Annotated in this window: 103 protein-coding genes, 2 tRNA genes and 2 pseudogenes (2 of these 107 running past the window's edge); 58 read left to right on the top strand and 49 right to left on the bottom strand. The window is 68.4% G+C overall.

What is annotated here, in order from left to right; genetic code table 11:
• Positions 1–585: the final stretch of a replicative DNA helicase gene (gene dnaB / locus ACLJO0_RS01635; protein ID WP_125791544.1), read on the top strand. Its footprint begins 825 nt before the window's first position; 585 of the gene's 1,410 nt are visible here — the last part of the coding sequence; its start codon lies beyond the left edge, outside the window; it ends in the stop codon at positions 583–585.
• Positions 586–595: 10 nt separating this feature from the next.
• Here the strand turns inward: dnaB and ACLJO0_RS01630 are convergent, their stop codons facing one another.
• The gene (locus ACLJO0_RS01630; RefSeq protein WP_410576262.1) at positions 596–1,483 is read right to left on the bottom strand and encodes a LysR family transcriptional regulator; all 888 of its coding nucleotides are present in this window, start codon (positions 1,481–1,483) and stop codon (positions 596–598) included.
• 71 nt (positions 1,484–1,554) lie between these two features.
• On the opposite strand from ACLJO0_RS01630, the gene ACLJO0_RS01625 reads away from it, so the two are divergent.
• Positions 1,555–1,944 (top strand): RidA family protein, encoded by a 390-nt coding sequence (locus tag ACLJO0_RS01625; RefSeq protein ID WP_125790743.1) that lies wholly within the window; start codon positions 1,555–1,557, stop codon positions 1,942–1,944.
• Positions 1,945–1,947: 3 nt separating this feature from the next.
• Here the strand turns inward: ACLJO0_RS01625 and ACLJO0_RS01620 are convergent, their stop codons facing one another.
• Positions 1,948–3,063 carry an FAD-dependent oxidoreductase gene (locus ACLJO0_RS01620; protein WP_410576261.1) on the bottom strand — a complete coding sequence of 372 codons (1,116 nt, stop codon included), beginning with the start codon at positions 3,061–3,063 and terminating at the stop codon, positions 1,948–1,950.
• Between the two features lie 70 nt (positions 3,064–3,133).
• Here ACLJO0_RS01620 and ACLJO0_RS01615 point away from each other — a divergent pair, with 70 nt between their 5' ends.
• Positions 3,134–3,814, top strand: a complete 681-nt coding sequence (locus ACLJO0_RS01615; RefSeq protein ID WP_410576260.1) for a TetR/AcrR family transcriptional regulator — start codon at positions 3,134–3,136, stop codon at positions 3,812–3,814.
• Here ACLJO0_RS01615 and ACLJO0_RS01610 read toward each other — a convergent pair.
• Positions 3,806–4,711: an aminoglycoside phosphotransferase family protein gene (locus ACLJO0_RS01610; RefSeq protein WP_410576259.1), complete on the bottom strand. Its 906-nt coding sequence runs from the start codon at positions 4,709–4,711 to the stop codon at positions 3,806–3,808. The genes ACLJO0_RS01615 and ACLJO0_RS01610 overlap by 9 nt on opposite strands.
• A gap of 65 nt (positions 4,712–4,776) precedes the next feature.
• Between ACLJO0_RS01610 and ACLJO0_RS01605 the strand changes: the two genes are divergently transcribed.
• Entirely contained in the window at positions 4,777–5,955 is a 1,179-nt protein-coding gene (locus ACLJO0_RS01605) for a serine hydrolase domain-containing protein (RefSeq protein ID WP_410576258.1), read from the top strand.
• A gap of 10 nt (positions 5,956–5,965) precedes the next feature.
• Here the strand turns inward: ACLJO0_RS01605 and ACLJO0_RS01600 are convergent, their stop codons facing one another.
• Positions 5,966–6,919, bottom strand: a complete 954-nt coding sequence (locus ACLJO0_RS01600) for a helix-turn-helix transcriptional regulator (protein WP_410576257.1) — start codon at positions 6,917–6,919, stop codon at positions 5,966–5,968.
• A gap of 86 nt (positions 6,920–7,005) precedes the next feature.
• Between ACLJO0_RS01600 and ACLJO0_RS01595 the strand changes: the two genes are divergently transcribed.
• Positions 7,006–7,377 (top strand): VOC family protein, encoded by a 372-nt coding sequence (locus ACLJO0_RS01595; RefSeq protein ID WP_410576256.1) that lies wholly within the window; start codon positions 7,006–7,008, stop codon positions 7,375–7,377.
• Here the strand turns inward: ACLJO0_RS01595 and ACLJO0_RS01590 are convergent.
• Entirely contained in the window at positions 7,353–7,814 is a 462-nt protein-coding gene (locus tag ACLJO0_RS01590) for a MarR family winged helix-turn-helix transcriptional regulator (protein WP_410576255.1), read from the bottom strand. The two genes, ACLJO0_RS01595 and ACLJO0_RS01590, sit on opposite strands and share 25 nt — an antisense overlap.
• A 62-nt stretch (positions 7,815–7,876) precedes the next feature.
• On the opposite strand from ACLJO0_RS01590, the gene ACLJO0_RS01585 reads away from it, so the two are divergent.
• On the top strand, positions 7,877–8,245 hold the full coding sequence (locus ACLJO0_RS01585) for a MarR family transcriptional regulator (RefSeq protein WP_410576254.1): 369 nt from the start codon (positions 7,877–7,879) through the stop codon (positions 8,243–8,245).
• 60 nt (positions 8,246–8,305) lie between these two features.
• Positions 8,306–9,076, top strand: coding sequence for a dioxygenase (locus tag ACLJO0_RS01580; protein WP_410576253.1), 771 nt, complete (start codon positions 8,306–8,308; stop codon positions 9,074–9,076).
• On the opposite strand, the gene ACLJO0_RS01575 is transcribed toward ACLJO0_RS01580, so the two are convergent.
• Positions 9,073–10,239 (bottom strand): MFS transporter, encoded by a 1,167-nt coding sequence (locus ACLJO0_RS01575; protein ID WP_410576252.1) that lies wholly within the window; start codon positions 10,237–10,239, stop codon positions 9,073–9,075. The two genes, ACLJO0_RS01580 and ACLJO0_RS01575, sit on opposite strands and share 4 nt — an antisense overlap.
• Before the next feature lie 91 nt (positions 10,240–10,330).
• On the opposite strand from ACLJO0_RS01575, the gene ACLJO0_RS01570 reads away from it, so the two are divergent.
• Complete coding sequence (locus tag ACLJO0_RS01570) at positions 10,331–11,524, top strand: ROK family transcriptional regulator (RefSeq protein WP_410576251.1); 1,194 nt, start codon at positions 10,331–10,333, stop codon at positions 11,522–11,524.
• Between the two features lie 92 nt (positions 11,525–11,616).
• On the opposite strand, the gene ACLJO0_RS01565 is transcribed toward ACLJO0_RS01570, so the two are convergent.
• Together ACLJO0_RS01565 and ACLJO0_RS01560 are read right to left on the bottom strand one after the other, a co-directional pair.
• Positions 11,617–14,871, bottom strand: a complete 3,255-nt coding sequence (locus ACLJO0_RS01565; protein ID WP_410576250.1) for a PE-PGRS family protein — start codon at positions 14,869–14,871, stop codon at positions 11,617–11,619.
• A gap of 211 nt (positions 14,872–15,082) precedes the next feature.
• Positions 15,083–16,090 carry a hypothetical protein gene (locus tag ACLJO0_RS01560; RefSeq protein ID WP_410576249.1) on the bottom strand — a complete coding sequence of 336 codons (1,008 nt, stop codon included), beginning with the start codon at positions 16,088–16,090 and terminating at the stop codon, positions 15,083–15,085.
• A 272-nt stretch (positions 16,091–16,362) separates the two neighbouring features.
• Between ACLJO0_RS01560 and ACLJO0_RS01555 the strand changes: the two genes are divergently transcribed.
• From ACLJO0_RS01555 to ACLJO0_RS01545, 3 genes are read left to right on the top strand one after another with little or no spacing between them, the layout of a single operon-like run.
• Positions 16,363–17,559 (top strand): AI-2E family transporter, encoded by a 1,197-nt coding sequence (locus ACLJO0_RS01555; RefSeq protein WP_410576248.1) that lies wholly within the window; start codon positions 16,363–16,365, stop codon positions 17,557–17,559.
• On the top strand, positions 17,556–18,722 hold the full coding sequence (gene macS / locus ACLJO0_RS01550; RefSeq protein ID WP_410576247.1) for a MacS family sensor histidine kinase: 1,167 nt from the start codon (positions 17,556–17,558) through the stop codon (positions 18,720–18,722). Before ACLJO0_RS01555 ends, macS begins: the two co-directional genes overlap by 4 nt.
• Entirely contained in the window at positions 18,719–19,378 is a 660-nt protein-coding gene (locus ACLJO0_RS01545; protein WP_410576246.1) for a response regulator, read from the top strand. The genes macS and ACLJO0_RS01545 overlap by 4 nt, the downstream gene beginning before the upstream one ends.
• A 1-nt stretch (position 19,379) precedes the next feature.
• On the opposite strand, the gene ACLJO0_RS01540 is transcribed toward ACLJO0_RS01545, so the two are convergent.
• Entirely contained in the window at positions 19,380–20,378 is a 999-nt protein-coding gene (locus ACLJO0_RS01540; protein WP_410576245.1) for a hypothetical protein, read from the bottom strand.
• A gap of 117 nt (positions 20,379–20,495) precedes the next feature.
• On the opposite strand from ACLJO0_RS01540, the gene ACLJO0_RS01535 reads away from it, so the two are divergent.
• On the top strand, positions 20,496–21,158 hold the full coding sequence (locus ACLJO0_RS01535) for a DUF1707 domain-containing protein (protein ID WP_410576244.1): 663 nt from the start codon (positions 20,496–20,498) through the stop codon (positions 21,156–21,158).
• Here the strand turns inward: ACLJO0_RS01535 and ACLJO0_RS01530 are convergent.
• The 10 genes from ACLJO0_RS01530 to ACLJO0_RS01485 all read right to left on the bottom strand — a co-directional run bounded on the left by ACLJO0_RS01530 (position 21,155) and on the right by ACLJO0_RS01485 (position 31,848).
• Entirely contained in the window at positions 21,155–22,573 is a 1,419-nt protein-coding gene (locus ACLJO0_RS01530; RefSeq protein WP_410576243.1) for an MFS transporter, read from the bottom strand. The genes ACLJO0_RS01535 and ACLJO0_RS01530 overlap by 4 nt on opposite strands.
• A 103-nt stretch (positions 22,574–22,676) precedes the next feature.
• Positions 22,677–24,311, bottom strand: coding sequence for a phosphoenolpyruvate--protein phosphotransferase (ptsP, locus tag ACLJO0_RS01525; protein WP_410576242.1), 1,635 nt, complete (start codon positions 24,309–24,311; stop codon positions 22,677–22,679).
• Between the two features lie 68 nt (positions 24,312–24,379).
• Entirely contained in the window at positions 24,380–25,240 is an 861-nt protein-coding gene (locus ACLJO0_RS01520) for a ribokinase (RefSeq protein WP_410576241.1), read from the bottom strand.
• Between the two features lie 383 nt (positions 25,241–25,623).
• Positions 25,624–26,796 (bottom strand): DUF6346 domain-containing protein, encoded by a 1,173-nt coding sequence (locus ACLJO0_RS01515; protein ID WP_410576240.1) that lies wholly within the window; start codon positions 26,794–26,796, stop codon positions 25,624–25,626.
• Complete coding sequence (locus ACLJO0_RS01510; RefSeq protein ID WP_410576239.1) at positions 26,793–27,806, bottom strand: hypothetical protein; 1,014 nt, start codon at positions 27,804–27,806, stop codon at positions 26,793–26,795. The genes ACLJO0_RS01515 and ACLJO0_RS01510 overlap by 4 nt, the downstream gene beginning before the upstream one ends.
• A complete protein-coding gene (locus ACLJO0_RS01505; protein WP_410576238.1) occupies positions 27,799–28,137 on the bottom strand; it encodes a hypothetical protein in 339 nt (112 codons plus the stop codon). The genes ACLJO0_RS01510 and ACLJO0_RS01505 overlap by 8 nt, the downstream gene beginning before the upstream one ends.
• A 59-nt stretch (positions 28,138–28,196) precedes the next feature.
• Positions 28,197–29,795: a DUF6346 domain-containing protein gene (locus ACLJO0_RS01500; protein WP_410576237.1), complete on the bottom strand. Its 1,599-nt coding sequence runs from the start codon at positions 29,793–29,795 to the stop codon at positions 28,197–28,199.
• Positions 29,796–29,824: 29 nt separating this feature from the next.
• Entirely contained in the window at positions 29,825–30,955 is a 1,131-nt protein-coding gene (locus ACLJO0_RS01495) for a WXG100 family type VII secretion target (protein WP_410576236.1), read from the bottom strand.
• Between the two features lie 8 nt (positions 30,956–30,963).
• Positions 30,964–31,272, bottom strand: a complete 309-nt coding sequence (locus ACLJO0_RS01490; protein WP_410576235.1) for a type VII secretion target — start codon at positions 31,270–31,272, stop codon at positions 30,964–30,966.
• 27 nt (positions 31,273–31,299) lie between these two features.
• Positions 31,300–31,848, bottom strand: coding sequence for a YbaB/EbfC family nucleoid-associated protein (locus ACLJO0_RS01485; RefSeq protein ID WP_410576234.1), 549 nt, complete (start codon positions 31,846–31,848; stop codon positions 31,300–31,302).
• A gap of 191 nt (positions 31,849–32,039) precedes the next feature.
• Between ACLJO0_RS01485 and ACLJO0_RS01480 the strand changes: the two genes are divergently transcribed.
• The 5 genes from ACLJO0_RS01480 to ACLJO0_RS01460 all read left to right on the top strand — a co-directional run bounded on the left by ACLJO0_RS01480 (position 32,040) and on the right by ACLJO0_RS01460 (position 35,666).
• Entirely contained in the window at positions 32,040–32,411 is a 372-nt protein-coding gene (locus ACLJO0_RS01480; protein ID WP_410576233.1) for a hypothetical protein, read from the top strand.
• Positions 32,412–32,489: 78 nt separating this feature from the next.
• Positions 32,490–33,869, top strand: coding sequence for a hypothetical protein (locus ACLJO0_RS01475; RefSeq protein WP_410576232.1), 1,380 nt, complete (start codon positions 32,490–32,492; stop codon positions 33,867–33,869).
• Between the two features lie 2 nt (positions 33,870–33,871).
• Positions 33,872–34,627, top strand: a complete 756-nt coding sequence (locus ACLJO0_RS01470; protein ID WP_410576231.1) for an ESX secretion-associated protein EspG — start codon at positions 33,872–33,874, stop codon at positions 34,625–34,627.
• Between the two features lie 14 nt (positions 34,628–34,641).
• Positions 34,642–35,040 (top strand): hypothetical protein, encoded by a 399-nt coding sequence (locus tag ACLJO0_RS01465; RefSeq protein ID WP_410576230.1) that lies wholly within the window; start codon positions 34,642–34,644, stop codon positions 35,038–35,040.
• A 32-nt stretch (positions 35,041–35,072) separates the two neighbouring features.
• The gene (locus tag ACLJO0_RS01460; protein WP_410576229.1) at positions 35,073–35,666 is read left to right on the top strand and encodes a DUF3558 domain-containing protein; all 594 of its coding nucleotides are present in this window, start codon (positions 35,073–35,075) and stop codon (positions 35,664–35,666) included.
• On the opposite strand, the gene ACLJO0_RS01455 is transcribed toward ACLJO0_RS01460, so the two are convergent.
• Positions 35,650–36,750, bottom strand: coding sequence for a hypothetical protein (locus ACLJO0_RS01455; protein WP_410576228.1), 1,101 nt, complete (start codon positions 36,748–36,750; stop codon positions 35,650–35,652). The genes ACLJO0_RS01460 and ACLJO0_RS01455 overlap by 17 nt on opposite strands.
• Positions 36,751–36,847: 97 nt before the next feature.
• Here ACLJO0_RS01455 and ACLJO0_RS01450 point away from each other — a divergent pair, with 97 nt between their 5' ends.
• Entirely contained in the window at positions 36,848–37,567 is a 720-nt protein-coding gene (locus ACLJO0_RS01450; RefSeq protein WP_125790713.1) for a TetR/AcrR family transcriptional regulator, read from the top strand.
• 1 nt (position 37,568) lies between these two features.
• Here ACLJO0_RS01450 and ACLJO0_RS01445 read toward each other — a convergent pair whose 3' ends face one another.
• The 3 genes from ACLJO0_RS01445 to ACLJO0_RS01435 all read right to left on the bottom strand — a co-directional run bounded on the left by ACLJO0_RS01445 (position 37,569) and on the right by ACLJO0_RS01435 (position 42,564).
• Positions 37,569–38,306 (bottom strand): 3-oxoacyl-ACP reductase family protein, encoded by a 738-nt coding sequence (locus ACLJO0_RS01445; RefSeq protein ID WP_410576227.1) that lies wholly within the window; start codon positions 38,304–38,306, stop codon positions 37,569–37,571.
• An 89-nt stretch (positions 38,307–38,395) separates the two neighbouring features.
• Positions 38,396–41,242: a leucine--tRNA ligase gene (gene leuS / locus ACLJO0_RS01440; RefSeq protein WP_410576226.1), complete on the bottom strand. Its 2,847-nt coding sequence runs from the start codon at positions 41,240–41,242 to the stop codon at positions 38,396–38,398.
• A gap of 170 nt (positions 41,243–41,412) precedes the next feature.
• Positions 41,413–42,564, bottom strand: a complete 1,152-nt coding sequence (locus ACLJO0_RS01435; protein ID WP_410576225.1) for an esterase-like activity of phytase family protein — start codon at positions 42,562–42,564, stop codon at positions 41,413–41,415.
• Between the two features lie 65 nt (positions 42,565–42,629).
• Between ACLJO0_RS01435 and ACLJO0_RS01430 the strand changes: the two genes are divergently transcribed.
• Positions 42,630–43,052, top strand: a complete 423-nt coding sequence (locus ACLJO0_RS01430; RefSeq protein WP_125790709.1) for an SdpI family protein — start codon at positions 42,630–42,632, stop codon at positions 43,050–43,052.
• 136 nt (positions 43,053–43,188) lie between these two features.
• Positions 43,189–43,620, top strand: coding sequence for a DUF6892 domain-containing protein (locus tag ACLJO0_RS01425; RefSeq protein ID WP_410576224.1), 432 nt, complete (start codon positions 43,189–43,191; stop codon positions 43,618–43,620).
• A gap of 7 nt (positions 43,621–43,627) precedes the next feature.
• Here the strand turns inward: ACLJO0_RS01425 and ACLJO0_RS01420 are convergent.
• Both ACLJO0_RS01420 and ACLJO0_RS01415 read right to left on the bottom strand, forming a co-directional pair.
• Positions 43,628–43,732 (bottom strand): annotated as a pseudogene (locus ACLJO0_RS01420) (IS5/IS1182 family transposase); the annotation flags it as partial.
• An 18-nt stretch (positions 43,733–43,750) separates the two neighbouring features.
• On the bottom strand, positions 43,751–44,332 hold the full coding sequence (locus ACLJO0_RS01415; protein ID WP_396554331.1) for a YqgE/AlgH family protein: 582 nt from the start codon (positions 44,330–44,332) through the stop codon (positions 43,751–43,753).
• A 211-nt stretch (positions 44,333–44,543) separates the two neighbouring features.
• Here ACLJO0_RS01415 and ACLJO0_RS01410 point away from each other — a divergent pair, with 211 nt between their 5' ends.
• Genes ACLJO0_RS01410 through ACLJO0_RS01365 form a run of 10 tightly spaced genes read left to right on the top strand, consistent with a single transcriptional unit; the run spans position 44,544 to position 63,110 of the window.
• Positions 44,544–45,857 (top strand): MFS transporter, encoded by a 1,314-nt coding sequence (locus ACLJO0_RS01410; RefSeq protein ID WP_410576223.1) that lies wholly within the window; start codon positions 44,544–44,546, stop codon positions 45,855–45,857.
• A 55-nt stretch (positions 45,858–45,912) separates the two neighbouring features.
• Positions 45,913–46,524 (top strand): YbaB/EbfC family nucleoid-associated protein, encoded by a 612-nt coding sequence (locus ACLJO0_RS01405; protein WP_410576222.1) that lies wholly within the window; start codon positions 45,913–45,915, stop codon positions 46,522–46,524.
• Entirely contained in the window at positions 46,524–46,841 is a 318-nt protein-coding gene (locus tag ACLJO0_RS01400) for a WXG100 family type VII secretion target (RefSeq protein WP_410576221.1), read from the top strand. The genes ACLJO0_RS01405 and ACLJO0_RS01400 overlap by 1 nt, the downstream gene beginning before the upstream one ends.
• A 10-nt stretch (positions 46,842–46,851) precedes the next feature.
• Positions 46,852–53,820, top strand: a complete 6,969-nt coding sequence (locus ACLJO0_RS01395; protein WP_410576942.1) for a toxin glutamine deamidase domain-containing protein — start codon at positions 46,852–46,854, stop codon at positions 53,818–53,820.
• A complete protein-coding gene (locus ACLJO0_RS01390) occupies positions 53,817–54,263 on the top strand; it encodes a hypothetical protein (RefSeq protein WP_410576220.1) in 447 nt (148 codons plus the stop codon). Before ACLJO0_RS01395 ends, ACLJO0_RS01390 begins: the two co-directional genes overlap by 4 nt.
• A 5-nt stretch (positions 54,264–54,268) precedes the next feature.
• On the top strand, positions 54,269–55,738 hold the full coding sequence (locus tag ACLJO0_RS01385; protein WP_410576219.1) for a TNT domain-containing protein: 1,470 nt from the start codon (positions 54,269–54,271) through the stop codon (positions 55,736–55,738).
• Positions 55,739–57,985, top strand: a complete 2,247-nt coding sequence (locus ACLJO0_RS01380) for an ADP-ribosylglycohydrolase family protein (RefSeq protein WP_410576218.1) — start codon at positions 55,739–55,741, stop codon at positions 57,983–57,985. It begins immediately after the preceding gene.
• 17 nt (positions 57,986–58,002) lie between these two features.
• On the top strand, positions 58,003–60,021 hold the full coding sequence (locus ACLJO0_RS01375; protein ID WP_410576217.1) for a YrhB domain-containing protein: 2,019 nt from the start codon (positions 58,003–58,005) through the stop codon (positions 60,019–60,021).
• A 4-nt stretch (positions 60,022–60,025) separates the two neighbouring features.
• Complete coding sequence (locus tag ACLJO0_RS01370; protein ID WP_410576216.1) at positions 60,026–61,144, top strand: ADP-ribosylglycohydrolase family protein; 1,119 nt, start codon at positions 60,026–60,028, stop codon at positions 61,142–61,144.
• Between the two features lie 40 nt (positions 61,145–61,184).
• A complete protein-coding gene (locus tag ACLJO0_RS01365) occupies positions 61,185–63,110 on the top strand; it encodes a TNT domain-containing protein (RefSeq protein WP_410576215.1) in 1,926 nt (641 codons plus the stop codon).
• Positions 63,111–63,135: 25 nt separating this feature from the next.
• Here ACLJO0_RS01365 and ACLJO0_RS01360 read toward each other — a convergent pair whose 3' ends face one another.
• From ACLJO0_RS01360 to ACLJO0_RS01345, 4 genes are all read right to left on the bottom strand, one after another.
• Entirely contained in the window at positions 63,136–64,122 is a 987-nt protein-coding gene (locus ACLJO0_RS01360) for an LLM class flavin-dependent oxidoreductase (protein ID WP_410576214.1), read from the bottom strand.
• A 19-nt stretch (positions 64,123–64,141) separates the two neighbouring features.
• On the bottom strand, positions 64,142–64,993 hold the full coding sequence (locus ACLJO0_RS01355; protein WP_410576213.1) for a class I SAM-dependent methyltransferase: 852 nt from the start codon (positions 64,991–64,993) through the stop codon (positions 64,142–64,144).
• Positions 64,994–65,009: 16 nt separating this feature from the next.
• On the bottom strand, positions 65,010–66,317 hold the full coding sequence (locus ACLJO0_RS01350; protein WP_410576212.1) for a sensor histidine kinase: 1,308 nt from the start codon (positions 66,315–66,317) through the stop codon (positions 65,010–65,012).
• A 79-nt stretch (positions 66,318–66,396) separates the two neighbouring features.
• Positions 66,397–67,815, bottom strand: coding sequence for a CCA tRNA nucleotidyltransferase (locus ACLJO0_RS01345; protein WP_410576941.1), 1,419 nt, complete (start codon positions 67,813–67,815; stop codon positions 66,397–66,399).
• A 148-nt stretch (positions 67,816–67,963) separates the two neighbouring features.
• On the opposite strand from ACLJO0_RS01345, the gene ACLJO0_RS01340 reads away from it, so the two are divergent.
• From ACLJO0_RS01340 to ACLJO0_RS01295, 10 genes are all read left to right on the top strand, one after another.
• Complete coding sequence (locus ACLJO0_RS01340) at positions 67,964–68,488, top strand: NUDIX hydrolase (RefSeq protein ID WP_410576211.1); 525 nt, start codon at positions 67,964–67,966, stop codon at positions 68,486–68,488.
• Positions 68,485–70,632, top strand: a complete 2,148-nt coding sequence (locus ACLJO0_RS01335; RefSeq protein WP_410576210.1) for a DUF6049 family protein — start codon at positions 68,485–68,487, stop codon at positions 70,630–70,632. The genes ACLJO0_RS01340 and ACLJO0_RS01335 overlap by 4 nt, the downstream gene beginning before the upstream one ends.
• A gap of 99 nt (positions 70,633–70,731) precedes the next feature.
• Positions 70,732–70,986 carry a hypothetical protein gene (locus ACLJO0_RS01330; RefSeq protein WP_410576209.1) on the top strand — a complete coding sequence of 85 codons (255 nt, stop codon included), beginning with the start codon at positions 70,732–70,734 and terminating at the stop codon, positions 70,984–70,986.
• A gap of 308 nt (positions 70,987–71,294) precedes the next feature.
• Positions 71,295–73,031, top strand: a complete 1,737-nt coding sequence (gene murJ / locus ACLJO0_RS01325; RefSeq protein ID WP_410576940.1) for a murein biosynthesis integral membrane protein MurJ — start codon at positions 71,295–71,297, stop codon at positions 73,029–73,031.
• A 120-nt stretch (positions 73,032–73,151) separates the two neighbouring features.
• Positions 73,152–74,711 (top strand): protein kinase family protein, encoded by a 1,560-nt coding sequence (locus ACLJO0_RS01320; protein ID WP_410576939.1) that lies wholly within the window; start codon positions 73,152–73,154, stop codon positions 74,709–74,711.
• Positions 74,712–74,742: 31 nt separating this feature from the next.
• Positions 74,743–75,402, top strand: a complete 660-nt coding sequence (gene sigM / locus ACLJO0_RS01315; RefSeq protein WP_276365453.1) for an RNA polymerase sigma factor SigM — start codon at positions 74,743–74,745, stop codon at positions 75,400–75,402.
• Positions 75,399–76,187, top strand: a complete 789-nt coding sequence (locus tag ACLJO0_RS01310) for a hypothetical protein (RefSeq protein WP_410576208.1) — start codon at positions 75,399–75,401, stop codon at positions 76,185–76,187. Before sigM ends, ACLJO0_RS01310 begins: the two co-directional genes overlap by 4 nt.
• Positions 76,188–76,402: 215 nt before the next feature.
• Positions 76,403–77,398, top strand: coding sequence for a thioredoxin-disulfide reductase (gene trxB / locus ACLJO0_RS01305; RefSeq protein WP_410576207.1), 996 nt, complete (start codon positions 76,403–76,405; stop codon positions 77,396–77,398).
• A 41-nt stretch (positions 77,399–77,439) separates the two neighbouring features.
• Positions 77,440–77,763: a thioredoxin gene (gene trxA / locus ACLJO0_RS01300; RefSeq protein ID WP_410576206.1), complete on the top strand. Its 324-nt coding sequence runs from the start codon at positions 77,440–77,442 to the stop codon at positions 77,761–77,763.
• Positions 77,764–78,014: 251 nt separating this feature from the next.
• Positions 78,015–79,163, top strand: a complete 1,149-nt coding sequence (locus ACLJO0_RS01295) for an N-acetylmuramoyl-L-alanine amidase (RefSeq protein WP_410576205.1) — start codon at positions 78,015–78,017, stop codon at positions 79,161–79,163.
• A 372-nt stretch (positions 79,164–79,535) separates the two neighbouring features.
• Here the strand turns inward: ACLJO0_RS01295 and ACLJO0_RS01290 are convergent, their stop codons facing one another.
• On the bottom strand, positions 79,536–80,180 hold the full coding sequence (locus tag ACLJO0_RS01290; RefSeq protein ID WP_125781532.1) for a GNAT family N-acetyltransferase: 645 nt from the start codon (positions 80,178–80,180) through the stop codon (positions 79,536–79,538).
• A gap of 195 nt (positions 80,181–80,375) precedes the next feature.
• On the opposite strand from ACLJO0_RS01290, the gene ACLJO0_RS01285 reads away from it, so the two are divergent.
• Together ACLJO0_RS01285 and ACLJO0_RS01280 are read left to right on the top strand one after the other, a co-directional pair.
• A complete protein-coding gene (locus ACLJO0_RS01285) occupies positions 80,376–81,695 on the top strand; it encodes a PLP-dependent aminotransferase family protein (protein WP_125790686.1) in 1,320 nt (439 codons plus the stop codon).
• Between the two features lie 37 nt (positions 81,696–81,732).
• Positions 81,733–82,683 carry a D-alanine--D-alanine ligase gene (locus ACLJO0_RS01280; RefSeq protein ID WP_410576204.1) on the top strand — a complete coding sequence of 317 codons (951 nt, stop codon included), beginning with the start codon at positions 81,733–81,735 and terminating at the stop codon, positions 82,681–82,683.
• Between the two features lie 46 nt (positions 82,684–82,729).
• Here the strand turns inward: ACLJO0_RS01280 and ACLJO0_RS01275 are convergent, their stop codons facing one another.
• The 10 genes from ACLJO0_RS01275 to rpmH form a co-directional block, all read right to left on the bottom strand.
• On the bottom strand, positions 82,730–83,140 hold the full coding sequence (locus ACLJO0_RS01275) for a hypothetical protein (protein ID WP_410576203.1): 411 nt from the start codon (positions 83,138–83,140) through the stop codon (positions 82,730–82,732).
• Positions 83,113–83,748, bottom strand: coding sequence for an HAD family hydrolase (locus tag ACLJO0_RS01270; protein ID WP_410576938.1), 636 nt, complete (start codon positions 83,746–83,748; stop codon positions 83,113–83,115). Before ACLJO0_RS01270 ends, ACLJO0_RS01275 begins: the two co-directional genes overlap by 28 nt.
• A 121-nt stretch (positions 83,749–83,869) precedes the next feature.
• On the bottom strand, positions 83,870–84,886 hold the full coding sequence (locus ACLJO0_RS01265; RefSeq protein ID WP_410576202.1) for a ParB/RepB/Spo0J family partition protein: 1,017 nt from the start codon (positions 84,884–84,886) through the stop codon (positions 83,870–83,872).
• Positions 84,883–85,812 (bottom strand): ParA family protein, encoded by a 930-nt coding sequence (locus ACLJO0_RS01260; RefSeq protein WP_125781540.1) that lies wholly within the window; start codon positions 85,810–85,812, stop codon positions 84,883–84,885. Before ACLJO0_RS01260 ends, ACLJO0_RS01265 begins: the two co-directional genes overlap by 4 nt.
• A 64-nt stretch (positions 85,813–85,876) precedes the next feature.
• The gene (rsmG, locus tag ACLJO0_RS01255) at positions 85,877–86,557 is read right to left on the bottom strand and encodes a 16S rRNA (guanine(527)-N(7))-methyltransferase RsmG (protein WP_410576201.1); all 681 of its coding nucleotides are present in this window, start codon (positions 86,555–86,557) and stop codon (positions 85,877–85,879) included.
• A 211-nt stretch (positions 86,558–86,768) separates the two neighbouring features.
• Positions 86,769–87,326 carry a protein jag gene (locus ACLJO0_RS01250; protein WP_410576200.1) on the bottom strand — a complete coding sequence of 186 codons (558 nt, stop codon included), beginning with the start codon at positions 87,324–87,326 and terminating at the stop codon, positions 86,769–86,771.
• A gap of 30 nt (positions 87,327–87,356) precedes the next feature.
• A complete protein-coding gene (gene yidC, locus ACLJO0_RS01245; protein ID WP_410576199.1) occupies positions 87,357–88,460 on the bottom strand; it encodes a membrane protein insertase YidC in 1,104 nt (367 codons plus the stop codon).
• A gap of 4 nt (positions 88,461–88,464) precedes the next feature.
• Positions 88,465–88,770 (bottom strand): membrane protein insertion efficiency factor YidD, encoded by a 306-nt coding sequence (gene yidD, locus ACLJO0_RS01240; RefSeq protein WP_034321908.1) that lies wholly within the window; start codon positions 88,768–88,770, stop codon positions 88,465–88,467.
• Positions 88,771–88,774: 4 nt separating this feature from the next.
• Positions 88,775–89,185, bottom strand: a complete 411-nt coding sequence (gene rnpA, locus ACLJO0_RS01235) for a ribonuclease P protein component (RefSeq protein WP_125790679.1) — start codon at positions 89,183–89,185, stop codon at positions 88,775–88,777.
• 23 nt (positions 89,186–89,208) lie between these two features.
• Complete coding sequence (rpmH, locus tag ACLJO0_RS01230) at positions 89,209–89,352, bottom strand: 50S ribosomal protein L34 (protein WP_005154511.1); 144 nt, start codon at positions 89,350–89,352, stop codon at positions 89,209–89,211.
• Between the two features lie 602 nt (positions 89,353–89,954).
• Between rpmH and dnaA the strand changes: the two genes are divergently transcribed.
• The 9 genes from dnaA to ACLJO0_RS01185 all read left to right on the top strand — a co-directional run bounded on the left by dnaA (position 89,955) and on the right by ACLJO0_RS01185 (position 102,254).
• Entirely contained in the window at positions 89,955–91,589 is a 1,635-nt protein-coding gene (gene dnaA, locus ACLJO0_RS01225; protein WP_125781550.1) for a chromosomal replication initiator protein DnaA, read from the top strand.
• A 1,069-nt stretch (positions 91,590–92,658) separates the two neighbouring features.
• Entirely contained in the window at positions 92,659–93,792 is a 1,134-nt protein-coding gene (gene dnaN / locus ACLJO0_RS01220) for a DNA polymerase III subunit beta (protein WP_125781552.1), read from the top strand.
• A 37-nt stretch (positions 93,793–93,829) separates the two neighbouring features.
• Positions 93,830–94,720 carry a phosphogluconate dehydrogenase (NAD(+)-dependent, decarboxylating) gene (gnd, locus tag ACLJO0_RS01215; RefSeq protein WP_034321914.1) on the top strand — a complete coding sequence of 297 codons (891 nt, stop codon included), beginning with the start codon at positions 93,830–93,832 and terminating at the stop codon, positions 94,718–94,720.
• Between the two features lie 8 nt (positions 94,721–94,728).
• Complete coding sequence (gene recF, locus ACLJO0_RS01210) at positions 94,729–95,883, top strand: DNA replication/repair protein RecF (RefSeq protein ID WP_410576198.1); 1,155 nt, start codon at positions 94,729–94,731, stop codon at positions 95,881–95,883.
• 265 nt (positions 95,884–96,148) lie between these two features.
• On the top strand, positions 96,149–96,649 hold the full coding sequence (locus ACLJO0_RS01205) for a DciA family protein (protein WP_410576937.1): 501 nt from the start codon (positions 96,149–96,151) through the stop codon (positions 96,647–96,649).
• Between the two features lie 218 nt (positions 96,650–96,867).
• Entirely contained in the window at positions 96,868–98,835 is a 1,968-nt protein-coding gene (gene gyrB / locus ACLJO0_RS01200; RefSeq protein WP_410576197.1) for a DNA topoisomerase (ATP-hydrolyzing) subunit B, read from the top strand.
• A 49-nt stretch (positions 98,836–98,884) separates the two neighbouring features.
• On the top strand, positions 98,885–101,410 hold the full coding sequence (gene gyrA / locus ACLJO0_RS01195) for a DNA gyrase subunit A (RefSeq protein WP_125790675.1): 2,526 nt from the start codon (positions 98,885–98,887) through the stop codon (positions 101,408–101,410).
• A gap of 36 nt (positions 101,411–101,446) precedes the next feature.
• Entirely contained in the window at positions 101,447–102,133 is a 687-nt protein-coding gene (locus tag ACLJO0_RS01190) for a DUF3566 domain-containing protein (protein ID WP_125790674.1), read from the top strand.
• Between the two features lie 47 nt (positions 102,134–102,180).
• A tRNA-Ile gene (locus ACLJO0_RS01185) sits at positions 102,181–102,254 on the top strand.
• A 187-nt stretch (positions 102,255–102,441) separates the two neighbouring features.
• Here the strand turns inward: ACLJO0_RS01185 and xerC are convergent.
• Positions 102,442–103,011 (bottom strand): annotated as a pseudogene (xerC, locus tag ACLJO0_RS01180) (tyrosine recombinase XerC); the annotation flags it as partial.
• Positions 103,012–103,734: 723 nt separating this feature from the next.
• Positions 103,735–104,076, bottom strand: coding sequence for a hypothetical protein (locus ACLJO0_RS01175; protein ID WP_410576196.1), 342 nt, complete (start codon positions 104,074–104,076; stop codon positions 103,735–103,737).
• Between the two features lie 930 nt (positions 104,077–105,006).
• Between ACLJO0_RS01175 and ACLJO0_RS01170 the strand changes: the two genes are divergently transcribed.
• From ACLJO0_RS01170 to ACLJO0_RS01145, 6 genes are all read left to right on the top strand, one after another.
• Positions 105,007–105,195, top strand: a complete 189-nt coding sequence (locus ACLJO0_RS01170; protein ID WP_016330468.1) for a DLW-39 family protein — start codon at positions 105,007–105,009, stop codon at positions 105,193–105,195.
• Between the two features lie 37 nt (positions 105,196–105,232).
• A tRNA-Ala gene (locus ACLJO0_RS01165) sits at positions 105,233–105,305 on the top strand.
• A 75-nt stretch (positions 105,306–105,380) separates the two neighbouring features.
• Positions 105,381–105,821, top strand: a complete 441-nt coding sequence (locus ACLJO0_RS01160) for a hypothetical protein (protein ID WP_410576195.1) — start codon at positions 105,381–105,383, stop codon at positions 105,819–105,821.
• A 66-nt stretch (positions 105,822–105,887) separates the two neighbouring features.
• Positions 105,888–106,289, top strand: a complete 402-nt coding sequence (locus ACLJO0_RS01155) for a hypothetical protein (RefSeq protein WP_410576194.1) — start codon at positions 105,888–105,890, stop codon at positions 106,287–106,289.
• 4 nt (positions 106,290–106,293) lie between these two features.
• Positions 106,294–107,328: a hypothetical protein gene (locus ACLJO0_RS01150; protein ID WP_410576193.1), complete on the top strand. Its 1,035-nt coding sequence runs from the start codon at positions 106,294–106,296 to the stop codon at positions 107,326–107,328.
• A 51-nt stretch (positions 107,329–107,379) separates the two neighbouring features.
• Positions 107,380–107,883: a YbaB/EbfC family nucleoid-associated protein gene (locus ACLJO0_RS01145; RefSeq protein ID WP_410576192.1), complete on the top strand. Its 504-nt coding sequence runs from the start codon at positions 107,380–107,382 to the stop codon at positions 107,881–107,883.
• 9 nt (positions 107,884–107,892) lie between these two features.
• Here ACLJO0_RS01145 and ACLJO0_RS01140 read toward each other — a convergent pair whose 3' ends face one another.
• Genes ACLJO0_RS01140 through ACLJO0_RS01125 form a run of 4 tightly spaced genes read right to left on the bottom strand, consistent with a single transcriptional unit; the run spans position 107,893 to position 111,565 of the window.
• Entirely contained in the window at positions 107,893–108,867 is a 975-nt protein-coding gene (locus ACLJO0_RS01140) for an alpha/beta hydrolase (RefSeq protein ID WP_410576191.1), read from the bottom strand.
• A gap of 59 nt (positions 108,868–108,926) precedes the next feature.
• Positions 108,927–109,598 (bottom strand): response regulator, encoded by a 672-nt coding sequence (locus ACLJO0_RS01135; protein ID WP_410576190.1) that lies wholly within the window; start codon positions 109,596–109,598, stop codon positions 108,927–108,929.
• Positions 109,589–110,653 (bottom strand): sensor histidine kinase, encoded by a 1,065-nt coding sequence (locus tag ACLJO0_RS01130; protein ID WP_410576189.1) that lies wholly within the window; start codon positions 110,651–110,653, stop codon positions 109,589–109,591. Before ACLJO0_RS01130 ends, ACLJO0_RS01135 begins: the two co-directional genes overlap by 10 nt.
• A gap of 60 nt (positions 110,654–110,713) precedes the next feature.
• Positions 110,714–111,565, bottom strand: a complete 852-nt coding sequence (locus ACLJO0_RS01125; RefSeq protein WP_410576936.1) for an ADP-ribosylglycohydrolase family protein — start codon at positions 111,563–111,565, stop codon at positions 110,714–110,716.
• A gap of 53 nt (positions 111,566–111,618) precedes the next feature.
• On the opposite strand from ACLJO0_RS01125, the gene ACLJO0_RS01120 reads away from it, so the two are divergent.
• Positions 111,619–112,803 carry a DNA glycosylase AlkZ-like family protein gene (locus ACLJO0_RS01120; protein ID WP_410576188.1) on the top strand — a complete coding sequence of 395 codons (1,185 nt, stop codon included), beginning with the start codon at positions 111,619–111,621 and terminating at the stop codon, positions 112,801–112,803.
• Positions 112,804–112,809: 6 nt separating this feature from the next.
• Here ACLJO0_RS01120 and ACLJO0_RS01115 read toward each other — a convergent pair whose 3' ends face one another.
• From ACLJO0_RS01115 to ACLJO0_RS01105, 3 genes are all read right to left on the bottom strand, one after another.
• Positions 112,810–114,087 (bottom strand): M14 family metallopeptidase, encoded by a 1,278-nt coding sequence (locus ACLJO0_RS01115; RefSeq protein ID WP_410576187.1) that lies wholly within the window; start codon positions 114,085–114,087, stop codon positions 112,810–112,812.
• A 94-nt stretch (positions 114,088–114,181) separates the two neighbouring features.
• On the bottom strand, positions 114,182–114,823 hold the full coding sequence (locus ACLJO0_RS01110; protein ID WP_410576186.1) for a pyridoxal 5'-phosphate synthase: 642 nt from the start codon (positions 114,821–114,823) through the stop codon (positions 114,182–114,184).
• Positions 114,823–114,966: the 3' portion of a hypothetical protein gene (locus tag ACLJO0_RS01105; protein WP_125781814.1), read on the bottom strand. Its footprint extends 576 nt past the window's final position; 144 of the gene's 720 nt are visible here — the last part of the coding sequence; its start codon lies beyond the right edge, outside the window — the gene reads right to left on this strand; the stop codon is at positions 114,823–114,825. The genes ACLJO0_RS01110 and ACLJO0_RS01105 overlap by 1 nt, the downstream gene beginning before the upstream one ends.

Genomic DNA, 114,966 nt, shown 5'->3' with positions numbered 1-114,966 from the left:
CGCATGCTCTCGGCCGAGGCCCGGATCCGGCTGGCGGATATGCGCGGTGGCAAGATGTCCGACGACGACTGGACGCGCCTCGCGCGCCGGATGAGCGAGGTCTCCGAGGCGCCGCTGTTCGTCGACGACTCGCCGAACATGACGATGATGGAGATCCGCGCGAAGGCCCGGCGGCTCAAGCAGCGCAACGATCTCAAACTCGTCGTCCTCGACTACCTCCAGCTGATGACCTCGGGTAAACGCGTCGAGTCGCGGCAGCAGGAAGTCTCGGAGTTCTCGCGGCAGATGAAGCTGCTGGCCAAGGAGATCGAGGTCCCGGTGATCGCGATCAGCCAGCTGAACCGTGGTCCCGAGCAGCGGACCGACAAACGCCCGATGCTGTCCGACCTCCGTGAGTCCGGCTCACTGGAGCAGGACGCCGACCTCGTCATCCTGGTGAACCGCCCCGACGCCTGGGAGCGGGACGACCCTCGTGCCGGCGAGGCGGACCTGATCATCGCGAAGCACCGTGCCGGGCCGACGGCGACGATCACCGTCGCGCACCAGCTGCACTACAGCCGCTTCGTGGACCTTTCGCACGACTAGCGAACGGCTGCTACGCGAGCGTCGCGAGGAAGCGGGCGACCAGGGGGTTCTGGTCGTCGACCCGCCAGGCGACGGCGACTCGCGTGCGCGCGGTGGCGGGCGTGATCGTGCGGAAGGCGACCTCTTCGAGGCGGATGCGCCGGATGCTCTCCGGGGCCAGTGAAACGCCGAGGCCGGCGCCGACCAGTGCGCAGACGGTCTGCCATTCCACCGCTCGTTGAGCCACCTGGGGCGTGAAGCCCGCCTCGGCGCACAGGTCGATGATCCGGTCGTGCAGCCGCGGACCGACAGCGCGGGGCAGGAGCACGAAGGGCGAGCCCGCCAGCTGCTCGACCCGGATCGTCCGATGTGCCGCGAGCGGATGGGCCGACGGCAGAACCGCCACGAAGGGCTCGGTCAACACGGTCTTGAACCCGAGCTCCGGCTCGTCGGCGGGCGGTTCGCGCAGCAGGCCGATGTCGATACTCCGCTCGTGCAGGGCGGCGATCTGCGGTGCCGTGGTCATCTCGTGGATGTCCAGGTGCACGTCGGAAAACCGGTCCCGGTAAGTCCTCAGCAGACCAGGAAGGACGGTCAGGGCGAGGGAGGCCGCGAAGCCGATCCGCAGGCTGCCGGCGAGGCCACTGCCCACCGCCCGTGCCGCGGCCAGGCCGTCCGCGAGGCCGGCGAGGACATTTCGAGCAGCGGGCAGCAGTTCCCGACCGGCCGGAGTGAGGGCGACGCGTCCGGGGGCGCGGTCGAAGAGCGCGTGGCCGACCTTCTCCTCCAGACGGCGGATCTGCTGGCTCAGCGGCGGTTGCGCGATGCCGAGGCGCGTGGCCGCGTGGCCGAAGTGGAGCTCCTCGGCCAGCACGACGAAGGCGTGCAACTGGGCGAGTGGAAGCTCGGGGCGATCCATATTCCCAGAGATATCAGATGATGCTGAAAGCTGTATTAGACGTATCGCTGTCGGCCGCTTAGGTTCGGCGCATGACAGCAAGACGCGCGATCCTCAGCGGCTCGACGTTCGAGGAACAGATCGGGTACGCGCGGGCCGTGGTCGACGGCGACTGGGTGCACGTGTCCGGGACGACGGGGTTCGACTACCGCACCATGACGATCTCCGACGACGTCGTGGCGCAGGCCGAGCAATGCCTGCGCAACATCGAGGCCGCGTTGGACGAGGCGGAATGCACCTTCGCCGATGTGGTGCGAGTGCGCTACCTCCTGCCGGACCGGGAGGATTTCGAGCCATGCTGGCCGGTTCTGCGCCGGGCGTTCGGTGAGGTCCGGCCCGCCGCCACGATGCTCATGTGCGGCCTCGCCGACCCTCGGATGAAGATCGAGATCGAGGTGTACGCGCGGCGGGCCACCGGGTGAGCTTCAGTCCGGCTGGAAGAACGCGAGCATCTTCCGCGCGGCGTCCGGCGCCGTCAGGAGTTCGTGGACCCGTGCGGACATCCGGGCGGCGGCGCTCGTGCGCTCGAACATCTCGCGTTCGTATTCCTTGACGGCGGTCGGGAAGTCGCCGGGGTGCGCGGCCAGCGCGAGGCCGAGCAGGGCGCCGTCCAGCAGGGCCATGTTGGCGCCTTCCCCCACCGCGGGCATCAGGTGCGCGGCATCGCCCAGCAGCGTGACACCGGGATTCGCCTGCCAGGTCAGGCCCACCGGGAGAGCGGCGATGGGCCGGGGCACGACCGTGTCGTCGCAGGCCGCGATGAGCGCGGTGAAGCGGGCGTCCCAGCCGTCCAGTTCCTCGATCAGCCGCGTCCGGGCGGCGGCCGGGTCGTCGAACGGGATCCCGCTCGTGGCGAGCCAGTCCTCGGCGGTGTTGTAGAAGCTCAGGCCGACGCGGACGCGGCCGTCGCCGTTGCGCTGCGCGGCCAGGGATTTCCCGTCGCCGAGCGCCCAGTAGGTGCCGCGTCCGACCATCTCCGCGAGATCGGGATGGGTGCGATCGATATCGGAGATGCAGAGCTCGACGAGGTTGTGGCCGAGATGCACCGGGCGGGCGTCGGTGAGCAGCGCGCGGACCCGGGAGTTCGCGCCGTCGGCGCCGACCAGCAGGTCGTACGCCGCACTGGTCCTATCAACAAAGCTCAGCACGCCGTCTGCGGCGGAAGCGAACGCGTGCCCCCAGCGCACGGTGTCTTCGGGAAGGGAGTCCAGCAGCAGGTCGCGCAGATCGGCTCGGTCGACCTCGGGCCGCGCGAACGGCGCGTCGTCGGGCGTGTCCTCCTGCAACAGCAAGGTGCCGTCGGGCTCCAGAAGCTTCATGTCCTGGCCATCGCCGCGGGCGATCGCGTGGAACCCGTCGATCAGCCCGGCTTCGCGCAGCGCCCGCTGACCGGTGTCGGCGTGGATGTCGAGCATGCCGCCCTGGCCGCGGGCGTCGCGCGACGGTTCGCGTTCGTAGACGACGGCCTCGATGCCGTTGACGTGCAGAACGCGAGCGAGCGCCAGGCCGCCGAGGCCTGCTCCGACGATGGCGATGGTCATGGTCGTCCTCCTTCGATACAGTGTATTGCTCAATACACTGTATCGAACGATGCGTTGTATTGTCAGCGGCATGGTGGTGTGGGAGCGGCCGGAGCCGCCGGATCGGCCCGCCCTGGCCCCGCTGAGCCGCGAGCGGATCGTGCGGGCGGCGATCGAACTCGCCGACGCGGACGGCCTGGACGCGGTGTCGCTGCGCAAGATCGCCACCGCGCTCGACGTCGGCCCGATGCGGCTCTACGGCTACATCGCGAGCAAGGAGGAGCTGCTCGACCTGATGGTCGACGCCGCCCACGCCGGGATCCGGCCCACCGGAACCGGCTGGCGGGAAGCGCTGCGGTCGTTCGCCGAAGCCATGCGGCACACCGTTCACGAGCACGAATGGCTCGCCGACCTCCTGGGGGGCCGCCCCCAGCTCGGGCCGAACGCGCTGGCAGGCGGGGAGGCCGTGATGGCCGAGCTCGGCGAGCTCGATGTGGACGCCGTCATGCCGGTGGTCTCCGCGGTCAACGCGTACACGATCGGCGCGGTGCGCCGGGAGATCGCCGAGTGGCGCGCGAAACGCGCCACCGGGATGGACGAGAAGCGCTGGCAGGCCGAGCTCGGGCCCTACCTGCGGCGGACGCTCGCGACCGGCGAGCTCCCCGCGCTGGCCACGGTGGTGCGCGACGCCGTCCACCTGGACGCCGACGAGACCTTTCGGATCGGCCTCGATTTCCTGCTGGACGGCATCGAAGCCCGACTCTCAAGCTGAAGCACGTTCGAGCGCCGCCCGCCCCGCCGGCTCCCAAGCCGGTTTGCCGCCGGGGAGACCGAGCCTGCCGTTGCGTCCGATGCCGATCAGGTGCAGTGCGCGCAGGACCGCCCAGCCGCGAGCCCGTGCGACGGTGGCCTCGTCCGCGACCTCGCAGGCGTCGAAGAACCGGCTCGCCGCGCCCGGGGGAAGCAGGATCCAGGCCGCCGACAGGTCCGTCGCGGGATCACCCGCGCACAGCTCACCGAAGTCGATCACCCCGGAGAGCGTCCCCTCCCGCACGATCACGTTCGCGGGATGGAGATCGCCGTGCAGCCAGACCGGTGCCCCGTGCCAACCGGGTGCCGCGACGGCCTTCTCCCAGATTTCCCGGGCGGCCTCGACGTCCGCGTCGCCGTCGATGAACTCCAGTCCCTGGTCGAAACCGTCGCGCATCGCGGCGAGAGGGATGCCGCGAGCAGGGTTGACCGGGGCTTCCGCCGGGGCTTCCGCCGGGGCTTCCGCCGGCGCGTCCCGATGCAGCGCCTTGAGGAAACCCGCGAGGACCTCGGCCGCGTCGTGGTGGCTGATCGGCGCGTGATCCGCGGGCTCACCCTCGACCCAGCGCGTGATCGTCCAGGTGTGCTCGAACAGGTCCGAAGGTTCGCCGACGCGCACCGGGACGGGGATCGGCAGCGGCAGGCGATCGGCCAGCACGGGCAGCCACTTCTGTTCGAGGCGCAGGAGGCCGGGAGCACGCTCGGTGCGCGGCAGCCGGACCCCCAGGTCCGGACCGAGGCGCCACTGCTGGTTGTCCCAGCCGCCGTCGACGTCGCGGAGTTCGAGCTCCGCGAGATCCGGATGCTGTTGCCGCAGCAAGGCCCGCACCAGCTCCTGTTCGAACCTGAATTCGTCCATGATCGAGACTCCCATGTCAGCGCCGTGACCGTCCCGTGTCAGCGCCGCCCGCCAACGTGGTCACCATGAACAAGACATCGAGGACCTTCCGCCGCATCGGCCTCACCGCGCTGGCGGCCGCACTGCTGACCGGCGTGACCGTGCCGACGGCTTCCGCCGGGCAGGACCGGCCGGAGCTGCGGCAAGCCGTCCAGGAGTTCGTCGACGCCGGGTTCGGCGGGATGCAGCTGCGCGTCCGCGACGAGCGGGGCGAATGGACCGGCAGCGCCGGGGTGCGCGAACTGGGCGGAACCGCGAAACCGCCGACCAACGGTCACTTCCGCGTCGGCAGCACGTCGAAGAACTTCACCGCGACTTTGGTGCTGCAGCTGGTGGCCGACGGCAGGATCGGGCTCGACACCCCGGTCGCCGGTTTCCTTCCGCAGTTCGGGCTGGACTCGCGGATCACCGTGCGGATGCTGTTGCAGCACACCAGCGGGCTGTTCAACCACACCGGCCAGGTCAACCCGGACGGAACCGTCACGCCGGGAATCCCGTGGGCGGGCCAGGAGTGGGTGGACAAGCGGTTCCACACCTACCAGCCGGAGGAACTGGTCCGGCTGGCGGTGGCCAAGTCCCCGATCTTCGAGCCGGGCGCGCGCTGGAGCTACTCCAACACCAACTACGTGGTGGCCAGGCTGCTGGTCGAGAAGCTCACCGGCCGCCCCTTCGCCGAAGAGCTGGACCGGCGGATCCTGCGGCCGCTCAAGCTGCGCGACACCTTGTCGCCGGGAGCGTGGGCCGGGATGCCCAAGCCGTACGCCCACGCCTACTACCGCTACGAAGACGCGGGCCAGTGGAAGACGATCGACATCACGCACCAGAACCCGTCCTGGATTTCCAGCGCCGGCGACATGATCTCGACGACCAAGGATCTCCAGACGTACTTTTCCGCGCTGCAGAGCGGAAAGCTCCTCCCGGCCTCGCTGATGGCCGAGATGCGCAAGACGCACCCCGGCAGCGAAAGCCTCTACGGCTTCTACGGTCTCGGACAGTTCACGCAGGACTTGGGACCGGGCTGCGCCGGACCCATCCTGAACCACAACGGCGGCCTCAACGGCTACGCGGCCTTGATGTACAGCACGCCCGACGGCAGCAAGACGCTGACCGCGTCGATCACCGCGGGCGATTCCGAGAAGGACCCGCTGCCGTCGTTCCCGGCGGCGCTGAACAAGCTCGTCCGGACGGTGTTCTGCGGCAAGTGAGCACGGCCGGTCAGCGCGCCCGGTCGGCCAGCCGGCAGGCCAGCGCGCTGACCAGGTCTCGGAGCTCGACCGGGCGTTCGATGACGAACGGCCGGTCGAGCGCGGCGAGCAGCGGCGGGATCCAGTCGAGCCGCTGTGCCCGGATCCGGGCGCGCACCCAGTCGCCGTCGGACTCCAGGGTGGCCACGGACGGCGGGAAGACGGCGCGGATCTGGTCGGGTGTCGCCTGGATCCGCACGGAAACGTCGTGCCGGTGCGGTGTCTCGGCCAGCGCGGTCAGCACTCGCTCGGCCGGGTCGAAGCCGTCGGGCGCCTCGAACGTCCCGGCCCGTGCCTCGGCCGACTTGATCCGGTCGACGCGGAAGGTGCGCACCTCGCCGCTCGCCGAGTCGAAACCGGTCAGATACCACCGGCCGGAGTGCGCCACCACGCCGTACGGATGGACGACGCGTTCGCTGGCTCCGCCGTGCCCGGCGAGGTACGCGAGCCCGACCGGGTGCCGATCCCGTGCCGCCTCCGCGACGGTGAGCAGCACTTCGGCCTCGGCCGAGAGGGCTTTCCGGGCGGGTGAGGTGAAGTCGGCGGTCTCCAGCAGCGCGTCCAGCCGCCGGCCCAGTGCTTCGGGAAGGACACGGCGGACCTTCGCGGCCGCGCTCTCGACGGCCGCGACCGAAGTGGTGATCAACCCGGCTCGCCGTCCCGCGACCAGGCCGAGCAGGACCGCCAGCGCCTCTTCGTCGGTCAGCATCAGCGGCGGCATCCGGTAGCCGGGGGCCAGGCGGTAGCCGCCGTAGCGTCCGCGCACCGAGCGGACCGGGATGTCCAGGTCGAGGAGGTGCTCGGCGTAGCGGCGGACGGTGCGTTCGTCCACGTCGAGCCGTCCGGCGAGCTCGGCGACCGTATGCGTCCCGCCGCTCTGGAGGATCTCGAGCAGCGCGAGCACGCGGGCGATGGGCCTGGTCACAGCCCGGAGGATACCGGGCGGATCCTGCCCGGTATTGCTCCTAGCGTGGCCGGTGTTCCGCTTTCCGGCACTCGAAAGGACCCATCGTGCAGTTCGTATCCGTCCGCGTGATCACCCACGACGTCGCCCGCCTCGCCGGGTTCTACGAGAAGGCGACCGGCCTGGAAGCGCGGTGGCGCTCCGAGCAGTTCGCCGAGCTCGTCGGCCCGTCGTGCACCTTGGCGATCGGCAGTGCCGAGACGATGACCCTGTTCGGCGCGGACGCCGCGGTGCCGGAATCGAACCGGACCGCGATCCTCGAGTTCCGGGTCGAGGACGTCGACCGGGAGTACGACCGGCTGGCGGACCTGGCCGAGATCGTGCAGAAGCCGACCACGATGCCGTGGGGGAACCGGTCGCTGCTGTTCCGCGACCCCGACGGCAACCTGGTCAACTACTTCGCGCCGAGCGCGCCGTAGTTCCGGACGAACGCGGTCAGCAGCCGGGCGAACTCGTGGCGGTCTTCGTCCGGCCAGTCCGCCATCGCCTCGGCGAACACCGAACGGCGGAATTCGTGCATGCGCGTCACTTCGGCGCGGCCCGCCTCGGTGAGCACGAGGACGGCACGGCGGCCGTCGCGCTGATCGGCTTCACGCCGGAGAAAACCGTCCTCGACCGCACGAGCGACCAGACGGCTCGCGCGCGGCTGGTCGATGGTCAACGCCGCGGCGAGGCTGGTGACGGTGCCGGGTTCGCCGCTCTCCTCCGCCGCCTCGACGGCGTCGAGGAGTCCTTGTATCGCCTGGTCCGGCATCGTTTCGGCGCGGTCGCGCGCGAGTTTCGACAGCGATCGCCTCGCCTGGCTCCGCCGGATGGCGATCATCGCGCGTTCCACGTCGGCCACGGCGTCCGTCATTACCCGTCCTCACCAAATGCATGTACTTTTACATGTAGTTGCCGTCTACATGAGGAGTATCCATGAAGCCCGTCGGATTCTGGTTCGCCCACCTTCACCGGGCACTCGAATCTTCCCTGGAGCAGGCCCTCGCCGCCGAAGCGCTGACCCGTCGCCACTGGCAGGTCCTGAACACGATCGACAGCGGAGCCTCCGTCGACGAGGCGCTGTCGCCGTTCGGAGACCTGCGGGAAACCGTCGCCGACCTGCACGCTCGCGGCTGGGTCGACACCGAAGGCGCCTTGACCGAAGTCGGCAGGGAGGCACATCAGCGGCTGAAGGCCAAGGTCGGCGAGTTCCGCTCACGCGCGACCGAAGGCATCGGCGACGACGACTACCGGACGACGGTCGGCGTGCTCGAACGCATGGCGGCGAACCTCGCGCGGGAATAAGGCGGAACCCAGCGGCGTCGTCTATCCTGGTAGTTGAAAGTTCAAACACCTGGAGCTGACATGACGCCGGTGCTCTACCTCAGCCACGGCGCGCCGCCGCTCGCCGACGACGCCACCTGGACAAGCCAGCTCGCCGGCTGGTCCGCGAACCTCGAAAAGCCGAAGGCGATCCTCGTCGTCTCCGCGCACTGGGAAGAGGCACCGCTGACCCTCGGCGCCACCACCACGGTGCCGCTGGTCTACGACTTCTGGGGCTTCCCGGATCGCTACTACCAGGTGAAATACGCCGCGCCCGGGGCTCCCGAGCTGGCGGACAAGGTGCGCAACCTCCTGCGCTCGTCCCAGACCCCGGTCCACGACGCGCCCGACCGCGGCCTCGACCACGGCGCGTACGTCCCGCTCGTGGAGATGTATCCGGACGCCGACATCCCCGTACTCCAGGTGTCCATGCCGTCGCTGGACCCGCGCGAGCTGTTCGACCTCGGCCGGAAGCTCGCGCCGCTGCGCGACGAGGGCGTGCTGATCATCGGCAGCGGCTTCTTCACCCACAACCTGAGCGCGATGAGCCAGACCGACGGCACCGACGGGGCGCCGCCGTCGTGGTCGAGCGAATTCGACCACTGGGGTGCGGAAACGCTGCGCGAGGGCGACCTCGACGCGTTGCTGGACTTCCAGCACAAGGCCCCCGCCGCGGCCATCGCGCACCCCAGGATCGAACACTTCGCGCCCCTGTTCGTCTCACTCGGCGCGAGCTCTTCGGAAGGGAAGGGCGAAACCGTCATCGACGGCTACTGGCACGGCCTCGCCAAGCGTTCCCTCCAGTTCGGCTAACGGGACCGGAGCACTCCGGCGCCCGCCACCAGGCCGAGCGCCAGCAGCGTCACCACTCCGAACGACACGGTCAGCGAGGTCAGGTCGGCGATCCCGCCGATCAGCGACGGCGCGACGAGACCCGACGAGTAGGTGATGGTCGCGACGCCCGCGATCGACTGGCTCGGCGTCGGCCCGCTGCGTCCGGCCGCCGCGAAGGCGAGCGGCACGACGACGGAGACGCCGAGCCCGATCAACGCGAAGCCGCCCATCGCCATCACCGGATGGGCGGCGAAGACGACCAGCAGCCCGCCCGCCGTCGCGAAGACACCGCCCGCGCGGACGGTTCTGACCGAGCCGAAGCGCCGCACCAGCGCGTCGCCAGAGAGACGGGCCACCGCCATCGTGCAGGTGAACGCGGTGGTCGACGCGGCAGCGATCCCCGGCGAGGTGCCGAGAACGTCACGCAGGTAGACGGCGGACCAGTCGAGGCTCGCGCCCTCGGCGAAAACGGCGCAGAACGCGACGGCACCGATGATCACGGCCGACTTCGGCGGCAGCGCGAACCTAGGCGGCGGATGCTCGTCGGGTGCGCTGCGGACGTCGAACACACCCTGGCAGATCAGCGCGCCGGCGACGGTGAGCACGGCGGACACGATCACGAAGTGGATCCGCGCGTCCAGCGCCGTGTGTGCGGCGAGCGTGCCCGCGGCGGAACCGACGAGCGCGCCCGTGGTCCACATGCCATGCAGTCCCGACATGACCGACTTGCCCATCTTCTCCTCGACGTCGACGCCGAGGGCGTTCATCAGCACGTCCGAGGTGCCCGCCGCGGTGCCCATGACGAACAGCGCGAGGCACAGGGTGAAGAGGTTTCCCGCCAGGGACGGCAGGATCAGCGCCAGCGTCCAGTAGGCGAGCAGCAACCGGAGCCCCAGCCTGCCGCCGAGCCGATGCCCGATCCGCGCGGCGAGCGGCATGGTGAGCGAGGCACCGATGGCGGGGAAGGCGAGCGCGAGCCCGAGCTGGCCCGCGCTGATCCCCGCGTGTTCCTGGATCCACGGGATCCGGGTGGCGAAACTGCCGGTCACCGCGCCGTGCACGGCGAAGACGGCGGCGATGGCGATCCGCGCCTGCCGCACCCGCCGCGTCGGCCCGCCGACGGTTTCCACTGTGTTGGTCACTGAGCCCCCAAGGTCCATGAAACGACTCGACGGGCGTCAGCGTAAACTATCAGGAAGGGAACCTGATAATTAATTCTGGGAGGATCTGCCGGTGAGTGTCATCCGGATGCCGTCCGCCTCCCCGAGCACCGCGCGTGCCATCAACGACCGCCTCGCGCTCGACCTGCTCCAACGCGAGGGCTCGCTGACGGCCGCCCAGCTCAAGACGTTGACCGGGCTTTCCCGGCCGACGGTGGCCGACCTCGTCGAACGCCTGCGGGACGCGGGGCTGATCGAGATCGTCGGCGAGGCGGGCGCGGAACGCCGCGGCCCGAACGCGAAGCTGTACGGCATCGTCGCCGGACGCGCGTACCTCGCCGGACTCGACGTCCGCACGCACGGCATGGCCGTTTCGGTCGCGGACCTCCTTGGCCGGACCCGCGCGGAAGCCTCGCTGCCGTTCGAGCTGGACATCGACACCGACGTGGCCGTCGAGCGGGCGATCGCCCTGCTCGCGGCCACCACCGCCGAAGCGGGTGCGACAGCGCTGCACACGATCGCCGTCGGCGCCCCCGGTCTGGTCGACCCGGCGACCGGCGGTCTGCGGCACGCCGGGGGATTGCCCGCGTGGCACGGGAAACTCGTCGACGAACTCCGGCGACGGCTAGGTGTCCCGGTGCTGCTGGAGAACGAGGTCAACCTCGCGGCCGCCGCCGAGCAACGACTCGGCGCCGCCCGCGATCGGGACACGTTCGTCCTGCTGTGGCTGGGTTTCGGCGTCGGCGCGGCCGTCGTCCTCGATGGTTCGCTGCGGCGGGGAGCGTCGGGCGGCGCGGGGGAGATCGGGTTCCTGCCGATGCTGGGCCCGGGAAGGCTCCCGACGGCGACCGACTGCGACGGCGGCTTTCACACCCTCGCGGGCAGCGCCGCGATCTGCGAACTCGCCCGCGAACACGGCATCCCGGCTTCGTCGGCCGACAACGCCGAAGCGGCCGCAGCGGCTGTCGGATACGCGATCGACGCCGAGTCCGAGGAGTTTCTGGGGATCGTCGCGGAGCGGATCGCGATCGGCGCCGCCGCGGTCACCGCGGTACTGGACCCGGGTTGTCTCGTGCTGGGCGGGGAGATCGGCCGCGCCGGCGGCGAAGCGTTCGCCGCCAGGGTGAGCCGTCGGCTCGCGGAGATCTCGCCGCTGCGGACCGAGGTGCGGGCGGGGACCGTCGGCGGGAGCGGAGTGCTGGAAGGCGCGGTGCTCACCGCGATGGGCGCCGCACAGGACGCGCTGTTCACCCCGGGATCCGACTAGCGCGGCGGGGCGGAACACAAAAAGGAAGCGGGCCCGGGAGTGTCTCCCGGGCCCGCTTCGGTTCATTCAGTGGCGCTAGCCGACTGGCAGGTTCACATGGTGTGGAACTTCTTGCCGGTCAGGGTGCCGATGAAACGCTGGAACATGCTCAGCGGCGACGAGTCGACGCCCGCCAGAGCCGGGACCTGCGCGGTCGGCATCGCCGGGGTGCTGTTCACCGCGGGCAGGGTGCCCGTGGTGGGCAGCTGCACCGGCAGCGCACCGGCGGTGGGCAGCGCACCCGCGGTCGGCAGGGCGCCGGCCGTGGGGAGCTGCACCGGCAGGTTGCCGGCGGTCGGCAGGCCACCCGCGGTGGGCAGCCCGTTCAGCGCCGGGAGGGCCGGCAGCTGGGCGACCTTGGGGGCGTCCGCACGAGCGGCGCCACCGGGCAGACCCGGGGCCTTCGGCAGGGCCGGGACACCGTTCAGCGACGGGGTTCCGGGCAGCGCCGGGGTGCCGGGCAGCTCGGGCAGTTCCGACTTCGGCAGCGCCGTCGGGACGGCGGTCAGCTGCTTCAGCGCGGTCAGACCGGCCACCTGCACGGGCAGGGTGGCCACCTGGGGACCGTCGGCGCGGGCGCCACCGATCGCCGGGGTGGTCGGCAGGGCGCCGGCACCGCTCATCGACGGCAGGGCGGGGGCACCGAAGGGCAGCGCGGGCAGCGCGTCGATCGGCATCTCCGAACCGACCGAGTCGGTGAAGGCGCGGGTGAACTCCTCACCGTTGATCTCGGTGAAGTCCTCCGAGTTCTCGTCCGCGATCGCGAGGATCGGGATCTCGAACTCGTTCAGCGGCACCACGAAGACGAACGGGTGGTGGAAGTTGAAGCCCGAGAGGGCCTCTCCGCTGCCGTCGGTGATGCTGTCGCCACCGGCCTGGCCGGTGATCATGCTGGTCGCTTCGGTCTCGGACACGCCGCCCACCGCCGCGATGGCGTTGCCGAACACCTCGGGGTCGACCGCGGCCGGGATGTCGAGGATGTTGCCCGAGAGCGATCCGTCGAGACCCGAGGTCTCCACGTCGCCGCCCGAAAGCGCGTCGACGGTGTTGGAGCCTTCGGCGTCGGCGAGACCGGCCACCGCGACCGCGTCGTGCGTGACGGGCACGATCGGCAGCACCTGCGCGCCGATGATGTTGCCCGAGACAGCGCCCTCGTCACCGGTGGTGGTGGCGTCGCCGCCGGCCTCCGAAAGGACGTCGCTGACGCTGTCGCCCTCGGCGATGCCCGCACCGGCGATGCCGTGCCCGGTCACCGGGACCGCGCCACCGATCGGCGACTGGACGATGTTGCCCGCCAGGGCGCCTTCTTCACCGTTGGCGGTGGCGTCGCCGCCCGCGTTCGAGTCGGTGAGGTTCGTGCCCTCGCCCGACGCGATTCCGCCGAGCACAGCGGCGAAGTTGTGCGCCTGGACCGGCAGGGAGACCGGGCCGTAGACCAGGTTGCCCGAGCCCGCGCCACCGTCACCGGTCGCGTGGACGTCGCCACCCGCGTTGGACGTGGTGTCGCCATCGGCGGCACCGTGGCCCTGGCCGATGAACGCGCCACCGATCCCGAACGCCTGCACCGGCAGCGAAACCGGCGTGGTCGCCAGGTTGGAGCTGAGGAAGCCGTTGTCGTCGGCGGTGTTCCCGCCGCCGCCACCGGAGACGACCTTGGTCTCCTCGGCCGAGGCGGTGCTCTGACCGATGAACGAGCCACCGACGCCGAAGATCTCGGCCGGGACGGCGGCCGGGACCTGGACGATGTTGCCCGAGCCGGACGAGTCGTTGCCCGTGGTGCCGTCGTACGCACCGGCGGTCACGGTCTTCGTCTCGGACGCCTCGGCGGTCGCCTGTCCGATGTGCGAGCCGGCGACGCCGAACACCTCGGGGGCCAGCGCGGCCTGGGTGTTGACGATGTTGCCCGCGAGGGTGGAGTCGTCACCCGTGGTGTGGCTGCCGTTGCCGGCGTTCGCGTCGACGGTGTTCTCGCACGAGGCGACGTTGGCGCTGCCGATGTAGGTGCCCGCGATGCAGGTCACCTCGACGGGAGCGGCCACGGCCGGGTCGACGATGTTGCCGCCACCGGCGGAACCTTCACCCTCGGAGCTGACGAAGCCACCGGCGTCGACGGTGCTGGACTGGCTGGTCCCGCCCTCGGTGCCGGTGTTCGCGAGCCCGATCCAGCTGGCGGCCACGCCGCCGACGTTCGCGACGTCCGCGGTCTGCGGCACGATCGCGTTACCCGCGACGGCCGAGTCCTCGCCGGAGGTCTGCACGTAGCTGGGGACGTTGCTCCAGCCCGGGGTGGTGTCACCGGCGGTGGCGTCCGCGGACGAGCTGCTGTTGGAGTTCGCGAGCGAACCCCACGCGGCGGCCGCGTTGTCGTTGACCTTCACCGGGAGGGCGATCGGCACCGCGCCGACGTTGCCGCCGAGGGCGGAGTCGTCACCGTCGGTCTCGACCCAGCCGCCGGAGGTGGCCTCGGTCTCGGCCTCGTAGCCGGAGCTGTTGGCGTTGCCGATGATCCAGGACGCGGCGTTGCCGGTGACCTGGACCGGGGTGGCGAACTGACCGGCCAGCACGTTGCCGGACAGGGCGGAGCCCTCGCCGTCGGTGGTGATGTTGCCGGTCTCGGTGGTGCTCTGGCTGGCGGAACCGCCGACCACGCGGCCGGTGCCGCCGGCGAGCCCGCCGCCGTTGCCGGCGATCTGCACGGGCAGCGCCCAGTCGAGGGACACGACGTTCCCGGCGAGGCTGGAGTCCTCACCGGTGGTCTCGATGTCCTGGTTGTGCGACCAGGTCTGGTCGTGGGTGCCACCCTCGACCTCGGCGTCCCCGATCACGCCGATGGCGTTGTCGACGATCTGGATCGGGACGACGACGTCACCGACGACCTTGTTGCCCTTGAGGATGTCGTCCGTGGTGGTGAAGCCACCCTCGGTCACCCCGCCGCTGACCTGGCGGGCCGAGTCCTTGGCGGCCAGCGGCGCGGGGACGGCGCCGGTGGTCGGGAGGGACGGAAGCCCGCCGCCGACGCCATCGGTGCTGCTGCCCGGCGAGGAAGCCGAGTCCAGCGCGTCCGAGACGGGCTTGGTGACGGCCTTGGTGCTGATCTCGCCCTTGTAGCCGGGGAGGTCGGCCTGGCCGAGGGGCGTGCCAACGGCGTTGTTGTCGATCTCGACCGGAACGGTGACGTTCGCGTCGAGCGGGGAGGCCGGGGTGTCGGGGTTGACGTGTTCGTCAGCCGAGGCGATGCCGGTGCCCAGCATCAACAACCCACCCGTGACCAACGCGGTCTGGAGTCCGCGCTTTGCCCAGGATTGCATGGGGTTTTTCTCCTTCATTTCGGGTTCCCTTTCGGGTTCAGAGAGGTGCCTTTTGCAACGCGGCACCAGAGGGGTTAAGCGATTGCGGGCGCGGCTGTGATTTCTCAAAGCGGAGCGCACCGCCGTTTCGCGGGGGATCAGGAGCGGACGCGAAGCCAAGCCCGGAATCGGGAGGCGTGAGGCGCGTCGGCTACCCCGCGGAGGGAGGTGTTCAGTCGGGAGTGACGCCGGGCTGCGAGCCCGGGGTGAGCGGCATGTACCGCGTGCCTGCCAGCGAGTAGCCGGTCAGGGAACGCTCGACGGCGGCGGCGACCCAGGCGGGAACGCCGTGGGTCAGGCCGTCGAGGTGACCACCGGGGGCGGAGCCGCCGGGGACAGTCGGGAAGGACGGCGCGGAAGGAAGCGGCGCCGGGGTGAACGGACGCGGGAAGTCGCCGCGGTGACCGTCACGGGAAGGAACGTCCTCGACCTGATCGAAGGCACCGTGCTGCTGCACGAAGGCCGGCATCGGGAGGACGGTCTCGGAGGAAGCGGGGAACTGCGTCGTCGCCAGCTGCGCAAAGTCGGTGACCTGGTCACCGGCGCCGATGGTGTCCAGCGGCGAGTACGGGTCGACCGGACCGCCACTGACCGGGAGCTCCGGAACGCCGTGTCCGTTCGGGTCGAGGAGGTCCCAGACCTTGCGGCCGAAGTCGGGCGACGGGGCGAACGTCTCGTCCAGCACCTGGCGGGTGTCCTGCGGCTTGCGCACGATGTGCTCGACGGCGCCGAGGGTGCGCTTGACCGGGGTGACGACCGAGTTGTCCGCGAAGTCGGTGACCGCGTCGCTGACGCGGGTGGAGACCTCGTGCTCGTCGGCGCGGATGTCGCCGCAGTGGTGCTTCGCGGGGGCGGCGGTCTCGTCCGGCATCGACCACGTGGTGGCTTCCTGGTGCCGGTCACCGCACATCGCACCGGCGACGTCGCCCGCGAACTTCGAGGTACCGCGGGAGACGTCGGTCAAACCCGCCGCGGTGGCGTCGGTGACCGGCGTGACGCTCGTTTCGGGAGTGGAGATCACCGGAGCGGACGGGACGACGTCGGCCGAAGCGGAGGCGCCGGAAACAGCCCACGCGGCGGCCGAACCGGCGACGGCGCCGCCGATGACGAACAGCGCACGCGAAGCGAGACGGCCGAAGCGCGCCGCGCCCCGCCCCTCGTTCTTCGCCGCGTTCGTCACTCGGTCTCCTTCTCGCCTCGGTCGGTCGTTGCGGGACCGACATAAGCAAAGTGCGGAAGCCCGGCGCGACTTTGAACCACCTTGATGGCACGATCGTGTGAAGAACACAGGGTGTAGCCCGAAATCACGATGCGTGATCGGCGCTGGCGGCACCGGGTTACTCCCGAGTTGATCCCCTGGCGGTGTGTCAAGCGTCGCATCGGGCGAATTCGCCCCCCGCGCGTTGCCTGGAATGTTCAGGAAACGTCGCCTCGGACCGATACGGTGTGCCCGTGAGCGAGCCCCAGCGCAAACAGCCGGAATTCGACCCGGCGAACCCGTTCCTCTCCGAGTCCACCGAAGACGTCACCAATCTCGTGCCCCGCGGCCTGCGGATCGGCGCGGCGTTGTCATGGCGCTTCATCGTGGTGATCGCCGCGCTCTACGTCATCGTGTTCCTGATCGGCTATCTGTCGGTCGTCGTGATCCCGCTGTCGATCGCGTTGCTGCTCGCGGCGCTGCTCGCGCCGGCGGTCTCCAAGCTGATGACGCTGAAGTTCCCTCGCGGGCTCGCGGCCGGGATAGTGCTGATCGCCGGGCTCGCGGTACTCGGCGGGCTGCTGACGTTCGTCGTCGCGCAGTTCTCCTCCGGCCTGCCGGAACTGCAGAAGCAGCTGACGGAGAGCCTCAACCAGATCAAGGTCTGGCTCATCGACGGGCCGCTGCACCTGCGACAGGAGCAGATCCAGGAGTTCATCAACCAGGCGATCAGCTTCCTGCAGAACAACCAGGCGTCGATCACCACGACCGCGCTCACCACCGCGGGCACGGTCGGCGAGATCGTCACCGGGTTCATCCTGACGCTGTTCATCCTCATCTTCTTCCTCTCCGGCGGCGACCAGATCTGGAAGTTCCTCGTGCGTGGCGTGCCGGGGCGCGTGCGCAACCGGGTCGACGTCGCCGGGCGCCGCGGGTTCGCGTCGCTGGTCAGCTACGTACGCGCGACGGCGGCCGTGGCCGTGGTCGACGCGGTCGGCATCGGTATCGGGCTGGCGATCGTCGGCGTGCCGCTGGTGATCCCGCTGGCGACGCTGGTGTTCCTCGGCGCCTTCATCCCGATCATCGGCGCGGTGATAGCCGGCGCGGTCGCGGTGCTGATCGCGCTGGTGACGAAGGGCATCGTCGGCGCGCTGATCGTGCTGGCCATCGTCATCGGCGTCATGCAGCTGGAAAGCCACGTGCTGCAGCCGATCCTGCTCGGCCGCGCGGTGAAGCTGCACCCGCTCGCCGTGGTGCTCGCGATCACCGCCGGTCTGGTCACCGCCGGGATCGCCGGAGCGCTGCTTTCGGTGCCGTTGCTCGCGGTGCTCAACGCGGGGATCCGGTCGCTGCTGCACGAACACGATCCCGATCCGGCCGAGATCGACGTCCTGCGGGATCAGGCGGCGCAGCCGAACGATTCCGGGGAAGAGTCCGAAGCCAAGTCATGACCGAGACCCCGCTCTGGCGCGCCGTCTCGGCGCTCGGCACGCGGGACCCGGTCACCCCGTTGTGGCGCGGGGTGATCGTGCTTCGGGTGACGACGCTGCTTTTCGCGCTGGGCTCGTTCATCGTCCACTACGACGGCTACGCGAATAAGTGGCTCGCGTGGACCGCGTTCGGCGCGATGACGGTGTGGACGGTGCTGAGCAGCGTGTTCTACGCGCGGCCGTCGAGCCGCTGGCCGTGGCTGGTCGGCGTCGACCTCGTGGTGACCGCCGTCCTCATGTTCACGTCGGCGTGGATCCTGACCACCGCGCAGTTCGACGCCAGCACCCCGCTCATCACGACGGTGTGGGCGGCCGTCCCGCCCGCAGCCGCCGGCACCCGGTTCGGCGCCGTCGGCGGCGTACTCGCCGGGCTGGTGGTCTCGGTGGTCACCGGGCTGGTGCGCTGGCGGTTCGACGTCGACGTCGCGCGGGACGGCTTCCTGCTGACCGCGAGCGGCTTCGTGATCGGTCTCGCCGCGACCATGGCCCGCCGGTCCGCCGACGCGCTGACCAGGGCGTTGCGCATGGAGGCCGCGACGGCCGAACGGGAGCGGCTCGCCCGCTCGATCCACGACAGCGTCCTGCAGGTGCTCGCGCGGGTGCGCAAACGCGGCGCGGAGTTCGGCGGGGAGGCCGCCGAACTGGCGAAACTGGCAGGCGAGCAGGAGATCGCGCTGCGGGCCTTGGTCACCACCGAACCGACGCGTTCGAGCGAGAACGGGACGACCGACCTCCGGGCGGCGCTGCAACTGCTCGCGACGCCGTCCGTGCAGGTGTCGACCCCCGCGGGCGAGGTCCAATTACCCGAGCACGTGACCGCGGAACTGGTGGCCGTGGCGCGCGAGGCGCTGTCGAATGTCGAGAAACACGCGGGCGAAGACGCGCACGCCTGGGTGCTGCTGGAGGACCTCGGCACCGAGGTCGTGGTCAGCGTCCGCGACGACGGCCCCGGAATCGCGCCCGGTGTTTTGGAACGAGCGGCGGCCGAGGGACATCTAGGTATCGCGGAGTCCATCAAGGGACGGGTGCGGGATCTGGGCGGAAGCGCCGCCCTCGACACCGCGCCCGGCCAGGGCACGGAATGGGAAGTCAAGGTTCCAGTCGCGGCGAGGGGAAAGCGATGACCGGTGAGGCTCAGGTCTCGGTGATGGTGGTCGACGATCATCCGATGTGGCGGGACGGGGTCGCGCGCGACCTGGCCGAACACGGTTTCGATGTGCGGGCCACCGCGCCGGACGCGCCGGCCGCGGTGCGGATCGCGCGGACGGTCCGGCCGGACGTCGTCCTGATGGACCTCAACCTCGGCGAGACGTCGGGGGTCGACGCCACCCGCGAGATCACCACGGAACTGCCGTCGACGAAGGTGCTGGTGCTGTCCGCGAGCGGCGAGCACAGCGACGTCCTCGAGGCGGTGAAGGCAGGCGCCTCCGGGTATCTGGTCAAATCGGCCTCGGCGACCGAGCTCGTGGACGCGGTCAAGCGGACCGCGGCGGGCGACCCGGTGTTCACCGCCGGACTCGCCGGTCTCGTCCTCGGCGAGTACCGCCGCATGGCCGACGCCCCGAACGACGGGCCGGCGCCGCCGCGGCTGACCGAACGCGAGACCGACGTCCTGCGCCTGGTCGCGAAGGGGATGACGGCGCGGCAGATCGCCGAGAAGCTCGTGCTGTCGCACCGGACGGTGGAGAACCACGTCCAGTCGACGCTGCGGAAACTCCAGCTGCACAACCGTGTCGAACTGGCTCGCTACGCCATCGAGCACGGGTTGGACGTGGAATAGCTCAGCCCTGCGCGATGGCCACCACCCGCTGGTTCCGCTCGGCGGGCAGGGGCGTCTTGACGACCGTCCACTGAGGCCGGTCGAGGCGCCAGTTCGCGACGACGTCGGTGGCGAGCACCAGGTCGTCGCTCTCGGTCCACTCGATCGCGGTCCGTTTGAGTACGGTCGCGATCGGCATCGCGGGCGCGTGCGTCCAGGTCAGCGTGTCGAGGGCGAGCACCCAGACGTCCGCGGTCTGCGTCGCGGTCCCGGCCCAGGCGGGGTCGCCGAACAGCACGGCCACCTGGTAGCCGTCGCGGCTCGGCACCGCCAGACCGGGGGCGCCGTTGGACACCGGCCGGTCGACCCGGGTGCGCAGGTTGGTCCGCAGGTCGAGCACGGAGAACTCGGTCAGCTCGGCGAGCAGCATCCGCTCCTTGGTGATCGCCAGGACCCGCGGGAACTGGTGCAGGGCGCGGCCGGTGGCGGGATCGATCAGCACGTCCTCGGCGCTCGCGGTACCGGCGTTCACCGTGATCAGCAGCCCCGGGGGCACTTCCTGGCGCACCGCCGTCGTGCAACTCGCCGGACGGCCGCGATCGCGCTCCACGCCGAGCAGGGACACGTACTGGAGGCGGCAGAGGTCGTTGCCGTCGTCTCGGATCAGCCAGACTCCGCTCTCGTCTGCGGCCGGGGCCACGCTGCGGGCCTTGCCCAGTTTCCACGGCTGGTTCCGGGGATCGCCGTAGATGAGGACCTCGGACGGCTCCAGGCAGGTCGGCCCGCACCGGGCGGCCGACAGCACGACCGGGAACTTGCCGGCCCGGAGGACGTCGTTGACCCGGTCACCGGCCGGCGCACCGGGAAGCGGCGTCAGGGCGCCGGTGGCGGGATCGAGCATCGAAGGCGGCGAAGTCGCCATGACCAGGCGGAAGCCGATGTAGTCCACCGGTACGCCTGCGAGTTTCGACGGTGGCGGGGTCGTCGGTGGTGTCGGGAAGGTCGGAGGTCTTTCCTCCACGGTGCATCCGGCCAGCAGGAGGAACGCCGCCAGCAGGGTGGCCCAGGGAAGAAATGCGGGTCTGTTCAGGGTATTTCCCCGATCTCGCGCGTGAGATCCGGTTCTACCATTCCAGGCATGGGCGAGGAAGAGCAGCCGACGACCGAAACCAAGCCGTTGACCGGGCGGGACATCCGGGTCTCCGACGCGGAACGCGAACACGTCATCGAAGTCCTGCAGAAGGCGATCGGCCTCGGGATGCTGAACCTCGACGAATTCACCGAACGGACCGACCGCGCCCTCGCCTCCAAGACCCGCGGTGAGCTGAACGCGGTGCTCACGGATCTGCCGGGGCTGGTGCATCCCGAAGCGGGAATGGTGCCGCGGCAGCAGCAGAACCCGTGGTCGCCGCCGAGGCAGCACGCTTACGCGCAGTCGTCCGGGCAGGTCATGGAGCTCAACGGCAAGTACTCGGCGTTGCAGCGCAACGGGAACTGGCTGGTCCCCGAGTCGATGGTGATCCGGAACAAGTACGGCGCCACGAAACTGGACTTCTCCCAGGCCGAGATCCGGCATCCGGTCGTGCATATCGAACTTCAGGCCAAATGGGGCCCGGTGGAGATCACCATCCCCGAGGACGGCGCCGTCGACACCAACTCGATCACCGACATCAAGTTCGGCAACCTCGACGACCGGACGCGTTCGAACGGCCGCCCCGGCACGCCCCGGTTCGTCATCACCGGGCGCGTGCACGGGGGGTCGCTGATCATCAAGTACCCGCGGCGGGGCTTCTTCGGCTAGGCCCCGACCGGTCGCACGTGGCGGAGGTGCCGCAGCACGAAGTACGCGACCGTGGCCAGCACCAGCGCGGCCAGCCCGGACACCGCGTGCATCCCGCTGGCGAACGCGTCGTGCGCGGGGACCGCGTCGGCGAGCCGGGACTGCGTGACGGCGTTGCCCAGCGTCCCGACGGTCGCGATGCCCAGCGCGTAGCCGAATTCGTTGCCGGTCTGCGAAAGCGAGGCCGCCGAACCGGCCTTCTCCGGCGGCACGGAGCCGACGACCAGATCCGTGCCGAGGGTGACCAGCGGGCCGCCGCACAGGCAGGTGATGGCGAAGGCGATCGACGGGATCACCGGACCCGCGCCCGCCTCGACCTGTGTCAGCAGCAGGAACCCGCCGACAGCGCCCGCCAGCCCCGTCGCGATCAGCGTGGCGGGACGGACTCGGCGGGCCAGGATCGGCGCGCCGAGGAAGCTGACGGTCGAGGCGAGCATGCCCGGCAGCAACGCCAGCGCGGCGCCGACCGGCGAAAGCTCCAGCACGATCTGGAAGAACTGCGCGACGAAGAGCATGGTCGTGCCACCCAGCATGGTGAACGCGCACATCCCGCCGATCGCCGTCGTGAACGCGCGGGCGCGGAACAACGTCAGGTCGATCAGCGGATCCTGGAGGATTCGCTGGCGGCGCACGAACACCACACCGAAGCCGAGACCGATCAGGAGCGAGGCCGCCGGAACCACGTGGACGCCGTCGCGGGCGAGTTCCTTGATGCCGTAGACCGCAGGCAGGATCGTGACCAGAGAGAGCACGACACTCGGCAGGTCGACGCGGCCGGCGTTCTCGTTGCGGTACTCGGGCAGCAGCTTCGGGCCGACCACGAGCAGCAGCACCATCGCCGGGACGCCGAGCAGGAACACCGAACCCCACCAGAAGTGCTCCAGCAGCACACCGCCGACCATCGGCCCGACGATCGCGCCGACGGTGAAGCAGCCTGCCCAGATGCCGATCGCGAGGGAACGCTGGCGGCTGTCGAGGAACAGGTTGCTGATCAGGGCGAGCGTCGACGGCGCCAGCGTCGCACCGGCGATACCGAGGAGCGCGCGGGCGACGATGAGCATCAGCGCGCTGGTCGAGAACGCCGCCAGCACGGAGGCCAGTCCGAAGGCCGTGGCGCCGATGAGCAGCAGCTTCCGGCGGCCGATGCGGTCGCCGAGGGTGCCCATCGTGACCATGAACCCGGCGATCATGAAGCCGTAGACGTCCATGATCCACAGCTGCTGGACGCTGTCGGCGCCGAGGCTCTGGCTGAGCTTCGGCAACGCGAGGATCAACACGAACACGTCTAGGGAGACCAGGAAGGTGGGCAGGGCCAGCACGGCCAGCCCGACCCATTCCCGGCGTCCCGCCCGCGTCGGGGTCATGGTGGTCGTCATCGTCGGCGTCCCTTCGTCGCTTCGGTGTCTTTCACCAAGGCGTCGAAGCGGTGGACCGGATTTCGACATGCCCCCCGATCTTTTCCGGATCAGGGGACCTTTGCTATCGCTTCGCGGCGGCCTGGCGTGCGGCGACCGGGTCCGGCGTGGCCAAGACCGCGTCGGCGAGTGACTCGCATTCGGCCAGCGTGGTCGCGGCGAGGCTCGCGCCGACCGCGCGCACGGCGGGCGCGTTCATCGAGAGGCTGGTCAGGCCGAGCCCGGCCAGTACCAGCGCGAGCCGCGGGTCGGCGGCGGCCTCACCGCAGACACCGGCGGGTTTGCCGGTGTCCTTCGCGGCCTGGCCGATGACCTTGAGCAGGCGCAGCAGTCCCGGCTGCCACGGGTCGTTGAGCTTGGCGACCGCGCCGAGCTGGCGATCCGCGGCGAAGGTGTACTGCGCGAGGTCGTTGGTGCCGACGGAGACGAAGTCGACCGCGTCGAGGATCTCGCGGGCGGTCAGCGCGGCGGCCGGGATCTCGATCATCACACCCGCGCGGGCGAGTCCGGCGGCGCGGGCGCGCTCGGCGAACCAGGCGGCCTCGGCGGCGGTGGCGACCATCGGGGCCATCACCGAAACCTCGGCGCCGGAGTCCTGCGCGGCACCGGCGATGGCCTCCAGCTGGCGGTCGAGGATCTCGGGCCGGTCGAAGGCGACCCGAAGGCCGCGTACGCCGAGCGCCGGGTTGGGCTCGATCTCGGGCTCCAGGAAGGCGAGGGGTTTGTCGGCGCCCGCGTCGAGGGTGCGGACGATGACCGGCTTGCCGCGGAACGGCGTGAGCACGGCGGTGTAGGCCTTGCGCTGCTCTTCGACACTCGGCTCGGAGGACGCGTCGAGGTAGCAGAACTCGGTGCGGAAGAGACCGACGCCCTCGGCACCCGCCTCGGCGGCGGCCTGGGCATCGGTGGCGGAACCGACGTTGCCGAGCACCTTCACGCGGTGACCGTCGGCGGTCGCGCCGGTGCCGTTCCACTCGATCGCGCCGGTCTTGGCGGCCGTGACGACATCGGCGTTCGGGTCCGCGACCTCGACGACCCCGCTGTCACCGTCCACCGCAAGCGCTTGCGCGTCGAGCGCGAGGACACCGCGGACCGCGACGACGGCGGGAATGCCGAGCGCGCGGGCGAGGATCGCGGTATGGCTGGTGGGGCCGCCCTCTTCGGTGACGAGCGCGAGCACCTTCTCCGGGTCGAGGCCCGCGGTGTCGGCGGGCGCGAGGTCGCGCGCGACGAGCACACTCGGCGACTCGAGGTCGGGAACGCCAGGAGGCGCGATTCCGAGCAGCTCGGCGACAAGCCTGTCGCGCACGTCGAGGACGTCGCGAGCGCGCTCGGCCATGTAGCCGCCGGCGGCCGCGAGCGCGTCGGCGAACTTGCCCGCCGCCTGGTGCACCGCACGCGGCGCGGGCAGCCCCTGGTCCTTGACCAGCTGCTCGGCCGACGAGACGAGCGCCGGGTCGGCCGCCATCGCCGCCGTGGTGATGAGAATCGTCGCGGCCTCACCGGTCGCGGTCTCGGCCAGCTTCTCGAGCCGTCCGGCCACGATCTGCGCGGCCGGGGCGATCCGGGCGGCCTCGGCGGCGGGATCGGCCGGTGCCGGCGTGCTCGCGGGTTCGCCGAGCGGTTCGGCGACCCGGACGACAGGACCGCTCGCGCGGCCGGGACTGACGGCGACCCCGGTCAAAGACTCAGACGGCATGGTCTAGACCATATCTCATAGGCGGCGTGACCTGACTCATAGCCGACAGCACAACACAGAAGTACACATCATTCCAGTTCGGACGCCGTCGGATACGACGGCTGCGCACCCTGGCGGGTCACGGTGATCGCCGCCACCTTCACCGCCCTGCGCGCCGCGTCGGCCAACCCTTCGCCCTTCGCGAGCGCCGTCGCGAGCGCGCCCGCGAAAGCGTCGCCGGCGCCCGTGGTGTCGACAGCCTCGACCTTCGGCGACGACACCTCCGTCACGCCGTCCGCGGTCACCACCGCCGCCCCCTTCGCGCCGAGCGTCACGACAGCGGCCTTCGGACCGAGATCGAGCAACTTGGGGAAGTCGGCCTCGCCACCGAGCAGGAAGGCAGCCTCGTGCTCGTTGACCAGCAGAACGTCGAGCCCCTGAAGCGTCTCCGCGGAAAGCTCGGCCGCCGGAGACAGGTTCAACAACGTCTTCACACCATTCTCGACGGCTTTCGCGACGGCGTGCTCGACGGTTTCGAGCGGGATCTCCAACGACAACACCACGATCTCGGCGCCGTCGAGATCGACGTCCTCGGGCCGCAGACTGGAATTGGCGCCGGGCGAGACGAGGATCGAGTTCTCACCGTCGGGCGTGACCGTGATGTACGCGATCCCCGTCGGACGCTCACTCGTGCGCAATGAACCCGTGTTCACCCCGGACTCGGCCAGCGACCGCTTGAGCAACTCGCCGTACGGATCGTCACCGACCGCCCCGAGCAGCGCGACGTCGGCGCCGAGCCTGGCCGCGGCGACCGCCGTGTTGGCGCCCTTGCCACCCGGCGACAAGACCGTGTCGCCACCGAGTACGGTTTCGCCACCCCCGGGTCGCCGGTCGACCGGGACGACGAGATCGGCATTGGCGGACCCGATGACCAGCACCTGAGAAGTCATGGAGGAAACGATGCCATGACCAGCAGTTGTCCGGTCATGACCCTTCTCCCGGCGAAGATGTGAAGAACTTTGTAACTTTCTCGGCGCGTAGTGCGACAATCAGGCGAGCAGCGGAACGCCGTCACTCTTTCGGGGGATAACCTTCCCCCGGACGTCACTTCGGCGATCACGCCCGCTCTTGAGATGCGTTGCCGCGTCCACGCGGTGACGTTGCCCCGATTCCGGCTTGCCGGAAGTGGGGCATCGGGTCGCCGGCGTCGATCACGTAGCCCCCCGAGTGATCGGCGCCGGCGGCGCCCCGGTTCGCGGGCGCCGCACCTGCGAACTTGTCCGCTCGATGATCTCTGCCCGTTCGGCCTCGGAGAAATCCAGCGTGCCGGAATTCAGGCAGTGCCCGTATTCTGCGGTGTACCTCGATACTCACTCAACCTGTCCGGCCGGATCGTCAGCATCGCGGCTCGAACCTCGGCGAACGCGGCATCACTGAACGCTTCAGGAACCCGGTAGCCGTTCACGGCGGGAGGAAGTGAACGACCATCGAGTGTCGCGCCTATCTCCCACAGCCCTTTCAACGCTCGATGACGCTTCGCGAACCCCTCATCAGCAGGAAAGAAGTCGATCATCCGCAAGGTGTGGTTGCCATCGGTGACAGTGGTCAGCCGAAGCTCACGGATGTCGCCCCAACTCACCTCGAAGGTCGCCTTGTGGCGACGGAACCAGCGAATACCCTCAGGCGATACGGTGAAAGTGGTGCGCCAAGTAGCCTTTCCCAGGCGGCCTGGAGTGCAGAACCAGAGCAATCCAGGTGCCAAGAGACCGATCGCCGCGATCGTCAAGGTCGCTTCGCGAAGCTCCGTCCCCCTGCTAGCGGTGAGTCCCACGACTCCGGCCACAACGGCCGCGGCGAGGAGTAGCCCGCAGATGCGCCAGAACTTGGCAGACGACCAGTCATTGGGCGTAACGGTTCTCGACGCTGTCGCCGGCAGGCCGACGGGAGCCGCCACACTGCCGAGCGGACGAACCGACGAGAGAGATAGCGGGGTCACCACACGTGGCTCGGCGACAGGTTTACGGAAACGTTTGGTTTGCCGTCGGTACGCTAGAAGCCCCAGCCCAACGAAACCACCGATGACAGGTGCGATACTCCACCATGGAACTTCGCTCTTGAAGTCCCGCGCGTAGTACCTGCCGAATTCCTTGACTCGGACAGGCTTGCCGATGTCGGCAGGAGTCAGCTCGTCCGGAAAAGAACGTGCCGTCAAGACTTTCTGTTCCGAGAAGGATGAGTAGGGGCGGACCTCGATGTCACAGATCCAGTAGTAGCCGAGCCCGGCGATGCTAAGGGGCCCTATCTCCTCGCAGGCCGTCGCCGTCGCCATGTCGACGAACTTGCTCGTCCCCTCCTCACCGTCCACGGCCATCCCACGACCGATCAAAGTCCAGCAGATCAGTACATAGAGGAACACGCCGATGGTGGCGCCCGCCGCCTTCCACGGAGACCTACGCGTGACTGTGGGAACGGCTTCGTACCCTGTCGACAAAAGAACGTCACTCACTGGATCGACCCGGATATCCGCTGCGTTCCGGGCTGCTCGAAGATCGGCTCTGGTTCTGCGCCCCGTCGGATGCCGACGGAACTTTCCGTCTTGACCGGCGGCTTTGCCACCCCGGGGGCATTGAGAGTCGTCTCTTGCCTATCGCGTTCCTTGTCTTCAGAAGCCCCCTTGACCACCTCGCGAACGGCTGTCTTTCCCGCTTCCTTTACCACCTCCCAGAATGCTCCCATTCCCGCACCCTGGAACACGTCGCCCTTCTTGATGAGGTCACCGACGTTCTTGTAGAAGTCCATCAACATGGACTTCGCGCGCAAGAGGACGCGCATCAGCTTCTCTGCCCACGTCATGGCCTCGGTGCTCTTCTGAATCGCGAAGGGGACCCCCTCGGCCGCCAAAGCGGCAGGGTAGGCGGGCGGCGGATACCTGGCGATGATCATGACGATCTTCGCCAGGGCGTCTGTTATTAGGTCCCGAATGATCGTCCGAACCACCGAGAGCACAGTCTTACAGATGTTGATGATGTTCCCAGCCTGCTCGGCAAGCCGCACTATTTCCCGGTACCCGTTGAGCTGCTTTTGCACGTAGGCGCGATATGCGTCAGCCCCGGCACCTGACCACTCCATGCAGTTCTTCTGGACCTCGTCGGTCAGGTCCTCGGCTGTCTTCTTGACGTACTCGCCTATCTTCAACCATTTCTGCACCTCGAGATCGAGCGCGTCTTGGTCACCGGAGACCCAGTCCAGCGGTTCCTTCAAGAAATCGACGTGTTCGATGATCCACCCGAAACCCCAGCTCATCAGGGTTTCCAAAGGGTTCTTAATGACCTCGATGATGTCCGGTACAGCTCCCGCGAGGCTGACGAGACCTTCTGTCCAGTCACCCTTCCAGAGCTTTTCGACGCCGCCCGCCACGTCCTGGATCGCGCCCGCGCCTTCCAGTGCGCTGTCCACCGCGTATTTCTCGGAGTCCGTCTCCTGCTTGGCCCCGGCGAGGACTTCGTTCTCAGCCACGTTCCACCTGCTCTGCCCGCTTCAGAAGGTCGATCGCATCCTGCTCGGTCACCCGGCGCACCTCGGCCCACTTCCGCACCGCGGCGACATGGTGCTCGCCCGCGGTGATCGCGGCTTGCAGGGCTTCTCGCACGTTCTCCGAAAGGTTGTTGCAGATCAACGGCATCCCGCACATATTGCCGATCAGCCCGAAGGCCAACATGTCCACACGATCGCTATCCGCGTCGAGGGCGACCCGCAAATGGTCGTGAGTCTGTTCTACCTGCTTGGCGTGTTCGTCGATCTGATCCGGGTTTACGTTGAAGCCCTGATCACCCTGTGGCTGTCCCATGATCCCCTCCCTCAAGAAGCCCGCTCAGCGTAGGAAGTCGCTCCGAACTCAAACCCGGGTCACGAATGGTTCTCCAGCGACGTTGCCGTCGCCGGTCGTGGCTGGACGAGAGCCACGAGGCGTTTCGCGGCGGCCGCACCCACTCGCTCCGCCAGCACGTACTCGTCACCCTCACTCGGCACGACATCAACGCTGTAGTACCACCGGCCGTTGCCTGACGGAGTCGGCTTCACCACGATGTTGTCGATGTCCGCGTAGAGAATCGTCACCTTCGGGCGGTCCCTTTCCTGCCAGATCAAGGAGTCTTTCCGCAGCACGAAACTCCCACGGTTTCCCCGGTAGAGGGAAGCAGCGAGATAGACGAGCACGACGGCGGTGACGATGAACAGATCCATCGCCACCGTGCCGGACGCGGCGACCACTACCGACCACGTCAGCAGAACCGCCGCCAACACCATCACCGTCATCCGGATCAGCGAAGGCCGGCTCGCCGAGATCCGCCTCTCCGTCGTGACCCCTGACGTGGCGTTCTTCAGCCTGACGACCGTGCTCTTGGTGGGCCTGATCAAGCCGAGCCCACCCCGGGCCACTTCTCTCGTGGGCCAACGCGTCAAACCGCGCTTGAAGTTTTCGACCACAGCTGACAGGTGCTCGGCTTCCCGAAGTGGCAGGAAAGGCGTGAGAAGGTAGCCGTGTTCGGACGGAGTACGGAAGGGTTTGGCCAGACCCTCGTCAGCTTTGTCGCCCATGATCGAGAGATGAACCTCGACCAGGTCGCCAGGCCGTTCCACGAAGACGAACCGCTTGATCTTCGACCAGTGGATTCGGAGCGGTGTGCCGTCACGCGCGGTTTGTTCGAATCCTCGCGGAGTCAACCGCGCCGGGATCAGCGATGCCCCTGACGTAACACGAAGCCGGCGTCGTGCCGAGGGGATCACGGCAAGCAAGCCGACGCCTGGTAGCACGAAAGGAAGAGCGATCAGGAAGGTCACGACGTCATCTGGCCGTAGGCGCATTGTCGCCATGACCATGGTTCCCGCCACCACCAGAAACCCGAGCCCTGTTGCCGTAAAGAAAACGAAGGCGGCAACTGCTCCGGTCCGATCTCCTCCGTCAGGTACAGGCAGCTTCAGATCGACTGGAAGGTCGAGCGAGGCCGGCTCGTCCGGACTTTGTGTCACCTTGTCGCGACGCCTCAACGACGGGATCAGCCATCGAAGGAAGATCCCCGGCCCTACGGCGTACCCGATGAAGCCCAGCCCACCTGCTGCGATCGGGCCTACCGCGGCAAGGAAGTTGTAGGGATGTGGCACGTTCCGTTGCCAGTCGTGGCTGGCGTAGTCGACGAACACCGACCGCCCCAGGTCGGCTGGTGTCAGCTCATCCGGACCGAATTCGACCCTCGACGTCGGCCTGTCCGGGCCCGTCCGCACGTCGGCGACGCATTTCCAGTAGTAGCCCGCTCCACGAACCGACAGTGGGCCGTGTTCGGCACAATCGACGACACTCGCGGTCCCATCGGCCCCTATGAGGTCGGAACCGGAAACGGTGGCCGGAATACCGGCGATCCGGAACAACGTCATCATGCCGATGACGAACAAGGCCAGCAGGGTCCACGCAGCGACGCTGGTGGCCGCTGCTTTCGCAACCGTCTTCATGACCTTCCTTCGGCGACAGAGCTCTGAGGTCAGCCTTCGAGCGAGCCCGAAATCCGTTGCCCTCCGGGTTGATCGAAAACCGGCTGCACCGTCGACTCGGCAGGCCGGGCGCCGACTACACCCTCCTTCTTGTCGTCGTCCCCCGAAACCAGTTTGTCGCCAAGCTCGCCGGCTTTCTTCCCCGCCTCTTTCGCCGCCTCCTTGGCGATGGCGCCGGGGACCTTGTTGACCTCTTCCTTCACCGCGTCGCCGACGTCCTTGGCAATGTCCTTGGCGCCGACCTTGCCGTATGCGGCGAGATTGGCGATGTCGTCACCCAAGGTCTTGGCCAGACCGGAGACATCGTTACCGAAATTCTTGGCGATGTCCTTGACGTTCACGCCCTGAAGAAGCCTCTTCGCCTCTCCGAACATCGCGCCGAGCTTCTTGACGAGCCCCGACGCGTTTCCGAAGGCCTTGGTCAATTGCTTGACCTTGTCCATGATCTTGGTCGCCCACCTGATCGCCATGGGAACGCCCTCGGCGGCCAGTCCGGCCGGCATCGCGGGCCCCGGGTAGCGACATACGATCCAAATGAGCTTCCAGACACATTCGGAAATCAGATCCCGGACGACACTGCGGACCACCGCGAGAATCGACTTGCACATCGCGATCATGACCGAGATGCCCTGCGCCCCGGTGGCGACCGACTCATAGAGATCCGCGCGGTCGTTCGCGAACGCCCGGTAGGCGTCAGCGGCGGTCCCGGTCCACGTGGCCGAGTCCCTGGCGACGTCTTGGCGTAGTTCATCAGCGACTTTCGACAGCTCGTCGCCGACATTTCCCCAGGTGCCACCCAGGTTCTCCAACGCGACCTGGTCGCCTGTCAGCCAGTCCAGCGGCTCCCGCAGAAAGCTGACGTGTTCGATCACCCACCCGATCCCCGCCTTGGCCAAGGCACCAAGTGGATCGGATATGTCGGACGCGAGGGAGAAGCCGCCGATCACCAGGTTGGCAAGTCCTTCGCCCCAGTCACCGGAAGAAGCCTTGAGCAGGGCGTCACCGAAGTCCTGGATCAAGCCCGCACCCTCGAGCGGGCTCTCCTTCGCCGCGCCGTCCGTGGCGACCAGTCGATTCGGCGCCTTCGGGGCCGGGTTTGCAGCAACAGGGTTCTCAGTCATGGCCGGCCCTATACCTTGAAGAGCTTCTTGTACTCGTCCTCGGTTATTTCCTTCCGCTGCTGCCACACCCTGACCCGATCGGCGTGATCATCAGCGCTCGTCGCAGCCGTTCTGACAGCGTCCTCCGCGACGGATTGCGCCATCGAAAACGAAAGGGCGAGCGACATACCGATGATCCCGAACGCCTCTGGGTGCATCGTCTGCTCGGCGGCATCCAAGGCCGTGTTGATCCGCCCTGTGAGGGCATCGAGCTTCCCCCGATGAGTTTCGAGCGCGGACGGATCAACGTCGAATCCTGGACCGTTTGAGCCGGTCATCGTGGTTTCCCTCCCTCAAGAACCCGCTCAGCGCAGGAAGTCGCCGCCGGTGAAGTAGTCGTCCTCGTGGTCCGTCTGCGGCCGGCGCGTGGCGCGCGGTGGCGCGGGGGTGGCCGGAGGGGCGGGCGGCTTCGGGGCCGGAGGGGGCGGAGGCGCGTCGAGTTCGTCTTCGGCGACGAAGCGGGCGTCCTCGTCTGCCGTTTGGTGACCGCCCTCGACGTAACCCGTCGGCTCGGGTTCCGGGTACTCGCTCTCCAGCTGGTTGACCAGCTCGTTCATCGTCTCGGTGCCCGCGATGGACGGAACGCCGGCCTGCATCGCGCTCGCGAGTTTGCTCTGGGCGCTCTGGACGACGCGGAGGATCTCCTGCGCGAGCGCCGGGTTGTCCCGCACGGACGGGCCGATCTCCAGGCCCACGAGGTTTCCCGCGTGGTTGACCTTGACCGAGATCTGGCCGTCCTTGCTGCGTTCGGACACCGAGACGCCTTCGATCTCGGTGCGCATCTGATTCGCCTTTCGCTGGGCGTCGGCCAGCTTGGCCTCGAAATCAGCGAAGAGCTGCTCAGGGTTCGACACGCGAACCTCCCCTGTTCACGTCGTAGCCATTCGGCGACCGAGTGTTGCATACCCGTCTGACGGCGGGGAACGTTTCGCGCGCATCCACGCCCCGGTCGTGTGGATCACCACAGCGATCCCCGGTTTTCCCTACCCGGGGTCGGCGGTCAGCACGGTGTCCGCGCAGGTCAGGAGCCCATAGCGTGCCGGGTATGACGATTTCGGACTGGAAACGCGCGGTCTACGCGCTTCTCGTTCTTCCGGGCTACCTCGGTGGCGCGAAGGTCCAGCGTGGACTCGCGCGGCGCTGGCTCGGGCAGGGAAGCGGGACACGGCCGCGATTCTTGGCGGCCTTCGGTCCGAGTGTGATCGCGTTCTTGCTCGCTTTGCTGCTCTTCTATCTTGTGGGGCGCATCGCGACCTACGGGCTCTTCTGGACCGGGAGCGACCCGGAGGGCACGTGGGGCGGGCCGACGCTGGCGGGGGCCTGGATCGTGCATTTCTTCGTCGCGCTCGGAATGGCCGTCCCGATCTTCCTGGCGCTCCGGCCGATCACCCGGCTGCAAGCTCGCCTTCTGGGTTGAATCCGCCCACCTGGTGTAATCGGCACGGTATTGTGCGTGAGCGCAATACATCGACCGATTGGGCCGGGGAGGGCTTCGATGGGTTTGTTCGGGGACGTATGGGAGGCGGCCGCGGGGCTGCTCGGCAAGACCGGCGCCGGTGCGGCGGCCGGTTTCGTCGTGGGCGGGCCGGTCGGCGCGATCGTCGGGGGAATCGTCGGGTCGAATGTGAGCGACGGCTCCGGAGCGGTCAATCAGGGCGGGATGACGCCCAAGCAGCTGCTCGAAGCCGTCCTGAACGGCCCTGGTACCGGCTCGCTGGAAGAGGCGCGCAGGGTCGGTGGTGAACAGGCGCGGAACCAGACCCAGATGCATGACGGCACCCGCGGCGTGATGACGGCATTGGAATCCGCCTGGACCGGCGGCGCGGCGGACGCGGCACGGGCGAAGCTTCAGCCGCTCGCCGACTCGTCCACGTCCGCCTCATCGAGCCTTGAGCGCAATTCGGGGTTGACGCAGACGCAACTCGACCAGTTCGTGTCGCTGAAGAACTCGCTGGACCGCGAAGTCGCCGCGGACCCGCCGACCACGGGCACCTACGACGACGCGACACCGTGGGACACCGACACAGAAGACAAGGTCAACCAGTACAACCAAAAGGCGCAAGCGAACCTCGACCGCTACAACGCCTATAACGACCAGTCGAGCTCGAACACCGCGGGCCGGACGATCGACTACGGGCAGCTCGGAGCGTTCGACGGCGGCGATTTCAAGATCGACGACAGCCGCCCCGGTCCCGGCCCTGGTGACGACGGCAAGGTGCGGGGATTCGACGGGCGCTCGGATCCCGGCGACGGCGGGTACCGGCCGCCTCCGGGCGGGGTGCAGCCGCCACTACCGACGGGACCGCCACCCGGCCACGAAACCCCGAGCCCGCGGCCGTATGAACCTCCCAGGCCTCACCAGCCTTCCGATCCGGGCTTCCGCCCTGGTCAGTACGACGACGGCACGCGGGCGGCGGGCTACACGCCTCCGCAGCCTTCGTCGTATCCGGGTTACCAGCCGCCGTCCTTCGGCCCCGGCACCGGTGGTGGCACCAACTTCGGCCCAGGTGGTGGCGGCGGAGTCGGTTTCGGACCGGGATTCGGTCCCGGCAGCGGCAGCGGCGGTTTCGGACCCGGCTCGGGTTCGTCCGGTGGGCCTGGCAGTGGCGCCACGCCCGGAGCGGGTCGCGGCAGTGGGGCGATGGCTCCCGGTCAGCCCGGCCAGGTGGCACGCCCCGGGATGCCCGGTGGTCCCGCCGGGGGCGCGGGCAGGCCCGGTGCACCAGGGATGGGTCCGATGGGCGCCGGTGCGGGCAAGGGCAAGGGCGGCGAGGACGAGGAGCACCAGCGTGCCTCGTACCTGCAGGAAGCCGACCCCGAGAGCGTCTTCGGCGGCACTGACACGAAGCCGGTCCCGCCGGTGATCGGGCTTTGACCGTGTTCGAAGCACCCCTGTACCTGCCGAAGACCGTCCTGCTCACCGCGTGGGAATGGGAGCGCCACGGCACTCCGCCCGCGGCGCTCGGCCCGGACCACCTGTGGCTCGCCGAAGACACCAAGAAGAAGCTCGACGACGCAGTGCTCGACACCCTCACCGAGCTGAAGCTGGCCTCCGGAGGCGCCCTGACCAGGGAGTTCCGCGACCTTCTCCGGGTGCTGGCCACCGGCCCGCTGCGGTTCACCGCCTGGCTCGGCGACATCGAGTCGGACGAGACCGGGAACATCCTCGTGTCGGCGTCCGGCCCGGACGCGGTCCGAGTGATCCGCCAGGACGAGAAGATCCGCATCGACGTCATCGACCCCGGCTACGGCGCCGAATCCCTGGTCGACATGTTGCCCCCGGTCGCACCGGCTCGGATCAACCCGGTCAAGATCCCGAAATCGCGCTTCTCCGGCCAGCCGGTCTACGAGGATTCCTACGACCTCGAGGACCCGACCGAGGAGCCCGCCTACGACCCGCTGCCCTCGGCGCGGGAACTGATGGCGGCGAAACGCACCGGGGTGCACCAGCTCTACGCGGCCAACAACGGCACCAGGAGCACTCCGCTCACCGTCGTCGACACCGCCCACGCCGGACGCGTCCTCACCTACGTGCTGCCGGGTGAGGACGGCGAACCGCTGGTCAGCTTCGAACCGGGGAGCAGGGACGTCCTGGTCGACGTCCTCTACGCGACCCTGCACGGACTGAAGTAAAGGGGGAGATCTCGATGACTTCGTTCTTCGGAGATGTCTGGTTCCAGAACAGTGACGACGTCGTGGGCGGTGGAGCGGCACCGGCGAGCGGCCAGGGCTTCACCATGAGCGGTGACGAGATGCGGGCCCTGCTCAAGAAGTGCCAAGACCAACGCGACTTCATAGGCAAGCAGTTCGATGCGGCAAGACGCTTGTCGCAGGTTGTGCCACCGGGCAACGAACCGGCAAGCACTCACGCGGTGAACGGCCCGAACGGCGTCAACGAAACAGGACGGTTCTATGAGGGACATCTGCGATTTCAGGAGAAGTACTTTACCGAGCTGATTCTCCGACTGGAGAAAGCACTGGGACTGACCGAGGAAACCGATCGGCAAGCTGCCGAAGCGACCAAGAAACGCGGGACACTCGAATGACTTCACGGCACCTGCTGGCCACACTCGCGCTCGTGGCCACCGGCACCCTGCTCATGACGGCCTGCGATGGCAATCGCAATCCCGGCACAGCGACTCCAGGCACAAGCGCACCTCCCGCGTCTTCAAGCGCGGCAGGCGTCCCGAACAGCGGGGCACCCGCCGTGCAGAATCCGTTACCGGCCAAGGTACTCGACGGAAGCCCCTGCGACAGCGCACTCACCACTCAGCAACTCGAAACCTTCCTCGGCGAACCGAAGCCCGGTGAACCCAGCACCGACGCCCTCGGCAACGCCTGCGACTGGCGTTCAGCATCAGGCAGCGGCGCAGGATTCTCGATCAGTTACCAAACAAAATCTGACCAAGGAATCAGCCTCCCCTACAAGAACGTCAAACCGAAAGCAGCTCGCTGGGTCGAACTCGACCCCATCGACGGCTATCCGGCGATCGGCTACACCAACATCCAGGATGACGACGGTTGCGCCGTCGTGGTCGGGATCTCCGATCAGCTCGCCTATTCGATTTCCCTATCCCTCGGAGACAAGGCCAGCCAGGCGGGTAAGGACGGCTGCATCCTCGGCCGTGACGTGGCGGCTGAAGTCCTGAAGAACCTCAAGGGGAGGGCGTAAGCCGGGCATAGACGGCCTCGGCGCCTTTGAGCAGATTTTCGCGAGTCGTCGCCGGATCGGTTTTGGCGGCGATGAGGCTGACCCGCACCTCCGAACGACCGCTGCGGAAGAGGACCTGGCCGCCGTCGGTGCCGGGAAGGGCGCAACTGGCCTCTCCGATCGGCCGAGACAGCGGCTCGCCCCGGCTGAAGTCGCACTGCTCGCGAACGGCGGCAACGGCGAGGTCCGGCACGGACAGCACGGTCTGGCTGACGGTGACGCTCGGGGCGATTCCCTCCGAAAGGGCGACCTGGCCGGCGCGATCGCAGCGCATCTGGACACTGTTGTGCTCCGCACCCGGGTTTTCGCTCAAGCTGAACAGATCCCGTTGCAGGCCATCGGTCGGCCGTGCGGTGATCGTGGTGAAGACCTCCGCCGGGAAGGCGGCGCAAGGGTCGGCGACGAGGTCGTAAGGCGCGGGGTAGCTGTGCACGGGCATGGACCGCGGCCCTTGGGCGACGTTCCGGCGGACGCCGTCGAGTAGCGAGTTCAAGGTGGCTTCGGGATCGGGGAGCTTGGTGAAGCCGTTGATGCCGAGCTCCAGGATGTTGTAGTCGGTCTGGATGCTCATACTGATGTCTTCTGGCGAGCTCTCGGACACTTGCCGGACGTCGACCTCCAGTACGGCGTCCCGCCAGTCCATTCGTTGCGAAAAGCGCGAGTGCAAGACGTGCAGGCTCACGCTGACATCGGTCAGGTTCGGCGCGCCGGACACGGTGACGCTGCCGCCGCAGGTACTCGCCCACAGGCCCTTTCCGGCGAGGTCCGGGCGGTCTCCGTCGGTGGTGCTCAGGCGTTCGCCGCCCTGGAGGAAGCCGTCCTTCAAGGCCAGCCCCGCGGCCGCCAGCACATCGGAAGTGAGGATCGCGCACGCGTTGTGCACCGGCGTCCCCTGGAAGGTGGCCGCCGGTTCGGTGCTGGGGGTCTCCTTCAGGATGAAGCGTTGTGGCGGCGGCGGCGGCGCGGCGGCGCCCGCGGGGCCGGGCTCGGGAACGCAGGCGGCGCAGAGCAAGGCGGGCACGATCAGCAGAAGTAGGCGTCTCATCGAGGTGGAACGCTACGAGTTGCGGAAGCGGAAGCCAGCCCGCGACAGCGTGAGGCCATGCGGCTCCATCCCCGCACTGACCACCTAGAATGCGCGAATGACCAACACCGGCCGCAGGGGTCGCGAGCGCGCCGCGACCGATCAGGACATCCGCCGGACGGCGCGGGCGCTCCTGGTCGAGCAGGGGCCGGAGGCCGTGACCCTGCGGGCGATCGCACGCGAGCTCGGCATCACGGCGCCGGCGTTGTACCGCTACTACGGCTCCCGGGACGATCTGGTCGAGCACCTGCGTGCGGACGTCGTCGCGGATCTCGCGGCCGGGCTCGCCGAGGACATCGCACAGCTGCCGGACGAGGGCGCGCTGCAACTTTTCGCCATCTGCAAGGGGTTCCGGCGCTGGGCGCTCGCGCACACCAAGGAGTTCACGCTGGTCTTCGCGTCGCCTTCTGGCGATGACACGTTGAGCAGGCTGGACGAGCCGTTCGGGCGGATCTTCCTCGCGGCGGCGGGCCGGGTGCTCGCGATGCACGACCTGGTGACGCCTTCGAACGACGTGGTGCCCGTCGAGCTGCGCGACGATCTCACGTCCTTCCAAGAGGAACTGCTCGCCGTGCTGAAGGAGTCCGGCGCGACGTTCCCGCTGGAGAAGCTCGACCTCGGCGTGACGTACCTGATGATCCAGTTCTGGGCCCGGCTCTACGGGCACGTCACGCTCGAGGTCTTCGGCAACTATCCGATCCCGTTCTCGAAACCGGACGTCCTCTTCGACGCGATGCTGGCCGATCTCGCGCGCGAGATCGGCCTCACCGCCGAGTGAGCTACGCCGCGTGCCCGCCGTCGACCGAGACGGTCGCCGCGGTCACGTACTTGCTTTCCGGCCGGGCCAGGAACGACACGGTGGCGGCGACCTCCGACGGCGAACCGTAGCGGTCGAACGCCGTCAGGCTCCGCTGGTCGGCGGCGTACGGGCCGTCGGCCGGGTTCATGTCGGTGTCGGTCGGGCCGGGGTGGACGATGTTCACGGTGATGCCGCGCGGCCCGAGTTCCCTGGCGAGACCCTTGGTCATGCCCAGCAGCGCGGTCTTGCTCACCGCGTACAGCGACATCCCGGGGCCGGGGACGCGGTCCGAGACGCAGCTGCCGATGGTGACGACACGCCCGCCGTCGCCGAGGTGCCGGGCCGCGGCCTGCGTGGCCACGTAGACACCGCGGACGTTGACCGCGAGCACGCGGTCGATGTCCTCCAGGCTCGTCTGGTCGAGCGGGCCGACGAAGCCGACGCCCGCGTTGTTGACCAGCACGTCGAGCCTGCCGAACTCGGCGACCGTCGTGTCGACCGCGGAAACCAGAGCCGCGGCGTCGGCGCTGTCGGCCTGGATCGCCAGCGCACGGCGGCCGAGTGCCTTGATCTCGTCCACGACACCGGCCGCGAGCGCGGCGTTGTGCTGATAGGTGAGTGCGACGTCGGCGCCGTCTTCGGCGAGCCGGATCGCCGTGGCGGCACCGATCCCGCGGCTGCCGCCGGTCACCAAAGCCACCTTGCCGTCGAGGGTCATGGGGTGTTCTCCGTTCGATTTCGTTGTCCTTGAACAACTCCATCGAATCGCCTCACGACCCTCGACGCTGGCGGCTATCGGCCACGGCGCTACAGGACGATGTTGACCAGCCGTCCCGGGACGACGATCACCTTGCGCGGCGTGCCGTCGCCGACCAGTGCGGCGACCTTCTCGTCGGCCAGCGCGGCCGCCTGCACGGCGTCCTTGCCCGCGTCGGCGGGCACGGTGACGCGCGAGCGCACCTTGCCGTTGACCTGGATCGGGTACTCCACGGTGTCCTCGACCAGGTACTTCTCGTCGACGACCGGGAACGGCCCGTGCACCAGCGAATCCGCGTGGCCCAGCCGCTTCCACAGCTCCTCGGCCAGATGCGGGGCCAGCGGCGCCAGCATCAGCACCAGCGGCTCCACCAGTTCCCGCGGCGTGGCCTCGGCCGAACCGTAGGTCTTGGTGACGTGGTTGTTCAGCTCGATCAGCTTCGCGCCGGCCGTGTTGAACCGCATCTCCGCGTAGTCCTCGCGGACCCCGGCGACCGTCTTGTGCAGCTGCTTGCGATCCTCGTCCGTAGCGTCCACATTGGACACCCGCAGTTCGCCGGTCTCCTCGTTGACGACCAGGCGCCACAGCCGCTGCAGGAACCGTTGCGCGCCAACGACATCCTTGGTCGCCCACGGCCGTGAGACGTCCAGCGGGCCCATCGACATCTCGTAGAAGCGGAAGGTGTCGGCGCCGTAGTCGCCTGCCATCTGGTCAGGCGTCACGACATTCTTCAGGCTCTTGCCCATCTTGCCGTATTCCTGCTTGACCTCTTCGTCGCCGAAGAAGAACTTGCCGTCCCGCTCCTCGACCTGGTCGGCCTGGACGTAGACGCCGCGTGCGTCCGTCCAGGCGTACGCCTGGACGTAGCCCTGGTTGAACAGCTTCCGGTACGGCTCCTCGGACGACACGTGGCCCAGGTCGAACAGCACCTTGTGCCAGAACCGCGAGTACAGCAGGTGCAGCACCGCGTGCTCGACACCGCCGACGTACAGGTCCGTGCCGCCGGGGTCGTCGACGCCGTGTTCGGCGGGACGCGGGCCGACCCAGTAGGACTCGTTCTCCGGCGCGACGAACACGTCCGGGTTGGTCGGGTCCAGGTACCGCAGCTGGTACCAGCAGGAGCCCGCCCAGTTCGGCATGGTGTTGATGTCGCGGCGGTAGGTCTTCTTGCCGTCGCCCAGGTCCAGCTCGACCTCGACCCATTCGGTGGCGCGCGCCAGCGGCGAGGACGGCGTGCTGTCCCTGTCCTCCGGGTCGAAGGTCACCGGCGAGTAGTCGGCGACCTCGGGCAGTTCGACCGGCAGCATGCTGTCCGGCAGCGGGTGGGCCTGGCCGTCCTCGTCGTAGACGACCGGGAACGGCTCGCCCCAGTAACGCTGGCGCGAGAACAGCCAATCGCGCAGCTTGTACTGGACGGTGCCGCGACCGTGCTCGTGCTCCTCCAGCCAGCCGATCATCGTCTTCTTGGCCTCGTCGACGCCCATGCCGTCCAGGAAGCCTGAGTTGATCGCCGGTCCGTCGCCGGTGAACGCCATGCCGTCGAAGCCGTCCGACGGCTGGACGGTGCGGATGATCTCCAGGCCGAACTTCTCGGCGAACTCCCAGTCGCGAGCGTCCTGGCCGGGGACCGCCATGATCGCGCCGGTGCCGTAACCCATCAGGACGTAGTCGGCGACGAAGACCGGGATCTCCTTGCCGTCGGCCGGGTTCACCGCGTAGGAGCCGGTGAAGACGCCGGTCTTCTCCTTGTTCTCCTGACGGTCCAATTCGGACTTCCGCGCCGCCGCCGCACGGTAGGCGGCGATCGCTTCGGCGGGCGTCGCCGCGTCACCGGTCCAGCGGGCGTCGACACCTTCCGGCCAGGTGGCGGCGGTCAGTTCGTCGACCAGCGGATGCTCGGGCGCGACCACCAGATACGTGGCGCCGAACAGGGTGTCGGGGCGGGTGGTGAAGACCTCGATCTTCTGCTCGCCCGCCTCGAACGACACGCGCGCACCGTGCGAGCGGCCGATCCAGTTGCGCTGCATGGACTTGACCTTCTCGGGCCAGTCCAGCAGGTCCAGGTCGTCGACCAGGCGGTCGGCGTAGGAGGTGATGCGCATCATCCACTGCCGCAGGTTGCGGCGGAACACCGGGAAGTTGCCGCGTTCGCTGCGGCCGTCGGAGGTGACCTCTTCGTTCGACAGCACCGTGCCCAGGCCGGGGCACCAGTTCACCGGCGCCTCGGACAGGTAGACCAGGCGATGCGAGTCGATGATCTTCAGCTGCTCGGCGCGGGTCAGCTCGCACCAGTTGCGGCCGTCGGGCGTACGACGTTTGTCCTGCGCGTACTCGGTCTCCAGGTCGACGATCGGCCGGGCCTTGCCCGCCTTCTCGTCGTACCAGGAGTTGTAGATCTGCAGGAAGATCCACTGGGTCCACTTGTAGTAGTCCGGATCGATCGTCGAGATCCGGCGACGCTCGTCGTGACCCAGGCCCAGGCGCCGGATCTGGCGCAGGTAGGTCTCCATGTTCTCTTCGGTCGTCTTGCGCGGGTGCTGCCCCGTCTGCACCGCGTACTGCTCGGCGGGCAGGCCGAAGGCGTCGAAGCCCATCGTGTGCAGCACGTTGCGGCCGATCATGCGGTGGTACCGCGCGAAGACGTCGGTCGCGATGAAGCCCAGCGGGTGCCCGACGTGCAGACCGGCGCCCGACGGGTACGGGAACATGTCCTGGACGAACAGCTTGTCCGACGGGACTTCTCCGCTCTCGTCCGCGAGCGGGCCGACCGGGTTCGGCGCGTGGTAGGTGCCGTGGTCGGACCAGTAGTCCTGCCAACGCTGCTCGATCTGGCCCGCCAGCTCCGCGGTGTAGCGGTGCTGAGGTGCCGCGTCGGCGCCTTCGCTCGCCTGGTTCATCGCCGAAATCCTCCGTGCTCATCCACGTCAAGCCACTCCAGAAACAACTCGACCCCTCAGCCCGGAGGGCATGAGGGGTCGCCGCGCTGGTCCCGGCCGATCGGCCGAGTTCAGCGCGGCAGGCTAAGGAGCAGCCGAGCCGTGTCCATATGGCCAGTTTAACGCGCTGGTCAAAGCCGTTCCGAGGGGACCGCCAGAGCGATGAACTGGGTCACTTGCGTCGGCGAGAAGTTGTTGTCGCTGACGAGCACCAGACTGCGCTCGCCGCCGCGCAGGCGCGGGCCCCAGGTCATCCCCTCGACGTTGTCCACACTGGACAACTTGAAGTCAGCGAGGTCCGCCAGCAGGCGCTTCTTGACCGGTTTGACGTTTTTCGCCTCACCGAGCGACGGGACCTTCGCGATGTTCGTGGCGCCCTTGGTGTCGATCTCGTAGATGCGGACCTTGTTGCCGACGCCGGTGACGAACGAACGCTCCATCACCAGGTAGCGCGTCGGATCGGCCTGGTCGACCGCCAGCAACGACGAGATGCCGGTGGTCGCGAAAGCGCCGGGCGGATTCGGCGCCGCGAAGACCTTCTCCTGCGGGTACGCGTACTGCGCCAGGATCGGCCCGGACCGCGACTGCACGGTGATCCGCGAAAGGGCGCCTGACGTGGTGTTCGCTTCCGGTCCGTCCTGCAGCAACGGACCCTCGACCGAGCTGGCGACGAGCGATCCGAAACCCGCGAACGTGAGGCCTTCGAGGGCGAGGTTCTGCCGCGGCCCCGCCGTCTCCGTCATCTTCTCGTTGGCGGGAATCGGCAGGTCACGGACGTAGGCGCCGTCGCGCTTCGCCTCGCGGATCGACGGATCGATCCGCGCCGCCGCCGACCGCTCGCCCTCCTGCGACCAGACGTACCGGCCGGTCCAGGGATCGACGCGCAGCTCTTCGGGATCGATGGTCCGCATGTTCGGCGGCTGCGCGGGGTCGTTCTTCGCGAGCGGCGGGTACGGCGTGCCGTCAGGACGCAGGAGCGGCTTGGTGCCGGTGAAGGTGACCGGGCCGAGTCCGTCGGCGTCCAGGGAGAACTTCGCCGTGTAGAACCGGGCCGGGTTGATCGCGGACCGGTCGTCGCAGATCAGCGCGTACTCGCCGGTGCGGGGGTCGAAGTCGATGCTGGACAGGCCGCCGACGACCGTGCCCTCGTAGGGCAGGGCGTTCGGGACGATCTGTTCCCCGATCAGGCGAAGCGGACGGTGACCCGCTTCGGCGGCTGGTGCCGCCATCAGGGTGAGGGGGACGGCCCCGATCAGGGCAATGGCGAGAGCTCGGCTTGACATGGCCTGTAGCACAGTCGATCAGGGTATCCGGCAGGTTGCCGGAACGTCACGCTTATCCTCGTGGAGTGTTCGTCATAGCGCTGGTCCCGATCGTGCTGGGTGTCCTCGTCGGCTGGGGTGGCTTCCTCGGCCTGCGCGAGAAGCTGCCGCGTGACCGCGGCGCCGGCGTGCGCACCGCCGCCACGATGCGCAGCGAAGAGGCCTTCCGCCTCGGCAACAAGGTCGCCGGGCTCCCGACGCTGGCCGGTGGCGTGATCGCCGTGCTCGCGGGGGCCGCCGGGCTGATCATGCCGACGACGTCCGGTCTCGTACTGGCCTCGGTCGTGGGCGTGATCGGGCTGATCGCGCTGATCGCGGCCGGGGGAGTGCTCGGCAACCGCGCCGCCGCGACGGTCCCCGAGCCCGAACCGGAGCGGCCAGCCGGGTGCAGTGGCTGCGCCTGCGGCACCTGCGGCGTCTTCAAGAAGGCCGACACCGCCACCGCCTAGGGCGTCGGAGGAATGATGCCCTTGCACGGCCCAGCGGCAGTGGGAGAATCCCGGGCCACGGCGCTGCGGGAGATCGTCGATGCCATGTGGACCTGAAAGGGCCCGGATTGTCGGAGCGGTCTGGTAGATCATGGGCATGTTCCGCGACTTCAACTTCAAGCTGCTGGTCATCGACAAGCTCATGTACCAGGACAAGCTCATCCAGCCCCGTTTTCAAATCGCCGACATTCTCCACGCCAAGGGCGCCACCGGCGATCTGTGGAAGTACCTGCGCGAACAGGACCTGCTGTACACCGTCCTCGAGGAAGCCCGCCAGTACTTCACCGATTTGGAGATCACTCCCGGCCAACTGGCCGCCGTGGACGAACTGACCACTGACGGCGGCTTGGAGATCTACCACCAGTGCTCGCCGTTCTGGGACGGCGAGGACGACCTCTTCGACGTCACCGCACTGGACGACCTCGCCCTGCTACCCAACCTCCGCGTGATCCACGACATCGCCGAGGCCATCATGGCCGTCCCCGGCGCCGAGGACACTCTCAAGGCCCGCGGAATCGCCGTGGAATGAGCCCTTTTCATCGTGGTCGACGGCGGATCTCGATGTGGTGCAGGACGAGGATGGCCGTGATGATCGCGGTGGCCCCGCGTGGGCGACAACGGAGTTCGGCCAGGACTCTCCAGCCCTGGTACCGGCCCGCCTAGTTGCGCTGGAGGTCTCCCGGGTGGGTGGCCAGCAGCGCCAGCGGGATGCCCTGACGCCGCAGCACCTGGCCCCAGAGGTCGTGGTTCGGCGAGGCGAGGACATCGCTGGGCAACGCCGGGACGATCACCCAGTCGTCGCGTTCGATCTCGTTCGCCAGCTGGCCGGAGTCCCAGCCCGCGTACCCGGCGAACACCCGCACGCCGCGGACCTTCGGGACCAGGATCTCGGGATCGGTGTCGAGATCGACCAGCGCGACCGGACCGCGGACGGCGATCACCCCCGGCACGCTGGACGCCGTCTCACCGGTCCGTAGCGCGGCCAGGCACAACGCCGTCTTCTTCTCCACCGGACCGCCGACGAACACCGACTGCGGTTCGGCGACGTGCCCGCCCCAGTTGGGGAGCACGTCGTACACCGGGACGTCACTCGGCCGGTTGAGCACGACCCCGAGCGTTCCCTCGTCCCGGTGATCGATGACGAACACGACGGTCCGCCGGAAATGGGGATCGAACATCGTGGGGGCGGCGACCAGGAGCGTTCCCGGTTCGACCTCGGCGTCCGCTGGCACGTCCGCCATGATCCCACTTCGAGTGAGGACAAATCGTCCGGCACTGGGAACAACAGCATCACGAGCACCGTTGGACACAACGGTCGGTGCGCTTTCCGTGTCCCCCGGGCTCACTGAAGAACCGCCTTTGTGGAATACCGTCCGGCTGGAGCCACACTGCGCATAGCCGCCGAGAGGCGACCTCAAAGCGCACCGGCCGCCTTCCCTAAGCTGCGAACTCGTGACGACCAGCGTGCCCGAGCGAGTCCGTTCGAGGGCGTTCGTTCGCGACCGTGACTTCCGCCGTCTGCTGTTCACGCGGTTCTCCGCGCACTGGGGCAACGGCCTGTACCAGGCCGGATTGGCCGGTGCCGTCCTCTTCAACCCCGAACGCGCCGCCGACGCGCTCGCCATGGCGGGCGGTTTCGCGGCGTTGCTGCTGCCCTATTCGCTCGTCGGGCCGTTCGCGGGCGCGCTGCTCGACCGCTGGGACCGCCGGAAGGTCCTGATCTTCGCGAGCCTCCTGCGGTCACTCACCATCCTCGCGACCGCCGTCGCGGTGGGCACGGGAGCGGCGGGGATCGGGCTGTTCTCCCTGGCGCTGGCGTCGGAGGGCATCTCCCGGTTCATCGGTTCGGGTCTGTCCGCGTCGCTTCCGCACGTCGTCGAAGAGAAATCCGTGGTCGCCGCGAACGCCTTCGCAGCGACATGGGGTTCCGTGCTCGCCGTCGTCGGTGGCGGCTGCGCGATCGGCCTCCGGGCGCTGACCGGCGCCGACGACGCCGGTTCCGCGTGGGTCACCGCCGTCGCCGCGCTGGGCGGGATCGGCGCCGCCGTCCTCGCTTCGGGGTTCACGCGCGGGCTGCTCGGGCCGTCGACGGTCGACGAGCCGTCGAATCCGGCCCTCGCCGTCGCCCGCGGTCTCGCCGACGGCGCGAAGGCGGCTTGGCGCACGCCCAGCGTCACGGCCGGTTTCGTCGCGCTGTTCGCCCATCGCGCCTCGTACGGGATCTCGCTGCTGGTGACCGTGCTGCTGATGCGCAACCACTTCACCGACGCCGGGATCTTCCGCGCCGGGATGGCGGGGCTGGGGCAGATGGCCGCGTTCGCCGGGGCGGGGATCCTGGTCGCCGGACTGCTGACCGCCCGGCTGATCCGGCTGCTGGGCAGGGTCCGCGTCGTGGTGGGCGCGCTGGTGCTGGCGGCGGTCGCGCAGTCCGCGCTCGGCCTGCCGATGGTGGTGCCCGCCGCGTTGGTCGCGGCGTTCCTGGTGACCGGGGCCGGGCAGGTGCTGAAACTCTGCGTCGATTCGTCGGTCCAGCTCGACGTCGCCGACGAGGCGCGAGGGCGGGTCTTCGCGCTCTACGACACGCTTTTCAACATCACCCAGGTCGCCGCCGTTTCCCTGGCCGCGACGGTGATCCCGGCCGACGGGCGCTCGCCGGGGCTGCTGATCGCGGCCACCGTCCTCTACCTGGCGGGCGCCGCCGCCTACCTGCTCGCGGTGCGAAAAAGGAGAACCACCGATACGGCTCCGCCCATGGCATTAGGGTGACGCTTACCGACACCGGGTGGCGTATGCCCGGGATCAAGTACTTGCGGGGGCTCAAGTGACGACGGCCGGCGACGACAGCGCACGCCTCGAAGCGCGCAATGCCGCCATGAAGGACCAGGTCGACACGCTGCTCGAGCAGTTCGAGCGCCAGACCGCCCAGCTCCGGGACGCGCAGGAAGCCGCTTCGCAGACGTCGGCGACGGTGGTCTCGCAGGACGGCCTCGTCCGCGCCACCATCGACGCGACCGGCACGCTCGCCAAACTGGAGATCCAGCCGAACGCCTTCGAGCGCACCACTCCCGCGCAGCTCGCCAACACCGTGCTGACCTTGGTGCGTCAGGGATCGCTGCAGGTCAAGCAGCAGGTCGCCGACCTCATGGCCCCGATCACCGAAGGGCTGCCGGACCTCTCGGACCTCATCGAAGGCGCGCCTTCGCTGCAAGGGCTGATGCCGTCGATCCCGGACTTCCTCGCGGAGGAAGAAGAGGCGCCGACGAAGTCCGACGAAGACTTCGACGCCCCGCTGATGATCAAGGACGACACACCGCCGCCTCCTCCTCCGGCCCCGCCCGCGCCGCCGGCACCGAAACCGGTTCCGAAACGGGTGCGCCAGCAGGACGACGATGAGGAAGAACCGCCTTCGAGCTGGTTGACCAGGGGAGTCTGATGCCGAACGGTGGGTTCACCGCGGATCCGGACGCGGTGAAGACGGCCGCGGCCAAGCTGGGGCTTGCCGCGGACCAGCTGGACGACGCGGGCAAGGAACTGATGGCCGCGATCAACTCGCTCGGCCAATGCTGGGGCAACGACGACGCCGGCAAGGAGTTCGCGAAGGACTACGAGCCGGGCGCGCAGGGCTCGTCCGAAGGGTTCGCGAACATCGTCGAGGCGCTGCGGGGCATGCAGCACAACGTCGAACGATCGATGACCGCGTTCACGAACGCCGAGGAAGAGATCAAGACGACGCTGGACAAGAAGGTCTAGCGCCGTGGGTATGGAGATGCCCGACGCGGTCAAATGGCTCCTGCCGATCGTCGTCGGGGAAAGCTGGCCCGAAGGCGACGAGGACAAACTCCGCGAACTGCGCGACGCCTGGCACAACGCCTCGAAGGCCGTCCAGCCGATCGCCGACACCGCGACCAAGGGCGCCACCGAGGTCCTCGGCGGCTGGACCGGTGAGGGCGCGGAGAAGTTCGCCGAGGCCTGGAAGAAGTTCGTCGAAGGCGACGAGGCGTACTTCAAATCACTCGCCGACTCTTCGAAAGCGCTCGGCGACTCGTGCAACGCGACCGCGCTGGACGTCGAGTACACGAAGTACATGATCATCATCTCGCTGGTGATCCTCGCCGCGCAGATCGTCGCGATGATCGCGGCCGCGGCGGTGACCTTCGGTGGTTCGACGGCCGGGATCGCGCCGGCGCAGATCGCCACCCGCATGACCGTCCAGATGATCTTCCGGCAGCTGATGCAGAAGCTCGCGCAGGAAGGCTTCAAGAAGGTCGCGAAGGAACTCCTGGAGAAACTCCTCAAGGAGGGCCTGAAGAAGATCGGCAAGGAGGTCCTGCAGAACACGGCGATGAACCTCGCCATGGACGCGGGTATCCAGGGCCTCCAGATGGCCAAGGGCGACCGCGACAGCTGGGACCTCAGCAAGACCAAGGATTCCGCGATCAGCGGTGCCGTCGACGGTGTGGTCGGCGCGGGCAGCAGCAGTATCGGCAAGGGCGCCACCAAGGGACTTTCCGACAGCGTGGGCGGCCAGATCGTCGACAGCGCGGCGCGCGGTGCCGTACGCGGCGCGGCCGAAGGCGTCGCCAGCACGGTCGGACAGGCCGCCGTCACCGGTGACCTGGACAAGCTTTCGGCCAAGGACGTCCTGATGGGCGCTTCCGGCGGAGCCGTGGGCGGCGGTGTCGACGGGGCGAAGAGCCAGATCGGCGACATCAAGGCCGCGAACACGCCCGGCGCCTCGGGAGACGGTCCTACGACGCCGGATGTGGATTCCGGGGATTCGGGGACGCCTTCGCGCACTCCGGGCTCGGCGGATTCGGGTTCTTCTTCGGATTCTGGTTCTTCTTCGCGGCCGGACTCGTCGCAACGGTCCACTTCGGACAGTGAGACGGCGTCGAGTCGCGGTTCGGACGGCGATTCTTCGCCGCGGAGTTCGTCCGCTGATCCGCAGCCGCGTTCCGAGAGCGGACCGCAGCGGACGGCGGACAGCGACCGGGTCAGCCAGTCGTCGACGCAGGCCCCGGAACGTACGGCGGACACCGGTGACGGTCATCGTGCGCCGCAGACCCACCAGAACGCCGCGGACAACGGTTCCGGTCAGCAACAGGCCGCGGCTGGTAATCAGCAGCAGGCGCCCGCCGCACAAACACAGGCACCCGCGGCTGGCGCTGCCCAGACACCCGCTGGAAGCCCGGCACCTGCACCGGCGTCGAGCCCCGCGTCCGGCCCGGCACAGGGACCGGCCTCCAATCCTGCTTCCGGACCGGCGTCCGGCCCGTCACAGGGACCGGCGCACAGCCCGTCACAGGGACCGGCGTCCAGCCCGGCACCGGGTCCGTCGCACAGCCCGTCGCCGAGTCCCTCGCAGTCCAGCGCGATGCCGCCCGCCGCTTCCTCTTCCACGGGTGCGCCGTCGAGTTCGGGCGGGTACGGCATGGCGTCGAACCCGGGTCCGAGCTCGCCCGCTCCGTCGGGCGGATACGGCATGGCGCCCGGCGGCAACCCGCCCGGCAACGGTCCGGCTCCCGGTGGTTTCCCGCCTCCCGGCCACGATCCGTCGCGGCCCATTCGGCCGAACGACGGCGTCCAGGCCGCGGGCTTCACCGGCAACGGCGGGCCGCAGCAGCCACGTTTCGACCAGCCGCCAGCCCCGATGCCCTTCCACGGCCAGCAGCCGATGCAGCCGCCGCCTCCGGGTGGTTTCGCACCTCCGCCGCCACCTCCTCCCGGTGCCATGCCGCCGCGCGGACCGCAGGGTCAGCCCGGTCCGATGGGCCCACGTCCGACTGGACCGCAGCCGCAGCAACATCCCGGTCAGGGTGGATATCAGCAACGTCCTCAGCAACCGCCGGGACCGCAGGGTCCGCCGCGCCCGCCCCAGGGGTATCAGGGCAGGCCGGGCCCCGGCCCGAACGGCGGGGTCCCGCCGCGCCCGCAGACGCCTCCGCCCGGCCCGCCGCCGGGCAACCGCGGTCCGGCCGGTCATCCGCCGCGGCCCCAGCATCCGGGCAACGGTCCGTTCCCCGGCAACCGCGGCCCCATGCCGCCGCCTCCGCCCGGCCATCACCCGGGCCACCACCCGGGTCAGCCCGGCCGTCCCGGACAACAGCCCGGCCGGCCGATGCCGCCCGGTGCCGAGCCGCCGCGCTTCGGCGGTCCGCAACGTCCGCCGCAGGTCCCGGCACCGCGCCCCGCCCACGACGGGAACGCGGGCCCCCAGGACCGCACCCAGCAGCCGCAGCGTCCCCCGCAGCAGCAGCCCCCGATGCGGCCGGTGGAGGAGGCCCCGCGGCAGGCACCTCAGGACACCGAGCTGCCCAAGGACGTCGACGCGCCCAAGGACACCGAGACGCCGAAGGACGTCGAGACTCCGAAGGACACCGAGGCACCGCAGGACGTCACGCCCGACGACAAGACCACCGTCGACGAGCCGTACCTGACGGATCCGGACTTCCACACGGACGACCCCGCCGCCTACCGCGCGCTCGCCGAGACGCAGATCGACAAGCGCGGTTTCGACACCGAGACCGGGGAAGCACGGAGCGAACAGGTCCGCCGTGAAGGTCTCGCCAAACGCGACACCCACGAAGATCCGCGCGTCAAGGCGATGTCGGATCAGGGCGCCTACGCGGTCCACAGCTACACGCGTACCGACATGGCCGAGCGGATCACGCACGCCCAGCGTCACGGCGGCGCGGAGCTGGACGCGCTCCGGCCGCATATCGAGGCGATCACCTCCGGCCTCAACGAGATGCCCGCCTACGAGGGCCTCGTCTCCCGGCGGGTGAACTTCAACGGCAACGAAAGCGCGATCCGGAGTTTCCTCGAAGCGCATGCCAGGGGTCAGGTCATCGTCGACCCGCAGATGCTGAGCACGTCGCGGGTCACCCCCGAGCATCCGCGAAGCAACTTCCCCGGCGAAGTCGAGATGCGCATCCAGTCGAAGACCGGACGCCACATCGAGGACCTCGCGTCCATAAAGGACGAACGCGAAGTGCTGATGAAGTCGGCGACGCAGCTGCGTGTCACCGACGTCAAGATGGGCCCGGGGCATCCCGATCACCCCGACTACAAGAAGCGGCTGGACGACGGCTCGCCCAACGACCTGCCGAAGTGGATCGTCGAATGCGAAGAGGTCGTCGCCGGTGAAGACGGCCACCTGAGCCCGGACGAAGTCCACCAGAAGGTCGCCGAGCGGCGCGAATACAACAACGCCGTGCAGGAGCGGCTGGCGCAGGAAGCGGCCGAGCAGGAAGCCCAGCTGCGCCGCGACCACCCGGAACTGTTCCAGGGCCAGGGCCTCGCGGGGCTCGAGACCAAGCTGGCCGACGGCAAGGGCGGCTGGGTCGACGCCACCGACGCCCCGGTCCACGACATCCCCAAGCCGAGGGAGCACGTTCCCGATGGCGGCTGGTCGGAGCTGGCGAAGCCGCTCGACGAGGGCGGGACGCCGGTCATCCACGCCGGTTCGGCCGAGACACCGCATCAGCAGGTGCGGCTGCTCATGGACGAGATCCCGGCGATCGGCGAGGCCAACACCCGCAACTACTACGCGCCCGAATCGTGGAAGGACGGCTACCAGACGAACTCTGCCGAGTCGCTGGTCGCGTTCGAGGACCGGATGAACGGTGGCGACTCGGTCGCCGGGCCGTCGACCGGTGGTTCGCCGTTGCAGCACGTCAGCGACCGGCTCGGCGGGCAGTGGTCGGATCGGAACGGTTTCGCCGACGTCGCCCGTGAGCTGGGCGAACGTCCGGTCGGCGCGCGGACCGCGGTGGCGTTCGAGCATCACGCCGCCGCCGAGCCGAACGCGCCGGAGGGTTCGCCGCGGTCCAAGGACCGGATCGAGACGCGGATCGTCGCCGCGGTGAACACGCCGCACGGCGTGGTCTTCGCCGACCCGATGACCGGACGGCTCGCGACGCTGCCCGACGATCCGACGTCGATCAAGGCGATGCCGATGGGCGGCGGCGATGCCCCGCACACGCCGGAAGCGCCGCATACCGACAAGTCCCCTGAGGCCGAAACGCCGGTTCAGGAACAGGCGCCGAAGACCGAGGTCGACATCGCCGACCGGCTCAAGGGCCCGGAAGAAGCACCCAAGCGAATCGACGAGAGTTACCTCGGCAACGAGAACTTCCGTGGCACGCCGGAGGATCACAAGAGCCTCCGTGACCGCTACGACAACGCCGACCACGCCGAGCAGGCCCGCGAAAAGGCGCTCAAGCGGCTCGAAGCCAGCCCGCTGAAGGACCGCGTCTCGCCCGAAGCGGCCGAAGCGATCTACTCGTACTCGCGCGAACACGCCTACGCGATCAACGACGCGAACCGCCGGGGTGAGTCGCACCCCGACTTCGAGAACGCCCAGCGCAGCACCCGGGCGATCGTCGGCGCGCTCAACGAGCTTCCGGACTTCCACGGCGAGGCCATCCGCGGCATCGACACCAAGGGCGACATGCAGGCCGCCGCGATCATGGCGGCGCACTACGAGCCAGGTCAGACCGTCCCCAAGCCGACGATGACCAGCTCCACCATCAAGACGTCGCCGGACACGAAGTCGAAGTTCGGCGAAGACGTCGAGATCCACATCGTCTCGAAGACGGGCAAGGACGTCTCGTCACTCGCCGAGAACCCGCGCGAGAACGAGGCCATCAACAAGCCTGCCACGCAGCTTTACGTGCACAGCAAGGAGTTCAAGACCCCGCCGCTGGTCGACCGGCCGAAGTGGGTCATCCACGCCGAAGAGGTCACTCCCGGCGACCCGCGCTACCTCGACCCCGAGACCGCCAAGCAGAAGATGGACGAGCGGCGGGCCCGGCACGCCGCGGAAGCGCCCGAACTCGCGCGTCTCGCGCAGGCACAGTCGATGGCGCGCCTCGGCGGCTTCGACGAGCCGCAGACCCCGCACCTCACCACGGAAAACCCGGCACAGCACGGGGTCGCGGACGCCGACAAGGGACCCGAGTACGGCGAGCAGCCCGTCACCGACGACACGATCGAGCTGCCCGCTCCCGAGCGGGACTACTCGTCGATGGCGGTCGCGACGAACCCGCCGAGCGAACCGGCGATCCACGCCGGCTCGGCGAGCCCGGCACAGCAGGCCGCGTACCTCGCCGACCGGCACCCGCGGCTCGGCGAAGTCAACCCGCACTTCAACGACCCCGACGCGCTGGCGAACGGCTACCGGTCCAACTGCACCCGTACGCCGGGCGCGTACATGGACCGGCTGAACGGCATCGATTCGACCGCCGATCCGCTGCTGGTGCACGAGATGGACAGCCGCGGCACGCTGGAACACGTCGAGGAGCGGTTCGGCGGGCAGTTCTCCGACCGCGCCGACTACGACACCGTCATCCGCGAGATGCGGGGGATGCCGACCGATCACCACGCGGTCGTCGCGGTGAAGTACCTCGACGAGAACGGCGTCGAGCGCGGGCACGTCGCCATGGTGGCCAACACCCGTGACGGCGTCGCGTTCATCGACCCGCAGTCCGGTGCGCTGATGAACCTGCCGCATCCGCCGCTGAGCATGAAGCTGATGCACGTCGGCGTCCCGGAAGGTCCGGCCGCGCAGCATGTCGACCCGCGGATCGCGTTCGCCAGGGAAGACACGCCCGACGTGCCGCCGTCGCGGATCGGGCCGGACGGCCGTCCCATCGTGACGCCGCCGCACGACGCGGGTTACGGCATGGCGCACGATCCCGAGGTCGCGGCCGCGGTGGACGGACTCGACCCGGACAAGAAGCGGGCCGTTCACGAGGACGAGAACGGGGTCAAGCACGACGTCGGGCCGATGCGGGACTTCATCCGCGAACATCTGCCCGCGCATCCGGAACTCGTCCGGCTGATGGAGCACCCGGACAACGCGTACCTGCGCGCTTCGCTGCTCAACAACCCGATGACCATCGGCAGCCTGCTGCTGCACCCGGAGGCCATCCCGATCCTCGAAGACGCCTTGCGTGACGTCGAGGAGCGCGGTTTCCCGATGATCGACGACGTCCGTCAGGACGGCCCCGGCGACACCCCGCTGACCCAGGATCAGCGGGAACTCGCGAACGCGGTGGCGGATATCGCCGCCGACGTGGAGCGCGGCGATCAGTACCACGCCGGCTTCGATCGTGCGGACAAGGGCGATTCCGCGAAGATCCAGGAGTTCCTGGACGCCGAGAGGGAGGCGTGGCCGCAGAACCAGGGCGACCTCAACCGGATCGCCGAACGGATCGCGGAGGAGAACAACGGCGACGCGTCGGGCAGGCCCGGTCCGAAGGACGACGACCGCGCGAAGGCGAAGATCGCGGGTTACGACGGTGACGCGTCGAAACTGACCGATCTGGTGGGCGTGAAGATCCAGTTCGACACACTGGCCGACGTCTACAACGCCCTGAACGCGGTGATGGACGATCCGGATCTCCGGATCGTCAGCTTCGACGACCGGTTCGCGAATCCGCAGGACAGCGGGTACCGCGATCTGCAGATGAACGTCCGGCTGCCGAACGGGCACGTCGCCGAACTGCGGCTGCACCTGAAGCACATCGACACCGTGTCGGCCTACGAGCACGCCTTGTACGAGGTCCGTCGTGACTTCCCGACGTACAACCGGACACTGGACGAGAACAACAAGAAGAGGTTGTCCCCGGAACAGGCCCTGCTGGAAGCGGCGCTGATGGACCGGGTCCGGGAGAAGTTCATGGCCGGTCTCCGCAAGGGCCTGCCTCCTGAGGAGAACACGTGATCCAGACGCCGTCCTTCTACACGTACTTCGGGAAGACCTACCGCGTCGAGTCGACCCCCGACGGAGGCCTGACCGGCTTTCTCCTCAACCTGAGCACCGGCGAGTTCGACGAAAAGCCGGAGCACGTGCGTGAGGTCATGTGGGCGATGGCGAGTTCGGACATCAGCAAGGTGTCCGAAGAGAAGTTCGTCCAGGAGACCGAGCGCGCCCGCGCCTACGAGCTCAAGGGCGGCGGACCGATCTTCGCTCTTTACGAGACCATCGACGGCCTGTACGCGCAGGCCAAGCGCGAAAACCGCCGCGTGGAACCACCGGAATCGGCCTTGATTCAGTCTCTGCGCAAGCGCACCTTCAAGATGTGGGAGGACGAGCTGGCCCGCCGAGCCGCCGGCGAGGCGCCGTCGTTCCGGGCGGAACCACGTTTCCCGAACCGGGCGCGATGATTCACGTGGAACAACTGACTTCCGAACAACAACGCGGGCTGCTGGTCGAGATCGGCAAGCTCATCCGGGCGGGTGTCGCCGACGCGGCGCGGCCGGCGGCCGCCGATTTCCGGCAGGCCGGGGAGCACACCGAACTCGAGGGCCACAACGTCGTACCCGCCCCCGAGCTGAACGAGCTCTTCGGCAGGCTTCGCACCGGCATGTACACCACCGGCCGCGGGACCTGGCTCCAGTCGCGGTTCACGCTCAACCCCGACGGCACCTTCGACTTCGACTTCACCCTCGACGACGAACCGGCGTGGACCAGGACTCCGCCCGCTTCGGCGTACCCGGACGAGCTGGCCGCGTTCCCGCGCGAGGACGAGCACGTCCCGGACTGGTGGCGGCTGCGCGCGCAGCTGCCGTTGCGTGTGGAGTTCCGGCACGCCCGGATCGTCGACGCGTACACCGAGGGCGAGCCACCGGTGGTGGACAGACCGGAGCTCGACGAATCCGAAGCGCCGCTGGTCGCGCAGTACCTCGAACGTGAACCGGCGATCCTCTCCGGCAGCGGTCTCGGCAAGGACATCTTCGATCCGGAAGCCGACGACGACGTCCCGGAGAGCTACCACACCGACGGCACCTGGATCTGGCACGCGTCCGTGCCGCATTACCTGCGGAAATACGGGATCCCCCCGGAGCCGGAGCTGGTCGGGCACATTCGCGGCCAGCGGTTCCAGCCGCCGTACGTCGAACACCTCGTGCGGCGGACCGCGGAAGCGGATCTGCTCGGCAAACCGAGGCCGAAACCGGGCCGCTCCGACGTCAAGAAGACCGAAGGCGACATCGCCGCGGAGCTGGAGACGGCGCCGAATCCGGCCCTGACCGACGAAGAGCTCCTGGTCGTGCTGGTCAGCAGGCTCGGCGAGCACGGCGTCTGGCCGGAGGCGTACCGCATCGGCGACCGCGCGGACGGCGCCTGGTGCCTCAACTTCACCGAGAAGGGCTGGGAGGTCGCGGCCTACTCGGGTGGCGACCCGGTGTCGCCGAAGTACTTCGACAAGCTCGACGACGCGGCACACCAGCTTCTCGGCGCTCTCCTGCTGCATCCGGCGAGGATGACCGCCGGGCACGAGACGCCGCTGGAGACGGCGAAGGAACTCGCCGATTGGCCGGTGCAGGCGGCGCCGGGTGAGCCTCCCCTCACCTTGCTCCGTAACAAGCGCGTCAGCCGGATGGTCGCCGGTACGGTCGTACTGCGGTTCGGCGAGGAAACCGGCAATCTGGTTCACCACGGAGGGGTACGGTTCGCCACGACGTCCCTGCCGCTGGAACGGGAGCGCGTCGGTGGGACCTACCGGCTGCGACGCCCGCTCCACGTGATCATCGGTGTCACCGTCCCTTGGGCGAACATGCCCGGCGGGGCGGTGGCCTACGTGCTCCCGAGGACCATCGCCGAGCACGTGTCCGACGGCAGCCTGGAGAGGATCGAGTAGGTGGAATCGGCGGAAGCGGTAGCCAAGGTCGAAGAGTGGCTGCGCGCGGTCCACGGTCCGGACGTGTCCGAACCGGGCGGCGCCGGCCTGCGCGTGAACCACGAGAAGGTCCTGCGCATCCCCGAGGGCTGGTCGGTCCCCTACAACACGATCGCCTTCCTCGACGAGGGTCACGCCGAGAAGGAGATCTTCCCGCCGCCGTCGGTGATCGTCCGCGAACCGGACGGCGAACTGCGCCAGGCGCATCCGCAGCCCGGCGGGCTCAGCGTCCCGGTCGCGTTCCCGGGCCAGGAGGCGTGGCGGGAGGTCGTCGACCCCGAGTACGCCAAGGCCGGACTCGGTGATCTCGGGGTTCCGCCCGCGGTCGTCGCGGGCTGGGTCCAGGTCAACGCGGACGGCGTCCAGACCGGGCAGGAGCGGGAGAATCCCGAGTACAAGGCCGGTCCGATCCGCCGCGGCTACCCGAAGCCGGAGAACCGGCTCGAAACGCTGCTGTCGTTCGCCAGCGTCGGCTGGCTGACCAGGGAACAGCTGCTCATCGGGCTGCTGCGCTGCGAGGTCTACGTCCCGGTGGACCTGGCGTCGGGCAAGACGGAGCGGTTCTACTTCAACGAGGAACGCGCCGAGCTGCGGGTGTTCAGCTCGACCAGGAACCTCCCGTCCCGTGAACACGGGTACTGGAAGGTCGACATCGCCACGCTCGCCGGGTACGAAAGCCCGCCGAACCTCGTGATCAACGGCGGCCCGGCGACCTTCGAGGACGTCAGCGGCGCCGAACTCGCCGAAACCGCCCAACGGTTCCCGCGCCGGGGCCCGGGCGTCGACGTCTACGAGCGCTGCCCGGAAGCGGATCCGGAACTGGAGACCTTCGCCGCCGAAACCGCCGCGAAGATGGGCCTGTCCGAACAGGTGAAGCCGCCGCTGGCCGCCGCCGAACGGGCGAGACGCCGCGGGTTCGAACTGAGCGCCGAGGAATGCCAGAAGACCGTCCTCGGCCAGTCATGGCTGGCGCGGCTCAAGCAGCCGGAACCGCCGCGCGCCCGTCCGAACGACCTGCGGGCGAACGGGCTGGCGCCGGGTTACGACAACGAGGGGCAGATCCAGCCGCGTCTGGACACCTTCGGGAAGTACTTCGACCGAGATCGCTCCAGCTCGCGCTATGGCTGGCAGCGCGTCACGGGCGCGTACGTGGGCTTCGCGCTCGGCGAGGCGCTCGGAGCGGCTGTCGACCGGATGCGGCTCGACGAGATCCACAACACCTACGGCCCGGACGGCGTCACCGATCTGCCGGTCGCGTTCGACCTGCCCGGCCGGATCGGGCCGCTCACCCAGCGGCTGCTGTTCTACACCGAGGCCGTCATCCGCAGCCCGCATCGCGAGCAGCCGGAGAACCGCTCCGCCGAACAGGCGCTCGGGACGGTCGCCCGCAATTCGCTGATGCGCTGGCTGCACACCCAGGGCGCGCCGCTGGAAAACGCCGACGGCTGGCTGGTGAAGGTGCCGGAACTGCGCGTCCGCCGCACCCCCGACGACGCCGAACTGAACGCCTACCACGCGCTGGCGACCATTTCCCCGACGGCGATGCCGATGAGCGGGCCGGACGCGCTGGTCGCGGCGCTGCCGGCGGCGATGACCGCGGCTGGACCGGGGACCGCCATGAGCGGCGGCGTCCGCCAGGCGGTGCGCGACCTCGTTTCGGTCACTCATCCGGGTGAGATCGACGTCGAAGCGGCGACCTACCTGACCTGGCTTTTCGAACCCGCCCTGACCTCGGAGGCGTTCAGCTACCCGGTCTGGAACATCTCCCGCGAGATCTTCAGCGACCAGAACCCGCACCAGCGGGGGCCGGTCTGGACGGATCTGAAGGCGATGGTCGCGGAATCGGTGCCGTTCTTCGGCAAGCACGGGTTGCCCGATCTGCGGATCCCGGAGCTGATCGGCGACGGCAAGGGCACGCTTTCGGTGCTGGGACGCGCGTTCGCGGCACTGTCCGGCTTCGAGAACTACCCGGAGCAGGCGCTGCTGCGGGCGGTCAACCACTCGGGCCGCAGCGCGATGACCGGCGCCATCGCCGGTGCGCTGCTCGGCGCCCGCACCGGCATCCCCGGTCTGCCGCAGAAGTGGGTCGATCAGCTTGAGCTGCGTTACCTGGTGGAGAACATCGCCACCGACGTGTTCTGGCATTTCGACCGCCATTCGGCGCTGAACGAGGTCGACGGCTGGGCCGAGCGGTATCCCCGCTGGTGAAATCTGGAATGGGGAAGATGAACGAAGAGGAAGCCGTCAGCCGGGTCGAGGAATGGCTGGCGGGCCGCAGCGGGGAGGGCACCGGCGCGTTGCGGGTGCGCCGCGACTACGTCGTGCGCGCGACCGACGGCTGGAACGTCACTTACAACACCGTCGGCTGGCTCGACGGGACCGATCCCGGCATGGGCCTCTTTCCCAGCCCGGTCGCGTTCGTGCCGGACGACGGCGGTGAGATCCGGCTCGACCTGGAGCTGATGGCGGTTTCGGCGGCGGGCGGCGACGACAGTGACGCCTTCACCCGGTGGACCGAGATCGCCGATCCCGAGTTCGACCCGGACGCGGTCCCCGGTCTGCCCGTCCCGAAGGCGGCGATCCTGCGCTGGGAACAGCACACGCTGTACGGCGAGCCGACCGGCGCGGTCCGCGCGAATCCGGATCACCGGCCGGGGCCGCGGTTCTCCGGCCGCCCGGCACCGGAAAGCCCCGTCGAGACGCTCCTCGGCTATCTGCGCGTCGAGTGGATCACGCCGGAGGAGTTCGTCCACTGGATGCTCGACCTCGACGTCCTGGCCCCGGCGAAGGACGGTCACCTGCAGGTCCGCGACTTCGGCGACGCCGGCGTGCGGTTCGTCGTCTACACCTCCGAGGCGCAGGTGCCGTCGGAGTACACGATGTGGCAGCGAGTCCAGCCCCGCGTGCTGCTGCGGCGGGCCAAGGACAACCCCGGCGTCGGGTTGCTGGTCAACCCGGGACGGCCGGAGACCTTCAACGTCTACCCGGAGACGCTGCGGCAGGTCGCCGACCTCGAACTCCCGGCGGGAACCGAGCGCCCCGAGTCCGTCGGGCGCCCCGCCTACTTCAGCGGGGAGTACGACGGCGCCGCCGTCGCGAACCTGCGGAGTCTCGTCGACCAGGCTCGCGACAACGGCTACACCTTGAGCAGCGAAGAGCTCACCCGCTACACGCTGGCCGCGACGCTGTCGTTCGAGCGCTCCCGGGCGAAGTACGACGCCCGTCCGCTGCCGGAGCTACCCGAAGACCTGTTCGCCAACGGCCTGGTGACGCACTTTTACGACAACGGCGAACCTCGCCCGGCCGCCTGGACGTTCGGGAAGTTCTACAACCCGACGCTTCCCGTGGGCAGCTTCGCGTACCCCCGGCTTCTCGGCGCGTACGTCGGCTTCGCACTCGGAGACGCGCTCGGCTCGGGCGCGGACCCCGCCGACGGCCTGCCACTCGGCGGGCTGACCCGGCAGCTGCTGTTCCACACCGAATCGGTGATCCGCGGCCTGGACCCGACTCCCGACAAACCCGAGATCCCGGCGTCACTGCCCGCGGGCGGACGGCCGGACGGCTGGGTCGCCAAAGCCACCGAGGGCGCGGGCCCGCCTCCCGCCGAGTTCTCGGCGATGCTGGCGACCGCGCTCGCCGCGACGGTGACCGGCGGCGTGCAGGGTCCCGCGGACAATGCGTTCTACGCGATGAAGGTGGTCCGTGAGCTGGTCGGTTCCGCGGCGGGCCACGAGGTCGTCCACGGTGCCGAACTGCTGGTCAACCTGTTCCGCGCCCAGCTCGCGGCCCGCGACGGCCGACCGGCGGTCGCGAACTTCCTCGAGGGCTTCGACGAGTACAGCGGCGAGGTCGGCGATCTGGTCAAGACCGTGCTCGACCTCAGGAACGACATCGACGGCGATGACGTCGAGCAGTTCGACAGCATCGGTGACGGCCGGACGCCGCTTTCGGTGCTCGGCAGGGCGTTGTTCGCCGCCGCCAAACGGGGCCACGACCCCGAGGCGGCGCTCGCGCTGGCCGCTCGCGGCGGCGCGGTGACCGGCGCGCTGACCGGGGCGATGGTGGGCGCCAGGCTCACCGTGCCCGGTCTGCCGGCGGCCTGGCTCGCGGCGTATCCCGGCCTCGGCGTCGTCGACGCCATGGCGGGCGACGCCTATTACTACTTCAACCGCTTCGGCCTGCCCCGCGAACCCGAAGAGCGGCGACGCTGGGACGCGAACCGGTACCCACGAGGAGATCAGTAGAGACATGCGCGAGTGGCTTCAAGATCCGGCGACCAGGTCGCGGCTGCGCGGCAGCCTGTACGCGGGGGCGCTCGGCGACGCGCTCGGCGCGAAGACCGAGTTCGACTCGATCGACCGTATCCGGGAGATCGCCGGACCGGCCGGGATCACCGGTCTCATCCCCGCGTACGGCGGCCTCGGCCGGATCACCGACGACACCCAGATGACGCTGTTCACCCTGGAAGGCCTGATCAGGGCCCATGCCGCCGCCCGCCGGGAGCAAGGGACCTTCGCTATCGCCGAGCCCGTCGAACAATCTCTCCAGCTGGCCTACCAGCGCTGGCTGCACACCCAGGGTGTCTCGTGGGAGCGGGCTCGCGGCCCGGAGAACACGAGCCCGGAACCGGACGGCTGGCTGATCACGAACCGCGAGCTGTTCAGCCGTCGCGCGCCCGGCCTCACCTGCTTCAGCGAGCTGGAGGCGTACGGGAAGACCGGAGTGCGCGCCGGTATGGCCAAGCCGGTGAACAACTCGAAGGGCTGCGGCGGCATCATGCGCGCGGCCCCGGTCGCGCTGTGGTCGGACGATCTCGCCGAGGTGTTCCGGCTCGGCGCCGAGAGCGCGGCACTGACGCACGGTCACCCGAGCGGGTATCTCTCGTCGGGTGCTTTCGCGGTGATCGTGCACGAACTGCTGCGCGGGAAACCGCTGCTCGACGCCCTCTCGACCGCCCGTGCCGAACTGGAGAAGTACCCGGGGCACGAGGAGCAGAGCGTCGCGCTGGATCAGGCTCTCGTCCTGTCCAAGGAAGGGGCCCCGACGCCGGAGAAGCTCGAGACGCTCGGGCAGGGGAACGTCGGCGAAACCGCGCTCTCCATGTCGGTCTACGTCGCGCTGGCCACCACGGACCCGAACGTCGCGCTGCTCGCGTCGGTGAACCACAGCGGTGACAGCGACTCGACGGGATCGGTCTGCGGGAACCTCGTCGGCGCGATGTACGGCGAGGAAGAGCTGGAGACGAGCTGGCTCGTGGAGCTGGAGCTGAGCGAAGTGATCGGACAGCTGGCGGACGACGCGCTCGCGGAGTTCGGCGGGAACGCGCCGGGTGACGACCGGTGGTACGCCCGCTATCCGGCCCACTAGATTTACCTCCGGTTTGGGGAACTTGGGGAGGGGACACATAGTGCGTTACCGGGTTCAAGCGGCGGAGCGGCCGGATGGCCTGTACGCCGTCTGGGGGGACACCGTCTTCGCGGCCCAGCGGTCGACCGAAGACGGCACGCTGCTGCTCATCGCGCCGCCGGGGGAAGCGGCGCCGGAGGGGTTCGATCGCGACTGGAACGGGCGGCCCGCCCGCGTGGTGCTGAACGGCGAGGCAGGCGCGACCTTCAGCCTCCAGTCGTATGGCCGGTTCGACGACGAGCACTTCCAGATCGCGCCGAACACCGGCGGCGGCGACCTGACCTTGCGCTGGGCGGGCGAGGACTCGGCCCGCGCGGCCGAACTGGGGCTGACGGACTTCTCGACCACGGCCGCGCCGTCGCGGCTGACGGCGTTGTGGCAGACCAGGCACGATTTCGTCGAGACGCCGGAGGCCCGGCCGGAGCCCGGAACGGGTGACCAGGCCGCACTGCTGCGCGCCATCGGCCGGACCCTGCTGCGGGTGCTGCCGCCGGGCTGGCAGCGGGTCGGCGCCCAGTTCCGGCAGGTCGGCGACTACTCCGAACTCGAGGTCCGCTCGGTCGGCGACGAGGGCAACGGCCCGGTGTCGGTGTCGATCGCGGCCCCGCCGGAGCTCGGTTCGCTGTTCGCGCGGTTGCGTGCGGCGATGAACCAGCCGGAGACCGGCACCTGGTTCCAGGGCACCTTCACGCTGGACTCGGAATCGCATTTCGACTTCGACTTCGACGCCGAGCAGGAACCCACGTGGCGGCTGGCGCCGAACGAGGGCGGGAAGCCGTCGCCGCGCGCGTACGCGACCGAACTCGCGATCTTCCCGCGCGACAAGAAGCACGTCCCGGCCTGGCTCTCGGCCAAGGCCGGCCTGCCGCTGGACGTGGTGTTCCGGCACGCGAAGGTCGTCGACGCGCACAACGAGGGCGAACGGCCGGTCGTCAACCGGTCGCCGGTGCCGCCGGAAATGATGCGCGGCGTTCTGGACTACCTCTTCCGCTCGCCGGTGGCGTTGACCCGGCCCGGTCCGCAGCCGGACATCTTCACCCCGAACGGCCCGCCGGACGTGCCGAACGCCTTCCACACCGACGGCGTCTGGATCTGGCCCGCGGCCGTGCCGCACTACCTGCGCAAGTACGGCGTGCCGCCCGAGCCGGAGCTGGTCGAGCACATCCGGGCCGCCGGCTTCCGGCCGCCGCTGGTCGGTGAGCTGGTGCGGGCGACCGCCGAGGCGGAGATCGTCGGCAAGCCGCGGCCGCCGCAGACCGCCGCGGATCTGCCGGACGAAAGCATCCGCACCCGCGTCGAACGCGACGGCGAACCCGCGCGCGACATCCGGGCCGTCGAGGTGCTGGACGTCCTGTACCAGCGCCTGGCCGAACACGGCGTCGCGCCGACGTCGTACCGGATCGGCGCGAACGCGGTCCCGGAACCGGGCCTGTGGACGTTGCGCCGTACCGAGAGCGGCTGGGAGGTCTCGCGTCCGCCGACGGACGAGCCGGTGGCGTTCGCCAAACTCGAAGAGGCGGCGCGGTTCTTCCTCGGCACCCTGCTGCTGTACCCGGCACGGGCAACGGTCGGCGCGAACGAGGAGGCCGACAACCCGGCCGACTGGCCGATCCTGCCGCTGCGCGGCGAACCGCCGCTGAACTTCTTCCGACGCAAGCGGATCGTCGTCCTCCCGGCGGGCACCACGGTGCAGCGGTTCGGGAACGAGACCGGCAACCTCGTGCACGCCGAAGCGGCGCGGTTCATCGAGACGTCGCTGGCCGCGGACCGCGAACGCGAACGCCGCCTGTACCGCGTCCTGCGGCCGCTGCGCGTGGTCACCGGCATCACCGCACCGTGGAACGGGACGCCGGGCGGAGCCGTGGCCTACGTTCTGCCGCGGCCGCTCGCCCAGCACCTCGAAACCGGTGCGCTCTCCCGCGTCTAGTCCGCTGAATGCGGGTTCTCGCGGGCTAAATCGACTTGGCGACCAGCTCGTAGGACCGGGCCCGCGCCGCCGAGTCGTACACCGGTGTCGTCAGCATCAGCTCGTCGGCACCGGTGGCCGCGGCGAGGTCCTTCAGCGACCGCACCACCTTTTCCGGTCCGCCGTGTGCCTGCACGGCGGTGAACTGTGCGACCAGCTCGGCCGATTCCGGCGCCATCTCGTGCGCGGCCGCCTGTTCCGGGGTCGGGAAGGCGAGATCACCGCCTTCGCCCTTGAGCAGGTACGACTTGATCACCGCGCACGGTCCGGCGAGCTGGGCCGCTTCCGCGTCGGTGTCCGCGCAGATCGTCTCGACGCAGAGGATCACGTACGGCTTTTCGCGCCACCGTGACGGCTTGAAGTTCGCGCGATAGGCCTGCAGCACCTCGGCCGTGTGCTGCGGGCGGATGTGGTGCGCGACCGCGATCGGCAAGCCGAGCTCGGCCGCGAGCGAGGCACCGGCCGCGCTGGAACACAGCAGCCACGGTTCCGGCGTCGGCACCTCGCCGGGCAGCACCCGGATACCGGTCTCCCCGGCCAGATGACCCAGCAACTCGGCGACGTCGGCGCGGTACTCGTCGTCCGTCGCCGGGTCCGCGCCCCGTCGCAGCGCGCGGATGATCTTCTCGTCGAACGTGCCGGGACCGCGCCCGACGCCGAGGTCGATCCGGCCGGGGTTCAACGCCGAAAGCGTCGCGAACTGCTCGGCGATCGCCAGCGGGGCGTGGTTCGGCGCCATCACCCCGCCGGAACCGACCCGGATCGACGACGTCACCGCGGCGAGATGCGCGGCCAGCACCGGCGGCGAGGACGTCGCGATGGCGGGCGAGCCGTGATGCTCCGCGATCCAGACGCGGTGATACCCCAGTTCCTCCAGTTTTCCGGTGACGGCGACTGTCGACGCGAGTACTTCGGTGGCCGCGCGGCCGTCCTCGACGATGGCGAGTTCGAGCGCGGAAAGCAGGATCCCCATGCCCCCAACGTAGCCAAACTCAGGACGCGGTGATGAGCACCGCGGGCGACCACCAGTAGTCCGCCAGCGGCTCGATCCGGATGCCGGCGAAGCCCGCTTCCTTCAGCTGCGAAGCCCAGTCGGTGGCGGGCTGTTCCCAGTTCGTGCGGTCCGCCCCCGGTTTGACCAGGCCGAGCAGGATCGGCAGCAGGAACCCCTGCGCCACCAGCGACGCGGCCTTGCCGTACTCCGAGATCCCGCGTTCGTAGCGGCTGACCAGGGAGAGCAGGTACTCGGCGGAGTCTTCGTCGTACTCGGGCACGTCGAATTCGGCGAGCACCAGGCAGGCGGTGCGCGGCCGGAGCGCACGGAGGACCTCGGTGCGCTCGGCGGTCGGGATCGACTGGAGTGCGAACGTCGACTGCGTCAGCTGCCAGTGCCTGTCGTCGTCGCGGGCGAGGAACTCCTGCGCGGTGACGCCCCAGGTGTGCAGGCCGTGGGTGCCGCCGAGGTGCTTGCGGGTTTCCGCGAGCAGCGCGCTCGACGGCTCGACCAGGTCGATGCGGCCCGGCTGCCGGTCCGCCTGTTCGAGCGCGGGGACGACGGCGAGCCCGTCGCCGCAGCCGAGGTCGAGCAGGGAGCCGACGCTGCCGTAGCGCCGCGCGAGCATGGCGCTGAGCACGCGGTAGAGCTTGACGTTCCCGCCGCCGCGGATGAACTCCGTGAACGCGGCGGGCTGGTCGTACACACCTCCGCCGCCGCCCTCGGTCAGGTACCGGTGCAGTTCGCGGCCGAGCGTGGATCCGGCGCGCTCGGCGAGGTCCGCGGCCTTGGCCTGGTCACCGTCGCGGTACGCGGTGAGCGCTTCGGCCAGGACGTCCGTTTTCTTCATGCTCTCCTGTTTACCGTCAGAACGGCACCCAAAGGGTGACTCTGGTGCCATTGCCCGGAGCCGACTCCACCCTCGCGGTTCCGCCGACCTCGTTCAGCCGGGCGGTGATGGACTCGCTGATCCCGAATCCGGCGGGCCGGGAGTCGATGCTGAACCCGGCACCGTGATCGCGGGTGATCACCGTGACGCCGCCTTCCCGCTCCTCGACGCGCACGACGACCTTGTCCGTCCCGGCGTGTTTGAGGGTGTTGCGCAGGGACTCGCGGACGGCGTCGCGGATGGCGATCTGCCGGACCTCCGAAAGCGTGTCGTCGTCGAGTTCGGCGATCACGAGCTGGGCGCGCAGGCCGTCGCGCGCCATCTCCGCCGCCAGCGACGCGAGCTTCTCGCCCAGCGGCCGCGACCCGGCCTCCGAACGTTGCGAAGCCTCGCTCTCGATCGTCCGCCGCAGTTCCATCGACTGCGCCCGCGCCAGCCGCTGCACCTCCGCGAGCCGCGCGGCCACGTCGCCCTTGTCGACCAGCGCGATCGCTTCGAGGGTCTGCAGCACCGAGTCGTGCAGCATCCGGTGCTGGCGGGCGCGTTCGGCGATCCGGCCGTTGCGGATGCCGTACGCGAGGGCGAGCCGGGTGCCGAGGCCGATCAGGACGAGGGCGCCGCTCGCGGTGAAGAGCACGCCGAGGATCGACGGGAAGGTGGCCATCGCGTCGCCGGGCGCGGCCTGGCCGGTGCCGAACAGGGACGCGAGCATCCGCACCGGGAAGCTGACGAGGGCGAGCGCCGCGGCGGCGGGCATGCCCAGCGCCAGCGCCAGCAACGCGACCTCGCCGAGCAGGTGTTTTCCGGGCACCGCCATCGCCTCGGTGAAGACCGAAGCCGGCACCAGTGCCCCCACCGCGAGCGGCGCGAGCAGCGTGAACACGAGGTCGAGCGCCAGCAGGCGGACGGCGTGCTGCGGGCGGAACGGCGCCGAGCGCAGCATCCACCGGATCCCGTACAGCGAGAGCGCGGCCGACCCGAGTGCCACCAGCCCGACCGGGCCGATCCCGATCATGCCGTGCGTGGAGACGTAGACGCCGAACGCGCCGGGCACCGCGAAGAGCCGGTAGACCAACGGGACGAGGGCGACATAACGGGCGGCTCTGAGCAGAAGATTGTCGCGATGGGCCGTGTCGATCGGACCGGACATCTGCTGGATCCGCCGGAGCGCGCGCATCGGTGTCGGGTCGCCGACCTCGTCGGACAGCTCGCTCGTCGCCGTGGCCAGCGCGGGCGCGCCGCGACGCAGCAACGTCACCAGAAAACTGGGCGGCCGCTTCGCCATGGATTTTCCCCCTGCCCGGAGCACCGGCAGGAGTATCTCGGTTTACGCCGGACGGATCCAGAGGCCAACGGGAGTCATCTCAGCCGATGCCGTTCTCGGCGGCCCATTTCTTCAACTCGGCCACCGCTTCGTCGTGCTCCAGCGGACCGCGGTCGAGCCGCAGTTCCTTCAGGTGCTTCCACGCCTTGCCGACGTCCGGCCCCGGCTTGAGCCCGAGGATCCGCATGATCTCCTCGCCGTTGAGGTCCGGCCGGACCCGGTCGAGGTCCTCCTGCGCCTGGATCGTTTCGATCCGCCGCTCGAGGTCGTCGTAGGTCGCCTGCAGCGCGGCCGCCTTCTTGCGGTTGCGTGTGGTGCAGTCGGCGCGCACCAACTTGTGCAGCCGGGGCAGCAGGTCACCGGCGTCGGTGACGTAGCGCCGCACCGCCGAATCGGTCCATTCGCCCTTGCCGTAGCCGTGGAACCGCAGGTGCAGAAACACGAGCTGGCTGACGTCCTGGACGATCTCCTTCGAGAACTTCAGGGCACGCAAACGTTTGCGGGCCATCTTCGCGCCGACGACCTCGTGATGGTGGAAGCTCACCCCGCCGCCGGGCTGGAACTCGCGCGTCGCGGGCTTGCCGACGTCGTGCAGGAGCGCCGCGAGCCGCAGGATCAGATCCGGCTCCGACGTCGGCTCGTGGGTCTTCTCCAGGTCGATCGCCTGCGCGAGCACGGTCAGCGAGTGCTGGTAGACGTCCTTGTGCTGGTGGTGCTCGTCGATCGCGAGCCGCATGCCGGGCACCTCGGGCAGCACCCGGTCGGCGAGGCGGGTGTCGACCAGCAGCTCGATTCCGGGCCGGGGGTCGTCCGCCAGCAGCAGCTTCGACAGCTCGGCCTGGACACGTTCGGCGGTGATCCGATCGATCTCCTCGGCCATCGACGTCATCGCGTCGATCACCCGCGGCGCCGCGGTGAACCCGAGCTGCGCGGCGAACCGCGCGGCCCGCAGCATGCGCAGCGGGTCGTCGGCGAAGGACTCCTGCGGGGTCGCCGGCGTGTCGAGCACCTGGTCCTGCAGCGCCTGGAGCCCGTCGTACGGGTCGACGAAGGTCTTGTTCGCCAGGTCGATCGCCATCGCGTTGACCGTGAAGTCGCGGCGAAGCAAATCTCCCTCGATGCTGTCGCCGAAGGTGACCTCGGGGTTGCGGCCGACGCGGTCGTAGCTGTCGGCGCGGAACGTGGTGATCTCCAGCGTCATGCCCTGTTTGGTCACGCCGACCGTGCCGAACGCGATACCGACATCCCAGACCGCGTCGCCCCAGGCGCTGACGATCTTGAGCACCTGGTCCGGCCGGGCGTCGGTGGTGAAGTCGAGGTCGTTCGACAGCCTGCGGAGCATCATGTCGCGGACGCTGCCGCCGACGAGGTACAGGCTGTACCCCGCCTTCGCGAAGAGCTTCGCGAGCTCGTCCGCCAACGGGGAGATGCGCATCAGCTCGGTCACGGCGTTCTGCATCGCAGTGCTCTTCCCCGCAATCGCCTGCCCGGCGACCACCTTGTTCACGACAATCCCACCACGATTTGGATGTACTTACTACGGCCGGGCCCAACACGGGCATGGTGAGCCAGCGTACCCGTACCGCCGTTTGCTCTAGCATCGCAGCATGTCTGGATCAGCCGGCCGCTCCGGCGCTTCGAAGCCGGGCCGCCGGCGGAGGCGCAGGCGGGGAAGGCGGCTGACGACGGTCGACGAAACCTCGGCCGGCGGACTCGTCGTCGACGCCGAACGGCTGAACGCCGCGCTGATCGGGCGGCTCGACCGGCACGGCAGACTGCTGTGGTCGCTGCCGAAGGGCCACATCGAGGACGGTGAAACGGTGGAGCAGACAGCGGTGCGCGAGGTGAAGGAAGAGACCGGCATCTCCGCGCGGGTCCTCCAGCCGCTCGGCACCATCGACTACTGGTTCGTGGCCGAACGCCGGCGGGTGCACAAGACAGTGCACCATTTCATCCTGGAATCCACCGGCGGCGAACTTTCGGACGAGGATGTCGAGGTGACCGAGGTCGCCTGGGTACCGCTCGCCGAGCTGGAAACCAAACTCGCCTACTCCGACGAGCGCAAGCTCGTCCGGAAGGCCAAAGAACTCTTCGCGCAGCAACAGCACACCGCCGAGGGAGCACCTGAGTGAAGCGGCTTGCCGCCACTGTCCTGTCGATCCTGTTCCTGGCCTTCTCCGCGTTGCCCGTCGCGGTCGCGCAGGCCCAGGAACAGCCCCGGCTGCGTGTGGACCTCGACGAGTTGAACCCCCGCGTGGTGTCCACGACCTCGACTTCACTCACCGTCACCGGCCGCGTCACCAACGTCGGCGACCGGAAGATCAGCAAGCTGGGCGTCCGACTGCAACTCGGCACCCGGTTGCAGACCGAGCAGCAGATCGGCGACGTCCTCGCGGGCGACAAGTTCAAGGACCTCGCGGCGACGGAGTTCGTCGACCTCGTGCCGGACACCCTGGAACCGGGTCAGAGCGCCGCGCTGAACCTCGCTGTCCCGCTCGGCCAGTCCTCGAAGCTCCAGTTCCCGAAGACCGGCGTGTACCCGCTGCTGGTCAACGTCAACGGCACCCCCGATTTCGGCGGACCGGAACGGCTGGCGGCGGTCACCCTGCTGATGCCGGTGCTCGGCCTCCCCGGCAAGGCACCCGCGTCGCGTCCGCCTTCGGCGCCGTCGGCGAGCCTGCTGTGGCCGATCGCGAACAGCACCGTGCACGTCGTCTCGTCCCCGCTCGGCGGCCCGCTGACCCTGGCGGACGAGCGGCTCGCGGACGAACTGGCCCCCGGCGGACGGCTGGACGCACTGGTCGCGGCGGCACGCGCGGCCGAGGCGGACACCAAGGTCTCGTCGTCGCTGTGCCTGGCCATCGACCCCGACCTGGTCGCGACCGTGGACGGGATGACCCGCGGCTACCAGGTCGCCACCGGCGGCGGACCCGTCCCCGGCAAGGGCGTCGACACCGCGAGGAACTGGCTCGGCCAGCTGAAGGCGCTGGTCGCGGGCCGTTGCGTGGTCACCCTCCCGTTCGCCGACGCCGACCTCACCGCGCTGACGAAGGTCCGGGCCGGCGACGCCACCGACACCGCGCTCCTGGCCAGTGCGGTCGGTGGCGCCGCGACGATCAAGAACCTGCTCGGCATCCAGCCGCAGGACGGCGTGCTCTGGCCCGGCGGCGCCCTCGACGCGCAGACCGTCGAAGCGATCGGCAAGGCAGGCGTCAAGACCGTGCTGACCGATTCGGGCAAGCTCCAGTCCGATTCACCCCTTTCGGGCATGGTCGCCCTCGAAGGCACGGACCTGCGCGCGCAGCCGATCGACGCGCTGATCACGTCCGCGCTGAACGGCTCGGAGTCCACCCAGAACGGGCTCGGCGCCATCGCCTTCCGTGCCGGGCTCGGCGGGCAGACCGGGCAGGAGCGTTCGCAGCTGCTGATCGCGCCGCCGCGGCACTGGGACGCGACCGGCCCCGAACTCACCACGTTCCTGGAGCGAATGGGCGACTTCTACGCCGCGGGCCTCGTCAAGTCGTCGCCACTGCCCGACCTGCTCGGCGAGAGCCCGTCCGGGACGGCGTCGGTCAACTACGACCCGCAGGATCTGACGGCCGCGACCAGCGGCGACGTCACCGCGAAGATGTCGCAGATCGACAACGAGACGCTGGGCCTGTCGTCGGCGATGACGATGGATGCCACCAAACGGGTGAATCCGGCCGACGTGATCGCCCCGGTCCGGCTCGCCCTCATCCGGGCCGCCTCGACGTCGTGGCGTGGCGCGGATGCCGCGACCGTCACCGGCAACGCCCGCGGCGACCTCGACGCGATCCGCGGCCAGGTCACCGTGGAGCGGCCGAAGCAGACGATCGCGCTGGCTTCCGGCGCGTCGCCGCTGCCCGCGTACATCACCAACGGCCTGCCGGTCGGCATCAACGTCCGCACCGTGCTGAAGAACAACGTCGGCCTGCGCCCCACCGAAGCCGTCCCGGAGCGGACCGTCCCGGCCAACGGCGCCGTCAACCAGCTGCTCCCGGTCGAGGCACTCCGGGCCGGCCGGTTCAGCGTCGACGTGTCCCTGACCACGCCCGACGGGACCAGGCTCGGCACCGACGCGCGGTTCGAGCTGACCTCCACCGAGTACGGCGCGATCACCATCATCATCACGATCACCGCGGCCGGCGCGTTGCTGCTGCTCTCGTCCCGCCGGATCTACCGGAGGATCAAGGACTCGCGAGCCGATCCGGCCGGCGAAACCACCCCTCGTGTGACCGAGGACGCACAGGTTTAAGTGTTTCAGGGCGTTGCCGATTACCCTGGGTCGAACGATGCCACCGGGCATCAGGTAGTCGAGCACCGAGGATTGGGCACGCGTTGGAAAGAGAGCCGGGTGTACCGCCCGAGCGTGCAGGCCGTCCCCGGCGCGAAGGCACTCCGCCCCCGCCCCGCCGCACCGATGGTCCGGCACGACGTCCCGAACGTCGTCCACCGCCCCCGCAGCAGCTCCCGCCCGAACGCGGTGAGCGCCCGCGGCGGGCGGTGCCGCCGCCTTCCCAGCAGCCGCCGCCCCCGCCCCAGCAGCCGCCGCCCGACGGCAGGCGTCAACGGGTCGCGGGCCGTCCCGACGACGAAACACGGCGGCTGAGGCCGCCCCAGAACCCGCCGCCGGCGCAGGTGCCGCCGCGGAAGGTGCCCCCGCCGCAGGGGACACCGCCGCCGCCGACCCGGCGTCAGCCGGTTCCGCCGCCGCAGGGACCGCCGCTGCCGCAGCCTGTCCCGTCGACACCGAAGCCGCCGCCGCGCCGTCCGACGACGGCGCCTCAGGCGCTCAACCAGACGCCGCCCCCGCCGCATCGCGGGCGCCGCCAGCCGCCACCGGTCCGCCCGTGGCAGGTCGACCGGCGCGACGAGCCCGACGCGACGCGGTTCATCCCGCGCACCCCCGGCGTCCCGATGGGCTCGCGCTGGCCGGTCGCCGACCCCGACGTCCTCCGCCCGTACGACCAGCTAGCCACGCAGGTCATGCCGGCGATCAAGGACGCGCCGCTGGTCAAACCGCGGCCGGGGCAGACCGGCGAGCAGGATGTCGCCGCCCCGGCGAAGACGCCGTCACTCGCGAAATCCAGCGGCCGGATGGCGATCGCCTCGCTGATCAGCCGGATCACCGGCTTCGCGTGGAAGCTGCTGCTGGTCGCGGCCATCGGCGCCAAGGTCGAGAACGACTCGTTCAACGTCGCCAACACCATGCCGAACATCATCTTCGAACTGCTGATGGGCGGGGTGCTGTCCAGCCTCGTGGTCCCGCTGCTCGTGCGGTCGCAGGACGACAAGGACGGCGGCGAGGCGTACACGCAGCGGCTGGTCACGGTGGCGGGCACGCTGCTGATCGTCGGAACGGCGATCGCGGTCATCGCCGCGCCGCTGATCACCAAGCTCTACGTCGACGACAACGGTGACGCCAATCCCGCGCTGGTCACCGCGTTCGCGTACCTGCTGCTGCCGCAGATCTTCTTCTACGGCGTGTTCGCACTGCTCTCGGCGGTGCTGAACGCGAAGCACATCTTCGGCCCGACGGCATGGGCACCGGTGATCAACAACCTGGTCGTCATCTTCACCATCCTCGTGGTGTGGGTGATGCCGGGGAACATCTCGACCGATCCGGTGTCGATCACCGACCCGAAACTGCTGACGCTCGGCCTCGGCGTGACCGCGGGCATCGTGGCGCAGTCGGTGCTGCTGATCCCGCCGCTGCTGCGGTCCGGGTTCAAGTTCAAATGGCGCTGGGGCATCGACAAGCGCATGAAGGAGTTCGGCGGGCTCGCGCTCTGGACCGTCGGCTACGTCGCGGTCAGCCAGGTCGGCTACACGATCACGACCCGCGTGCTGACCAGCGGTTCGCAGGGCGGTGTGACCGCGTACAGCAACGCGTGGCTGCTCTTCCAGCTGCCGTACGGCGTCATCGGGGTGTCGCTGCTGACCGCGATCATGCCGAGGATGAGCCGCGCGGCCGCGGACGGCGACCACAAGAAGCTGATCGGCGACCTTTCCTACGCGTCACGTATCTCGACGGTGACGCTCTTGCCGATCTCCGCGGTGATGACCGTCGTCGGCGGTTCGGTCGGCATCGCGCTGTTCACCTTGGGCAAGGGCAGGGTCGAGGACGCGTCGCGGATGGGCGAGGCGCTGGCGATCAGCGCGTTCGCGCTGCTGCCGTACGCGCTGGTGATGCTCCAGATGCGGGTGTTCTACTCGATGAAGGACGCGCGGACGCCGGTGCTGATCATGATCGTGATGACCGTGGTGAAGGTGCCGCTGCTCTACCTGTGCCCCGTACTGCTGTCGAAGGACAACATCGTGCTCGGCGTGATGATGGTCAACGGCCTCACGTTCGTCGTCGGCGCGATCCTCGGTCAGGTCTGGCTGTGGGTGACCCTCGGAAATCTCCGGAGCAAGCGGGTTCTCGGGGTGATCCTCTTCACGGTCGCCGCGAGTGTGCTCGGGGTCGGCGCGGCGTGGCTCGCCGGGCAGGTCGTCCCTGACTCGTTCGGGCCTACTTTCCATGCCTGGGTGAAACTTCTCCTGCAGACGGTGGTCGGGATCGCGGTGTCGTTCGGCGTGCTCATGGCCCTCAAAGTCGAGGAATTGAAGCCCGCCACGGACAGGATCACCCGGTTGATCAAGCGCGGGTAACGATTCACGTACGGATGGCGCGCGTTCACGGGTCGTATTCTGGGTACCCTCGGGGCGGGAGCTACGCGGGAGAGTGCGGTGGATACGAGACGGAGCGAACAGGCAGGGGAGGCGAGCCAGGTGGGCATCCGGGCCCAAGGCGGGTCGCTGGCCCCTGGCCGGGTCGTCGGAGACGGCCGGTATCGCCTGCTCGCACAGTTCGGGGTGGACGAAAGAGCCGCCGCGCATCTTTGGCGAGCGCGCGACGGGCAGCTGAAGCGTGATGTGGCGCTGACGCTGCTGGTCGGCGATCCGGCGGACGCGGAGGCCGCGAGGCTCGCGCGCCGGACGCTGGAGCGTGCCGCGCACGCTTCGAAGTTCGGCCACGGCGGGGTCGCGCGCGTCCTCGACGTGCTGAGCCTCGGCAGCGGCGTCACCTCGAGCGAAGGTCTGCTCGGTGTCGTCGTGGCGGAATGGACCAAGGGCAGCGACCTGGTCGACCTCGTGGCACAGCGCCCGGTGGCGCCCGCCGCGGCGGCCCGGATGGTGCAGGCGCTGGCGGAAGCCGTCGACCACGCCCATCAGAACGGTCTCGTCCTCGGCCTCGACCATCCGCAGCGCCTGCGGCTCACCCCGGACGGCGCGCTGAAGCTCGCCTTCCCTGGCCCGCTGCCCGAAGCGACCCTTCGCGACGACGTCAAAGCGCTCGGCGCGGTCCTGTACCTGCTGCTGACCGGCCGCTGGGCCCTTCCCGGCGGTCCCGCCGCGATCCCGGCGGCGCCGCACGCGCCGACCGGCCGCGTCATCCCGCCGCGGTCACTGGTCCCGACGGTGCCGGTCGAGCTGTCCTCGCTCGCCGTCCGCACCATCGAGGACGGCGGCCACGGCGGCATCCGCACCAGCGCGGCCATCCTGCGCGTGCTGGACCAGGTCGCCGAAGCCGAAGAGCGCACGCAGCTGATCAAGGCCGTCGGCGAGGAAGAGGCCGTGGCCGAACCGGACGGCACGGTCTGGACGACGAAGAAGCCGGTCAAGGACGTCGCGCGGCGCAAGAAGCTGGCGTTCGGCGTGACCGTGCTGGTCGTCGCGACCGTGGTCATCCTCGCCTGGGGCGGGATGATGCTGATCAACCTGTTCCAAGGCGAATCGAAGTCCAGCGGTCCGCAGATCAACGTCGCCGCGCCCTCGTCTTCACAGGTCGCGCCGCCCTCCGGCGAGCAGCCGCCGCCCGCCCAGCAGAAGCCGTCCCCGGCCGTGGGTGCCGCGGTGAAGCCGTCGGCCGTCACCGTGTTCAACCCGGGCAGCAAGGGCGACAGCCCCGGCCGCGCCAAGAACACCACCGACGGCGACGCGGGCACCTCGTGGAAGACCGACCAGTACGACAAGCAGTTCCCGGTGCTCAAGGACGGCGTCGGACTGGTCGTGACCTTCAAGGACCCGATCACCCTCAGCCAGCTCAAGATCGACTCGGCGAGCCCCGGCTCGAAGGTCGAGATCCGCTCCGCCGACAAGAAGAACCCGAAGCTCGACGAGACCAAGGTCGTCGGGACGGGGGACCTCGCGGCGGGCGAGTCGACCATCGCTTTGCAGCAGCCTCAGCAGGGTCAGTACTTCATCATCTGGATCACTCAGCTGGGTGAAGACGACGGCGGAAAGTTCGTCACCGAACTCAAAGAGCTGACCTTCCTGCCTGCGGGGTGACTCGGGACACCGGGTCAGTAGGCTCTCCCGGGTGACAGCTGCAGCTCCAACGGACGCGGATCTCATCGCGGCGCATGCCGCCGGCGACCCGCGCGCGTTCAGTGAACTGGTCCAGCGACATCGAGACCGCATGTGGGCGGTAGCCCTGCGCACCTTGCGGGACCCGGAAGAAGCCGCGGACGCCCTGCAGGACGCGTTCATCTCCGCGTTCCGAGCAGCGGGCAATTTCAGAGCGGAATCGCAGGTGACGACGTGGTTGCACCGCATCGTCGTCAACGCCTGCCTCGACCGCATCCGGCGGGGCAAGGCCAGGCCGACCGTTCCGCTGCCCGAGACCGGGCAGTTCAACGAGCCGGCTTCCCCGCGTGACTCGATGTCCGAACGCGAGACGAGCCTCGTCGTCAAGGAAGCCCTCGACCAGCTTCCCGAAGAGCAACGTGCCCCGATCGTGTTGGTCGACGTCGAGGGATACTCCGTCGCTGAGACGGCGAAGATGCTCGGCATCGCGGAAGGCACGGTCAAGAGCCGATGTGCCCGAGGTCGCGGAAAGCTCGCGAAGGTTCTCGGACATCTACGGAACCCCGATGCGATTGCGAACGTCCCAACTCACGAAAGCAAACGAGAGCGCGCTACCCCGCAACGGGGTGCCAGGCGTCCTCAGGGCACGCCGGGTGACGGGGAGGGACGATGACAGACGAGAGCAGGGGGATCGGTGGGACCGTCGGTCCGCCGTGGTCTGTCGATGTGCTCGCCGACCTGCACGCAGGTGTGCTGGACGAGCGAGAGGCGGCCGAACTGTGGCCGCTGGTGAACGCCGACCCCGAAGCACTGGCGATCATCGAAGCACTCGAAGCGACCACGGCCGACCTCGCGGAACTCGCGAACGAGCCGGTCGCTCCGATGCCCGCGGAGTTCGCGGCACGGATCGACGCCGCGCTGGCCGCCGAGATGCGGGTGACGCCTGCGTTTCAAGGCGCATCTGAAGGGCAGCAGGAACAGGCCACCCCGGTGGTGGACCTCGCGGCCGCACGGCGGCGGCGGAACAAGCGGATCGGCTGGGGCGCCGGGATAGCGACCGTGGCCGCGGCGGCCATCGCCGCCGTCGCGATCGTCGTGCCCACCACGCAGCAGTCGACGCCGGGCGGCGGCGTCGCGCAGCCTCCTCCCGCCCCCAGCGGCCCTTCGGTCGGCGGAGACGGCGGAGGAGCCGAAGCGCTCGTCGGCAAGGCGATCGGCGTCCGCGACTTCGGCTCGCTGAAGACCGAAGAGCGGCTCGACGCCTGTGTCGCCGCGGCCGGAATGGACGCCGACGTGCGGCCGGAGGGCATCCGGCCGGTGAACGTCGCGGGCAAGGACGGCGTGATGGTGATCTACACGACAGGCAAGCTCGCCCAGTTCCGCATCGTCGCCTTCGGTGCCGACTGCGGTCCTGGCAACCCAGCGATCCTCTTCGACAAAATCATCGGACAGAAGTAGCCGACCGAAACCTCACTGGTCCCTCGCTCCCCACCAGCCCCATTTCGGGGGGAGCGAGGGACCTTTGCTATCGCGCTAGCTTTCCTAGCGGCGCTAGAGGTCGGATCTACGTCGTGTCGCAAGGCGGGAGAAAGTAGCGCCGGTCACCACGGGAACACCGGCCCCTACGATCGTGTTGAGCCTGGTGAACAGGTCACTACGAGCGGAGGTCACGGGTGGCTGCCGAGGAGATCAGGAACCTGATCGTTGTTGGGTCGGGTCCTGCGGGTTACACCGCCGCTGTCTACGCGGCACGAGCGCAGCTCGAACCGCTGGTGTTCGAGGGCACTCAGTTCGGCGGTGCGCTGATGACGACGACGGAGGTCGAGAACTTCCCCGGCTTCCGCGAAGGCATCCAGGGTCCCGACCTCATGGAAGAGATGCGCGAGCAGGCCAAGCGTTTCGGCGCCGACCTGCGCCAGGAGGACGTCGAGTCCGTCGAGCTGACCGGTGACGTCAAGTACGTCGTCGCGAACGGCAAGCGTTACGCCGCCCGTTCGGTCGTGCTCGCGATGGGCGCCGCCGCGCGCTACCTGAACGTCCCGGGCGAGCAGGAGCTGCTCGGCCGCGGCGTCTCCGCCTGCGCCACTTGCGACGGTTTCTTCTTCCGCGACCACGACATCGTGGTCGCCGGCGGCGGCGACTCCGCGATGGAGGAGGCGACCTTCCTGACGAAGTTCGCCAAGTCCGTCACGATCGTCCACCGTCGCGAGGAGTTCCGTGCCTCCAAGATCATGCTGGAGCGCGCCCGCGAGAACGACAAGATCAAGTGGGCGCTCAACAAGCAGATCACCGAGGTCGAGGGCGAGGGCAAGGTCGAGGGCCTCAAGCTCAAGGACACGGTGACCGGCGAAGAGTCGAAGCTGGACGTGACCGGGTTCTTCGTCGCGATCGGTCACGATCCGCGCAGCGAACTGGTGCGTGGTCAGGTGGACCTCGACGAGGACGGTTACGTGCTCACCCAGGGCCGGACCTCGTACACGAACCTTCCGGGTGTTTTCGCGGCGGGCGACCTGGTCGACCGCACGTACCGGCAGGCGATCACCGCCGCGGGCTCGGGCTGCGCCGCGGCGATCGACGCGGAACGATGGCTGGCGGAGCACGCCGGTGTCGAGACCGCCCAGGAAACCCCTGAGCTGGTCGGCGGCGGCTACGGCGCCACCACCAACTGACTTTTCCCACACCGGAGTTTCACCACCCAGAAGGAGACACCATGGCCAACACCGTGACGGTGACCGACAAGACGTTCGTCGACGACGTGCTGACGAGCGAGAAGCCCGTGCTGGTCGACTTCTGGGCCACCTGGTGCGGTCCGTGCAAGATGGTCGCCCCGGTGCTCGAGGAGATCGCGGCGGAGAACGGCGACAAGCTGACCATCGCGAAGCTCGACATCGACGCCAACCCGAACACTGCGCGTGACTACCAGGTGATGTCGATCCCGACGCTGATCCTGTTCCAGGGCGGCAAGCCGGTGAAACAGATCGTCGGCGCCAAGCCGAAGGCCGCGCTGCTGTCGGACCTTGCCGACATCCTCTGATCTCGCGTTTCACCAGCCGAAACCCGGGGCCTGCCCAGGCTCCGGGTTTCGTCGTTCGGCAGACTGGGTAAATCTCAGCGTTACGGGTACGCCTGGACGAGTTCCACGAACGGGCGCTTGACGCACCGACCGGGCCTCCGCGCTCACCGAGAGTTCACAGGGCACAATAGAGCACCGGGGTTCGCCCCGCAGGGTTTTCAGAGTCGTGCATCGAGCTCGATCGGTGCCCCAAAGGGAAGAGCGAGGAGTGCATGCGGGTACTCCGCCGCGGTGACGCCGGACCGGACGTCGCCGAGATCAGGTCCACGCTGGCGGCGATGGAGCTGCTCCCGCCGGTGACCGAATCCGGGGAGTACGAGGTCTTCGACACGGCGATGGAACATGCCGTGCGGGCGTTCCAGCAGCGCCGTGGGCTCATCACCGACGGTCTGGTGGGTCCTGCGACCTACCAGGCGCTTCGCGGCGCAGGCTTCCACCTGGGCAGCCGCCCGCTCACCTACATGTTCTCCGCTCCCATGCAGGGCGACGACGTCTTCGCGCTTCAGGAACGGCTGACCGAACTCGGTTTCGACGCCGGCCGCCCGGACGGGCACTTCGGTCCCCAGACCGAACGCGCGCTCAAGACCTTCCAGCGCGACATGCGCCTGGTTTCCGACGGTATGTGCGGCCCGGCCACGATCCGCGAACTGCACCGGCTCTCCTCGCCGCGTGCGCGCGGCGGCCGTCCCGTCTTCCTGCGCGAGCAGGAGCAGGTGCGGCAGGCGGGCCCGCGGCTGCGCGGCAAGCGCATCGTGATCGACCCCGGCCACGGCGGCGACGACCTCGGTGTCGTCGCCAGCGGTCTGCGTGAAGCGGACATCGCCTGGGACCTCGCGCGGCGGCTCGAAGGCCGGATGCAGGCCACGGGCATGGAGGCGTTGATCTCGCGCGGCCCGAACCAGAGCCCGACCGAGGGTGAGCGGGCGAAGTTCGCGAACGAAGCGGGCGCCGACCTGTTCCTTTCGCTGCACAACGACAAGAACCCCTCGCCCAAGGCGCAAGGGGTCGCGAGCTTCCACTTCGGCACCGGCAACGGCGCCACGTCGACCGTCGGTGAGCTGCTGGCGGGCTTCATCCAGCGCGAGCTGGCCGCCCGCACCGGCATGCTCGACTGCCGCACGCACTACAAGACCTGGGAGATCTTCACCCGCACCCGCTGCCCGGCGGTGCGGATCGAGATCGGCTACCTGACCAACCCGGAAGACAGCCGCAAACTGTCGGACCCGGCTTTCCGCGACGTCGTCGCCGAAGGCATCCTGGTCGCCGTAAAGCGCCTGTATCTCCTCGGTGAAGGGGACCAGCCGACAGGCACGTTCACCTTCGCGGACGTCCTGGCCCACGAACTCGCCAAAGCGGAGTAGCCAGTCCTCCACACCCGCACGCGAGCGCACATCCCCCTGCCGACACCCTCGGCACAACCGGTTGTGTCACCCCTCGCCGGACCACGCCACCCCTAGCCCCACCCGGCGCGCAGCCCCCGCCCTTCCCGGGGGGCGTCCCCAGGTCCAGCCTACCCATCCACAGATTTTCCACCGCTCCTATCAGCGATCTGTGGATAACTCGGCGGGTTACCCACAGCTGTCCCCAAGGCAGGGGATGGCTGCTGCGCGTACCCGGAAACTCTGCTAAAGCGGCTCACGCGAGCGCTAGGAACGGTCCTTTCCTTGCGAATTTCGCAAGGAAAGGACCGTTCATGGCAAGCGGAAGGTAGCCGTCCGAAAAGGCGGAGAAGGTCAGGCGCGGCCCATGCTCGGCTCGGCCGTCGTGATGGAGACCTGGCCGAGCAGCCGTTCGAGGGCCGCCTCCACGTCTTCCTTCCACGAGATCGCCGACCGCAGTTCCAGTCGCAGCCGCGGCCACCGCGGATGCGGCCGCACGGTCTTGAAGCCCACACTTTGCAGGAACGCGGCGGGCAGCACGCAGCTGTGTCCGCCGTCCGGATCGGTCTCGTCGGGCTTGGCGTCACCGAAGGCCTCGATCGCGCGGACCCCGCGTTTGGTCAGATCCTTCGCGACGGCCTGCACCAGCATCCGGCCGAGTCCGCCACCTTGGAATTCGGGGAGGATCTGGAAGGCGGTCAGCAGAACCGCGTCCGGACCGGGCGGTGAAGTCGGGAAGGCCAGCGAACGCGGCACGGCGTTCGGCGGCGCGTACAGCACGAAACCGACCGGCAGGGTGTCGCTGTAGACGATCCGGCCGCAGGAGCCCCACTCCAGCAGCACGCTGGAGACCCAGGCTTCCTTTTCGACCTCTGTCGCGCCGTACTCCTCGGCCTGCGCCTTCAAATGCGGCGCCAGCTCCCAGTACACGCAGCGGCGGCAGCTCTTGGGCAGATGTTCGAGGTTGTCCAGGGTTACGCCCACGACGCGACGCGACACCGACAAACCTCCCTGAACGACGACACCCGACGCAGCCCTGTCCCGAGCAGGACTCACTGAAGGGGACCTGACCGAGGATAGGCCGATGTGATGAACACCGGAAGGCCAGGGCCCCTCAAGGGAGGGTGGTTACACTCGATGGAACTACCAGTCGGTAGCGACTATGTCCACTTCGAAGCACGGGTGAAGCGCCTGATGACCGAGAATCGCCCTGTCCGGCCGGAGCCCGGCCGACACAACCTCGACCCTCATCTCGACCGCTACGCCGCGCGTACGGCCGGGATGACTGCCTCCGAGATCAGGGCCTTGTTCGCGGTCGCCAGTCGCCCCGAGGTGGTGTCGCTCGCCGGCGGGATGCCGAACCTCGCCGCGCTCCCGTTGGACACGTTGTCCGGGCAGGTCGGCGAACTGATCGCCGAAGAGGGCCTGGTCGCGCTCCAGTACGGGTCCGCGCACGGCGTCCCGTCGCTGCGCGAGCAGATCTGCGAAATCATGGCCCTCGAAGGCATCAAGGCCCACCCGGACGACGTCGTCGTGACGGTCGGCTCCCAGATGGGGCTCGACATGGTCACCCGGCTTTTCTGCGACCCGGGTGACGTCATCATCGCCGAGGGCCCCTCGTACGTCGGCGCGCTCGGCTCTTTCGCCGCCTACCAGGCGAACGTCGTCCACGTCGCGATGGACGACCACGGCCTGGTCCCCGAGGGGCTGCGTGCCGCGCTCGCGGAGACCCGGAAAGCGGGTCGCCGGGTCAAGTTCCTCTACACGATCCCCAACTTCCACAACCCCGGCGGCGTCACGCTGGCCGTCGAGCGACGTGCGGAAATCGTGGAGATCTGCCGCGAAAACGATATCCTCATCGTCGAAGACAACCCGTACGGTCTGCTCGGCTTCAGCGGGCAGACGTATCCGGCGCTCCGCTCGATCGACCCCGACAACGTCGTGTACCTGGGCTCGTTCTCGAAGACCTTCGCCTCCGGGCTGCGGGTCGGCTGGGTGCTCGCGCCGCACGCCGTCCGGGAGAAACTCGTGCTCGCTGCCGAGTCCGCGACCCTTTGTCCGCCCACGCTTAACCAGTTGATCGTGTCGCGATACCTCTCGACTCACGACTGGATGGGTCAGATCAAGACCTTCCGCGAGAACTACCGGGAGCGCCGGGACGCGATCCTGTCCGCGCTCGATCAGCACATGCCCGCCGGGTGCAGCTGGACCAAACCCGATGGCGGTTTCTATGTCTGGATGACCGTCCCGGAAGGCGTGGACACGAAGGCGATGCTGCCGCGAGCCGTCACGGCCCGGGTCGCGTACGCCTCCGGAACCGGTTTCTACGCCGACGGATTCGGCAGCAGACAACTTCGTCTTTCCTACTGCTACCCGACACCCGAGCGGATCCGCGAAGGCGTCCGACGGCTCGCCGCGGTGCTCGAGTCCGAAATGGACCTCGCGCGTACCTTCGGTAACGCGAGCCCCCGTTCGATCTCGGGGCCGCAGAACCCCTCTCCGGACACGGTCTGATCGACCGGACGTCCCATAGACACATAAGGAGTCCTCGGTGGTCGACCGCACCGTTGCCGTACTCGCAGGTGGACTTTCCCACGAACGCGATGTCTCTCTCCGCTCCGGGCGCCGGCTCTCGGTCGCGCTGCGGTCGGAAGGTCTCATCGTCGAAGAGTGGGACACCGACGCGGGCTTGCTCGAACGCCTTCGCACCCAGCGCCCCGACGCGGCCATCGTCGCCCTTCACGGCGGTGAAGGGGAGAACGGCGCGGTGCAGACGGTGCTGGAGATGCTCGACGTGCCTTATGTCGGCACCAGTTCGCAGGGCTGCCGTCGCGCCTGGGACAAGCCGACGGCCAAGGCGCTCGTCGCCGACGCGGGCTTCACCACGCCGGACTGGGTCGTGTTGCCGCACAGCACCTTCCGCGAACTCGGTGCGCAAGCCGTACTGGACGCGATGGTCGACACCTTGGGCTTGCCCCTGATCCTCAAGCCCGACCAGGGCGGTTCGGCGCTGGGCGCCCAGGTCGTCAAGGACGCCGCGGAGATGCCCGGTGCGATGGTCGGCTGCTTCGCGTACGGCGACACGGTCCTCGCCGAGAAGTTCGTATCCGGCGTCGAGGTGGCCGTGACGGTCATCGAAGGCGAAGAGGGCCCCGAGGCACTGCCCGCGGTCGAGATCGTCCCGGAGAGCGGCGTGTACGACTACACCGCCCGCTATACCGCCGGGCTGACCGATTTCTTCACTCCCGCACGGATCCCCGACGACGCCGCCAAGGCGGTCGGCGAACTGGCCGTCGCCGTACACCGGCAGCTCGGGCTTCGCGACATCTCACGCACCGACGCCGTGGTCGCCGAAGACGGCACGGTCTATTTCCTCGCGGTGAACCTGTCGCCGGGCCTGACCGAGACGTCGATCGTTCCGGTCGCGATCGAGGCGGCCGGTGCCACCCTCGGATCGGTCTTCGCCGGCCTCGTCGGACGAGCGATCGCACGCAAGAGCTGAGTCTGATCGACGAAGGGGACTTGCCCGGTGCGGGCGAGTTCCCTTTTCATTTCCGGGCTACGGCGACGATCTGGTGCTCATCTTCGTAGATGACCCGACCCGGGTTCGCCGACCAGACGGCCTCGCACGGGACCTCGTGCGTCTCCAGGATCGACAAGTAGCCGTCGACCCGCTCGATGAAGACACGAGCGGTCGCTTTGAACCACGCCGCGGCCCCGGGATTCACGTCCACGTCATAGACGCTCGGGTCGGCGTGCGCTGGGTTAGTGAAGTTCCTGTCGAACCAATCATTGCTCGTCCGGCGAAAGGTTGCCTGCTCGACCGTGAGGCGCCCAGTCAGCGCGAGGCCGTTGACGAGACCGAAGACCCCGGTGAAGGTTCCCCGCTCATTGCGAATCGGACTCTGGAAGCGGACGAAGGGCAGGCCGGTCATCGCCGGGGCCAGCCGCGCACCCATGCCAGCAGTTCTTCGTCGCGCAGCGAGCCGATCACGACATCGGCGGGGAAGTCCTGCTGCCGCAACGTGGGCACCCCGATGACGGGTAGCCCGGCCGCTCGCGCCGACCGCAGGCCGGTCATCGAGTCCTCGAACGCCAGCGCGTCGGCGGGCTCGACGTTCAAGAGAGCGCACGCGGTCAAGTACATCTCCGGATCGGGCTTTGGCGCGGCCACCTCGTCGGCGGCCAGTTTCACGGGAAACATCGCCGAAAGTCCGCCGCGGCTGAGAGCGGCGTCCAGCAGGGCTCGGGGCGAGTTGCTCGCGACGGCGACCGGGACGGCGGCTGCGGTCAGTTCGACCAACTCGCACGCGCCGGGCACCGCCTCCGCCTTCGCGGTGACGACCTCGGTCACCAACCTCAGCAACTCGTCCGCGATCTCGGCGCCGCCGCCGGGTTCGCCGAACGCCTTCGCCATCGCGTCGGCGGCGGCCGGTAGCGACTTGCCGATCACCAACGCCTTCTCGTCCGGACCGAACGGCAGACCTCGCCGCGCGAACAGTTCGGTCTCGGCGACCGACCAACACGGCTCGGTGTCCATGAGCAATCCGTCGCAGTCGAAGACCACCGCGCGGGGATTTCGACCGTCGAAGAGCGCCTTCACACTTGCCCCCAGTTCAAGCACTCATCGTCACCGAGTTGTCAGCGCACAGCTATCGTCACCGTGACAAAACGACCCGGTGTGATCCCTAATCGGTTTCGGATGTCCGATTTGCCTGATTTTGATCCATGAGCGCCACGATGCGTTCAAGATCGTCAACCGAGCCGAATTCGAGCGTGATCCGCCCCTTGCGGCGTCCCAAGTCGACCTTCACGCGAGTGTCGAACCGGTCCGAAAGCCGGTTCGCCAGTTCCTGGAGTCCGGGCGCCTGGATCGGCTTGCGGGGAGCGGGCTTCGGCTTGGCCGGCTTCTCGCTCTTTTTGAGTGTGACGGCTTCCTCGGTCGCACGGACCGACATGCCCTCCGCGATGATCCGCACGGCCAACTCTTCCTGACTCTCGGCGTCTTCGAGGGAGAGCAGCGCCCGCGCGTGGCCCGCCGAAAGCACCCCGGCGGCGACCCGTCGCTGGACCGCGAGGGGGAGTTTGAGCAAGCGGATCGTGTTCGTGATGACCGGGCGGCTGCGCCCGATCCGGCTTGCCAGCTCCTCGTGCGTGACCGCGAACTCGTCGAGCAGCTGCTGATACGCGGCCGCCTCTTCGAGCGGGTTGAGCTGGACGCGGTGGATGTTCTCGAGCAGCGCGTCACGCAGCATCGCCTCGTCGGCGGTCTGGCGGACGATCGCCGGGATCGCCTCCAGCTCCGCAAGCTGAGACGCACGGAGCCGCCGCTCGCCCATGACGAGTTCGTACTCGTCGGGGCCGAGCTCCCGGACCACGATGGGCTGCATGAGCCCGAACGCGCGGATCGAGTGCTCCAGCTCGTTGAGCGCGTCTTCGTCGAAGACCTGCCGCGGCTGCTTCGGGTTCGGCTTGATCTGGCTGACCGGGACCTCGCGGTAGACCGCGCCGGCGACGGTGCCGCCGTGCGAACCGGCCTCACCGTTGGCCGCGAACCAGCCCTTGTCGTCCGGCCCCGCGGGCTTGACCGCGGGAACGGGAACCGTGGCGGAGCCGTTCTCGACGGGGGCCGCAGAGCCCGGTGGCGGACCGGTGGGGATCAGGGCGGCGAGCCCGCGCCCGAGCCCCCCTCTGCGCTCGCTCATGCCGTACCGCTCCTTTCCTTCATCTCCGCACCCCGTTGTGCGATCTCCTTCGCCGCGTCCACGTAGCTCATGGCGCCACGGGAACCCGGGTCGTACGCGAGGACGGTCTGCCCGTAGCCCGGCGCCTCGGACACCTTCACGCTGCGGGGGATGACCGTCTTGAGAACAGTGTCCCCGAAGTGGTTCCGGACCTCGTTCGTCACCTGATCGGCCAGCTTCGTCCGGCCGTCGTACATGGTGAGCAGAATCGTGGAGACGCTGAGTTCGCGGTTCAGGTGCGCCTGGACGAGCTCGATGTTGCTCAGCAGCTGACCCAGACCTTCGAGCGCGTAGTACTCGCACTGGATCGGGATCAGCACCTCCTGCGCGGCGACCATCGCGTTGACGGTCAGCAGGCCGAGCGACGGCGGGCAGTCGATGAAGACGTAGTCGACGCCGATCTCGTCGAGGATCTCGGACGAGAGCGCCTCCTTGAGCCGCATCTCGCGGGACGCCATGGAGACGAGTTCGATCTCGGCACCGGCGAGGTCGATGGTCGCGGGCACGCAGTAGAGATTCGACGACTGCTCGCTCTGCGCCGCGGCCTCGGCGAGCGACACCTCGCCGATCAGCACCTCATAGATCGAGGGGGTGCCGGATCGGTGGTCGATGTCGAGCGCGGTGCTCGCGTTGCCCTGGGGGTCGAGGTCGATCACGAGCGTCTTGAGCCCGTGGACGGCGAGGGCGGCGGCGAGGTTCACCGTGCTGGTCGTCTTGCCGACGCCGCCCTTCTGGTTGGCAACCGTCAGCACTCGCCGACGAGTCGGCCGGGGGAGTGCACCCTCCTTGGGGTGCAGCACGCTGGCGGCGCGGACGGCTTCTTCGGCGATGGGCGTCCAGCCGAGTTCCTGGCCGGCGCTCGCAGGGTCGGACGGCGGGGGAGTCACCGGTCTCGAGCCTCCTCTGTATTAGACGTGGGAGTCGTTCCACGTTGTTTCACGTGGAACCGGGTTAGCTGCGCCTGCCGCGCGATCGGGACTGCTTCGGAGGCAGACGGTGGATCACGACGACCGTGCTCGGAACCTCGAGCACCTTGGTACCGCACTCGAAGACTTCCGGCTCGCCTCCGCCGGCCTTCCGGACGGCGACGCGATCGCGTTCGATTTCTTCTCCAGCGCTCGCTCCTTTGAGGGCGACCAGAGCACCTTCGGAACGCACGAGCGGGAGGCACCAGTTCGCGAGCCGGGCCAATGGAGCGACCGCCCGGGCGGTGACGACATCGGCGTCACCGAGCTCCTCACGTACCTGCCGCTCCTCCGCGCGCCCGCGGACAACGGTGATGGGGAGTTCCAGCTTCTCGGCAACCTCGGCCAGCCAGTCGACCCGGCGGGCCATCGGTTCGAGCAGAACGATATCGAGGTCCGGTCGGCTGATCGCGAGCGGTACACCCGGAAGCCCCGCGCCCGAGCCGACGTCGACCACGCGGGCGCCGTCGGGGATGCGTTCGCCGATGACGGCGGAGTTGAGGACGTGACGCTCCCACAGCCGGTCGACCTCGCGAGGCCCGATCAGTCCGCGCTCCACGCCATGCCGCTCCAGGAGTTCGACGTAGCCGATGGCTTGCTCGAGGCGGTCTCCGAACACTTCCGACGCCGCACTCCGAACCGATGCGGCGACCCCGTCCAAGCCCACTCTTGCTCCTCAACCCTCGACGCCGTTTCACGTGAAACGCGCTTCACTGATTGTCCATGACGCCGACCGCAAAGCGGGGAGACAGTCCGAAGTTGTGGACAACTCCACTCGTCTCGCGCGTTTCACGTGAAACGCCACGGCTGCAATTCACCCCCGGACACAAAGAAGCGGCCCGCCGGATGACCGGCGGGCCGCTTCGTTCGAGTAACCGTCAGGCGGGGAAGATGACGACCCGGCGCTTCGGGTCCTCTCCTTCGCTCTCACTCTTGACCCCGTCGACCGCGGCGACCGCGTCGTGCACGACCTTCCGCTCGAACGGGCTCATCGGCTGCAACCGGACACGCTCACCGGAGGAGACCACGGTCTCGGCGGTCGAGCGACCGAGCTCGCGGAGCTCCTCGCGACGGTCCGCGCGCCAGCCCGCGATGTCCAGCATCAGGCGGCTCCGCGAACCGGTCTCCTGCTGGACCGCCAAACGCGTCAGCTCCTGCAGCGACTCCAACACGGTGCCGCGCGGCCCGACGAGCTTCTCCAGATCCTCGCCACCGTCGATGCTGACGATCGCGCGGCCCGCTTCGACATCGAGGTCGATGTCGCCGTCGTAGTCCAAAAGATCGAGCAGCCGCTCGAGGTAGTCGCCGGCGATGTCGCCCTCCTTCACGAGGACGTCGTCGTCGACACCTCCCTTGCGAGCGGTCTCTTCAGTGGCGTCCTCGACCTCGGCCGCACTGTTCTCCTCGGCGTCGATCGTGTCGATCGTCTCCGCCATTACTGGTCTCCTCTCCGGCCCGGATCGGCGTCAGCGACGCTTCCGGCCCGATTTCTTAGTCGAGTCAGAGATGAGCTCGGTCGCTTCCGCGCCGTTCTCCTTCGAGCCGTTGGTGGACGGCTCGGCTGATGCGTTCTTGGTGTCCTTCTTCTCCGCGGCGGAGGGATCGGTCTGGGCGAAGCCGTGGGGCGAGCCCGCCTTCTTCACCTGACCACCGGAGGACTGCTTGTTCCTCTTCTGCTGGACCGGCTTCTGGCCGGGGCGCGGCGCGGTCGGCTTCTGGCCGGGCTTCGGGCCGAGGTTCGCGCGCTTCTCCTTCTCGGCTTCCTTGCGGGCCTCTTCTTCCTTGTCGATCTTCGTGTAGACGAGGCGCTGCTGCATCAGGGTCCAGCCGTTGTTGGCGAGCCAGTAGATGAGCAGACCGATCGGGAACAGCGCACCGAAGACGAGGACACCGATCGGGAAGACGTACATCGTCAGCTTGTTCATCATCGCGGTCTGCGGGGTGGCCGACTCGGGGTTCTGGCGCTGGACCGAGTGACGCGCGGTGAGGTGCGTCGCGATACTCGCGATGATCATCAGCGGGATCGCGACCGGCGCGACGCCCCAGTGGAAACCGGGAGCCGTGTTCCCACCGCTGACCATGTCGACGCCGGTGTAGATCGCGTCACCGAGGTTGACGCCGAACAGCTTCGCGTGAACGTAGGACTCGACGCCGGCCTGATCGAAGAAGTAGTTCTCGGTCTTCGGGCCGCCATACGGGTTGATGGTGAACATCCGCAGGACGTGGTTCAGACCGATGAAGACCGGGATCTGAAGCAGCATCGGCAGGCAGCTGCCCAGCGGGTTGACGCCGTGCTCCTTCTGGAGCTTCTGCATCTCCATCGCCTGGCGCTGCCGGTCGTTGGAGTACTTCTTCTGGATCTTCTTCATTTCCGGCGCGAAGTCCTGCATCTTCTTCATCGACCGGACTTGGTTCACGAACGGCTTGAACATGATGCCGCGGACGGTGACCGTCAGGAAGACGATCGCGAGGACCCAGGAAATCGCGTTCGCCTCACCGAACACGAGCCCGAAGACCTTGTGCCAACACCACAAGATGAAGGACACGGGGTAGTAGATGAAGTCGAGCACTGAGCTACTCCTCGATCGGTGTTTCAGGTCGGCGGTGGCGCCACGAGAACGTCTCGGGTACCGGGTCGCGGCCGGGCATGGTCCACGGGCCACAGCGCAGCAGACGCCGGACCGCGAGATAGCTGCCGCGGCCGGCGCCGTGCCGGGTCAGTGCCTCGACGGCGTACGCGCTACAGCTCGGGTAGAACCGGCACGCCGGAGGAAAGAAGGGGGAGATCGCCTTGCGGTACAGCTTGATGGGCAGGAGCAGCACCCATGCCACCGGGCCGGGCCGGGCGTCTTCGGTGGTCTCGTTCTCGGTGGCTCGCATGCCGTTACACCGCTGATCCGTTGTCGGGGGGTCGCGCCTGCTGGGACTTCCCGGTGACGGCGGAACGGCCGGAGAGCCCGAGGCGCCTCAACGACGCGTCGAGGTCCGAGCCGAGTTCCGCGCTGGACGCGTCCGCGGCCGGAGGTAGTGCCCGTATCACCAACGAGCTGCCCGGCGGCAGTGTTCCGAGCCTGGCGGAAACGAGATGCCTCAATCGGCGGGTGACCCGGTGGCGGACCACCGAATTCCCCACGGCCTTGCTCACCACAAAACCCGCCCGCGCCGCTTCGGCGGCATCGGGCGGGTCCGTGGTCAACGCATGGACGACGAGGCGGCGCCTGCCTGCCTTGGCCCCACGCCGCATCACGGCACGGAAATCCTCACTGCGCCGCAACCTCGCGGCGGCCGGCAGCACGACGTCCCTCGACGACGGCCGGATCAGGCGGACAGCGCGCCGCGGCCCTTGCGACGGCGAGCCGCCAGGATGGCCCGACCGGCGCGGGTCCGCATGCGCAGGCGGAATCCGTGGACCCGGGCGCGGCGGCGGTTGTTCGGCTGGAAGGTGCGCTTACCCTTGCTCACGACTAACTTCTCCTGTTTCTCGGCCGCCGGGAACGGTTCGACCCGTTCCTGGCGTGTCGTGCTGACGCACGGCAGTCTCTGGTGTCTCCTACCAACGTGTGGCCTCGTCACGTCGAGCGACGACAACGTGGGCACGCGAAACGCCCCCGCTGTATACGGGAGACCTTACGAGGGTACGCACCCACCGCCGGGGCCCGGCAGGCACCCCCTCGACCACGGACCGCGACAGTACGTGGAGAGTGATCCCCGACGACGCGAGGGCATCGAATGGCAACACGCCGTACACCGTGAAATGCTTGCGCGCGAGGATGCCTTGTGGCAACGAGCGGGGCTTGTTAGCGTGCCCCTCCCGGGTTTTCGCCGAGGTGGAACGGTGCAGGCGCCCGGGTGTCCTTGGGGATGTGGAGGCGTCCCGTCGGCATACGGCGATCCCGCAGGTGGCGTCACCGCGGGCAGCCGTACATTAGTGCACAGCTGTGGACAACCATGTGGATATTTGCTGTGCGCATGTGCCGATCGGGCCATGATGACGCTCGACCCGGCGTTTCGGGCCGCTGAGTGATCTCGCCGCACGCACCGATGAGGGGAGGGGAGTCAGGCAGGTGTCCGATCACCAGCACAATCTTGGCGTCATCTGGGAACAGGTCGTACGCGAACTGTCGGACGGCACCCTCTCCCCGCAGCAGCGCGCCTGGATGCGGGTGACCCGGCCGATCGGCCTCCTCGACGGCACCGCCTTGCTCGCCGCCCCCAGCGACTTCGCCAAAGAAGCGATCGAACGCGCCCTTCGCGGCGCGATCACCGAAGCCCTTTCGCGCCGGCTCGGCCGCGCGGTCTCCCTCGCGGTGAAGGTCGACAGCACCGAGCCCTCGATGCCTCCGCCGCCGCCCTCGCCCGGCCCCCGCTACGAACCGACGTCACCCGGCCGGGTGGAAAACGGTTCCGGACCGGTGCCGGGTACTCCGCCGCTGCCCGACGGTGACGGCATGCTGTCCCCGAACAGGCCGCGGCCCGAGCCGCCGAAACCGAGGCCCCCGAGGCAGCAGCCCGTGGACAACAGCCTCAACGATGGCGACGACAGCGATGAAGAAGTCGACGAAGAGGGCGAGGCCCTCGCCGCGGTGACCGAGATCTGGCCGACGTTCTCCGGACAGCCGATCGCGGGCCAGCCCTACACCGCGCCGGCGCAGCCACAGACGTCGAAGACGAAGCTCAACGAGAAGTACACGTTCGACACGTTCGTCATCGGCGCGTCGAACCGCTTCGCACACGCGGCCGCGGTCGCTGTCGCCGAAGCACCGGCCCGCGCGTACAACCCGCTGTTCATCTGGGGAGAATCCGGACTCGGGAAGACCCACCTGCTGCACGCCGTCGGGCACTACGCGCAGCGGCTGTTCCCAGGCATGCGCGTGCGGTACGTGTCGACCGAAGAGTTCACCAACGACTTCATCAACTCGCTGCGCGACGACCGCAAGGTCGCCTTCCAGCGCCGCTACCGCGACATAGACATCCTGCTCGTCGACGACATCCAGTTCCTGGAAGGAAAAGAAGGTACGCAGGAAGAGTTCTTCCACACCTTCAACACCCTCCACAACGCGAACAAGCAGATCGTCGTCTCCTCCGACCGCCCGCCGAAGCGCCTCGAAACGCTGGAAGACCGGCTGCGCACGCGGTTCGAGTGGGGCCTCATCACCGACATCCAGCCGCCGGAACTCGAAACGCGGATCGCGATCCTCCGCAAGAAGGCGGCACAGGACCGGCTCGCCGTCCCCGGCGAAGTCCTGGAGTTCATCGCTTCACGCGTCGAGGCGAACATCCGGGAACTCGAAGGCGCGCTCATCCGCGTCACCGCCTTCGCGTCACTGAACCAGCAGCCCGTCGACGTGGCGCTCGCCGAGATCGTGCTCCGCGACCTCATCCCCGACTCGCACGCACCCGAGATCACCGCGCCCACCATCATGGGCGTCACGTCCGAGTTCTTCGACGTGACCCTCGACGACCTCTGCGGCCCCGGCAAGACGAAGGCACTCGCGACCGCACGCCAGATCGCCATGTACCTCTGCCGCGAACTCACCGACATGTCCCTGCCGAAGATCGGACAGACCTTCGGCGGCCGCGACCACACGACCGTCATGCACGCGGACAAGAAGATCCGCAAGGAGATGGCCGAACGACGGCGCATCTACGACCAGGTCCAGGAACTGACCTCACGGATCAAGCAACGCGCCAGGCAGTAATTTTTTATCTCGCGCTGACGTAAACGTGCCGAAGGGGCGTCGTTCCGCTTCCAACTCAGGTTGGGCGGAGAGGCGCCCCTTCATCACGTTTACGTGGGCCTTCGGCCCAAAAGAGGGCGCTCGACGGGTGAAGTCTCCGTCGGGCGCGGGGCGCCCTTGGGGAGACCTTGCGGTCGCCAAGCAGGCGTCACCGGGGGGCTTAGCTGGGCGTAAGTCCTTAGTGCACAAGGGTTTTGGGCCTCCGCCGGTCGGGTGGGGGCCCGTTTCATGTCCACATTGGCCCGAAGTGCACGTAGGCCTAGAAGCGGCGAAGGGCGCTTGAGTCGCCTTCGCGTTTTTCCTTGTGTACAAAGGAATCCACAGGGTGTGGGTAGCTTGTGCACAACTCCGGTGGGGTCGGGAGCTGCGGCGATCAGGTTTCCGTCCACATCGCACTCACAGGGAATCCACAGCATTTCCACACCATGATCCACACGCTGTCCCCAGGTTGCCCACATCTTGTGCACAAGGGTGAACGGTGCTGCCCGAGTCACTCTCCCGAGCGATTCCGGTCACGAACCAGGTCCACAAGCCTGGGTACAAACCGGCTCACAACTGGGGATAACTGTGGGGAAAACTGTGGATGACTGTGGACAGATCGAGCGCCGCTCGAAACCATCCACCGACGGCCCGAGCTGTCCACCGTTCGTACACACCCGGAGTCCACAGCCCCACAGGCATCCGGACCTGCGAGAACAAGGCTTGTCCACACAATCCACAACGCCTATTACTACTGCTGTCTTTTCTTCTTCTCTAGAAGAGAACAAAACAAAAACAGGCGAAGGACGAATCTGGGGACAGCCGGTCAGCCGTGTCGTCTTGTCGACAAAAGCAAGGGGAGGCCGAGGTGACGCGGACCCCGGGGACGGCCTAACGTGGGTCCCTGCACCTGGTCTGCGTGTCGACGTGCGTTCGCGTCCTCGCTCGGACCGAACGAACCTGCGAGGCACCTGGCCATCGCGCTCTCCGGCCGCGGTGACCCGTTGAGCTTTCGAGCCGTCAGGGGCTCGGCTGTCGAAAGGAAGCGCGCATGAAGATCCGCGTCGAGCGTGACGGGCTGGCCGACGCCGTCGCGTGGGTGGCGAGAAGCCTCCCGTCGCGGCCTCCGGTCCCGGTTCTGGGCGGTGTCCTGCTCGATGCGGGATCCGACGGGACGAGTGACGCACTCACCGTCTCCGGATTCGACTACGAGGTCTCCGCCACGGTCGGCGTTCCGGCCACCATCGCCGACGGCGGCCGTCTGCTGGTCTCCGGCCGTCTGCTGGCCGACATCACCAAGTCGCTGCCCGCGCAGCCGGTCGAGATCTCCGTCGACGGTGCTCGCGCGACCATCACCTGCGGCTCCGCGCGCTTCTCGCTGCCGACCATGCCGGTCGAGGACTACCCGCAGCTCCCGTCCCAGCCCGCCTTCGCCGGCGAACTCACCGGCGACGCCTTCGGCCAGGCCGTCACCCAGGTCGTCGTCGCGGCGGGCAAGGACGACACCCTCCCGATGCTGACCGGTATGCGGCTGGAGATCTCGGGCTCCTCGCTGACCCTGGTCGCCACCGACCGCTTCCGGCTCGCGATGCGCGAGTTCACCTGGGAGCCGGCCGAGGGCCTGTCCGACGCCGCCGTGCTCGTCCCGGCGCGCACGCTCGCCGAGGCCGCGAAGACGCTCGGCGCCAGCGGTGCCAAGATCCGGCTCGCGCTCGCCAGCGGCGAGGGCCTCCTCGGCCTCTCCGGTTCCGGCCGCTACACCACGACCCGCCTCCTCGACGCGGAGTTCCCGCCGTACCGGCAGCTGCTGCCGGCGCAGCACACGTCGCGCGCGGTCCTCGAGGTCTCGGCGCTCGCCGAGTCGATCAAGCGTGTTTCGCTGGTCGCCGAACGCGGCACCCAGGTGCGGCTGGAATTCAAGGACGGCTCGCTGCGGCTCTCCGCCGGTGGCGACGACGAGGGTTCGGCCGAAGAAGAGCTTCAGGTCGACTACGAGGGTGAGCCGGTGACCATCGCGTTCAACCCGGGTTACCTCGTCGACGGGCTCGGCGCGCTGAACGCGAACCGGGCGGAACTGACGTTCACCACCCCGAACCGGCCGGCGCTGATCAAGCCCGCCGACGAGGAGGGCAACGTCGTCCCCGGCTACCTGTACCTCCTGATGCCGGTTCGCCTCCCGGGCTGACCGGCGCCACTTTCTGTTCGCACCAAAGGGGATCTTCATGGCTCAGCTGGGACTCATCGGCCTCGGCAAAATGGGGTTCAACATGCGTGAGCGGCTGCGCGCGGCCGGTCACGAGGTGGTCGGCTACGACCGCAACCCCGATGTCACCGACTCCACCTCACTCGAGGACATGGTGTCCAAATTGGACGGTCCTCGGATCGTCTGGATCATGGTGCCCGCCGGTGAACCCACCCGGCAGACCGTCGCGGAACTCGGCAACCTGCTGTCCGAGGGCGACCTCGTGATCGACGGCGGCAACTCGAAGTACACCGACGACAGGATCAACGCGGACCTGCTCGCCACGAAGAAGATCGGCTACCTCGACTGCGGCGTTTCCGGTGGCGTGTGGGGCAAGGACAACGGCTACGGCCTGATGGTCGGTGGCGCGGCTTCGGACGTCGAGAAGGCCATGCCGATCTTCGACGCGCTTCGCCCCGAGGGCCCGCGTGACGAGGGCTTCTCGCACGCCGGCGCCGTCGGCTCCGGTCACTACGCGAAGATGATCCACAACGGCATCGAGTACGGCATGATGCAGGCCTTCGCCGAAGGCTTCGAGCTGCTCGAAGCCGCGAAGGTCGTCGAGAACGTGCCCGCGGTGATCAAGGGCTGGCAGCGGGGGACCGTCGTCCGCTCGTGGCTGCTCGACCTGCTCGTCCGCGCGCTCGACGAGGACCCGGAGCTGGACGACCTCGAGGGTTACGTCGAGGACTCCGGCGAAGGCCGGTGGACCCTCGAAGAGGCGATCAACAACGCTGTCCCGGCACCGGTCATCTCGGCCGCGCTGTTCGCCCGGTTCGCCTCGCGCCAGGAGGACTCCGCCGCCATGCGGGCCGTCGCCGCGCTGCGCAACCAGTTCGGCGGGCACTCGGTCAAGAAGGCCGGCGACTAGGAAGCGGGTTGTACCTCAGACATCTCCAGGTCACCGATTTCCGGTCCTGGCCACAGGCCGATCTCGCGCTCGAACCCGGCCCGACCGTCCTCGTCGGACAGAACGGCCGCGGCAAGACGAACCTCCTCGAGGCGATCGGCTACATCGCGACCCTGGGCTCGCATCGCGTCGCGACCGACGCGCCGCTGGTGCGGCACGGCTGCGAACGCGCGCTGATCAGGGTCGCGGTGGTCAACGAGGACCGCGAACTGACGGTCGAGCTGGAGATCACGCCGGGCAAGGCGAACCGCGCGCGGGTCAACCGCGGTGCGGTCGGCAAGCCCCGTGACGTGCTCGGGATCCTGCGCACGGTGCTGTTCTCCCCGGAGGATCTGGCGCTCGTGCGCGGGGATCCCGGGGAGCGCCGCCGTTTCATGGACGAACTCCTCGTGCTGCGCGCGCCGCGATACGCCGGGGTGCGCGCCGACTACGAGAAGGTGCTGAAGCAGCGGAACGCCCTTCTCAAGACGGCGGGCAAGCGCCGGACGGGGCGCGAAGACCCGTACGCGTTGTCGACGCTCGACGTCTGGGACGACCACCTGGCGGTGGCGGGGGCCGCGTTGCTGGCCGCCCGGCTCAACCTGATCGCGGATCTCGCGCCGTACACGGCCGCCGCGTACATGGGGGTCGCGCCCGACTCGAGACCGGCGACGATCGCGTACAAGTCGAGCCTCGGCGAAGCGATGCCAGCGGGCTATGGCGTTCCGGACGGTACTCGCGCGGATGAGACGGTCCTCAAGGATGTGCTGGTCGAGGCGTTGAAACGGTCCCGGAACCTGGAGCTGGAGCGCGGGGTGAGCATGGTCGGCCCGCATCGGGACGAGCTCGATCTCATCCTCGGCGAAGCGCCGGCTAAGGGTTACGCGAGCCATGGGGAGTCCTGGTCGTTCGCCCTCGCCTTGCGTCTGGGAAGCTACGAGCTTCTGCGTGGCGAGGCCGGGGAACCGGTGCTTCTCCTGGATGATGTGTTCGCCGAGCTGGACCGGCGTCGCCGGGCCCGGCTGGCGGAGGTGGCGGCAGGCGCCGAGCAGGTGCTGGTGACCGCCGCCGTGGACGAGGACGTGCCCGCCGAACTGGCCGGACATCGGTTCCTCGTGGCGGATGGTGAGATCAACCGAGGGTGATCCGGTGAAGCGGATACCCCGGGTGATCGGCGCCACAGCAGTTGCCCACCGATCTGGGGACAAACCTGTGGACAGTGTGGATAACACCGTGAACGCGTTATCGCCCCGCGTGACCAAGGGGCCTGATAAGCGGCTTGACACCCCCCGCTCGGGCGGTAACCCGAGTGAGGGAGCTTTGTTCGACACGAAGAGTGATCGGCCAGCGGTATCGAACGGCGCAACTGATACCGAAGGCAAGGAGCCGACTACTGGTCGTGACCTCGCGCTGGCCGCCCTGGACGCCGCGAAGGCCAAAGCGAAGGCCCGCGGAGTCGAACCGGGCGCGCGCCGCGGCCGTATCACCGGTGGGGGAGCCGGTTCGTACGGCCAGAGCTCGCGACGTCGTCGCTGGTCAGGGCCGGGTGCCGACGCCCGCGACCCGCAACCGCTCGGCAGGCTCGCCTCCCGGATCGCGGTCGACCGCGGCTGGAACACGCGGCTCGCCAACGGTCAGGTCTTCGGCAGCTGGGCACGGCTTGTGGGTGAAGAGGTCGCCGAACACGCCCAGCCGGTCGCCCTGAAGGACGGCGAGCTGACCGTCCGCGCGAGTTCGACGGCGTGGGCGACGCAGCTGCGCCTGCTGCAGGGGCAGCTGCTGGCGAAGATCGCGAAAGGCGTCGGGCACGGTGTGGTGAAGAGGATGCGGATCCAGGGGCCGACGGCGCCGAGCTGGCGGAAAGGGCCGCGGCACGTCCCGGGACGTGGTCCGCGTGACACGTACGGCTGATCCGAGTTGCGCTTCGCCGCGTCTATGCCATCGACAGTGCCCATTAAAGCGCCGAGAACGCGCTCAGAGTGCTTCGCGAACGTCAAGACTCTGTTTCGAACGAATTAGCGCGCCTGTGAGCAAATCAGGGGTGTCCTTGCCGCATGCCAGCGGGCGCGGCCAAGTACACTGGAGATGAGCGAGCGTCCGCTCGGGCGAGACGAGGAGAATCAACACCTGTGACCGAGAACAAGAGCGAGTACAACGCGTCGTCGATCACGGTGCTCGAAGGCCTCGAAGCCGTCCGCAAGCGTCCCGGTATGTACATCGGTTCCACCGGTGAACGCGGCCTCCACCACCTCGTTCAAGAGGTGGTCGACAACTCCGTCGACGAGGCGATGGCAGGTCACGCGACCAAGGTCGAGGTTACCCTGCTTGCCGACGGCGGGGTGCGGGTCGTCGACGACGGCCGCGGTATCCCGGTCGACATGCACCCCAAGGAGATGAAGCCGACCCTCGAGGTCGTGCTCACCGTGCTCCACGCGGGCGGCAAGTTCGACAGCGACTCCTACGCGGTCTCCGGTGGTTTGCACGGCGTCGGCGTCTCCGTGGTGAACGCGCTGTCGAAGACACTGCTCGCCGAGGTCAAGTACGGCGGCCGCAGCTGGCGCCAGGAGTACACGAACCAGCTTCCCGGTGAGCTGCAGGATCTCGGTCCGGCCAATGAGACCGGAACGACGATCACCTTCTGGGCCGACGACGACATCTTCGAGACCACGACGTACAACTTCGAGACGATCTCCCGGCGTCTTCAGGAGATGGCGTTCCTGAACAAGGGCCTGACCCTTTCGCTGCGCGACGAGCGCGTCGCCGACGAAGAGACCGAAGAGGACGCCTCCGGCCAAGCGGCACGGGTCAAGGAAAAGACCTACTGCTACCCCGGCGGGCTCGAAGACTTCGTCAAGCACATCAACGGCAGCAAGGACCCGATCCACACCAGCGTGATCTCCTTCGAGGCCAAGGGCGTCGGCCTCGAGGTCGAGGTCGCCATGCAGTGGAACAACGGCTTCACGCCGTCGGTGTACACGTTCGCCAACACGATCAACACGCACGAGGGCGGCACGCACGAAGAGGGCTTCCGCGCCGCGCTCACCCGCGTCGTCAACGCGTACGCGCGCGAGAAGAAGCTGCTCAAGGAGAAGGACGCCAACCTGACCGGTGACGACGTGCGCGAGGGTCTCGCCGCGATCGTCTCGATCAAGCTGGCCGAGCCGCAGTTCGAGGGCCAGACCAAGACCAAGCTGGGCAACAGCGAGGCGAAGACCTTCGTGCAGCAGACGTCGAACGAGTGGCTGGCCGACTGGTTCGAGCGCAACCCCACCGAGGCGAAGACGATCATCAACAAGTCGATCTCTTCGTCGCAGGCGCGGATGGCCGCCCGCAAGGCGCGCGACCTGGTCCGCCGCAAGGGTGCGCTGGAGATCGGCGGCCTGCCCGGCAAGCTCAAGGACTGCCGGTCGACCAACCCGTCGGAATGCGAGCTCTACATCGTCGAGGGTGACTCGGCCGGTGGGTCGGCCAAGGAAGGCCGCGACTCGATGTACCAGGCGATCCTGCCGATCCGGGGCAAGATCATCAACGTCGAGAAGGCCCGCATCGACCGCGTCCTCAAGAACACCGAGGTCCAGTCGCTGATCACCGCGCTCGGCACCGGTATCCACGAAGAGTTCGACCTCGAGAAGCTGCGCTACCACAAGGTCGTGCTGATGGCCGACGCCGACGTCGACGGCCAGCACATCACCACGCTGCTGCTCACCTTCCTGTTCCGGTTCATGCCCCCGCTGATCGAGCACGGGCACGTGTTCCTCTCGCGCCCGCCGCTGTACAAGATCAAGTGGCCGCGGGCCGATCCGGAGTACGCGTACTCCGACCGGGAACGCGACGCTGTCATCCAGGCGGGTGTCGAAGCGGGCAAGCGCCTCCCCAAGGACGACGCGATCCAGCGCTACAAGGGTCTCGGCGAGATGAACGCCGAAGAGCTGTGGGAGACCACGATGGACCCGGCGCACCGGCTGCTCGGCCAGGTCACCCTGGACGACGCCGCGCAGGCCGACGACCTGTTCTCCGTACTGATGGGCGAAGACGTCGAAGCGCGCCGCTCCTTCATCACGCGTAACGCCAAGGACGTGCGCTTCCTAGACGTTTAGGCGTCCCCGCTCTTTGTCCCCTTAGGACTGCTCTCACGAGAAGGACCTCATGACGGAAACCTTGCCGCCTGCTCCGGACCACGACCGGATCGAACCGGTCGACATCCAGCAGGAGATGCAGCGCTCCTACATCGACTACGCGATGAGCGTCATCGTGTCGCGGGCGCTGCCGGACGTGCGGGACGGCCTCAAGCCGGTGCACCGCCGCGTGCTGTACTCGATGTTCGACTCGGGCTTCCGCCCCGACCGCGGGTACAACAAGTGCTCCCGCGTCGTCGGCGACGTGATGGGCAACTACCACCCGCACGGTGACTCCGCGATCTACGACGCGCTGGTGCGGCTCGCCCAGCCGTGGGCGCTGCGGTATCCGCTGATCGACGGCCAGGGCAACTTCGGCTCGCCTGGCAACGATCCGGCTGCCGCCATGCGGTATACCGAATCCCGGCTGGCGCATCTCGCGATGCACATGCTGCAGGACATCGAAGAAGACACCGTCGACTTCTCCGACAACTACGACGGCCGCACCCAGGAGCCCGACGTCCTGCCGTCGCGGTTCCCGAACCTGCTGGTCAACGGTGGTTCCGGAATCGCGGTCGGGATGGCGACCAACATCCCGCCGCACAACCTGCGCGAGGTCGCCGACGGCGTCAAGTGGGCGCTGGAGAACTTCGAGGCGAGCGACGACGAGCTGCTCGCCGCGCTGCTGGTCCGGATCAAGGGCCCGGACTTCCCGACCAAGGCGATGATCCTCGGCAACTCCGGCATCGAGGACGCGTACCGCACCGGCCGCGGCTCCGTGCGCATGCGCGCGGTCGTCGAGGTCGAAGAGGACGCCAAGGGCCGCACGATCCTGGTCGTGTCCGAGCTGCCGTACCAGGTCAACCCGGACAACCTGGTGGAGAACATCGCGAACCTGGTCCGCGACGGCAAGCTCACCGGCATCTCCGACATCGCCGACGAGTCCAACAGCCGCAGTGGCATGCGGATCGTCGTCACGATCAAACGCGACGCGGTCGCGAAGGTCGTGCTGAACAACCTGTACAAGCACACCCAGCTGCAGCAGAACTTCGGTGTCAACATGCTGGCACTGGTCGACGGCGTGCCCCGCACGCTGCGTCTCGACCAGATGATCCGGCACTACGTGAAGCACCAGATCGAGGTCATCGTCCGCCGGACCCGCTTCCGGCTGCGGAAGGCCGAAGAGCGCGCCCACATCCTGCGCGGTCTGGTCAAGGCGCTGGACATGCTCGACGAGGTCATCGCCCTCATCCGGCGGTCGCCCTCGGCCGAAGAGGCAAGGCCCGCGCTGATGAGCCTGCTCGACGTCGACGAGATCCAGGCGACCGCGATCCTCGACATGCAGCTCCGCCGCCTCGCCGCGCTGGAGCGGCAGCGGATCATCGACACCCTCGCCGAGATCGAACTCGAGATCGCCGACCTCAAGGACATCCTCGAGAAGCCCGAGCGGCAGCGCGCGATCATCGCCGAGGAACTGCAGGAGATCGTCGACAAGTACGGCGACGACCGGCGCACCAAGATCATCCCGTTCGACGGCGAGGTCTCGGTCGAAGACCTCATCGCGGTCGAGGACGTCGTCGTCACGATCACCCGCACGGGTTACGCCAAGCGAACGAAAACCGATCTGTACCGATCGCAGAAACGCGGCGGCAAGGGCGTCCAGGGCGCGACCCTCAAACAGGACGACATCGTCCAGCACTTCTTCGTCTGCTCGACGCACGACTGGATCCTGTTCTTCACGAACAAGGGCCGCGTCTACCGCGCCAAGGCCTACGACCTGCCGGAGGCCAACCGCAACGCGCGCGGCCAGCACGTCGCGAACCTGCTCGCGTTCCAGCCGGACGAGAAGATCGCCCAGGTCATCGAGATCCCGAACTACGAGGTCGCCCCGTACCTGGTGCTCGCGACCCGTCGCGGCCTGGTGAAGAAGACCAAGCTCACCGACTTCGACTCCAACCGCGCCGGCGGCCTCATCGCCGTCAACCTGCGCGAAGGCGACGAACTGGTCGGCGCGGTCCTCGCGGCCGCCGAGGACGACCTGCTCCTCGTGTCCGCGGAAGGCCAGTCGATCCGTTTCCACGCCACCGACGAAGCCCTGCGCCCGATGGGCCGCGCGACGTCCGGTGTGCTGGGCATGCGGTTCAACGAAGGCGACGAACTGCTCGGCATCAACGTCGTCCAGCCGGACAGGTTCCTCCTCGTCGCCACCGCGGGCGGCTACGCCAAGCGGACGCCGACCGAGGACTACCCGGTGCAGGGCCGCGGCGGCAAGGGTGTGCTCACCATTCAGTACGACCAGAAACGTGGCAGGCTGGTGGGCGCGGTCATCGTCGACGCCGAAGACGAGCTCTACGCGATCACCTCCAGCGGCGGGGTGATCCGGACTTCGGCCGGACAGGTGCGCAAGGCAGGCAGGCAGACGAAGGGAGTGCGGCTGATGAATCTCGACGAAGGAACCACTCTTCTCGCGGTCGCACGCAACGCGGACGAGCCCTCGGACGTCGCCACTGCAGGTAGTACTGAAGGAGAAGAAATCCCGGCGTCGGAGCAGGAGTAGACGACGCCCCACGTACTGGGTAAGGACTGACACCTCGTGACACCATCCGAGAAGCCCGAAGCAGGCGGCGCGCAGGCGGGATCGTCGAGCCCGCCTTGGCAGCGCGACAGCGGTGCCGGGGAGGCCGAAGGCGCCAGTGAGCAGACGGTCTCGGTGTCTTCGGTCGCCACCGAAGACGTGGCCCACTCGGACCCGAAGCGGGACGCGACAACCGTGACCGACTACCACGGGGTAAGCGGCACGGCCGCGAAGAGGCTCTTCGGCGACAGCGGAGAGGGCGAACCCGCCCCCTCCGCCATCCCGTCGGCCTCCCGCACCCGTGCCGCGCCCACCGCGCTCCGCCGCCCCGGCCGCGGACCGCGTCGCGCCAGCCTGCAGATCAAACGCTTCGACCCCTGGTCGGTGCTGAAACTGTCCCTCGTCCTCGGCGTCGCGCTGTTCTTCGTGTGGCTCGTCGCCGTCGGCGTCCTGTACACCGTGCTCGACGGCATGGGTGTCTGGGACAAACTCAACGGGACCTACTCGTCGCTCGTCGGCGGCGAAGGGGCCGACGCGCCGGCCGACCCGTTGATCAGCGCCGGCCGCGTTTTCGGGATCGCGGCCATCCTCGGCGCCATCAACATCGTGCTGATCTCGGCGCTGGCCACCGTCAGTGCCTTCATCTACAACGTCTCCGCCGACCTCGCCGGAGGCCTGGAAGTGACCCTTTCCGAACGAGAGTGACCCGGTTGCAGGACGCCGCGAGGCGTCCTGTAATCTTCTCCTCGTTCGGGCCCATAGCTCAGGCGGTTAGAGCGCTTCGCTGATAACGAAGAGGTCCCAGGTTCAAGTCCTGGTGGGCCCACGCTGCTCAGGGGCGGTTCCCAATCAAGGGAAACCGCCCCTGAGTGTCTATCTGGGTGGCTATGCCGCTGAATCGTCTTGAAGATCTCATCCATGGCTTTCGCGCCTTCCTGAATGATCGGCCGTAGCTGATGGCGATAGACCAACTCAGTCACTGCCGTCCCGTTGTGGCCCATGAGTTGAGAGATCTGCTCGATCGGCATCCAGCTGTCGGAGAGCAATGACGCGAAGCTGTGACGAAGCTCTCTCGGCGTCCACTCGTTCGGGTTGAGCCCGGCTTTGGCGCACACCTTCCTGAACCCGCGCCGGACGTTCGCCGCATCCAGCTCCGTGCCGACGTCCGACGCGAACACCAAGTCGTTCTCCTGCCAACGATCGCCCGCAACCCGTCGCGCGAAGTCTTGTTTCGCCCGCTGGGCTCGTAGCGCTTCGACGCACCGCTGAGGCAGCGCAAGCGAGCGGCGTGACTTCCTGGTCTTCGTGTCGCCGCCCACCCGCACGGAACGCCAAACCATGATGTGCGGCGGAATCGGTGGTGTCGCATCCGGCAAACCGACAAGGTCAGTGCGGTCCCACTTGAGCGGGCGTAGCTCTTCGGTCCGCGCGCCGATCAGCAGCGACAGCGTGATGTAGGCGCGTAGCTGAGTCCGCTCCGCGGCTTTGAGAAGCGCCTCAGCCTGCTCGAACGTGAGCGACTTCGACGGCCTGCCCGCCAGACCCTCAGGGATCTCGCAGAGCAGGACGACGTTCCGCCTCACCTTGTCCCCGCTTCTGGGCTCGCGCCACTGCCCGCCGAAGGATCGAGTGCAGATCCCGAAGCGTCCGCGTCGAGAGGATCTTCGCCTTCGCCGCGAGCCACTTGTCGACGTCGTCCGCGCTCAGCTCACCGAGCTTCCGCGCTCCGAGATCGGGGATTACGTGCCTCTCCGCGAGGATCGTCAGCTTCTCGACCGTCGAGGCAAGTATCAAAGTCCGGCATTGGGCTGCGGGGTAGGGGTACTCAACCGCGACCATGGAGCGAGGGGCACCCAGTCGGGTGCCCCTCGCGAGCTAGTTCCTGGAACTTAGCTGTACGGCGTCTGTCCACTCATTCGGCGTGTCGTCTGTCACGGATCGGGAGTGGTGTTGATTCCTCCGCTGTTCGCATCCGTCAGGGGCGGGCAGTAGACCCGTGCGAGTCTAGGGGCGTGGTTCCAGGCACTGCTGCGAATGACGGTAGGTCCACCCGCAAGTGGAGTGCAGTACACGATGGCCTGATACTTTCCGGTGCCTCCCGTGCAACTGGCCTCCCAGCCGTTTCCTACCTGGTAGTCGGCGCAGCCAGTCGGCCAGGTCATCGGGGCAGCGTTGTCGCTGCTCGAAATAGGCGCGGCAGCGGCGCTGCCAACGTTGACTAGAATGGCGAATGCCGTCATCGTTCCGGCCACGAGAGTCTTCGAAAGTTGCTTACGCATAATGGGTGAATTCCTTCTCGGACTCGGTTACGGGACAGTGGGCGAGGTGTTAATGCCCGAGGACTGTGTGTAGGAATTGCCCTGACAGTATGCGTAGGATGTGCCCCACGTGTGCCAGCCTCCGAAGTAGAAATTCTCTTTGCCGCTGCTCCTGTCCTTGCAGATGGCGATGGCCTGGAAGGCTCCGCCGTTGGTGCTTTGGCACGTTGCACCGGTCATGTAGTTATTTATCACCTCGTCGTGGCATCCAGTGGGCCAGCCCATCAGCTGCGCAGCCGGGGCGTTGGGCGTTGTTGTCGCAGTCGCCGGAGCCGTCAGCCCGAGCGTGAACGCGCTCAGGGCGCCGATGGTGAGAAGGAATCTCTTCACTGGGTTTCTCCTCGATACGAATTCCGGAGCCCGTGCGGTCGACGGGCTTACTCGTCCGGGTCGCCGTACCAAAGATGCCGCACATGGACGACTTAAGAAAGTCTTAAGGCTGGCAATTAGTGTGTTTGCGGTGATCAGGACGCTATAGTGAGTTTCCCGGTCCGGGAGGGGCGGGTTCGGCAACTGGGGAGGTGCTGACAGTGCGGGACTTGGTGAGCGAGCGATGCTCGCGGGAAACGTTCGTCGAGTGGTTTTCGCGTTTGTACGAGGCTGCTGGGAGTCCGCCGTTGACGAGTCTGGCTCGGGCGGCAAACGCTGCCCGAAGAGTCGACGAGTCGGGACGTCTGATTCGTGTCTCTAACCAACGTGTAAGCGATTGGCGTCGAGGACGCAATATCCCTGCGAAATTCGTAAATTTGGCAGTCGTACTCGAAGTTATGATCAAGAGGGCGCAGCCGTCGCGCGTAGGTGATCCGTTCTATGACCTAAAGAGCTGGCGTGCGTTGTGGCAGCGAGCCGTGAGAACTCCCGTCCGGGCCGGACTCTAGGGCAACCAGGGTCGCTCCGGAAGCGTTCGCTTCGGCTGGTCTTGTCGATCTCATCGTGACGAGTGACGAACTGGGCGACAATATGGGTGCTAATCCGCGTATCTCGGCGGACGTCTGCGGACGACCGGCGCGCAGGTGGGGTGCGGCTTCCAAGGTCAACAGAGGGTGATCTTGGCCTGATAACGAAGAGGTCCCAGGTTCAAGTCCTGGTGGGCCCACTCCGAAAGCCGGTTCGCGATCATCGCGAGTCGGCTTTTTTGCTGCGGGTTTCCGGCAGGCTCGCTGGTTCCACGTGGAACGTCGGGCACCAGGCGTCCGGAGAACCGCGTGCAGTAGCATCGGTGGGTAAGCGGAGCAACTCGGCGGAAAGAGGGGGCTTCTGATGAAGAAGCTGTTGGCACTCGCGGTCATCGCGGGCGGCGTGCTGTTCGTGATCAAGCGCAACAAGGCAGCCAAGGCCGAGGCCGACCTCTGGCGTGAGGCCACCGCGCCCACCGAGCGTCCGCTGGGCACCGCTTCCACGAACGGAAGCGCTCCGGCCAAGGCCGCGGACGCGTCCCGCAACAACTGATTTCGGCGCAGGCGGTTATCATGATCGCCTGCGACCCGGGGCTGTAGCTCAATTGGTAGAGCACTGCCTTTGCAAGGCAGGGGTCAGGGGTTCGATTCCCCTCAGCTCCACTCCGGTCCACGAAGCCACCCGCACCGCGGGTGGCTTTTCGTTTCCGGGCCGTAGCTCCCTGTAAGAATGCGCGCATGGGTGTGCTCTTCGACTACTTCGCCGCGTCGGACAACGAAACCGCGGCCACCACGATCGACCTCGTCGGCGGCCCGGCCGAGGCTTCCTTCCCGACCGTCGCGCTCAAAGGTGTGGATCCGTTCGTGCAGATGGGCACGCTGGAGTCCCTCCTCACCGGCGTCGGCTACGAGACCATCATCGAACGCGATCTCGGCCCCATCGCCATGGCCGACGGTGGCGCGCTTCTGGTCGTCGCGCTGACCGACGAGCTGACCGCCGCGTTGTCCGACGCCGATGAGGCGCGCCTGCGCGAGGTCGCCGAGCCCTGGTCCCGAACCGACGAGTTCGGTGGCCAGGCCGACCCCGCCGAGCTGGCCGATCTGCTGACCGGCCTCGCGGAACTCGCCCGCACCGCCACGACCAGGGGCGATCGCCTCTACTGCCGGGTCTGCGTCTGAGCGGTGACGTTCGTCACCGTACGCGGATGACAAAGTCTCGCGCCCAGCCAAGTCAACGCTGCTTACATGGGGTGGAATCCGGACAGCGAGGTGAACATGGTCAGTTTCGAAACCGACCTCGACGATCTCAGGTTGTCGAGCAAGGAACTGCAGAAGGCCGCCGACATAGTCAGTACCGCCCATACCGGTGTGACCGGGCAGGACGTGCCGGCACCCGACCCCGTCACGGGTGGCCTTCTCCCCGGCTTTTTCGCGCCGGACACCGCGTTCGGGAAATCCCTGGGCATGCGTGAGGTTTCGGCGGCGTACGAGGAACACCGCCAGGCCGTCGAAAAGATGCTCGCGCGGTTGCACGGCAGTACGCAGGACGCCTCCCGGGCACTGGCGAAGGTCGCCGAACTGTACGAATCCGTCGATGAGGACAACAAGCAGCGAATGAACCGCGCGGCGTACGGGGAACAGGGGTAGCGGCGTGGACGGATACTTCAACGCACTGGACGCGGAGACCACCGCCGAAGGTGACGACAAGAACGCCGAGCTTCTCGAGGGAATCACCCACGACCTCAAAGCGGGCGCCGAAAAGGCCTTCGCGGCGGTGGACCTCCTTTTCTTTGACTGGACGTTCGGCAGCGACGTGGACATGAGCGGCGGCCGAAAGGAACAGGTCCGCGACTTCTTCCTCGAGTTCTCCGAGGCGGAGCTCGTCGGCGAGAACAGCCTGCAGACGATGATCGAGGCGTACGAAAGTTTCTGGAACGCCTTCCAGGACACGAAAGCGCCGCTCGACCGGTCTCTGGTCCTGCTGCTCAAGTGGCGCGGTGAAGGCGCCGAGACCGCCAAGAGCTACATCCAGGGTCTCGTGAACACCTATGCCCGCGTGGGCACCAAACTCACCGTGCTGGAAGCCGACATCGTGGCCGCGCGGGACGCCATCGCCACCGCGCGGGCCGACCTGAGCGCACTCGCCGCGTCCTTCATGACCGCTGCGGAAAAGTACCGGGACGACCAGGAACGGCAGGACGAATCGGCCTTGCAGAAGGCGCTGGCCGCGACCTTCGCCGCCGCTGTCACCGCTCTGCTCGTGGCGGCCGTGCCACCGGCCGGTGGTCTCACCGCGGCGGCGTTCTTCACCACCGCGAACGGGGTGCAGGTAGCCGGCGCGGCGGCCGGGGCCGGGCTCGCCACGGCGGCCACCGTGCAGGCCGACATCGTCGGGGACAGCCCCGAAATGATCTACAACAGCTTCCACGACGGTGTGGTCAACATCAGGGAAAGCATGTTCCGCGCGGCGGAGTCGCTGGTCTCGAAGATCAACACCGAGATCAACAACCTGCCGATCATTCCCGAGCCGCCGGACGTCAGCCCCGGCGAGACCTTCGACCCCGGCAACTTCGAAACGGAGAACACCGACAAGGGAACGGAAAAGCGGGTCCGGGACCAGAACGTCGACATCTCGAACGACGGCAAGATCCAGGAACCGCCGCGGGAACTGTCCCCACTCGAATAGCGGACGGGTGGGGTCTCCGGCTCGGGAGACCCCACCGCTCAAGGAGCAAGCGTGGCCGAAAAACCGGCGCCCAAGAAACCGGCCAACGACCGGCAAGCGATGCTCGAGGCACTGGCCGCCCTGTCGGTGGACGCGTCCTCACCGGACGGTGCCGTTTCCGTTTCGGTCAACACCGACGGCGTGATGACCCGGCTCAGGGTGACCGAAGCCGTGTCGCGGATGTCGCCCGCCGAGATCGCGGACGCCGTCATGCGGACGTATCAAGAAGCGCAGCAAGAATCCGCGAAGCGCAGCGCGAAGCTGATGGCGCCCATCGGCAACGCCGGATACATCACGGACAGGCTCCGCTGGCGGGTCGGGTTCACCCCTTCGTTCCAGCAGACCGGGGAAACCGTCACGCCGGGTTCCCCGGTCTCGCGCCGGACCCCGGCGGTCACCGAGAACGTGGTGCTCAAGGACCGTTCGGAAGAACCGACCGCGTCCGCACAGGACGAACCGGCGGAATCCGACGACCAGTACTACGAGCAAGGCCTGCGGTACCGGCCTTCCTGGTGACCCGGTGTTCTACCGGCCGTGAATTCCCTGACGTGCCAGCCAGGCGAACGTCCATCGGTAGAAACCCTGTGCGGCCAGGCCGGTGTTGAGGGAATGACCACTGCCGCGCACGACGTGGTCGGCGTCTTGGCTCGTGCAGGCACTTGTTCCGCAGATCAGGGTGTCGTGCTCGCCCAGCACGTACGCCGTCGGTGTCTTCGCGGATCGGGTGCGCATCGAGCCGGGGCCGACAGCGCGGAGCTCGGCGGAGGCGAGCGTGTCCTTCAGCGCCTCTTCCACCGGGATGATCGCCGGGTCGTAGGCCCCTTCGTGGTGGAAGGTTTCGGCGCGTGTGCCGGGCCGGGTCGTGAGGTAGCCGGGAGCCCAAGGCTTTCCGGCGAACTTCGGGTCCTGTTCCGCCGGGTAGAACGGTGAAGCCGAGGATGCGGATCGCTCGCCGGGCCGATCGCGGGGGATCCCGCTGACGATCACGGCGTCGATCCCGCCCCGCGCCGCCGCCCGCTCGGCGACGAGGCCGCCCATCGAGTGTCCGTTGAGGACGATGGTCCGGAAGCGAGGTCCTGCCGCGCCCCGCCGTAACCGCTGGACGACCTGATGAACGGCCTCTCCGCCGGCGGCGAAGTCCAGGGTCTCCGGATTCGGGCGGCTGCTGCGGCCGTACCCGAGCCTGTCGATGTTGAGCGTCGCGAAGCCCACTCGCGTCGCACTGTCCACATAGGAGTATCGACGCGGCTGGTACGGCCAGTCCCAGTAGGAGCGGTCGTAGGTCCCGCCGTGCAGCAGGACCTGGACCGGAGTGCGTGAGGTGAGTTTCCCGCGGACACAGAGGTCGCCCGCGATCGTGTGGTCTTCGGTGCCGACCCGGACCTGGAAGCGGTGTTCCTGGCACCTGGCCGTCGATGGTCGTTCGGTGGCGACCGCTGTCGTCGTCCCGAAAAGAGTGAGCAGCGCGGCGAGAACGGCCGCTCTTGCGGTGAAGGTCATGGCTCCAGCGTCGGAGCCGCGGCCGGGTCGCGTCGTCCGTCGAGTGTGGAGATCGCGGGCTACGCCTGATGTTCAGCGCGGACGAGGCCGGTCTGGTACGCGAACACCACGAGCTGCGCCCGGTCGCGGGCATGGACCTTGGTCATCGCCCGGCTGACGTGGGTCCGTACGGTCGCCGCGCTGATGACGAACTCGGCGGCGATCTCCTCGTTCGACATTCCTTGCGCGACGCGAAGGACCACCTCGTGCTCCCGTTCGGTGAACGCGGAGCCGCCGAGACGGGGCATCGGCCTCGACGGACGCGCGGTGAATTCCGCGATCAGCCGCTTGGTCACACTCGGGGAAAGGAGCGCGTCTCCCGCCGCCACGACGCGGACCGCTTGGACCAGGTCGACGGGCCTGGTGTGTTTGAGCAGGAAACCGCTCGCTCCGGCGCGTAGCGCGTCGAAGACGTATTCGTCGAGGTCGAACGTCGTCAGCATGAGGACACGGACGCCGGAAAGCCGTTCGTCCGCCATGATCCGGCGGGTGGCTTCCAGGCCGTCCATCCCCGGCATCCGGATATCCATCAGCACCACGTCGGGCACGGTTTCCGCGACGACGGCCACCGCCGTCTCGCCGTCGTCCGCTTCACCCACCACGGTGATTCCGGCTTCCACCCGGAGCAACGCCGCGAACCCGGACCGCACCAAAAGCTGGTCGTCGGCGAGCACCACCCTGATCACGGCCATCGCGCGCTCACCCGGAACCTCCCGTCCTCACGGCCTGCGGTCAGTGTGCCGCCGGTCGCCCTGGCACGTTCACCCATTCCCCTGATGCCGGCACCGGGGACGTCCGGCCCTGGCGTGCGGACGTCGTTGACCACGTCGAGCCGCAGGCCGCTCCGGTCGGCTCGCACCGTCACCTCGGCGGCCGACGTGCCGTGTTTCGCGGCGTTCGTGAGCGATTCCTGGACGATCCGGTACACCGCGCCGCCGACCGGCTGCCCGATCCTGGGAGCGTCGAGGTCCAGCGTGACCGCCAGGCCCGCCTGGTTCGCCGAAGCGACCAACGCGGGAATGTCCGCTACCCCCGGTGCCGGCCGGAGCGGGGTGGAGTCGTCACGCAGCAGCCGCACCATCGCGTTCAGTTCGTCCAGGATCGTGCCGCTGACCGTGCGGACGACTTCGAGCGCTTCCTTCGCCACTTCCGGGTGATCGTCGAGCACGTGCGCGGCCATGCCCGATTGGACGTTGATGACCGCCATCGCGTGGCCGACGCTGTCGTGCAGATCCCGCGCGATGGCCAGCCGCTCGCCGAGAACGCGATCGCGTTCCGCCCGCTCGGCGGCCGCGGTCCGCTCACGACGTCCTCGAAGCGCGTCGGCCGCGAAGACCGCTACGCCTGCCCAGCCGACGAAGACCAGATCGATGACGCCCGCCCCACCGGTGGCCACGTTCGCGCCGACGACAACCGCCGCCATACCGCCCGCGAAGGCGTACGCGAGCCGTCGCGGGCGAAGGGTTCCGAGCGCGAACAGCGGCACGAGACCGGCGAACAACACCGGACCGTCGGGATAGCCGAACCCCAGGTAGAGCAGGAGCGCAAACGCTTCCGTGCCCGCCGCCGCCGCCGGCAGCCGCCAGGCGACGACGAGTGCGAGACAAGCGAGCGCGACGACGGCGAACCCGAACGCGTCGACCGGGCGTTCTCCGTGATCCGGCTCGAGGTTCGCGGTGCCGACGACGAGTAACGCGCTCACCGCGAGCCAAGCGACGACGACTCCGCTTCTGAACAGCCACTTCACCGGCCCAGTCTGCCGAAATCGGGCCAGGGGCACGTCCGCGTTCCGTGGATCCCGCCTACGTCAGATGTGCAGCAACCGTTCGTCGAGCCTTGCCAGATGGTCGCGGCCGTACTCGCCGTTCTCCAGGTCACGCCACAGCACCGGCGGCAGATCCCGCGCCACTTCGGGCGAACACGACGCGGCGGCCAGCGCGATCGTCGCGACGGTGTCGACGTCGCCGGTGAACGCGACCGAGCGCTGGAGCATTTCGCTCAGGCTCCGGCCTGTCGCGAGCACGGTCAGCGCGGCACGGACGCTCATCCAGCCCTGCGGCCCGACCTTGCCCGACCACGGTCGCGCCCAGCCGCCGTGCCCGACGTCTTCCGGAAGGATCCCGTCGATCCACCTCGCGACCTCGGAAAGCGGACCCACCCGATGGTGGCAGTAGTGCACGGCCAGCGCGGCGGCCTGCGCCGCGGCGATCCCGGCCGGGGTGTCGTGGGTGATCCTGGCCTGCAGTTTCGCGTGGTAGAGGACGTCGTCGACGGTCGGCAGGAGCCCGATCGGCCCGGCACGCATGGCCGCACCGCTCTTGTCGCTTTGCGGCCGGAGCCGTCGCAGCAGCTCTTCGCCGTCCTGGACCTCGCTGAGTAGCTGATGGAAACGCGGCGCGTAGCCGTCGTGCGGATCGCGGTGATACGCCCGCACGAACTGCTCGGCGAGCAGCAGCGGCGTCCATCGCTGTCCCGACACGAGCACTTCGGCGATCGCGATCGTCATCTGCGTGTCGTCGGTGTAGCGGCCCGCGGGGACCCCGAGTTGGCCGGGATGCGGCACGTAACCGGCCAGCGTGTTGTGCTCGGCCACGAAGCTCGGGTACGCGTGCTCGAAGGAGCCTCCGTACGCGTCGCCGATGGCCAGTTCGACCAGCATCCGGTAATCGTGCCAGGCTGCGGGCTGCGGCCTGATACCCATACCGTGGAGTCATGGCGACCGACAAGCTGCGCGCGTGGTGGGCACATCGGCAAGGTCTCGACGGCTCGCTGCGCGGGGCGTCGTCGGCCGAGGTGCTGGAGCGGACCGGCTGGATGCGTTCGGTCGGCGGTTCGGCGCCCTATCTCGGGCTGTTCGCCAGGGCCCGTCTCGATCGTGAGACGGTCGACGCGGACGTCGCCCGGCTCGCCATCCACGAACTGCCGTCGGCGCGGGGCTGCGCCTACGTCCTGCCGTCGGTGGATTTCGAACTCGGGCTGACCGTCGGCGCCGGGGCGCCCGCCGGTGAGCTCGCGGCCGCGGAGAAGTACCTCGGCGTCACGCAGGCCGAGATCGAGCAGTTGTGCGTCACCGTCGCCGATCTGCTCGACGTGTCCGCCGAACCGCTCGCCCCGGCCGCGATCAAGGAAGCGGCCGGATCGGCGGTGCGCAACCTCGGGGAAGCCGGCCGCAAACGCGGCACCACCACGACCTTGCCACTCGCGCTCGGCATGCTCCAGGCCCGCGGCGACATCCGACGGGTGCCCGTCAACGGACGGCTGGACCAGCAGCGCTACGGCTACGTCCGCTGGACGCCGTCCCCGCGCGGCGGACTGTCCGATATGGACACAGCGCGGACCGAACTCGCCCGGCGGTACTTCTCGTGGGCGGCCCCGGCGTCACTCAAGCATTTCCGCTGGTTCTCCGGTTTCACCGCGGCCAGTGCGAAGAAGATCGCGGAACAGCTCGAACTCGTGTCGCTCGACGGCACCGACCTCTTGATACCCAAGGAGATCGCGGACGAGTTCGCCGCGTTCACCGTGCCATCCGAGCCGTCGTACGCGCTGCTCGCCGGCATCGACGGCATTCATCTGCTGCACCGTGAGATGTCGCGGCTGCTCGACGACGCCGACGCCGGACGTCCGGTGCCCGGTGGTCGCGCGGGGGAGACGCTGGGCGGACAGGCGGATCCGCCCAGTCACGTCATCGTCGACCGAGGTCGTATCGCCGGTTTGTGGGAGTTCGACACCGAGACGAACAAGATCGTCCACCGGTTCTTCGGCGACGAGGACGCCGCGCTGCGCCAGACGATCGCGGAGACCGAAGAGTTCGTCCGTGACCGACTGGGCGACGCCCGGAGCTTCAGCTTGGATTCGCCGAAGAGCCGGGCGTCGCGAGTGGCCGGTCTCAGGAACTGAGCGGGGTCAGGCTCCCGCCTCGGCGATCAGGATGTCGACGGCCTTGTCGTTGCGGGCCGTCTGCTCCGGGATCACCGAAGCGGGCGGGTAGAAGCCGTCGATCCCGCCGTCCTTCGGGTACATCTCGAAGGTGTAGCTGAGGATCTTGTGCTTGCCCCACGCCCAGTCGTTGACGTCGCCGTCGGTGACGTACAGATCGCTGGACTGCTCCGGCGTGTAACCGTTGGTGGCGGCCATCTTCTTGCCGACATCGGCGAAGCGCTTCGCTTCTTCCTCGGTCAGGCCCGTGTCGGTGTCGGCCTTGGTGTAGCCGTACGGCCAGAGCACCAGCTCCGAGAAGGTGTGGAAGTCGATGTGCGTCTTGATCTGCTGCGCGCCACCGACCACGCGGGAGTTCATGAACTCCGCGACGGCCTTGGTCTCCGGCTCGGAGAACGCCGACGGACCGTGGTAGTCCTCGGCGGACGGGCTGTTGCTCGACCCGCCGCAGCAGTTCCACTTGTAGTCCCAGTTGCGGTTCGGGTCGGTGCCGACCGCGCTGCTGCCCGGCACGGGTTTGCGCGTCTTGCGCCAGCCCTGGTACTCGCCGCCGGTGATGTCGTATTCGGAGCCGTCCGGGTTGACGTTCGGGATCACGTAGATCTCGTGCTCGTCCACCATCTTCTTGATGGCGGGGTCGGACGCGTAGCCGCTGGTGAACCGCTGCACGATCCGTAGGCACATCTCGGTGGTGAGGTGTTCGCGCGCGTGCTGGTTGCAGGTGAACAGCACTTCGGGCTCGTTCTCGTCCGTGCCCGCGTTGTCGCTGATCTTCAGCAGGTTCAGCTCGCGGCCCTCGTAGGACTTGCCGACGCTGGACAGCGTTGCGATGTCTCCGTGGTCCTTCGCGGCCTTCTGCAGCTCCGCGGTCGTTTCGGCGTAGGTGTGGTACGCCTCGTCGCCCGGCGGGAAGTCGCCCGCGACGGCCGCGGTGCCCGCCCGGCCGCTCCGTTGTTTCAGCATGCTGTCGAAGTCGCCGAGCGGCTTCAGGCCGAAGCCGTTCGCGCGCAGGCTCGCGGCCTGGCCGGGCGTGGCGACGACGGTCAGCGCGCCGCCGCGCGAGCCCGCGACGTCGACACCGGTGCGGGCGACCTCGGTGCGTTTGCCGGGGGTGGACGCGCCCTCCACCGAGTACAGCCCTCTCGCCGGGTCGCCGGTCTGGGCGCTCGCGACGGGCGTCGTGACGGCCAGCAGGGCGAGCCCTGTGGCGGCCAAGGCGCCCCCGATGCGACGGCGTGTGGACATTTCGCCTCCGAACGATCTGGGGACAAGGTGGCGTTCACCGTCGCCGAAGTGAATCATTCACGACAACCCGACGATCGTCGTTCCCAGTTACCGTTTACGGCCAGAGACGTTCTTTATGCCAGGTCCCGTTCTCGCTGCGGTAGCGCAGCCGCCGGTGACGCCGGTCGTGGCTCGCCTGCCAGAACTCCACTTCGGACGGCGTCACCAGATAGCGGGTCCAGGTTTCCGGTGCCACGCCGGGATTCTCCTCGACCCACCGCTCCGCTTCCGCGGCCGCGCGGTCGAGATCGGCCGGATCCTCGAGTACCTGTGACTGCCTGCCGATGAACGCCTCCACCCGGGACGCCGGCGGCCGGGCGGTGAAATCGGCCGCGGACACCCCGGGATCGGCGAGCGAGACCGGACCGCGCAGGCGGACCTGACGGCCTCGCCCCGGCCAGAAGAAGGTCAGCGCGGCGAACGGATTCTTCGCCAGCTGAACACCTTTCGGGCTTTCGGAACTCGTCGCGACCGCCCAGGTGTCCCCGTCGACGTCCTTGAGGATCACGACCCGCGCGTCCGGCACGCCATCGGCGTCCACTGTGGACAGAGTGACGGCGTGGGGCGCCAGGACGTGCTCTCCCGCTTCGTCGAGCCATTCCAGGAAAAGCTCGCGCGGGGTCGCCGGTGTGGCCTCGATGTCGAACTCCGGCAGTTCTTCGGGGAACGACGGCCAGCCGCGCAACGTGCGGTTCATCAGTACCCCGGCGGACGCTGCGGCGGATAACCAGGCGCGGGCGGCGGATAGTGCGGCGGATGCTGGCCAGGCGGCGGACCCTGCGCGGGCGGCGGCCCGACCGGATACTGCGGCGGCGGAGGCTGCTGAGGCTGCCAGCCGGG

It is taken from the genome of Amycolatopsis sp. lyj-108 (assembly GCF_046549005.1).
In the GTDB taxonomy this organism is placed as follows: domain Bacteria; phylum Actinomycetota; class Actinomycetes; order Mycobacteriales; family Pseudonocardiaceae; genus Amycolatopsis.
Note: the sequence above shows the minus strand (reverse complement) of the source record. Positions and strands in the feature narration are given on the sequence as shown.

What these genes read in the sequence shown, in the direction of transcription:
- ACLJO0_RS01630 (WP_410576262.1), bottom strand. Translation starts at nt 1,483, where the DNA reads ATGGATCGCCCCGAGCTTCCACTCGCCCAGTTGCACGCCTTCGTCGTG.
- ACLJO0_RS01625 (WP_125790743.1), top strand. Translation starts at nt 1,555, where the DNA reads ATGACAGCAAGACGCGCGATCCTCAGCGGCTCGACGTTCGAGGAACAG.
- ACLJO0_RS01620 (WP_410576261.1), bottom strand. Translation starts at nt 3,063, where the DNA reads ATGACCATCGCCATCGTCGGAGCAGGCCTCGGCGGCCTGGCGCTCGCT.
- ACLJO0_RS01615 (WP_410576260.1), top strand. Translation starts at nt 3,134, where the DNA reads ATGGTGGTGTGGGAGCGGCCGGAGCCGCCGGATCGGCCCGCCCTGGCC.
- ACLJO0_RS01610 (WP_410576259.1), bottom strand. Translation starts at nt 4,711, where the DNA reads ATGGACGAATTCAGGTTCGAACAGGAGCTGGTGCGGGCCTTGCTGCGG.
- ACLJO0_RS01605 (WP_410576258.1), top strand. Translation starts at nt 4,777, where the DNA reads ATGAACAAGACATCGAGGACCTTCCGCCGCATCGGCCTCACCGCGCTG.
- ACLJO0_RS01590 (WP_410576255.1), bottom strand. Translation starts at nt 7,814, where the DNA reads ATGACGGACGCCGTGGCCGACGTGGAACGCGCGATGATCGCCATCCGG.
- ACLJO0_RS01585 (WP_410576254.1), top strand. Translation starts at nt 7,877, where the DNA reads ATGAAGCCCGTCGGATTCTGGTTCGCCCACCTTCACCGGGCACTCGAA.
- ACLJO0_RS01580 (WP_410576253.1), top strand. Translation starts at nt 8,306, where the DNA reads ATGACGCCGGTGCTCTACCTCAGCCACGGCGCGCCGCCGCTCGCCGAC.
- ACLJO0_RS01565 (WP_410576250.1), bottom strand. Translation starts at nt 14,871, where the DNA reads ATGCAATCCTGGGCAAAGCGCGGACTCCAGACCGCGTTGGTCACGGGT.
- macS (WP_410576247.1), top strand. Translation starts at nt 17,556, where the DNA reads ATGACCGAGACCCCGCTCTGGCGCGCCGTCTCGGCGCTCGGCACGCGG.
- ACLJO0_RS01545 (WP_410576246.1), top strand. Translation starts at nt 18,719, where the DNA reads ATGACCGGTGAGGCTCAGGTCTCGGTGATGGTGGTCGACGATCATCCG.
- ACLJO0_RS01535 (WP_410576244.1), top strand. Translation starts at nt 20,496, where the DNA reads ATGGGCGAGGAAGAGCAGCCGACGACCGAAACCAAGCCGTTGACCGGG.
- ACLJO0_RS01530 (WP_410576243.1), bottom strand. Translation starts at nt 22,573, where the DNA reads ATGACGACCACCATGACCCCGACGCGGGCGGGACGCCGGGAATGGGTC.
- ptsP (WP_410576242.1), bottom strand. Translation starts at nt 24,311, where the DNA reads ATGCCGTCTGAGTCTTTGACCGGGGTCGCCGTCAGTCCCGGCCGCGCG.
- ACLJO0_RS01520 (WP_410576241.1), bottom strand. Translation starts at nt 25,240, where the DNA reads ATGACTTCTCAGGTGCTGGTCATCGGGTCCGCCAATGCCGATCTCGTC.
- ACLJO0_RS01505 (WP_410576238.1), bottom strand. Translation starts at nt 28,137, where the DNA reads ATGGGACAGCCACAGGGTGATCAGGGCTTCAACGTAAACCCGGATCAG.
- ACLJO0_RS01500 (WP_410576237.1), bottom strand. Translation starts at nt 29,795, where the DNA reads ATGAAGACGGTTGCGAAAGCAGCGGCCACCAGCGTCGCTGCGTGGACC.
- ACLJO0_RS01495 (WP_410576236.1), bottom strand. Translation starts at nt 30,955, where the DNA reads ATGACTGAGAACCCTGTTGCTGCAAACCCGGCCCCGAAGGCGCCGAAT.
- ACLJO0_RS01490 (WP_410576235.1), bottom strand. Translation starts at nt 31,272, where the DNA reads ATGACCGGCTCAAACGGTCCAGGATTCGACGTTGATCCGTCCGCGCTC.
- ACLJO0_RS01480 (WP_410576233.1), top strand. Translation starts at nt 32,040, where the DNA reads ATGACGATTTCGGACTGGAAACGCGCGGTCTACGCGCTTCTCGTTCTT.
- ACLJO0_RS01475 (WP_410576232.1), top strand. Translation starts at nt 32,490, where the DNA reads ATGGGTTTGTTCGGGGACGTATGGGAGGCGGCCGCGGGGCTGCTCGGC.
- ACLJO0_RS01465 (WP_410576230.1), top strand. Translation starts at nt 34,642, where the DNA reads ATGACTTCGTTCTTCGGAGATGTCTGGTTCCAGAACAGTGACGACGTC.
- ACLJO0_RS01455 (WP_410576228.1), bottom strand. Translation starts at nt 36,750, where the DNA reads ATGAGACGCCTACTTCTGCTGATCGTGCCCGCCTTGCTCTGCGCCGCC.
- ACLJO0_RS01450 (WP_125790713.1), top strand. Translation starts at nt 36,848, where the DNA reads ATGACCAACACCGGCCGCAGGGGTCGCGAGCGCGCCGCGACCGATCAG.
- ACLJO0_RS01445 (WP_410576227.1), bottom strand. Translation starts at nt 38,306, where the DNA reads ATGACCCTCGACGGCAAGGTGGCTTTGGTGACCGGCGGCAGCCGCGGG.
- leuS (WP_410576226.1), bottom strand. Translation starts at nt 41,242, where the DNA reads ATGAACCAGGCGAGCGAAGGCGCCGACGCGGCACCTCAGCACCGCTAC.
- ACLJO0_RS01435 (WP_410576225.1), bottom strand. Translation starts at nt 42,564, where the DNA reads ATGTCAAGCCGAGCTCTCGCCATTGCCCTGATCGGGGCCGTCCCCCTC.
- ACLJO0_RS01425 (WP_410576224.1), top strand. Translation starts at nt 43,189, where the DNA reads ATGTTCCGCGACTTCAACTTCAAGCTGCTGGTCATCGACAAGCTCATG.
- ACLJO0_RS01415 (WP_396554331.1), bottom strand. Translation starts at nt 44,332, where the DNA reads ATGGCGGACGTGCCAGCGGACGCCGAGGTCGAACCGGGAACGCTCCTG.
- ACLJO0_RS01400 (WP_410576221.1), top strand. Translation starts at nt 46,524, where the DNA reads ATGCCGAACGGTGGGTTCACCGCGGATCCGGACGCGGTGAAGACGGCC.
- ACLJO0_RS01395 (WP_410576942.1), top strand. Translation starts at nt 46,852, where the DNA reads ATGGAGATGCCCGACGCGGTCAAATGGCTCCTGCCGATCGTCGTCGGG.
- ACLJO0_RS01375 (WP_410576217.1), top strand. Translation starts at nt 58,003, where the DNA reads ATGAACGAAGAGGAAGCCGTCAGCCGGGTCGAGGAATGGCTGGCGGGC.
- ACLJO0_RS01370 (WP_410576216.1), top strand. Translation starts at nt 60,026, where the DNA reads ATGCGCGAGTGGCTTCAAGATCCGGCGACCAGGTCGCGGCTGCGCGGC.
- ACLJO0_RS01360 (WP_410576214.1), bottom strand. Translation starts at nt 64,122, where the DNA reads ATGGGGATCCTGCTTTCCGCGCTCGAACTCGCCATCGTCGAGGACGGC.
- ACLJO0_RS01355 (WP_410576213.1), bottom strand. Translation starts at nt 64,993, where the DNA reads ATGAAGAAAACGGACGTCCTGGCCGAAGCGCTCACCGCGTACCGCGAC.
- ACLJO0_RS01350 (WP_410576212.1), bottom strand. Translation starts at nt 66,317, where the DNA reads ATGGCGAAGCGGCCGCCCAGTTTTCTGGTGACGTTGCTGCGTCGCGGC.
- ACLJO0_RS01345 (WP_410576941.1), bottom strand. Translation starts at nt 67,815, where the DNA reads ATGCAGAACGCCGTGACCGAGCTGATGCGCATCTCCCCGTTGGCGGAC.
- ACLJO0_RS01340 (WP_410576211.1), top strand. Translation starts at nt 67,964, where the DNA reads ATGTCTGGATCAGCCGGCCGCTCCGGCGCTTCGAAGCCGGGCCGCCGG.
- murJ (WP_410576940.1), top strand. Translation starts at nt 71,295, where the DNA reads ATGGGCTCGCGCTGGCCGGTCGCCGACCCCGACGTCCTCCGCCCGTAC.
- ACLJO0_RS01310 (WP_410576208.1), top strand. Translation starts at nt 75,399, where the DNA reads ATGACAGACGAGAGCAGGGGGATCGGTGGGACCGTCGGTCCGCCGTGG.
- trxA (WP_410576206.1), top strand. Translation starts at nt 77,440, where the DNA reads ATGGCCAACACCGTGACGGTGACCGACAAGACGTTCGTCGACGACGTG.
- ACLJO0_RS01295 (WP_410576205.1), top strand. Translation starts at nt 78,015, where the DNA reads ATGCGGGTACTCCGCCGCGGTGACGCCGGACCGGACGTCGCCGAGATC.
- ACLJO0_RS01285 (WP_125790686.1), top strand. Translation starts at nt 80,376, where the DNA reads ATGACCGAGAATCGCCCTGTCCGGCCGGAGCCCGGCCGACACAACCTC.
- ACLJO0_RS01275 (WP_410576203.1), bottom strand. Translation starts at nt 83,140, where the DNA reads ATGGGTGCGCGGCTGGCCCCGGCGATGACCGGCCTGCCCTTCGTCCGC.
- ACLJO0_RS01265 (WP_410576202.1), bottom strand. Translation starts at nt 84,886, where the DNA reads ATGAGCGAGCGCAGAGGGGGGCTCGGGCGCGGGCTCGCCGCCCTGATC.
- ACLJO0_RS01250 (WP_410576200.1), bottom strand. Translation starts at nt 87,326, where the DNA reads ATGGCGGAGACGATCGACACGATCGACGCCGAGGAGAACAGTGCGGCC.
- yidD (WP_034321908.1), bottom strand. Translation starts at nt 88,770, where the DNA reads ATGCGAGCCACCGAGAACGAGACCACCGAAGACGCCCGGCCCGGCCCG.
- dnaN (WP_125781552.1), top strand. Translation starts at nt 92,659, where the DNA reads ATGAAGATCCGCGTCGAGCGTGACGGGCTGGCCGACGCCGTCGCGTGG.
- gnd (WP_034321914.1), top strand. Translation starts at nt 93,830, where the DNA reads ATGGCTCAGCTGGGACTCATCGGCCTCGGCAAAATGGGGTTCAACATG.
- gyrA (WP_125790675.1), top strand. Translation starts at nt 98,885, where the DNA reads ATGACGGAAACCTTGCCGCCTGCTCCGGACCACGACCGGATCGAACCG.
- ACLJO0_RS01170 (WP_016330468.1), top strand. Translation starts at nt 105,007, where the DNA reads ATGAAGAAGCTGTTGGCACTCGCGGTCATCGCGGGCGGCGTGCTGTTC.
- ACLJO0_RS01160 (WP_410576195.1), top strand. Translation starts at nt 105,381, where the DNA reads ATGGGTGTGCTCTTCGACTACTTCGCCGCGTCGGACAACGAAACCGCG.
- ACLJO0_RS01155 (WP_410576194.1), top strand. Translation starts at nt 105,888, where the DNA reads ATGGGGTGGAATCCGGACAGCGAGGTGAACATGGTCAGTTTCGAAACC.
- ACLJO0_RS01140 (WP_410576191.1), bottom strand. Translation starts at nt 108,867, where the DNA reads ATGACCTTCACCGCAAGAGCGGCCGTTCTCGCCGCGCTGCTCACTCTT.
- ACLJO0_RS01135 (WP_410576190.1), bottom strand. Translation starts at nt 109,598, where the DNA reads ATGGCCGTGATCAGGGTGGTGCTCGCCGACGACCAGCTTTTGGTGCGG.
- ACLJO0_RS01125 (WP_410576936.1), bottom strand. Translation starts at nt 111,565, where the DNA reads ATGCTGGTCGAACTGGCCATCGGCGACGCGTACGGAGGCTCCTTCGAG.
- ACLJO0_RS01120 (WP_410576188.1), top strand. Translation starts at nt 111,619, where the DNA reads ATGGCGACCGACAAGCTGCGCGCGTGGTGGGCACATCGGCAAGGTCTC.
- ACLJO0_RS01115 (WP_410576187.1), bottom strand. Translation starts at nt 114,087, where the DNA reads ATGTCCACACGCCGTCGCATCGGGGGCGCCTTGGCCGCCACAGGGCTC.
- ACLJO0_RS01110 (WP_410576186.1), bottom strand. Translation starts at nt 114,823, where the DNA reads ATGAACCGCACGTTGCGCGGCTGGCCGTCGTTCCCCGAAGAACTGCCG.